Annotated in this window: 111 protein-coding genes and 1 other RNA gene (1 of these 112 running past the window's edge); 57 read left to right on the plus strand and 55 right to left on the minus strand. The window is 35.2% G+C overall.

What is annotated here, in order from left to right; genetic code table 11:
• Nucleotides 1–105: 105 nt before the first annotated feature.
• From J4050_RS15330 to J4050_RS11245, 8 genes are all read right to left on the minus strand, one after another.
• Nucleotides 106–342 (minus strand): DUF6095 family protein, encoded by a 237-nt coding sequence (locus J4050_RS15330; protein ID WP_279588374.1) that lies wholly within the window; start codon nucleotides 340–342, stop codon nucleotides 106–108.
• Nucleotides 329–1,141, minus strand: a complete 813-nt coding sequence (gene murQ, locus J4050_RS11215; RefSeq protein WP_208154680.1) for an N-acetylmuramic acid 6-phosphate etherase — start codon at nucleotides 1,139–1,141, stop codon at nucleotides 329–331. Before murQ ends, J4050_RS15330 begins: the two co-directional genes overlap by 14 nt.
• Before the next feature lie 57 nt (nucleotides 1,142–1,198).
• The gene (locus J4050_RS11220) at nucleotides 1,199–2,014 is read right to left on the minus strand and encodes a DUF4249 family protein (RefSeq protein WP_208154681.1); all 816 of its coding nucleotides are present in this window, start codon (nucleotides 2,012–2,014) and stop codon (nucleotides 1,199–1,201) included.
• A 3-nt stretch (nucleotides 2,015–2,017) separates the two neighbouring features.
• Nucleotides 2,018–4,393 carry a TonB-dependent receptor gene (locus J4050_RS11225; RefSeq protein WP_208154682.1) on the minus strand — a complete coding sequence of 792 codons (2,376 nt, stop codon included), beginning with the start codon at nucleotides 4,391–4,393 and terminating at the stop codon, nucleotides 2,018–2,020.
• Between the two features lie 770 nt (nucleotides 4,394–5,163).
• Entirely contained in the window at nucleotides 5,164–5,514 is a 351-nt protein-coding gene (gene rplS, locus J4050_RS11230; protein ID WP_208154683.1) for a 50S ribosomal protein L19, read from the minus strand.
• Nucleotides 5,515–5,634: 120 nt separating this feature from the next.
• Nucleotides 5,635–6,312 (minus strand): tRNA (guanosine(37)-N1)-methyltransferase TrmD, encoded by a 678-nt coding sequence (gene trmD, locus J4050_RS11235; protein WP_208154684.1) that lies wholly within the window; start codon nucleotides 6,310–6,312, stop codon nucleotides 5,635–5,637.
• Between the two features lie 53 nt (nucleotides 6,313–6,365).
• Nucleotides 6,366–6,764, minus strand: coding sequence for a hypothetical protein (locus J4050_RS11240; protein ID WP_208154685.1), 399 nt, complete (start codon nucleotides 6,762–6,764; stop codon nucleotides 6,366–6,368).
• A gap of 34 nt (nucleotides 6,765–6,798) precedes the next feature.
• On the minus strand, nucleotides 6,799–7,152 hold the full coding sequence (locus J4050_RS11245) for a DUF2834 domain-containing protein (protein WP_208154686.1): 354 nt from the start codon (nucleotides 7,150–7,152) through the stop codon (nucleotides 6,799–6,801).
• 122 nt (nucleotides 7,153–7,274) lie between these two features.
• Here J4050_RS11245 and J4050_RS11250 point away from each other — a divergent pair, with 122 nt between their 5' ends.
• The gene (locus J4050_RS11250) at nucleotides 7,275–8,033 is read left to right on the plus strand and encodes a DUF481 domain-containing protein (protein ID WP_208154687.1); all 759 of its coding nucleotides are present in this window, start codon (nucleotides 7,275–7,277) and stop codon (nucleotides 8,031–8,033) included.
• A gap of 62 nt (nucleotides 8,034–8,095) precedes the next feature.
• On the opposite strand, the gene J4050_RS11255 is transcribed toward J4050_RS11250, so the two are convergent.
• The 3 genes from J4050_RS11255 to J4050_RS11265 all read right to left on the minus strand — a co-directional run bounded on the left by J4050_RS11255 (nucleotide 8,096) and on the right by J4050_RS11265 (nucleotide 11,850).
• Nucleotides 8,096–8,713, minus strand: coding sequence for a tRNA (guanine-N1)-methyltransferase (locus J4050_RS11255; protein ID WP_208154688.1), 618 nt, complete (start codon nucleotides 8,711–8,713; stop codon nucleotides 8,096–8,098).
• Between the two features lie 143 nt (nucleotides 8,714–8,856).
• On the minus strand, nucleotides 8,857–10,305 hold the full coding sequence (locus tag J4050_RS11260; RefSeq protein WP_208154689.1) for a glyceraldehyde-3-phosphate dehydrogenase: 1,449 nt from the start codon (nucleotides 10,303–10,305) through the stop codon (nucleotides 8,857–8,859).
• A gap of 141 nt (nucleotides 10,306–10,446) precedes the next feature.
• Complete coding sequence (locus J4050_RS11265; RefSeq protein WP_208154690.1) at nucleotides 10,447–11,850, minus strand: trypsin-like peptidase domain-containing protein; 1,404 nt, start codon at nucleotides 11,848–11,850, stop codon at nucleotides 10,447–10,449.
• Nucleotides 11,851–11,997: 147 nt separating this feature from the next.
• Here J4050_RS11265 and dapF point away from each other — a divergent pair, with 147 nt between their 5' ends.
• The 5 genes from dapF (at nucleotide 11,998) to J4050_RS11290 (ending at nucleotide 16,028) form a co-directional block, all read left to right on the plus strand.
• Nucleotides 11,998–12,777 (plus strand): diaminopimelate epimerase, encoded by a 780-nt coding sequence (dapF, locus tag J4050_RS11270; RefSeq protein WP_208154691.1) that lies wholly within the window; start codon nucleotides 11,998–12,000, stop codon nucleotides 12,775–12,777.
• The gene (locus J4050_RS11275) at nucleotides 12,771–13,295 is read left to right on the plus strand and encodes a GNAT family N-acetyltransferase (RefSeq protein ID WP_208154692.1); all 525 of its coding nucleotides are present in this window, start codon (nucleotides 12,771–12,773) and stop codon (nucleotides 13,293–13,295) included. Before dapF ends, J4050_RS11275 begins: the two co-directional genes overlap by 7 nt.
• Nucleotides 13,296–13,299: 4 nt before the next feature.
• Complete coding sequence (mltG, locus tag J4050_RS11280; RefSeq protein ID WP_208154693.1) at nucleotides 13,300–14,346, plus strand: endolytic transglycosylase MltG; 1,047 nt, start codon at nucleotides 13,300–13,302, stop codon at nucleotides 14,344–14,346.
• Between the two features lie 2 nt (nucleotides 14,347–14,348).
• Complete coding sequence (locus J4050_RS11285; protein WP_347879114.1) at nucleotides 14,349–15,251, plus strand: DUF2279 domain-containing protein; 903 nt, start codon at nucleotides 14,349–14,351, stop codon at nucleotides 15,249–15,251.
• Nucleotides 15,252–15,368: 117 nt separating this feature from the next.
• Nucleotides 15,369–16,028, plus strand: coding sequence for a peptidoglycan-binding protein LysM (locus J4050_RS11290; RefSeq protein WP_208154694.1), 660 nt, complete (start codon nucleotides 15,369–15,371; stop codon nucleotides 16,026–16,028).
• Here J4050_RS11290 and J4050_RS11295 read toward each other — a convergent pair.
• Genes J4050_RS11295 through dnaA form a run of 3 tightly spaced genes read right to left on the minus strand, consistent with a single transcriptional unit; the run spans nucleotide 16,025 to nucleotide 18,679 of the window.
• Nucleotides 16,025–16,741 carry an SAM-dependent methyltransferase gene (locus J4050_RS11295; protein ID WP_208154695.1) on the minus strand — a complete coding sequence of 239 codons (717 nt, stop codon included), beginning with the start codon at nucleotides 16,739–16,741 and terminating at the stop codon, nucleotides 16,025–16,027. The genes J4050_RS11290 and J4050_RS11295 overlap by 4 nt on opposite strands.
• Before the next feature lie 42 nt (nucleotides 16,742–16,783).
• Nucleotides 16,784–17,239 (minus strand): low molecular weight protein-tyrosine-phosphatase, encoded by a 456-nt coding sequence (locus J4050_RS11300; RefSeq protein WP_208154696.1) that lies wholly within the window; start codon nucleotides 17,237–17,239, stop codon nucleotides 16,784–16,786.
• A gap of 12 nt (nucleotides 17,240–17,251) precedes the next feature.
• Nucleotides 17,252–18,679, minus strand: coding sequence for a chromosomal replication initiator protein DnaA (gene dnaA / locus J4050_RS11305; RefSeq protein ID WP_208154697.1), 1,428 nt, complete (start codon nucleotides 18,677–18,679; stop codon nucleotides 17,252–17,254).
• A 195-nt stretch (nucleotides 18,680–18,874) separates the two neighbouring features.
• Here dnaA and J4050_RS11310 point away from each other — a divergent pair, with 195 nt between their 5' ends.
• Nucleotides 18,875–19,282, plus strand: a complete 408-nt coding sequence (locus J4050_RS11310) for an acyl-CoA thioesterase (protein ID WP_208154698.1) — start codon at nucleotides 18,875–18,877, stop codon at nucleotides 19,280–19,282.
• Here J4050_RS11310 and J4050_RS11315 read toward each other — a convergent pair.
• The 5 genes from J4050_RS11315 to J4050_RS11335 form a co-directional block, all read right to left on the minus strand.
• Nucleotides 19,277–19,882, minus strand: coding sequence for an IMPACT family protein (locus J4050_RS11315; RefSeq protein ID WP_208154699.1), 606 nt, complete (start codon nucleotides 19,880–19,882; stop codon nucleotides 19,277–19,279). The two genes, J4050_RS11310 and J4050_RS11315, sit on opposite strands and share 6 nt — an antisense overlap.
• A complete protein-coding gene (locus tag J4050_RS11320) occupies nucleotides 19,883–20,734 on the minus strand; it encodes a DMT family transporter (RefSeq protein ID WP_347879115.1) in 852 nt (283 codons plus the stop codon).
• Nucleotides 20,734–21,351, minus strand: a complete 618-nt coding sequence (locus tag J4050_RS11325) for an HAD-IA family hydrolase (protein WP_208154701.1) — start codon at nucleotides 21,349–21,351, stop codon at nucleotides 20,734–20,736. Before J4050_RS11325 ends, J4050_RS11320 begins: the two co-directional genes overlap by 1 nt.
• Complete coding sequence (gene ribD / locus J4050_RS11330; protein WP_208154702.1) at nucleotides 21,338–22,342, minus strand: bifunctional diaminohydroxyphosphoribosylaminopyrimidine deaminase/5-amino-6-(5-phosphoribosylamino)uracil reductase RibD; 1,005 nt, start codon at nucleotides 22,340–22,342, stop codon at nucleotides 21,338–21,340. The genes J4050_RS11325 and ribD overlap by 14 nt, the downstream gene beginning before the upstream one ends.
• A 123-nt stretch (nucleotides 22,343–22,465) precedes the next feature.
• Nucleotides 22,466–22,744: an LEA/WHy family protein gene (locus tag J4050_RS11335; RefSeq protein ID WP_208154703.1), complete on the minus strand. Its 279-nt coding sequence runs from the start codon at nucleotides 22,742–22,744 to the stop codon at nucleotides 22,466–22,468.
• Between the two features lie 119 nt (nucleotides 22,745–22,863).
• On the opposite strand from J4050_RS11335, the gene J4050_RS11340 reads away from it, so the two are divergent.
• From J4050_RS11340 to J4050_RS11355, 4 genes are all read left to right on the plus strand, one after another.
• Entirely contained in the window at nucleotides 22,864–23,355 is a 492-nt protein-coding gene (locus J4050_RS11340; RefSeq protein WP_347879116.1) for a GNAT family N-acetyltransferase, read from the plus strand.
• A gap of 2 nt (nucleotides 23,356–23,357) precedes the next feature.
• Entirely contained in the window at nucleotides 23,358–24,236 is an 879-nt protein-coding gene (prmC, locus tag J4050_RS11345; protein WP_208154704.1) for a peptide chain release factor N(5)-glutamine methyltransferase, read from the plus strand.
• A gap of 103 nt (nucleotides 24,237–24,339) precedes the next feature.
• A complete protein-coding gene (gene ligA, locus J4050_RS11350) occupies nucleotides 24,340–26,334 on the plus strand; it encodes an NAD-dependent DNA ligase LigA (RefSeq protein WP_208154705.1) in 1,995 nt (664 codons plus the stop codon).
• A gap of 99 nt (nucleotides 26,335–26,433) precedes the next feature.
• Complete coding sequence (locus J4050_RS11355; RefSeq protein WP_208154706.1) at nucleotides 26,434–27,171, plus strand: hypothetical protein; 738 nt, start codon at nucleotides 26,434–26,436, stop codon at nucleotides 27,169–27,171.
• Between the two features lie 18 nt (nucleotides 27,172–27,189).
• Here J4050_RS11355 and J4050_RS11360 read toward each other — a convergent pair whose 3' ends face one another.
• Both J4050_RS11360 and J4050_RS11365 read right to left on the minus strand, forming a co-directional pair.
• Complete coding sequence (locus tag J4050_RS11360; protein WP_208154707.1) at nucleotides 27,190–28,104, minus strand: bifunctional metallophosphatase/5'-nucleotidase; 915 nt, start codon at nucleotides 28,102–28,104, stop codon at nucleotides 27,190–27,192.
• The gene (locus tag J4050_RS11365; RefSeq protein ID WP_208154708.1) at nucleotides 28,105–28,863 is read right to left on the minus strand and encodes a 5'-nucleotidase C-terminal domain-containing protein; all 759 of its coding nucleotides are present in this window, start codon (nucleotides 28,861–28,863) and stop codon (nucleotides 28,105–28,107) included.
• A gap of 76 nt (nucleotides 28,864–28,939) precedes the next feature.
• Between J4050_RS11365 and J4050_RS11370 the strand changes: the two genes are divergently transcribed.
• The 17 genes from J4050_RS11370 to J4050_RS11450 all read left to right on the plus strand — a co-directional run bounded on the left by J4050_RS11370 (nucleotide 28,940) and on the right by J4050_RS11450 (nucleotide 49,033).
• Nucleotides 28,940–29,458, plus strand: coding sequence for a DUF6913 domain-containing protein (locus J4050_RS11370; RefSeq protein ID WP_208154709.1), 519 nt, complete (start codon nucleotides 28,940–28,942; stop codon nucleotides 29,456–29,458).
• A complete protein-coding gene (gene dapA, locus J4050_RS11375) occupies nucleotides 29,458–30,342 on the plus strand; it encodes a 4-hydroxy-tetrahydrodipicolinate synthase (RefSeq protein ID WP_208154836.1) in 885 nt (294 codons plus the stop codon). The genes J4050_RS11370 and dapA overlap by 1 nt, the downstream gene beginning before the upstream one ends.
• 105 nt (nucleotides 30,343–30,447) lie before the next feature.
• Complete coding sequence (locus J4050_RS11380) at nucleotides 30,448–31,251, plus strand: outer membrane protein assembly factor BamD (RefSeq protein ID WP_347879117.1); 804 nt, start codon at nucleotides 30,448–30,450, stop codon at nucleotides 31,249–31,251.
• A gap of 12 nt (nucleotides 31,252–31,263) precedes the next feature.
• Nucleotides 31,264–31,590, plus strand: a complete 327-nt coding sequence (locus J4050_RS11385) for a DNA-directed RNA polymerase subunit omega (protein WP_208154710.1) — start codon at nucleotides 31,264–31,266, stop codon at nucleotides 31,588–31,590.
• 6 nt (nucleotides 31,591–31,596) lie between these two features.
• Nucleotides 31,597–32,808 carry a bifunctional phosphopantothenoylcysteine decarboxylase/phosphopantothenate--cysteine ligase CoaBC gene (gene coaBC / locus J4050_RS11390; protein ID WP_208154711.1) on the plus strand — a complete coding sequence of 404 codons (1,212 nt, stop codon included), beginning with the start codon at nucleotides 31,597–31,599 and terminating at the stop codon, nucleotides 32,806–32,808.
• Nucleotides 32,801–33,688: a type IX secretion system protein PorD gene (gene porD / locus J4050_RS11395; RefSeq protein WP_208154712.1), complete on the plus strand. Its 888-nt coding sequence runs from the start codon at nucleotides 32,801–32,803 to the stop codon at nucleotides 33,686–33,688. The genes coaBC and porD overlap by 8 nt, the downstream gene beginning before the upstream one ends.
• A gap of 65 nt (nucleotides 33,689–33,753) precedes the next feature.
• Entirely contained in the window at nucleotides 33,754–35,406 is a 1,653-nt protein-coding gene (gene recN, locus J4050_RS11400; RefSeq protein ID WP_208154713.1) for a DNA repair protein RecN, read from the plus strand.
• 92 nt (nucleotides 35,407–35,498) lie between these two features.
• Entirely contained in the window at nucleotides 35,499–36,317 is an 819-nt protein-coding gene (locus J4050_RS11405) for an enoyl-ACP reductase FabI (RefSeq protein ID WP_208154714.1), read from the plus strand.
• A gap of 194 nt (nucleotides 36,318–36,511) precedes the next feature.
• Nucleotides 36,512–38,584, plus strand: a complete 2,073-nt coding sequence (locus tag J4050_RS11410) for a T9SS type A sorting domain-containing protein (RefSeq protein WP_243878623.1) — start codon at nucleotides 36,512–36,514, stop codon at nucleotides 38,582–38,584.
• A gap of 35 nt (nucleotides 38,585–38,619) precedes the next feature.
• Nucleotides 38,620–40,374: an FG-GAP-like repeat-containing protein gene (locus J4050_RS11415; protein WP_208154715.1), complete on the plus strand. Its 1,755-nt coding sequence runs from the start codon at nucleotides 38,620–38,622 to the stop codon at nucleotides 40,372–40,374.
• 98 nt (nucleotides 40,375–40,472) lie between these two features.
• Nucleotides 40,473–42,191 carry an FG-GAP-like repeat-containing protein gene (locus tag J4050_RS11420; protein ID WP_208154716.1) on the plus strand — a complete coding sequence of 573 codons (1,719 nt, stop codon included), beginning with the start codon at nucleotides 40,473–40,475 and terminating at the stop codon, nucleotides 42,189–42,191.
• A 103-nt stretch (nucleotides 42,192–42,294) separates the two neighbouring features.
• A complete protein-coding gene (locus J4050_RS11425; RefSeq protein ID WP_208154717.1) occupies nucleotides 42,295–44,040 on the plus strand; it encodes an FG-GAP-like repeat-containing protein in 1,746 nt (581 codons plus the stop codon).
• A 76-nt stretch (nucleotides 44,041–44,116) separates the two neighbouring features.
• Nucleotides 44,117–45,121 carry a glycosyltransferase family 2 protein gene (locus J4050_RS11430; RefSeq protein ID WP_208154718.1) on the plus strand — a complete coding sequence of 335 codons (1,005 nt, stop codon included), beginning with the start codon at nucleotides 44,117–44,119 and terminating at the stop codon, nucleotides 45,119–45,121.
• A 1-nt stretch (nucleotide 45,122) separates the two neighbouring features.
• Nucleotides 45,123–46,073, plus strand: coding sequence for a CdaR family protein (locus tag J4050_RS11435; RefSeq protein ID WP_208154719.1), 951 nt, complete (start codon nucleotides 45,123–45,125; stop codon nucleotides 46,071–46,073).
• Nucleotides 46,074–46,667, plus strand: a complete 594-nt coding sequence (coaE, locus tag J4050_RS11440) for a dephospho-CoA kinase (protein WP_208154720.1) — start codon at nucleotides 46,074–46,076, stop codon at nucleotides 46,665–46,667. It abuts the gene before it with no gap.
• 74 nt (nucleotides 46,668–46,741) lie between these two features.
• Nucleotides 46,742–48,313: a sensor histidine kinase gene (locus J4050_RS11445; protein ID WP_208154721.1), complete on the plus strand. Its 1,572-nt coding sequence runs from the start codon at nucleotides 46,742–46,744 to the stop codon at nucleotides 48,311–48,313.
• A gap of 9 nt (nucleotides 48,314–48,322) precedes the next feature.
• On the plus strand, nucleotides 48,323–49,033 hold the full coding sequence (locus J4050_RS11450; RefSeq protein WP_208154722.1) for a response regulator transcription factor: 711 nt from the start codon (nucleotides 48,323–48,325) through the stop codon (nucleotides 49,031–49,033).
• Nucleotides 49,034–49,087: 54 nt separating this feature from the next.
• On the opposite strand, the gene miaA is transcribed toward J4050_RS11450, so the two are convergent.
• The 7 genes from miaA to J4050_RS11485 form a co-directional block, all read right to left on the minus strand.
• Complete coding sequence (gene miaA, locus J4050_RS11455) at nucleotides 49,088–49,987, minus strand: tRNA (adenosine(37)-N6)-dimethylallyltransferase MiaA (protein WP_208154723.1); 900 nt, start codon at nucleotides 49,985–49,987, stop codon at nucleotides 49,088–49,090.
• A complete protein-coding gene (locus J4050_RS11460) occupies nucleotides 49,977–50,849 on the minus strand; it encodes an ion transporter (RefSeq protein ID WP_208154724.1) in 873 nt (290 codons plus the stop codon). The genes miaA and J4050_RS11460 overlap by 11 nt, the downstream gene beginning before the upstream one ends.
• A 22-nt stretch (nucleotides 50,850–50,871) precedes the next feature.
• On the minus strand, nucleotides 50,872–52,242 hold the full coding sequence (locus J4050_RS11465) for an exonuclease domain-containing protein (protein WP_208154839.1): 1,371 nt from the start codon (nucleotides 52,240–52,242) through the stop codon (nucleotides 50,872–50,874).
• A gap of 61 nt (nucleotides 52,243–52,303) precedes the next feature.
• Nucleotides 52,304–52,969: a YggS family pyridoxal phosphate-dependent enzyme gene (locus J4050_RS11470; protein ID WP_208154725.1), complete on the minus strand. Its 666-nt coding sequence runs from the start codon at nucleotides 52,967–52,969 to the stop codon at nucleotides 52,304–52,306.
• Between the two features lie 51 nt (nucleotides 52,970–53,020).
• Nucleotides 53,021–54,259 carry a DUF1015 domain-containing protein gene (locus J4050_RS11475; protein WP_208154726.1) on the minus strand — a complete coding sequence of 413 codons (1,239 nt, stop codon included), beginning with the start codon at nucleotides 54,257–54,259 and terminating at the stop codon, nucleotides 53,021–53,023.
• 37 nt (nucleotides 54,260–54,296) lie between these two features.
• On the minus strand, nucleotides 54,297–55,184 hold the full coding sequence (locus J4050_RS11480) for a 3-hydroxybutyryl-CoA dehydrogenase (RefSeq protein ID WP_208154727.1): 888 nt from the start codon (nucleotides 55,182–55,184) through the stop codon (nucleotides 54,297–54,299).
• A gap of 86 nt (nucleotides 55,185–55,270) precedes the next feature.
• Nucleotides 55,271–56,230, minus strand: a complete 960-nt coding sequence (locus tag J4050_RS11485; protein ID WP_208154728.1) for a Gfo/Idh/MocA family protein — start codon at nucleotides 56,228–56,230, stop codon at nucleotides 55,271–55,273.
• Nucleotides 56,231–56,483: 253 nt separating this feature from the next.
• Between J4050_RS11485 and J4050_RS11490 the strand changes: the two genes are divergently transcribed.
• Nucleotides 56,484–57,125 carry a protein-L-isoaspartate(D-aspartate) O-methyltransferase gene (locus J4050_RS11490; RefSeq protein ID WP_208154729.1) on the plus strand — a complete coding sequence of 214 codons (642 nt, stop codon included), beginning with the start codon at nucleotides 56,484–56,486 and terminating at the stop codon, nucleotides 57,123–57,125.
• On the opposite strand, the gene J4050_RS11495 is transcribed toward J4050_RS11490, so the two are convergent.
• The 4 genes from J4050_RS11495 to smpB form a co-directional block, all read right to left on the minus strand.
• The gene (locus J4050_RS11495) at nucleotides 57,122–58,966 is read right to left on the minus strand and encodes a Xaa-Pro dipeptidyl-peptidase (protein ID WP_208154730.1); all 1,845 of its coding nucleotides are present in this window, start codon (nucleotides 58,964–58,966) and stop codon (nucleotides 57,122–57,124) included. The genes J4050_RS11490 and J4050_RS11495 overlap by 4 nt on opposite strands.
• 58 nt (nucleotides 58,967–59,024) lie before the next feature.
• Complete coding sequence (locus J4050_RS11500; protein ID WP_208154731.1) at nucleotides 59,025–59,558, minus strand: hypothetical protein; 534 nt, start codon at nucleotides 59,556–59,558, stop codon at nucleotides 59,025–59,027.
• Between the two features lie 9 nt (nucleotides 59,559–59,567).
• Nucleotides 59,568–62,030, minus strand: coding sequence for a DUF5686 and carboxypeptidase regulatory-like domain-containing protein (locus J4050_RS11505; RefSeq protein ID WP_208154732.1), 2,463 nt, complete (start codon nucleotides 62,028–62,030; stop codon nucleotides 59,568–59,570).
• A gap of 114 nt (nucleotides 62,031–62,144) precedes the next feature.
• A complete protein-coding gene (gene smpB, locus J4050_RS11510) occupies nucleotides 62,145–62,603 on the minus strand; it encodes an SsrA-binding protein SmpB (protein ID WP_208154733.1) in 459 nt (152 codons plus the stop codon).
• 111 nt (nucleotides 62,604–62,714) lie between these two features.
• Here smpB and J4050_RS11515 point away from each other — a divergent pair, with 111 nt between their 5' ends.
• A complete protein-coding gene (locus J4050_RS11515) occupies nucleotides 62,715–63,482 on the plus strand; it encodes a DUF6503 family protein (protein ID WP_208154734.1) in 768 nt (255 codons plus the stop codon).
• On the opposite strand, the gene J4050_RS11520 is transcribed toward J4050_RS11515, so the two are convergent.
• From J4050_RS11520 to clpB, 5 genes are all read right to left on the minus strand, one after another.
• Nucleotides 63,465–64,349 carry a nuclear transport factor 2 family protein gene (locus J4050_RS11520; RefSeq protein ID WP_208154735.1) on the minus strand — a complete coding sequence of 295 codons (885 nt, stop codon included), beginning with the start codon at nucleotides 64,347–64,349 and terminating at the stop codon, nucleotides 63,465–63,467. The genes J4050_RS11515 and J4050_RS11520 overlap by 18 nt on opposite strands.
• A gap of 72 nt (nucleotides 64,350–64,421) precedes the next feature.
• The gene (deoD, locus tag J4050_RS11525) at nucleotides 64,422–65,120 is read right to left on the minus strand and encodes a purine-nucleoside phosphorylase (RefSeq protein ID WP_208154736.1); all 699 of its coding nucleotides are present in this window, start codon (nucleotides 65,118–65,120) and stop codon (nucleotides 64,422–64,424) included.
• Nucleotides 65,121–65,146: 26 nt separating this feature from the next.
• A complete protein-coding gene (gene deoC / locus J4050_RS11530; RefSeq protein WP_208154737.1) occupies nucleotides 65,147–65,809 on the minus strand; it encodes a deoxyribose-phosphate aldolase in 663 nt (220 codons plus the stop codon).
• Nucleotides 65,810–66,064: 255 nt separating this feature from the next.
• Nucleotides 66,065–66,928 (minus strand): TraB/GumN family protein, encoded by an 864-nt coding sequence (locus tag J4050_RS11535; protein WP_208154738.1) that lies wholly within the window; start codon nucleotides 66,926–66,928, stop codon nucleotides 66,065–66,067.
• 173 nt (nucleotides 66,929–67,101) lie between these two features.
• A complete protein-coding gene (gene clpB / locus J4050_RS11540; protein WP_208154739.1) occupies nucleotides 67,102–69,708 on the minus strand; it encodes an ATP-dependent chaperone ClpB in 2,607 nt (868 codons plus the stop codon).
• Nucleotides 69,709–69,882: 174 nt separating this feature from the next.
• Here clpB and ytxJ point away from each other — a divergent pair, with 174 nt between their 5' ends.
• Genes ytxJ through J4050_RS11555 form a run of 3 tightly spaced genes read left to right on the plus strand, consistent with a single transcriptional unit; the run spans nucleotide 69,883 to nucleotide 72,519 of the window.
• Nucleotides 69,883–70,260 carry a bacillithiol system redox-active protein YtxJ gene (gene ytxJ / locus J4050_RS11545; RefSeq protein WP_208154740.1) on the plus strand — a complete coding sequence of 126 codons (378 nt, stop codon included), beginning with the start codon at nucleotides 69,883–69,885 and terminating at the stop codon, nucleotides 70,258–70,260.
• Nucleotides 70,261–70,290: 30 nt separating this feature from the next.
• Nucleotides 70,291–70,809 (plus strand): hypothetical protein, encoded by a 519-nt coding sequence (locus tag J4050_RS11550; protein ID WP_208154741.1) that lies wholly within the window; start codon nucleotides 70,291–70,293, stop codon nucleotides 70,807–70,809.
• Between the two features lie 39 nt (nucleotides 70,810–70,848).
• Complete coding sequence (locus J4050_RS11555) at nucleotides 70,849–72,519, plus strand: RluA family pseudouridine synthase (RefSeq protein WP_208154742.1); 1,671 nt, start codon at nucleotides 70,849–70,851, stop codon at nucleotides 72,517–72,519.
• A gap of 8 nt (nucleotides 72,520–72,527) precedes the next feature.
• On the opposite strand, the gene fahA is transcribed toward J4050_RS11555, so the two are convergent.
• Entirely contained in the window at nucleotides 72,528–73,814 is a 1,287-nt protein-coding gene (gene fahA / locus J4050_RS11560; protein ID WP_208154743.1) for a fumarylacetoacetase, read from the minus strand.
• A 113-nt stretch (nucleotides 73,815–73,927) separates the two neighbouring features.
• Between fahA and glyA the strand changes: the two genes are divergently transcribed.
• On the plus strand, nucleotides 73,928–75,202 hold the full coding sequence (gene glyA / locus J4050_RS11565; RefSeq protein ID WP_208154840.1) for a serine hydroxymethyltransferase: 1,275 nt from the start codon (nucleotides 73,928–73,930) through the stop codon (nucleotides 75,200–75,202).
• Nucleotides 75,203–75,240: 38 nt separating this feature from the next.
• Complete coding sequence (locus J4050_RS11570) at nucleotides 75,241–76,968, plus strand: FG-GAP-like repeat-containing protein (protein ID WP_208154744.1); 1,728 nt, start codon at nucleotides 75,241–75,243, stop codon at nucleotides 76,966–76,968.
• Nucleotides 76,969–77,040: 72 nt separating this feature from the next.
• Here the strand turns inward: J4050_RS11570 and J4050_RS11575 are convergent, their stop codons facing one another.
• Both J4050_RS11575 and J4050_RS15380 read right to left on the minus strand, forming a co-directional pair.
• Nucleotides 77,041–77,727 (minus strand): LytR/AlgR family response regulator transcription factor, encoded by a 687-nt coding sequence (locus tag J4050_RS11575; RefSeq protein WP_208154745.1) that lies wholly within the window; start codon nucleotides 77,725–77,727, stop codon nucleotides 77,041–77,043.
• Nucleotides 77,724–78,758, minus strand: a complete 1,035-nt coding sequence (locus J4050_RS15380) for a histidine kinase (protein ID WP_208154746.1) — start codon at nucleotides 78,756–78,758, stop codon at nucleotides 77,724–77,726. The genes J4050_RS11575 and J4050_RS15380 overlap by 4 nt, the downstream gene beginning before the upstream one ends.
• 230 nt (nucleotides 78,759–78,988) lie before the next feature.
• Between J4050_RS15380 and J4050_RS11585 the strand changes: the two genes are divergently transcribed.
• A complete protein-coding gene (locus tag J4050_RS11585) occupies nucleotides 78,989–79,930 on the plus strand; it encodes a DUF5694 domain-containing protein (protein ID WP_208154747.1) in 942 nt (313 codons plus the stop codon).
• Complete coding sequence (locus tag J4050_RS11590; protein ID WP_208154748.1) at nucleotides 79,927–81,183, plus strand: hypothetical protein; 1,257 nt, start codon at nucleotides 79,927–79,929, stop codon at nucleotides 81,181–81,183. The genes J4050_RS11585 and J4050_RS11590 overlap by 4 nt, the downstream gene beginning before the upstream one ends.
• A gap of 24 nt (nucleotides 81,184–81,207) precedes the next feature.
• Here J4050_RS11590 and J4050_RS11595 read toward each other — a convergent pair whose 3' ends face one another.
• The 4 genes from J4050_RS11595 to J4050_RS11610 all read right to left on the minus strand — a co-directional run bounded on the left by J4050_RS11595 (nucleotide 81,208) and on the right by J4050_RS11610 (nucleotide 85,119).
• The gene (locus J4050_RS11595) at nucleotides 81,208–82,779 is read right to left on the minus strand and encodes a hypothetical protein (protein WP_208154749.1); all 1,572 of its coding nucleotides are present in this window, start codon (nucleotides 82,777–82,779) and stop codon (nucleotides 81,208–81,210) included.
• Between the two features lie 71 nt (nucleotides 82,780–82,850).
• On the minus strand, nucleotides 82,851–83,621 hold the full coding sequence (locus J4050_RS11600) for a hypothetical protein (RefSeq protein WP_208154750.1): 771 nt from the start codon (nucleotides 83,619–83,621) through the stop codon (nucleotides 82,851–82,853).
• 75 nt (nucleotides 83,622–83,696) lie between these two features.
• Nucleotides 83,697–84,086 (minus strand): acyl-CoA thioesterase, encoded by a 390-nt coding sequence (locus J4050_RS11605; protein WP_208154751.1) that lies wholly within the window; start codon nucleotides 84,084–84,086, stop codon nucleotides 83,697–83,699.
• Between the two features lie 4 nt (nucleotides 84,087–84,090).
• On the minus strand, nucleotides 84,091–85,119 hold the full coding sequence (locus J4050_RS11610) for a glutaminyl-peptide cyclotransferase (RefSeq protein ID WP_208154752.1): 1,029 nt from the start codon (nucleotides 85,117–85,119) through the stop codon (nucleotides 84,091–84,093).
• Nucleotides 85,120–85,206: 87 nt separating this feature from the next.
• On the opposite strand from J4050_RS11610, the gene ffs reads away from it, so the two are divergent.
• From ffs to fsa, 4 genes are all read left to right on the plus strand, one after another.
• An RNA gene (gene ffs / locus J4050_RS11615) (signal recognition particle sRNA small type) lies at nucleotides 85,207–85,305 on the plus strand.
• Nucleotides 85,306–85,390: 85 nt separating this feature from the next.
• Nucleotides 85,391–86,194 carry an SDR family oxidoreductase gene (locus J4050_RS11620; RefSeq protein ID WP_208154753.1) on the plus strand — a complete coding sequence of 268 codons (804 nt, stop codon included), beginning with the start codon at nucleotides 85,391–85,393 and terminating at the stop codon, nucleotides 86,192–86,194.
• Nucleotides 86,195–86,241: 47 nt separating this feature from the next.
• Nucleotides 86,242–86,649, plus strand: a complete 408-nt coding sequence (locus J4050_RS11625) for a hypothetical protein (protein ID WP_208154754.1) — start codon at nucleotides 86,242–86,244, stop codon at nucleotides 86,647–86,649.
• A gap of 114 nt (nucleotides 86,650–86,763) precedes the next feature.
• Nucleotides 86,764–87,417 carry a fructose-6-phosphate aldolase gene (gene fsa / locus J4050_RS11630; protein ID WP_208154755.1) on the plus strand — a complete coding sequence of 218 codons (654 nt, stop codon included), beginning with the start codon at nucleotides 86,764–86,766 and terminating at the stop codon, nucleotides 87,415–87,417.
• 33 nt (nucleotides 87,418–87,450) lie between these two features.
• Here the strand turns inward: fsa and J4050_RS11635 are convergent, their stop codons facing one another.
• Complete coding sequence (locus tag J4050_RS11635) at nucleotides 87,451–88,896, minus strand: TlpA family protein disulfide reductase (protein WP_208154756.1); 1,446 nt, start codon at nucleotides 88,894–88,896, stop codon at nucleotides 87,451–87,453.
• Nucleotides 88,897–89,046: 150 nt separating this feature from the next.
• On the opposite strand from J4050_RS11635, the gene J4050_RS11640 reads away from it, so the two are divergent.
• A complete protein-coding gene (locus J4050_RS11640; protein ID WP_208154757.1) occupies nucleotides 89,047–90,672 on the plus strand; it encodes an ABC-F family ATP-binding cassette domain-containing protein in 1,626 nt (541 codons plus the stop codon).
• 46 nt (nucleotides 90,673–90,718) lie between these two features.
• On the opposite strand, the gene J4050_RS11645 is transcribed toward J4050_RS11640, so the two are convergent.
• Both J4050_RS11645 and J4050_RS11650 read right to left on the minus strand, forming a co-directional pair.
• Nucleotides 90,719–90,961, minus strand: a complete 243-nt coding sequence (locus J4050_RS11645) for a putative signal transducing protein (protein WP_208154758.1) — start codon at nucleotides 90,959–90,961, stop codon at nucleotides 90,719–90,721.
• Between the two features lie 220 nt (nucleotides 90,962–91,181).
• Nucleotides 91,182–91,901 carry a hypothetical protein gene (locus J4050_RS11650; protein WP_208154759.1) on the minus strand — a complete coding sequence of 240 codons (720 nt, stop codon included), beginning with the start codon at nucleotides 91,899–91,901 and terminating at the stop codon, nucleotides 91,182–91,184.
• A gap of 271 nt (nucleotides 91,902–92,172) precedes the next feature.
• Between J4050_RS11650 and katG the strand changes: the two genes are divergently transcribed.
• The gene (katG, locus tag J4050_RS11655) at nucleotides 92,173–94,386 is read left to right on the plus strand and encodes a catalase/peroxidase HPI (RefSeq protein WP_208154760.1); all 2,214 of its coding nucleotides are present in this window, start codon (nucleotides 92,173–92,175) and stop codon (nucleotides 94,384–94,386) included.
• Nucleotides 94,387–94,457: 71 nt separating this feature from the next.
• The gene (locus tag J4050_RS11660) at nucleotides 94,458–94,943 is read left to right on the plus strand and encodes an ankyrin repeat domain-containing protein (RefSeq protein WP_208154761.1); all 486 of its coding nucleotides are present in this window, start codon (nucleotides 94,458–94,460) and stop codon (nucleotides 94,941–94,943) included.
• 22 nt (nucleotides 94,944–94,965) lie between these two features.
• On the opposite strand, the gene J4050_RS11665 is transcribed toward J4050_RS11660, so the two are convergent.
• The 4 genes from J4050_RS11665 to J4050_RS11680 form a co-directional block, all read right to left on the minus strand.
• A complete protein-coding gene (locus J4050_RS11665; protein WP_208154762.1) occupies nucleotides 94,966–95,223 on the minus strand; it encodes a DUF6952 family protein in 258 nt (85 codons plus the stop codon).
• The gene (locus J4050_RS11670) at nucleotides 95,223–95,531 is read right to left on the minus strand and encodes a thioredoxin family protein (RefSeq protein ID WP_208154763.1); all 309 of its coding nucleotides are present in this window, start codon (nucleotides 95,529–95,531) and stop codon (nucleotides 95,223–95,225) included. Before J4050_RS11670 ends, J4050_RS11665 begins: the two co-directional genes overlap by 1 nt.
• Nucleotides 95,532–95,605: 74 nt before the next feature.
• Nucleotides 95,606–96,250: a peroxiredoxin gene (locus J4050_RS11675; protein WP_208154764.1), complete on the minus strand. Its 645-nt coding sequence runs from the start codon at nucleotides 96,248–96,250 to the stop codon at nucleotides 95,606–95,608.
• A 204-nt stretch (nucleotides 96,251–96,454) separates the two neighbouring features.
• Nucleotides 96,455–97,933 (minus strand): Na+/H+ antiporter NhaC family protein, encoded by a 1,479-nt coding sequence (locus tag J4050_RS11680; protein ID WP_208154765.1) that lies wholly within the window; start codon nucleotides 97,931–97,933, stop codon nucleotides 96,455–96,457.
• An 83-nt stretch (nucleotides 97,934–98,016) separates the two neighbouring features.
• On the opposite strand from J4050_RS11680, the gene J4050_RS11685 reads away from it, so the two are divergent.
• The gene (locus J4050_RS11685; protein ID WP_208154766.1) at nucleotides 98,017–99,051 is read left to right on the plus strand and encodes a metal-dependent hydrolase; all 1,035 of its coding nucleotides are present in this window, start codon (nucleotides 98,017–98,019) and stop codon (nucleotides 99,049–99,051) included.
• A 14-nt stretch (nucleotides 99,052–99,065) separates the two neighbouring features.
• On the opposite strand, the gene J4050_RS11690 is transcribed toward J4050_RS11685, so the two are convergent.
• On the minus strand, nucleotides 99,066–100,280 hold the full coding sequence (locus J4050_RS11690) for an aminotransferase class I/II-fold pyridoxal phosphate-dependent enzyme (protein ID WP_208154767.1): 1,215 nt from the start codon (nucleotides 100,278–100,280) through the stop codon (nucleotides 99,066–99,068).
• Nucleotides 100,281–100,440: 160 nt separating this feature from the next.
• Between J4050_RS11690 and J4050_RS11695 the strand changes: the two genes are divergently transcribed.
• The 3 genes from J4050_RS11695 to lpdA all read left to right on the plus strand — a co-directional run bounded on the left by J4050_RS11695 (nucleotide 100,441) and on the right by lpdA (nucleotide 103,455).
• Entirely contained in the window at nucleotides 100,441–100,899 is a 459-nt protein-coding gene (locus J4050_RS11695; protein ID WP_208154768.1) for an Lrp/AsnC family transcriptional regulator, read from the plus strand.
• Between the two features lie 57 nt (nucleotides 100,900–100,956).
• A complete protein-coding gene (locus J4050_RS11700; RefSeq protein ID WP_208154769.1) occupies nucleotides 100,957–101,727 on the plus strand; it encodes a LuxR C-terminal-related transcriptional regulator in 771 nt (256 codons plus the stop codon).
• A gap of 321 nt (nucleotides 101,728–102,048) precedes the next feature.
• Nucleotides 102,049–103,455, plus strand: coding sequence for a dihydrolipoyl dehydrogenase (gene lpdA, locus J4050_RS11705; protein WP_208154770.1), 1,407 nt, complete (start codon nucleotides 102,049–102,051; stop codon nucleotides 103,453–103,455).
• 83 nt (nucleotides 103,456–103,538) lie between these two features.
• Here lpdA and J4050_RS11710 read toward each other — a convergent pair whose 3' ends face one another.
• The gene (locus J4050_RS11710) at nucleotides 103,539–104,129 is read right to left on the minus strand and encodes a hypothetical protein (RefSeq protein ID WP_208154771.1); all 591 of its coding nucleotides are present in this window, start codon (nucleotides 104,127–104,129) and stop codon (nucleotides 103,539–103,541) included.
• A 193-nt stretch (nucleotides 104,130–104,322) separates the two neighbouring features.
• On the opposite strand from J4050_RS11710, the gene J4050_RS11715 reads away from it, so the two are divergent.
• From J4050_RS11715 to J4050_RS11730, 4 genes are all read left to right on the plus strand, one after another.
• Nucleotides 104,323–104,727, plus strand: a complete 405-nt coding sequence (locus J4050_RS11715) for a DUF2721 domain-containing protein (protein WP_208154772.1) — start codon at nucleotides 104,323–104,325, stop codon at nucleotides 104,725–104,727.
• A gap of 74 nt (nucleotides 104,728–104,801) precedes the next feature.
• Nucleotides 104,802–105,389, plus strand: coding sequence for an RNA polymerase sigma factor (locus tag J4050_RS11720; protein ID WP_208154773.1), 588 nt, complete (start codon nucleotides 104,802–104,804; stop codon nucleotides 105,387–105,389).
• Nucleotides 105,373–105,549, plus strand: a complete 177-nt coding sequence (locus J4050_RS11725; RefSeq protein WP_208154774.1) for a hypothetical protein — start codon at nucleotides 105,373–105,375, stop codon at nucleotides 105,547–105,549. Before J4050_RS11720 ends, J4050_RS11725 begins: the two co-directional genes overlap by 17 nt.
• 18 nt (nucleotides 105,550–105,567) lie before the next feature.
• A complete protein-coding gene (locus J4050_RS11730) occupies nucleotides 105,568–106,401 on the plus strand; it encodes a mechanosensitive ion channel family protein (protein WP_208154775.1) in 834 nt (277 codons plus the stop codon).
• 88 nt (nucleotides 106,402–106,489) lie between these two features.
• Here J4050_RS11730 and J4050_RS11735 read toward each other — a convergent pair whose 3' ends face one another.
• Nucleotides 106,490–107,842: a DEAD/DEAH box helicase gene (locus tag J4050_RS11735; RefSeq protein ID WP_208154776.1), complete on the minus strand. Its 1,353-nt coding sequence runs from the start codon at nucleotides 107,840–107,842 to the stop codon at nucleotides 106,490–106,492.
• Nucleotides 107,843–107,966: 124 nt separating this feature from the next.
• Here J4050_RS11735 and J4050_RS11740 point away from each other — a divergent pair, with 124 nt between their 5' ends.
• Nucleotides 107,967–109,268 (plus strand): anthranilate synthase component I family protein, encoded by a 1,302-nt coding sequence (locus J4050_RS11740; protein ID WP_208154777.1) that lies wholly within the window; start codon nucleotides 107,967–107,969, stop codon nucleotides 109,266–109,268.
• A 25-nt stretch (nucleotides 109,269–109,293) separates the two neighbouring features.
• Here J4050_RS11740 and J4050_RS11745 read toward each other — a convergent pair whose 3' ends face one another.
• The gene (locus J4050_RS11745) at nucleotides 109,294–109,983 is read right to left on the minus strand and encodes a hypothetical protein (RefSeq protein ID WP_208154778.1); all 690 of its coding nucleotides are present in this window, start codon (nucleotides 109,981–109,983) and stop codon (nucleotides 109,294–109,296) included.
• Nucleotides 109,984–110,100: 117 nt separating this feature from the next.
• Between J4050_RS11745 and tilS the strand changes: the two genes are divergently transcribed.
• The 4 genes in view from tilS to J4050_RS11765 are tightly spaced (at most 38 nt apart) and all read left to right on the plus strand, a layout consistent with a single transcriptional unit that may run on beyond the window.
• Nucleotides 110,101–111,417: a tRNA lysidine(34) synthetase TilS gene (gene tilS / locus J4050_RS11750; RefSeq protein WP_208154779.1), complete on the plus strand. Its 1,317-nt coding sequence runs from the start codon at nucleotides 110,101–110,103 to the stop codon at nucleotides 111,415–111,417.
• Entirely contained in the window at nucleotides 111,414–113,036 is a 1,623-nt protein-coding gene (gene ade, locus J4050_RS11755) for an adenine deaminase (protein WP_208154780.1), read from the plus strand. Before tilS ends, ade begins: the two co-directional genes overlap by 4 nt.
• A 38-nt stretch (nucleotides 113,037–113,074) precedes the next feature.
• Nucleotides 113,075–114,031 (plus strand): alpha/beta fold hydrolase, encoded by a 957-nt coding sequence (locus J4050_RS11760; RefSeq protein ID WP_208154781.1) that lies wholly within the window; start codon nucleotides 113,075–113,077, stop codon nucleotides 114,029–114,031.
• Between the two features lie 30 nt (nucleotides 114,032–114,061).
• Nucleotides 114,062–115,343 carry the 5' portion of a YifB family Mg chelatase-like AAA ATPase gene (locus tag J4050_RS11765; protein ID WP_208154782.1) on the plus strand. Its footprint extends 257 nt past the window's final position, so 1,282 of the gene's 1,539 nt are visible here — the first part of the coding sequence; its start codon is at nucleotides 114,062–114,064; its stop codon lies off the right edge, out of view.

Raw genomic sequence — 115,343 nt, forward strand, 5'->3', positions numbered from 1 at the left:
TTAGCGCCGATGGTACTGCTTACTTGTGGGAGAGTAGGTCGCCGCCTTTTTTGAAAGCCCTTTGCTTAATGCAAAGGGCTTTTTTTTGTTTTCTACAAGTCCTACTTACTTTTTTTTGAATATACTATTCATTATCGTATTGATCCCAAGAAAGAGAAACACGATGGCTAGAACACAAAGCATTAAAGCGAAAATTAATAAAGGTATATAGAGGGGTTTTTCATCATTACTAAAGGCTAAATGAAGTGCTGTTGGACCCAAAAACATAAATAAAAGGCAAACGCCCATTCTCTTCAGACCTTTACCTAATAACTCTTTGTCGGTTTTATTATCGTTTTCCATGGTCAATACTTTTTCGCACGCTTTTATGTTGTCTTAGTAGTTTTTCTGCTTCATCTTTTGATATACTTAGTTCTTTCATAATCATTCTTACACCTCTATCAACCAATTTATTATTGCTCAACTGCATGTCTACCATCTTATTCCCTTTGACTCGTCCAAGCTGAATCATGGTAGTAGTAGTAATCATATTTAAAACAAGTTTTTGAGCAGTGCCGGCTTTCATCCGTGAGCTACCAGTTAAAAATTCTGGTCCTACGTTAATTACGATTGGAAATCTTGCAGTAAGGTCTAAAGGACTTTTAGTATTACAAGTAATACAGCCCGTTGAAATACCTTCATTATTGCAGCGCTTGAGTGCATGGACAACATAAGGTGTTGTTCCGGAAGCTGCAATACCTATTACAATATCTTTTGATGAAACATCATAATTTTTTAAATCTTCCCAACCTTGCGTTGTCGAGTCCTCAGCATGCTCAACTGCTTTTCTAATGGCGGAATCTCCTCCAGCAATTAATCCAATAACTAAATTATGAGGCACTCCAAAAGTTGGTGGACATTCGGATGCGTCTAAAATACCTAATCTCCCACTTGTCCCTGCACCCATATAAAATAACCTTCCGCCATTTTTAAGTTTGTTAACTACCTCACAAATTAAAGCTTCTATATTAGGTATTGCCTTTTCAACAGCTAGAGGAACTGTTTTATCTTCGTCATTGATTTTAGTTACAATCTGATTAATGGACATATTTTCTAGATTGTCGTAATAAGAATCTTGTTCTGTTGTTTTAATAAAAGTCATGAGATAAAGGTAGGTATAATTACAACAATTGAATTACTAAGGTTATCAGCAATGTACTTATAACACGGTGTATATTACCTCATCTACTTCCGAAACTCTAAAGTAACCGAAAGGAAAGTTTTCTGGGTTGGTCTCATTAATACAATTGCCTCTGACCGTTGCTGGTTGTGTTTCAAATGGACCACCAGATTCATCACTTCCTTGCTGAAGTAAAATAAACATGAATTGGTAAAATGTACTGGAGACTCCATAGTTTCTTATAGTGACAATATCACCTGCTTCTAAATCTTCTTCAGTATAAAACCCAAATATTTGGTTACCATCTGTAAATCTATCTTCATAGACTTCTAAAGTAGGCACTACAGCGATATCGCTTAAAAATTCAAAAAAATAAAAATTCTCAATGCCTGCAGGGTCGGTGTAAAACGCTTTAAGCTCAATATCTTCACCTGAGAAACCACCATCATTATTTTGTTCAACAAAGTCAATTGGAACTACCGATTTAAGTGATTCTTCGCCAGTATATTCTTCTCCTTCGTAAATTACTGTAAGTGTGTAAGTTTCGTCAATTATTGGGACAAAGTTGGTTGTTCTGTAGATACCTGTATTGCCATCTTCAATAAAATCATAAATATTTCCACTAGAATCGGCAATCGTTACTGTTGCACCGTTTGCGGGAGGCACAGAATCATTGAAAAATGGCGCAGTTAAGCTTAATCGAATACTTTGCTCGTTGCCAGTAGTATTTTTAAACCAACTAATTGATGCGTCAATTACTAAACGCGGCGGAGCTTCATTTAGTTCAATATCAATAACATCTTCACAGCTATAAATTAAAAATGCCATTAAACAAATTCTTATAAACTTGTGCATAATTTAAAATTTAAAATTATAAGATACTGAGGGTACAATACCGAAAATAGCTAATCTTGTTGCCTCATTAACACCTGTCATACGATTTTCCCTAAATTGAATATTCACAGCATTTCTTCTATTGTAAATATTATATATTCCAAATACCCATTCTCCTTTAAACTTTTTTTGACTATTAGGATTTGGATTGTAGTTTGCTGAAATATCTAACCTGTGGTAAGCAGGAAGTCTACTTGAGTTTCTTGCTTCAAAACTTGGAACTACTATACCATTATACTCATACTGCCCGTTGGGAAACGTACCAGGTAAACCTGTTTGGAAGAGGAAGTTTGAGTTTATGGTCCATTTTTTGTTCAACTCATAAGTAGCCGTAATGGAAATATCATGTGTTTTGTCGAAAGGGGTTCTGTACCATTCACCATTATTAATTCCAGGTTCAATAGGTGTGCGGCCTGGTGTGCGTTGTTCTGATTTAGAAAGGGTGTACGACAGCCAACCTTTAAACCTTCCCTCATTTTTTCTAAAGAGTATTTCTAGTCCATATGCTCTAGCTTCTCCATTTAAGATGACTTGTTCTATGGCATTATTAGCAATTAAATCTGCACCGTCAATGTAGTCAATTCGATTTTGTATAGTTTTAAAAAAGGTCTCAACTTCTAATGAAAATTCGTTGTCTTTAAAAGTTCTAAAATATCCAAGAGCGATTTGATCGAGCAACTGAGGCTCAATATAACTTCCGCTAGGTGTCCAAACATCTAGTGGTGTTGGTGAATTTGTATTTGATAATAAATGTAGGTATTGAGCCATGCGGTTGTAACTTGCCTTAATGGATGATTTGTCATTTAATTGATAAGCTACAGCAAGTCTTGGTTCAATATTAGCAAAGGACTCAATAACATCACTTCGTTTAAAACCCTCTGTGCCAATGGGTTCTGCTTTTTGGTAAACACCAAGAGTTTCATTAAAAATTACAGGATTGTCATTGTCGTAAATATTTAATTCATCTTGTCCTAAACGATGAAAAACACTTAGTCTTGCCCCATAGCTAACTGACAGTCTATTAGACAATTTATGCTCTGCATCAATGTAAATGGCGTTTTCAAATGCGTATTTATCAGTTAGTTTAAACGGATTTATACCAGAATCTGGTGTATTAGGATTGATTTCTCCCGGATTAAATTTGTAATAGATACTATTTAATCCGTATTCTAATTTAAAATTATTACTTATGTAATGTTTAAAATCATATTTAGCATTAAAATTTCTTATACCAGATTCCCATTCAAACCCTACGAAGTTAAGGTCTAGACCGTAGTAATAATCAGAGTAAATCAATGATAAATTAGAAAACAGTTTATCAGAAAATAAATGATTCCATCTAAAATTTATTACAGAGTTTCCATAAGTGTTTTCAAAACTATCTTGAATACTGAATACATCTCTACCGAAGTATCCTGAGAGGAAAATACTATTTCTTTCATTGAGTTTGTAACTCAATTTCGTATTTAAATCATAGAAGTAAGCAACATTATCTAAATCGAAGAGTGGTAAAAATAAATGTGCATAGCTGCTACGACCACCGAAGAGAAAAGATCCTTTTTCTTTTTTTACAGGACCCTCTGCAAGTAATCTACTGGAAACAAGGCCTATCCCACCATTCATTTTAAACTGGTTACTATTCCCTTCTTTTTGATAGATATCTAGTACGGATGAAACACGTCCGCCATATTTAGCAGGTATGCCTCCTTTGTATAATTTCAAATCTTTTATAGCATCTGGATTAAACACTGAAAAGAAACCGAATAAATGTGAAGAGTTAAAAATGATGGCTTCATCTAACAGAATTAAGTTTTGATCTGCTGCACCACCTCTTACGTTAAAACCTGAGGATCCTTCGCCTGCATTGGTGACGCCAGGCAGTAAAGTTATGGACTTGATAACATCTACTTCTCCCAGAACAACAGGCATATTTTTTATAGTTTGTATGGAGAGTGCATTAACACTCATTTGAGGCTTTTTAATATTCAATCGCTCTACATCTTCTTTGATTAAAACTTCATCTAAACTTTCTGCTGCTTCGTCTAGTTTATATGTCTTAGATATATTTTGGTTTAATTCAATGGTTTCTAACACGGTTTTAAACCCTAAATAGCTGATTTGAATTTTATAGGTGCCTTCTGGAAGAGTTATTGAGAAAAAGCCATATTCATTGGTCATGGTTCCGGATCCTAATTCTGGAATGACAATATTAACACCTATTAAAGTTTCATTACTTTGATTGTCTAAAACCGTACCGCTAAATGTGAACTTTTCTTGGGCGAGAATAGAACCCGAAAATATTAGAAAAATAAAGACACTGCTTGAAATGAATTTAACCATTCATAATTTTTTTGCTAATTTATGAAAGGTCAAAATTTAATTCACTGCTTTTAACGTAAGTTTAATCTCATTCATATCTTAAAGTAAAAGACACATACCCAAAAATGGTTAAGCCCTAAAAAAAAGCCATATCACAACAGTTAGACTGCGCTGACATGGCTTTCATTGAAGCAGTACTCACATGACCTATTTAGCTTCCGCTAACTCAGCTGCACAACAATTGTTGTCATCCTTTTCAGTTCAAAGTTTTCTACTTCAATTTGGACTTAATCTCTTCTTTCAAAATGTATTGACCTGACGAAACTAAATCCATTGAGATTACTTTTCTTGATGCTTTAATTTAAGTCACTCACTTTCGTGAATAACTCGTTTTACTGCATTGCCTATCCTTTTCGCAATCACTTTCGATTATGCTACTTTTTCCAGGCTTTCCGTTTTAAAACTAATGGTCTACCGAAGGCATACCATAACTCTAAAATTTCTTGATCAACTTGCTTACTCGCCTACACAAGCTCGCTTATCGACCTCAAAAAATAATCTAAATATATAAAGAACATTCTTTGTAAAGATTTAACATAAATTCAAAGAAAACTTTAAAACCAAACACTGTTTGTTATTAAATCTTCCACTAAAGTAAATTTTTATTAGCACTAATGAAATATTTCTACGACTAAGATATCCACATCTTATGCACCAGAGATATTAACAAAAGTTAATAAACAAAAAGACCTTCAAAAATGAAGGTCTTCTTATTTTAAATCTGAGATTTATTACCTTCTCACTTCTTTTATTCTTGCTTTTTTACCAGTTAATCCCCTAAAGTAGAATATACGAGCTCTTCTAACTTTACCTCGTTTATTTACTTCGACTTTTTGCAGCGCTGGCAAATTCACAGGAAATATACGCTCTACACCAATAGTTCCCGACATTTTGCGGATTGTGAAGGTTTCCGATGTTCCAGAACCTTTTCGCTGTAAAACTACACCTTTAAAAAACTGTGTACGTGTTTTACTGCCCTCTTTAATTTCGTAATATACTGTAATAGTATCTCCAGCACTAAATTCTGGAAAGTCTTTTTTTGTTACAAATTCGTCTTGTACAAATTTTACTAAAGAATTCATTTTTTCTTAATTAGTGGTTGTTTTAAACCAACATTCACGATTCTCGCCAGAGGTTAATCTAAAAGTGCGTGCAAAGATAGCTAAAAAGTTAAAAGTTAAAAGAAAAAAACTCTAAGTTTTTTACTCCTTGAGTAAATCTGGTCTTAGCTCTTTAGTTCGCGCCATTGCTTGCTCCTCACGCCATTTCTCAATTTTAGGGAAATTACCGCTAAATAGAACCTCAGGAACTTTCATTCCTTTATATTCGCGAGGCCTCGTGTAGATAGGAGGAGCCAATAGGTTGTCTTGGAAAGAATCCGTTAAGGCTGATGTCTCATTACCCAAAACACCAGGAATTAGTCGTATAACAGCGTCACACAATACAGCTGCACCTAGTTCTCCTCCGGATAGAACGTAGTCTCCAATTGAGATTTCTTTAGTTATAAATTTATCTCTAACCCGTTGATCTACACCTTTATAATGACCACAGAGGATTATGATATTTTCTTTGAGCGAAATCTGATTAGCCAACTTTTGTTCTAACCTTTCACCATCTGGCGTCATGTAAATTATTTCATCGTATTGTCTCTCACTTTTGAGTTTAGAAATACACTTATCGATTGGCTCGATCATCATTACCATACCAGCACCTCCTCCAAATTGATAGTCATCAACCGATTTGTAGTTGTCTGTTGTGTAATCTCTTAAATTATGAAAATGTACTTGCACTAAATTAGCATCGATAGCTCTTTTTAGAATAGAAGCTTCGAATGGACTTTTTAAAAGCTCTGGAAGAACGGTTATAATATCTATGCGCATACAAACTAAATCTGGGTAAAGATAACTTTAATTAAATTCTACAGAATTTGTATTTACGCTTTTGTCCCTATTTTTTTGAATTCTATTTGTGAACCATTTATTTCGATAACCATTTTGCGTGATTTTAGTTTTACGATTCTTGCATTCCAACGAAAAATATCCGAGTTCCACTCTAGGATATATCCAATTTCATCTTTAGATATTTTTAAATCGGTTTTGTGGTTAATGACGGCCTTATTTTCGGAGTCGATGTTGAATTCTTGTTTTATAATGCATATAGCTATATTTTCTAAAAAAGAATATTCAAAATTGCTAATATGCTCTACATTTTTTAGCATCCAATTCCCTTCAATCATTGATTTTACCTCGTCTTCTGTATTACAGCAGTTTAATTCTTGAGAAGATACGATGAGAGATAATAATATAAGAATTGCAGTTAGTTTGAGTTTCATTGATTAAAATTATTTTTTTTGACAGTAAAGTTCATTAATTATAGATATCATGACCTTCGGTTTTTGATAGGCGCTCCAAATGCCTATCACGCATAAAAAGAAACACAGGAAAACTACAAGCTAAAGCAACCAAAAATGTTAATGGAATAATAATCCACCAATACTTTATTTTCAGTCTTAGCGATTCGTGCACCATCCAAATCAAAAACGTGGTAGCCACTACCGATATGTCCGCAGAAATAGATTTTGCTGGAATTGTGGTAACCGTTTGGTTTATAAAATTGATAATTGATGTATCATTTGCTGTTGCGTAAAATTGAAAATTAAAGTACCACGTAGCTATTAATCCAATTAGCGCTAATAGAAGGTATATAAATCTGAATTTCATTCGCTGTGGATTGTCCGATTATTCAAAGTTACAATTTCTTTATCTAAGTATGGATAGATGTAATACACAGAAATTTTTATCTTGCGCCCTTTAAAAAAGTAATTATTTTTAGTACTGAAATTATGAAAAAGAAGTTGTTGCTGTTATTGTTTTTTCCAACTTTACTTGTGGCACAAATTAATGAAAGCGACTCTTTAAAATTAAAAGCTAATCTTTCATTAACAGGTTTTTTTCAAGGAGGTAATGTAGAAACGGTGATTTTTAGAGCCAAGTCGGAAGTAAGCTTTAAGCCATTGAACAATTGGGTATTTAAAACAAAAAACTCTTACATCTATCAAGAGTTTGGCCGTGAAAAGGCAGATGAAGATATATTGAGCTTAAATTTTTTATATCTCAATCCGGAGCGCAAACTATATCCTTTAGCTTTAGGCTTTATAAGTACAAACTTTAGACGAGAAATTGATTTAAGATCTCTTTTTGGTGTTGGATTAACCTATCAAATATTAAATACTAAAAAGAATTGGCTCAAAGTAGCATTGTCTAGTGAATACGAGCAAACACGGTTTAATGAAACCAACTTCAATATATCTGAATATGACGGTAAAAATGCCATTAACACCATGAGGGCAACACTATGGTTTAACGGGAAGTATCAGATTTTTAAGGATAAATTGATTCTTACTCATGAAAGTTATTACCAACCATCTTTAGAACATTCTAATAACTATCGTTGGCAAACAGATTTTGGTATTGAACTTCCGATTTTTGACTTTTTAAACTTTAAGATTAACTATATCCATACGTTTGAGAGTATTGTTATAGAAAATCAAGCTCAAAATGATACCTTCTTAACCTTTGGTTTTACAATAAAGAACTATTAAATACTTTTTATTGTTATTCGTCATTGGTATAAAATAAGTCAATGACTTTCTGTGGAAGAATATTAGCTCTTAGCCTTGTTCTTGTTTAATTCATCCTGAAGTTGACGTCTTACCTTTTGTTCGCGCTCTAGAGCTGTACGCCTGTGCTCTTCAAATTCGGTTTCAACTTCATCTAACTTAAGTTTGGCTTCACGAGTTAGGGCATTACTATTTTTAAATTTATAAATGAAAAAAAGTAAAAGCGATAGTAATGCAGCTATGATGCTCCACATTAGAATATTGTAGTTGGTTTTGCCCATTTGAACACCAAAAAGCATCATGTTATTTTTTTCTTCTTCTGTTTCTTCTAAAGTGGTTTGGGTATTTGCCAAATTAGTTTGTAATGTTTCAATATTAGAAGCTTGACCATCAACGATAGCTTGGGTATCGGATAATTCTTTATGTAATGCCTTTAAAGAATCTAAGGTGTGTGCCTTAAGTGCGTATAGCCAAGTTTGTTTAACAACCTTAAATTCTTGGTAGCGATTTGAGCGCTGAATGACATATTCAAATTGATTGTCTATTGTTCCGCTATTTAAGGAAAGCTTATCCTCTTTTTTTTCTTCTTTAGCCTGTGCTTCTATAAATTGAAAGTTTAAGGCTAGGATTATGATTAGACCAATTTTTAAAGCGGAATTCATCGATTTTTTGGTTTAGTGGTTGTAATAAAAGTGATTGCCAAGATAATAATTTTCAAACAGGAATCAAGATATAGATGTAAACAAATAGCCCCACAAATTGAGAGGCTATTTTATATACGTTGTTTCTATAAGTTTTGGATGTTCTAATAGTAGGCGAAGCGTCTTACTTTGGCAATATATTTTGCCAGACGAATAACTTGATGACTATAACCATATTCATTATCATACCAAATGTAAAGAATCACATTCTTACCATCTGGTCTCACTATAGTTGCCTTACTGTCGTAAATAGATGGTGCTGAGCTTCCTACAATATCACTAGATACAAGTTCGTCGCTCATTTCATACTTTATCTGTTCTACTAAACTCCCTTCTAGTGCATATTTTTTCATTATGGTATTCATGCTTTCTACACTAGTCTTCTTATCTAATTCTAAATTTAAAATCGCTAACGATCCATTTGGGACTGGTACTCGTATCGCGTTGGATGTAAGTTTTCCATCTAAAGACGGAAGGGCTTTACTAACAGCTTGGCCAGCACCTGTTTCTGTTATTACCATATTGAGGCCAGCAGCACGTCCCCTTCTGTATTTTTTATGGAAGTTGTCAACTAAATTTTGATCATTTGTATAAGCATGGATGGTTTCTAAATGTCCAGATTTAATTCCAAATGAATCCTCTACTGCTTTTAATATTGGTGTGATGGCGTTTGTAGTGCAAGAAGCTGCAGAAAATATTTTAACCTTGTCTGGGTCATTTTCTAAATGGTTAACACCATGTACAATATTAGGAACTCCTTTACCCGGAGCTGTTAATAAGACTTTATCAATTCCTTCTGATTTTAAGTGTCTGTTCAAATTTTCTTTGTCCCTAAAAGCTCCTGTATTATCAATGACCAAAGCATTTTTTATGCCATATTTTGTGTAGTCGATATCTTCTGGCGCATTAGAAGAAATAACTTTTACGGTAGTTCCATTGATTATTAGAGCTTCATTTTTGGCATCAATAGCAACCATGCCAGAAAAATCACCATGAACGGAGTCGTTTCTTAGTAAAGAGGCTCTTTTCTCTAATACAGTTTCATCAATAGCTCCCCTTGTGACAATAGCTCTAAGCCTTAGTTGGCTGCCAGAACCAGTTCTTGTCATTAATTCGCGAGCTACAAGTCTACCTATTCGTCCAAACCCATATAGCACAACATCTTTAGGTTCTACACTCTTGTTGTTTTTAGCATCACCTAGTTTAGCTGCAACAAATTGAGTAGCGTTATTATATTTTTGGTCTTCAACATGATACTCATAAGTGAGTTTACCAATATCTAGTTTAGCAGGAGGTAGGTTTAAATCGATTATAGCTTGTGCAATTTCAACAGAATCAAAAATAGAAATAGGTTTCTGAACAAACTCACCGGCATACTCATGCAGGTTAAGAATTTCACTTACATTTCTATCAATAAGTTGGTTCCTAAATAGAACTAGCTCTATAGATTTGTCGTACCATAAATCGCTGACGATTTTGATAAACTCAACCGTTGCCCTGCGTCTATCTGCTTGAAAGGCTAATTCTTTTTCGTAAGTGTCGTTTTGACCCATTGTTCTAGGTGTATTTGTTTAATAATTCGGCGCAAAAGTAATATATTTCAAACGTTTTCGTAATGCATTTGGTCGAAAATAAAAACCCTTTAAAGAATTGACTTCAAAGGGTTTCTATATGACCGAAAAATAGGTCGTTTATCAGAATTTATAAATTAGTTTTTCACCATCTTTAGTAATAACCTCAATAAACATGGGCTTGTTAAAATCTCTTGTTTTTAGTGCATTTTGGACGTCGTCCACTGTGTATAGTTTTTGACCGTTTATTTTTGTAATTATGCCGCCTTCTTCAACACCGTCACGCTTCAAATAGGGTTCATATTCATCATTAAAATCTGAAATCTTTACACCGTATTCTATATTGTAGCGTTTTAAATCTTTTTTAGAGGCATTTCTCACTTCTCCGATTGGCTGAAGTAATGTTACCGATGGTTTTAGCAAAGTGACAGGCACTACTTCGATATCACCATTCCTTAATAGCGTAACATCCACAATATCATTTGGGCTTTTGGTTTTTAAATAACCTGATAAATCCGAGAATTTGTTGATCTCTATATTATCTATCTTTTTTATAATGTCACCGCTTTTTATCCCTGCCATTTCAGCACCAGTATCTTCTTGTACATCACTGACAAAAAAACCTTGGGTTGTGTCTAAGTCATTGGCTTCAGCAAATTTACTATTAATAGCCCCTCCAACAACTCCTAAAATTCCGTTTTGTACATTACCATACTCCATAATATCGTTAACAATTTTTCTAGTGATATTACTCGGTACTGCGAATGAATAGCCTATATATGAGCCTGTTCTAGATGAAATTGCAGTATTAATTCCTATTAAATCTCCATTAGTGTTAACTAAAGCACCTCCTGAGTTACCTGGGTTTACAGCAGCGTCAGTTTGGATAAAAGACTGGATATTCTGTCCTGAGAGGTCTCTAGATTTTGCACTAATAATTCCTGCGGTAACTGTTGAATTAAGGTTAAATGGATTTCCAACTGCTAAAACCCATTCTCCAATTTTTGCATTGTCAGAATCGCCAAAAGCTAAGAATGGCAGGTCCTCTTCAGTTTCAATCTTTATGAGGGCAATATCGGTGGTCTCATCAGCACCAATAAGTTCAGCATTAAATATTTTGTTATTATTCAAGGTAATGCTTATTTCATTGGCATCTCTAATAACGTGATAATTTGTAACAATATAACCTGTTGGTGAAATTATCACGCCACTACCTGTTCCTACTTGTGCTCTTTGAGAGTTTCTTCCTGAGAATAAATCGTACATGGTCATAGGAGCACTAACGATTGCAGTATTTTTTACATGTACAACAGCATCAATTGATTTTTCTGCGGCAGTCACAAAATTTGGTGAGTCTGCGCTTACATTGTATGATGGACTTGAGTAGGTAGGTACATAGACGGGAGTGTCTGTAGATTGTTCTAAAACAACAGCCTGCTCATCTTTTTCTATGAATAATTTGTATCCTCCTAGTGTTAATAAACCACCTAAAACCGAAACGCAAACTAAAGTTATAATCTTCTTCATAATTACAGTTTTAATTTATTTTATTTAACGATTAAATTTAGATATTTATTGAAATTCAATATTAATTTTAACGACTATTTAACGTCACTATTTATAGGTATTTAGGCCCTTATAAAAATTTCCAAATACACTATATTTGCATCACATATGACAATTGAATTTTACAAATACCAGGGTACAGGAAACGATTTTATCATAATTGATAATCGTCATTATTTTATAGACAAAAATGATACCAAACGCATAGCAGAACTATGTGACAGACGATTTGGCATCGGTTCTGATGGTTTAATACTTCTGGAAAATGACGAAATTTCAGATTTTAAAATGGTTTATTACAATGCAGATGGACGTGAAAGTAGTATGTGTGGTAATGGAGGACGTTGCATAACGGCTTTCGCACAACATCTTGAAATTATTAACAAAAGCACCTCATTTTCAGCGATTGATGGTGTTCATGAAGCAAGAATTGAGAATGGTGCTGTGTGGCTAAAAATGAAAGATGTCAGAGAAGTTAACACTTTCAGCTCTCACATGTTTTTAGATACGGGTTCCCCTCATCATGTTGAAATGGTAAAATCATTAGGAGAATTTGATGTAAAGTCAAATGGAGCACAAATAAGATATGGAGAACCTTATGGCGAAAAGGGTTCTAATATAAATTTTGTTGAAAATTTATCTGAAAATCGTTTCGGAGTCCGCACTTATGAACGCGGAGTTGAAGATGAAACCCTGTCTTGTGGTACTGGTGTAACCGCAGTTGCTTTGGCTATGCATAGTTCTGGACAAACAAAGAGTAATGCAATACAACTTAGAACTCAAGGCGGAGAGCTAAAAGTAGTCTTTAGGCCAACGAACAATGGTTATGAGGATATTTGGCTTATTGGTCCGGCAGTATTGGTCTTTAAGGGGAGTGTTAAATGGTAAGTCTAAAAGGTGAGCATATTTATCTAAGAGCTTTAGAGCCAGAAGATTTAAATCTGGTTTACGATATTGAAAACGATATGGGTTTTTGGGAACTAAGTGATGCCCAAGCACCCTATTCACAATTCGTTATAAAGCAATACCTAGAGCATGCGAAAACTGACATTTATGAGGCTAAACAGCTGCGTTTGGTTATTTGCTCTAATGCTGATGAACCCTTGGGTTTAATCGATCTTTTTGATTTTGACTTTAAAAATAAGAGGGCAGGGGTTGGTATCATTATAAAAGATATTAAAAATAGAAATAAAGGTTTTGGAGCTGAAGCGATAGAGCTTTTATCAGAATATAGTTTTAAAGTGCTTCATTTACATCAGCTATATGCTAATATTGATTGTAATAATTCTAATAGTCTAAAGTTGTTTATGGGACAGGGTTTTACTGAAGTTGGAATTAAGAAAGATTGGCGCTTTGATGGAAAAGCTTATCACCATGTTTACTTACTGCAAAAAATAATGACATAAATCTATGTATATAAAAAAGATACTTTGGGCCGTTGCCTTAATTGGCCTAGTTGTTTTTGGCGCGGTGGCATATTACATCTACGGTGCCATGTTTAAGCCTAATACCAGCTTTAACAATGAGGTTGCTTACATTTATATTCCCACAAATGCTGTATATAATGATGTCAGAGACCAGCTCTCCCCATTATTAAGGGATATGTCAACCTTCGATGCCTTGGCCAAGCAAAAAAAATACACCTCTAATATTAAGTCAGGTAAATTTGCAATTAAAAAGGGAATGACCAACAATGATATAATTAATTCTGTAAGAATTGGTAAAGGTCTAGAAGTGGTAGCTTCATTTAACAATCAAAATAGTCTAAAAGACTTAGCCGGAAGAATAAGCGTGCAAATAGAAGCGGATAGTATATCTTTATTAGAGGAGATGTCTGATGAAACGTTTTTAGAGCAGAATGGATTTAAAAAGGAAACAGCTTTGAGCATGTATCTGCCGAATAGTTATAAATTTTACTGGAATACAACGGCAAGGCAATTTAGAGATAAAATGCTCACCGAGTACAAGCGTTTTTGGGGTAAAGAGCGATTAGATAAAGCTAGTGCTATAGGTTTGTCACCTCAAGAAGTGATAACTCTTGCATCTATTGTTCATGAAGAGTCCAAGAAACCAGAAGAACAGCCTAGGGTTGCAGGCGTCTATTTAAACAGAATACAAAGCGGCATGCCGCTTCAGGCAGACCCTACGCTAAAATTTGCGGCATATCAATTGCCAGAGTATCAAGGAACAGTAATTCGTCGTGTTTTAAATAAACACAAAACTATAGATTCGCCTTACAACACTTATAAATATGCAGGTTTGCCTCCTGGACCTATCGCTATGCCCGATTTGTCAGCAATTAAGGCGGTACTTAATGCAGAAGAGCATAACTACTATTATTTTGCTGCAGATGCTTCTAGAATAGGTTATCACAAATTTGCTACAAACCTATCTGCGCACAATAGAAATGCTAAAGCGTATCAGAACTATTTATCGTCACAAGGTATAAACCGCTAGGCTTGAGGCTTTCAATTACCTTAATTACATTTTTGCTGATATCTGGTTCCATGGATTGCCAGTCAGGACTAAATAAATTTTTAAAGCCCAGCGATTCTTTAAACAAAACCAGAAGAAATGCTGTAGTTATTTCGGAGGTTGCTCTTGCATCGGTCACATTGATTAGTCTAGATCAGTTGTGGTATTCTGATTACGAAAGGTCAAGCTTTCAAACGGTTAATGATTCCAAAGAGTGGCTACAAATGGATAAACTAGGTCATGTTTTTTCTTCTTATCAAATAGGACGATTTAGTGCGAACAGTCTTAATTGGGCCGGAGTTAGTAAGCGGGATCAGTTACTGTACGGGGGAACGCTTGGACTTGGGTTTCTTACAGCAGTTGAAATAATGGACGGATTTTCTGAAGAATGGGGCTTTTCTTGGTCAGATATGGCGGCGAATGCTCTAGGAACAGGAATTTATATAGGTCAGGAGTTGCTCTGGGAAGAACAGCGCATTTCACTTAAGTATTCATTTCATAGAACTAGTTATGCCCAACAACGACCAGGCGTTCTTGGAAATGGGCTTTATGAGGAACTGCTAAAAGACTATAATGGGCAAACCTATTGGCTTAGTGCAAATCTAGAATCTTTTTTAAAGACCGATTTTTTCCCAAATTGGTTGAACTTGGCTTTTGGAAATAGTGGAAAAGGCATGTTAACAGGAGCCTCAAATGACCAGTCCTTTCCGAACCAAAATAGAGTACGACAGTATTTTTTAAGTTTAGATGTTGATTTATCTAGAATTAAAACAAATTCAAATTTTTTAAGGACCATTTTAGACATTTTGAATGTAATAAAAGTCCCTTTTCCGACCTTGGAATACAATAGTACAGGCGCATTCAAATGGCATTTTTTGTACTTTTAACCGCTGTTTTTTGTAGTTCATCGACAATATTACCTACAGGTTTGATATGTCGTATCTTTGCACACGATTTTAGTAAAACTGTTTTGGGGAAGTGTTTTACTAATAAAATTAGCTATTATGACAATAAATGGCATTAAGAATTTTATTTGGCCCTTCTCAATCTGCTTAGTAATCGCTCTAGCATTATATCCAGATTCTACTTTAAACCCAGAACAATACTCCACGAAGGGATTAAAACTAGATTATAATATTTGTGAAGATTTGGCTATGATTTCTGAGTCAGAAAAAGCAGCTCAAGTTAATGATTTCACACCTCACTTAGGTAAATCTTTTGAAGGATTTAAAGAGGCACTTGGATTTAAAGAATCTCGTGGTGATTATTTTACAGTGAATACATTAGGTTACCTTGGTAAATACCAATTTGGATCTGAGACATTAAAATTATTGGGTATCTACAACCCTAATTATTTTCTAAAGACGCCAGAACTTCAAGAAAAAGCTTTTATAGCCAATGCAGAGCGCAATAAGTGGATTTTGCGCAAGGATATTAAACGCTTTCAAGGTAAGGTTATATCTGGTGTAAAAATATCAGAATCCGGAATCCTTGCCGCAGCGCATCTTGCTGGTCCCGGAAGCGTAAAGAAATTTCTTAGAAGCTATGGAGGTCATAACTTTTCTGATGCTTATGGGTCTACAGTAAGATACTACATGAAGAAGTTTAGCGGATATGACACCTCCGGAATACTTGCTAAGAAAAAAGCTAAAGCTATTCTTTAGTCCCTCTGTATTATAAATATGGCAGGTCTTTTGTGAAAGTCCTCATTACTAAGTTTCCAATTTTCAATGGTTTGTGTTTTTATAGATTGAGTAGGTAATGTAAGATCACAAGCTATACAAACCCTTGTAGTATTATTAAGGTACTTGGTTATATCTTCAAGCATCTTCATATTTCTATAAGGTGTTTCAATAAAAATCTGTGCCTGATTATTTTCTTGCGAAAAGCGTTCAAGTTGTTTTAGTTTAATCTTCCTCTCATTCCTTTCAATAGGTAAATAGCCATTAAATGTAAAACTTTGCCCGTTCATTCCTGATGCCATTAAGGCTAGAATTATAGAAGATGGCCCTACCAAGGGTACAACTTCAATATTAAGTTGATGAGCTAAGCTCACAATATCAGACCCAGGATCTGCAATAGCTGGGCAACCAGCTTCGGAGATTAGACCTACAGACTCTCCAGCTAAACAAGGGTCCAAATAACTATTCCGTTCTTCCTCAGTGGTATATTTATTCAGAACATTGATTTTGAGCGAGGGCTGAGATTTATTAGGTGTGACCCTTTTTATAAATCGACGTGCCGTTTTTTCATTTTCAACGATATAATTATCAAGTTCTTCAATAACCTTTTTTATAGCTATAGGAAGTACTTCTAGAGGAGGGTTATCTCCTAAGCGCGTAGGAATTAGAAAAAGTTTACCATAATCTGTTGCCATATATCAAAAATAACGAAATGGAATGGAATGAAATATTTCCAGTTATTTATAGAGTTGTTTTACTATGATTTCGCAAGTTTTATCTATCAAGTCAAACACAAATTCAAAATCGGTCATATCTCCGTAATAAGGGTCGGGAACATTTTTATTTTGAACGTTTAGATTTTCATCAAGAAATAGCTTTACCTTATCAATATCTTCATTAGATCTGGCCAAACCTATAATATTAGAGTAGTTAGATTGGTCCATTGCATATATAATATCGAAGGTGTCAAAGTCTGTAGCTTTAAATTGTCTTGCCTTTTGTTGGCTTATATCAATCCCCTTTAGCTTAGCGACATTTATTGAGCGGTAGTCTGGTTGTTCCCCAATGTGATAAGAAGCGGTCCCAGCAGAATCTGTATAGAAATTATCATCGTCTAGTTTAGACTGAAGTATCCCATGGGCTAATGGTGAACGACAAATATTACCTAAGCAGACCATTAAAATCTTGGTCATGATTTTGAGGATTTATAAAGAGAGTTTCTTAGATAAATCTTCTACATACTTTCTAAACTGCTTGTCTGTAGAGGAGAGGTTGTCTACGGTTTTGCAGGCATGGAGAACTGTAGCATGATCTCTTTGACCTATTTGGGAACCAATACTTGCCAGAGATGCTTTTGTGTACTTTTTGGCAAAGAACATAGCTAGTTGTCTCGCTTGAACTATATGACGCTTACGCGTTTTAGATTGTAAGGTGCTGACATCCATTTGGAAATAATCAGAAACTACTTTTTGGATGTAATCAATGGAAACTTCGCGTTTGGTATTCTTAACGAACTTTTCTACGATATCCTTAGCTAAATCTATTGTGATTTCTTTTTTGTTGAATGAGGATTGGGCAATTAAAGAAATTATAGCGCCTTCAAGTTCCCTAACGTTACTTTTAATGTGTTTTGCGACGTATTCAATAATTTCCTCAGGCATTTCAACGCCATCTCTATATAATTTATTTTTTAATATTGAAACACGAGTTTCAAAATCTGGAGTCTGAAGCTCTGCAGACAATCCCCATTTAAATCGAGATAATAAGCGTTGTTCAATATCTTGCATATCAACGGGTGCCTTATCGCTTGTGAGGACTACCTGTTTACCGTTTTGATGTAAGTGATTGAAAATATGGAAGAACACATCTTGTGTTCCTGTTTTTCCAGATAAGAATTGAACATCATCTATAATTAAAACATCGATGATTTGATAGAAATGAATAAAATCGTTTCTATTATTTTTCTTAACCGAATCTATATACTGCTGTGTAAATTTTTCAGCTGAAATATATAATACGGTCTTTTCGGGATATTTATCTTTAATATCTACTCCAATAGCATGAGCTAGGTGTGTTTTACCTAAGCCAACGCCCCCAAAGATTAAAAGTGGATTAAAAGATGTTCCACCTGGTTTATTGGCAACAGCAATACCAGCATTTCTAGCAAGCCTATTTGAGTCACCTTCTAAGAAATTTTCAAAACTATAACTCGGATTAAGCTGAGACTCAATTTTTACATTTCTTATCCCTGGAATGACAAAAGGATTTTTTAGTTCTGGGCTTTTGTTATCAAAAGGTACATCAACATCTTGCGATTTAACCGCAGAACGGTTAGTACTTGGGATTTTTTCTGTAAAAGGTTGTGTGTTGCCATAAGTATTTTCCATTTTAATGACATACACCAATTTTGCATCTTCACCTAATTCTTTTGTAAGGGCAACTTTGAGAATTTTTACATAATGTTCCTCAAGCCATTCATAGAAAAATTTACTTGGCACTTGGATACTTAAGGCATTCCCAGAAAGTTTAACAGCTTGTATAGGCTCAAACCATGTTTTGTAGGCCTGAGGTTGTATATTATCCTTAATAAATGCGAGACAATTATGCCATACAGATTGCGCTGTTATCTCCATGCGTTAAGTTGAATTTTATTGTTAGTTAGATTAGCAAAAAAAAAGAGAATTGAATTCTCCCGATGTTTTGAACAAGGCAAATATGTGAACAAAATTCTTAAAAAAAAAATCAAATATTGTTGATTCTTAAGAAATATTTTCCCATGTTTAAATCTCAAGAAAAGTACAAATTTTTTCTTAAAAAACTGCATTTAAATGTCATTTAATGAAACTGAAATAAGGGTCCGTTATGGTGAGACGGATCAAATGGGAGTGGTGTATCACGCTAATTATGCTGTGTATTTTGAGGTAGGCAGAACAGAATGGTTACGTGAGTTTGGCCTTAGCTATAGCGAGATGGAAGCAGAGGGCATAATGCTTCCGGTGATTTCTCTTAGTATAAATTACAAAAATTCAGCACGTTATGATGATAGGCTTAAAGTAAAAACTACACTAAAAAAAATGCCTACTGCTTCAATTGAGTTCAATTACGAACTATCCAAAATTAACGGAGAATTATTGGCAACAGGAAACACGATTTTGGCATTTATTGATATGAAACGAAACAGACCAACGCGATGCCCAAAATATCTTTTAGATAAACTGCAAAATTATTCGTTATAATTCATCTATCTGAACACCGTAGAAGTTACTGAAAAGTTCATAAATCTTTAATGCGTTTCCTTTTCTGACAGATATTTCTAACAAACATTGTTCGGTTAGCGATTGAGTTATTATTTCAACCTTGTTTTTCTTTAATAACCGAAGCACTTTGCTCAGGTTTTTGTATTCAAATCTTAGTCGATAATTAGTGTTAATCGTCTTTTCTATGATTTCACTCTCTTCAATGGCCATTTTAGCAGCAGTACGATAAGCATTTATCAAACCACTTACGCCTAATTTAACACCGCCAAAATATCTTATGACTACAATAAGGATATTGGTAAGTTCACTTGATTGAATCTGACCATAAATTGGCATACCTGCTGAATTATTAGGTTCGCCATCGTCATTAACCTTGTAGTTTGTTTGTTCTGTTCCTAATTGATAGGCATAACAGAAATGACCAGCATTTTGATATTCTTTCTTTAAATTAGAGATAATACTTTTTAAATCGGCTTCCGACTTAAAAGGGAATGCAAACCCATAGAACTTACTGTTCTTATCTTTAAACAGAATCTGTTTGGAAGGCTTACTGATAGTATTATACGTGTCGTTTGCCATCTAGTTTAAAGATACTATTATAATTGAGACTAATGCCATTCCTATACCTAGCCAATTTTTTAAGGAAATAATCTCTTTAAAAATGAAAAGACCGCAAAGCGTTGAAAGGGCAACAATGGCGACGTTATTTATAGTGAAAATAGAGGAGGTTTCTACTCCGTCCATACGTAATGCGTTAAGCAGAAAGAAAATAGAGCCGTAATTGACCACTCCTAAAGCTATTCCAAATGGAAAAACATTTACATCAATCCTTTTATTTTGGGTTGCAGTTTTAAAAGCAACCAATAGTATACCAAGCAACGCAGCCATAGCAAATATTGTTGCTGAAAATATTGGGATATTATCATCGGGTGCAAAGTAATTAATAGAGGTATCCACAACACCGGAACCAAAGAATACTAAAAAGGGTAAAACTAAAATTGAGCGCTTGTTTTTTGTTTTCTTCTTAGAAGCGGTAGACGTGAGATACACAGCAACTAGTGCCAGAAATATTCCAATACTTTTTGCAAGTCCTATACTTTCTTTAAACACGGTAATTCCGAAGATAATAGGGATTATAACACTCATTTTACTAGCGACGGAAGCTACAGAAAGCCCATTTTTTTGAGCTGTTAACGCCATGACGTAAAACATGGTTATAAATAAAAATCCTAACATTAATGAAGGAATAAACCAAGTGCTTGAAGTAAGTGTGCTGAACTCTATTTCGCTTTTTGAAAAAACGAACCCACATACTGCTGCTGTTAAATAATTGACAACAATGGCATGTAATGTATTAACGCCATATTTATCAAATGATTTAAAAAGAACAAAAATAGCTGTTGAGGATAATATACTTAGTAGTAAATACATCAAAATAAGTCCTTTTTGATATCAAATAAATGAATAACATCTTCAGTGCGCTCATCAATGTTCCAAACGTGTAAACCCATTTGGCTAGCACTTTTAGTGTTTTCATACGTATCATCAATGAACAAACATTCCTTAGGAATTAAATTATGTTCATTGAGGACAAATTCAAAAATATCTTTATTAGGTTTTCTTTTTTTTATTTCATGCGATAAATAAAAACCATTAAAACAAGCTTTGAACTCCTCATAGAATGGCACGTTGTTTTTAACGGACTCTATATGTAGTTCATTGGTATTACTAAGTAAAATCAATGAAAAATCTTTTTTTTCCTTTAGGTCTTTCAAAAATTTTAAACGATACTCTGGAAAATCTCTCAAAATATAGTTCCAAGCCTCAACAATCTTTTTTTCGTCTAAATTTTTAAATTTATTATTGTAGAAGTCAATAAATTCGATAGTAGTAATTTGCCCTGTTTCGTAAGCTATATTGGTTAAAAGGATGTCGTCTTCAAAATATTCCATTTGAAATAATTGAAGTGCATTGGTCATGGCACCATCCTTGTCTAAGTTGATAAAGACATCTCCAAAATCGAAAATAATACTCTTAATTTTGCTCATAAATCTTTAAAGTATCGTTTAGATAGTTATGTGATGAAATAAGTTTACCGTAGAATTCTGGCGCTTTTGTTCCATTTTTAAACTCTCCCGTTCCTTTAAAAACTCGAGCCTCGTCCCATAGGCCTTCATCAATAAAACTCTGTAAGGTTGTGGTGCCGCCCTCGATGATTATAGAATTAACATCATTGTTGAACAAGTAATTGCAAACTTGTGCGGCTACAGGTTGCTTAAAATCAATAATATCCTCGTTCAATAAAACGGTAGTAGCTTCATTGTTTCTAATTTGGAAGTCGGTCATATTAATATCAGAAGTTCCTAGAATATAGCGTGTTGGGTTATTACCGTGCCAATCTCTTACTGTTAAACTAGGATTATCCGCCATAACCGTTTTAGTACCTACAAGAATAGCCTGCTCTTCAGCGCGCCATTTATGAACAAGCTGACGTGAATATCCATTTGTTATCCAAACAGGGTTTTGTTCTTTTTTTTCTATTGGAGCAATGAATCCGTCCGATGTTTCTGCCCACTTTAATATTATGTAGGGGCGCTTTTTATTTACAAATGTAAAAAAACGTCTATGATGTTTTTTGCATTCTTCATTTAATATGCCAACCATAACATCACATCCGGCAGATTTTAGTTTTTCAATACCTCTTCCTGCCACTGTGGGATTGTCGTCCATACATCCTATGACTATTCTTGGGATTCTTTTTTCTAGTATTAAATCGCTGCAGGGTGGTGTTTTTCCGAAATGACTACATGGTTCAAGCGTTACATAAAGCGTAGCTTTTTCCAATGCATCCTTGTACTTTACTGAATTAATGGCATTAACCTCGGCATGAGGTCCTCCATAAGGACTTGTAAATCCTTCGCCAATGATTTCATTATTTAAGACAATTACCGAGCCTACCATAGGATTAGGACGCGTTGAGCCAAGGCCATTTGTTCCAATTTGCAAACAGCGATGTATATATTTTTCGTCTTGTGTCAATTACAGTTTTATTTTAATAAGTTATGTGTTATTAATTGTGGAGGAAGAACTATATCATAGAATATTGTAATCAATCTCCCCGAGATATTGCACTTTAAGTTCTCTATTAAAAAGGCTATTAATTCAATCATCTAAATTACGCAATTTAATTATGCTATCTATTGGTATCGTAACATTCAATGGTACATTAAATTTAGTTGCTGCAGGAACACTGAATTCATCTGATTTTATTTGTGCGACTTCCTGATCATTGATATAGATTTTTAAGTCATCTGGTTTTAGGGTACCGCCAAGGTCATTTGGGTTTTTAAATAGAGCGTCGGCGTGCAATGTAAACCCTTTGGTATTGGTGTTTGAAACCGCAAGATTTTGTATACTTACGAATTCTGGTTTTTTAATCAAAGTACGGTTTAATAGGAGTGCAAATATAATGACAAGTAATATTGGCTTTCACATACTTTAAAATGACTTAAATACGTATATTCATACCGAAAAAAACAAAATAGAAAATAGATAAATTAGTGAGTAAAGATACTATCGTTATTCGAAAGATTGAACCAACTGACAATTCTAAAACTGCTAGTGCCATTCGTTCTGTACTAATTGAAATGGGAGTACCTAAAGTAGGAACGGCCTACGAGGACAAATCTTTGGATTGTATGTATGAAACTTACGATATGCCAAAAAAGGTTTATTTTGTAGTAACAGATGGGAAAAATATTCTTGGAGGGGCGGGTATATCTCCTTTAGATAAGTATAACGGTAATATATGCGAATTGCAGAAAATGTATTTTAGGCCAGAAGCTAGGGGAAAAGGAATTGGCTCTAAAATGATGGCTAAATGTTTGGGCTTTGCCAAAGATAACGGGTTTGAAAAATGTTATTTAGAAACCATGCCTTACATGGATGATGCTCGTAAATTGTACCGTAAAGTTGGATTTGAGACTATTGACGCTCCTATGGGTGATACAGGCCATTATTCTTGCACGGTTTGGATGCTTAAAGACTTATAAGATTGAAAATCTCTGATGTTAAATTTCGATTTCATAACGATTTAGATCCTGTCTACGGCAAGGATGAAGTCGCAAGTTTGTTCTATTTGGCAACGGAACGGTATTTAAATAAAGGCCGAGTTGATTTTGCTTTAGAGCCCAATTATTTTTTAAAAGAACCTGATGTACGAATTTTATTGGATGTTCTTTTACAATTAAAAAAGCAAAAGCCTATTCAGTACATTCTTGGCCAAACTGAATTTTTTGGCCTAACATTTAAGGTAAATCAGCATGTGCTTGTTCCAAGGCCAGAAACTGAGGAGCTCGTAGCGCTTATTCTCAAAGACATAAACCCTAAAACGGAGGAACCTATAAAGATATTAGATGTTGGTACAGGCTCAGGATGTATTGCCATTAGCTTAGCAAAATATCTGCCCAATGCTAAATTATATGCCTTAGACATTTCGAAAGCGGCTCTAGAAATGGCGCAGCAAAATACCAAACTAAATAATGTTGATATCACTTTTATTGAGGCAGATATTCTCAATTCTACTTGTCATTATGAGGTTGCCTCAGAATATAAATTTGATATTATTGTCTCAAATCCACCCTATGTGCGCCATCTCGAAATGCAAGAGATGAAGCCTAATGTTTTAGATAATGAGCCACATCTAGCATTATTTGTTACCGATAGCGACCCTTTGTTGTTTTATAAGAACATTAAAGAATTTGCCATTAAACGGCTTTTGCCAAATGGCAAAATTTACTTAGAAATCAATCAGTATTTAGGTAAAGAAACAATGAATATTTTCCAACAAAATTATTTTGAAGAAGTGAACTTATTACAGGATTTTAATGGCAATGATCGCTTTATTGTTGCCAAACGAAACGGCATGGGATAGGGAGATGTTAAAATTAGTGTATGCTCTTAAAGATTTTATCATCTTTAAGTGTTTGTATCTTTATACAATAAAAGGAATATAAAAAAACTATTGGTCAATTAAGATGAGTATTGAACAAAAAATAAATGCCCTACGCAACGAGCTTCGCCAACACAATTACAACTATTACATTTTAGATAACGCTACGATTAGTGATTATGAATTTGATATGAAACTTAAAGAACTTCAGGAGCTAGAATTAGCGCATCCTGAGTTTTATGACGAGAGTTCGCCAACACTTCGCGTAGGAGGAACCATCACCAAAAATTTTAAGACGGTAGTACATGATTTTAGAATGTACTCACTCGATAACTCTTATTCAAAGGAAGATTTATTGGATTGGGAAAATCGCATAAAAAAAATGGTAGATGGAAAAGTGGATTATACTTGCGAACTTAAATACGACGGAGCCTCAATGAATTTAACCTATGAGAATGGGAAACTTTTAAGGGCAGTAACTCGAGGTGATGGAGTTCAAGGAGATGAGGTTACGGCAAATGTAAAAACCATAAAAACGGTACCCTTGCAAATAAAAGGTGATTATCCGCAAAGATTTGATATCAGAGGAGAAATTGTCTTACCCATTAAGGGTTTCTTGGAAATGAACGAAGATAGAGTGGCGGCAGGCGAAGATCCATATCGAAACCCAAGGAATACGGCCTCTGGGAGTTTGAAACTTCAGGATAGTTCGGAGGTAGCAAAGCGTCCTTTGGAGTGTTTGCTCTATAGTATAAAGGGGAATGATTTAAATATTTCCTCGCAGTTTGAAGGTTTAGAAAAGGCTCGTTCATGGGGCTTTAAAGTACCAGAAGAAGCCAAATTGGTCACTTCAATTGATGAGGTGCTTGAGTATGTTTCTTACTGGGATAAGCATCGCAACAACTTACCTTATGAGATAGATGGTGTAGTAATTAAAGTAAACAGTTTATACCAGCAAGACGAATTGGGCTATACGGCTAAAGCGCCAAGATGGGCCATGGCCTACAAATTTAAGGCAGAGCAGGTTTCAACCCGATTAGAGAAAATCACTTATCAAGTTGGTCGCACTGGTGCAATTACACCAGTAGCCAATCTCCAACCTGTTGAGCTCGCCGGTACTATCGTAAAAAGGGCATCTCTACATAATGCAGATCAAATTGAAAAATTAGATATAAGGGAAGGCGATACGGTTTATGTAGAAAAAGGAGGTGAGATTATACCAAAAATTATGGGAGTAGACTTGTCTCTTAGGCCTGCAGATTCAAAAGTGACACAATATATTACGGAATGCCCAGAATGCCAAAGTAAATTGATTAGGCTTGAAGGTGAAGCCAAGCATTATTGTCCAAATGAAAAATCATGTCCACCTCAAGTAATAGGGCGAATTCAACATTACATTTCTAGAAAAGCCATGGATATTGAAGGTTTGGGAGGCGAAACCGTAGCATTATTAGTTAATGAAGGCTTAATTTTAAATTATGCCGATTTATATGACCTAAAAGAAGAAGATGTAGTACCATTAGAGCGTATGGCAGAGAAAAGCGCTCAAAATCTCATTAAAGGTATAGAAGCATCTAAGGATATTCCTTTTGAGCGGGTGTTGTTTGCTCTTGGAATTCGTTATGTCGGAGAAACAGTTGCTAAAAAGTTGGCAAAACATTTTAAAACTATAGATGCACTTAAACAGGCTACAATATTAGATTTAGTGAGTGTTGATGAAATCGGAGATCGAATTGCTGAAAGTGTTGTTGACTTCTTTTCTTCTTATGACAATAATCTCATCATTGAGCGATTAAAAAATCATGGAGTTCAGCTAGAAATATCAGCTGAAATACTGGCAAACCAAAGCGATAAGCTCAAAGGGCAAACTTTTGTGGTGTCTGGGGTGTTTCAATCTATTTCTAGAAATGAACTTAAAAAACTCATTGAAGATAATAGCGGAAGGGTAGCTTCTTCCATTTCTTCAAAAACATCTTTCGTAGTTGCGGGTGAAAATATGGGGCCAAGTAAACGTGCTAAAGCTGAAAAATTAAACATTCCAATACTTGATGAAATGACATTTTTAGCAAAGCTGCAATAAATTCTTACAAAAAAATGCACTTTTTATCGATAAAAAGATAATTTTTACCGTTTAATTGCAAAATAATTTTATATTTGGTGCTTAATTAAGGACGAATAAATGCTAATTAGTAATGTTATAAAAATACTGCTCTTGCTATTAGGAGGGGTTTTTATTGTGCTTCAGGGATTAGGCTTCGAATTTGAAGGGTCTATCGTTTGCGCAGTAATATTCGTATTATTAGCAACCCTCTATTGCGTATACTCAGAAAATAAATCGAAATATTTCTTTTGGTTTCTAGTAACTTTTGCAGTTGCTCAATTGGTTGGATTGAGTTCTTATTTTGGACCCGAATATGATATAGATGAGACTGACTATTTTTATTTTGCTTCTAACGGTTTATATATTTTGTCCTACGTCTTTCTAATCAGTCGTATTTTGGGAGATTTAAGCTTTAAAACTATAGTAACGCAATTCTATGTGCCAATAATTATATTATTAGTTCTAGATATTTTTTGTGTAATCTTGGTAACGGCTACGACCGAAAATGTTTTAACAATTTATGAATATTCTTTAGAGTTTGTCTACAATGTCGTAATAATGGCCTTGTTATCTGTAGCGCTTATTAATTATATGTACAGAAATGACAATAAGTCTATGCTGTTTCTATTGGGTTCAATTTTAATTGTTTTTTCAGAGATAATCCAGCTGACTTACTATTATGTTTTAGAGGATAACAATTTGGGCTTTATTTACTCTACCTTTCTCGTAGCAGCCTTTCTGTTTTTTTACTTACAGTCTCAAAAAGAATATACAGGACCAGTTCCAGCCTTTACTGATGAGCAATTAAACGTCTAATTTAAACAATGACTTAACTTAAACGAGTATAGTGGTGCTTTGCGATGTTGGCCCCTTGCCATACTCTAAATAAAAGTCGATTTTCCCTAAGTATAGGCCATAAGCACCTACTTGATTTACCAAAACAGTTTTATTTTCACTGTTTTTTTCAATCGTTGGTTTTGGCAAAAATGTGTGTGTATGACCACCAATAATCAGGTCTATATCCTTAGTCCTTTTTGCAATTGTTAGATCACTCACCTTCTTTGGGAAATTTTTGTACTCGTAGCCTAAGTGAGATAAACATATAATAAGATCACATTTTTTATCATCTTTTAAAAGGCGTGTCATGTCTTGAGTTATTTCAATAGGATCTAAATACACGGTTTCTTTAAACATGCGCTTATCTACTAATCCAACCAATTCAATACCCAATCCAAAAACACCTATTTTCATTCCATCTAGAGTAAAAATTTGATAAGGACTTACATGGCCATTCAAAATCGTATTCTTAAAGTCGTAATTTGCAGATAAGAACTCAAATTTCGCATGAGGAAGTTGTTTGTACAGGCCTTCAATGCCATTGTCGAAATCGTGGTTTCCAATAGTTGCAGCATCGTATTTAAGCATGCTCATCAACTTAAACTCAAGTTCTCCTCCGTAATAATTAAAATAAGGTGTGCCTTGGAAAATATCTCCCGCATCCAGTAGTAAGGTATTCGGGTTTTCCTTTCTAATAGCGGCAATTAAAGAAGCTCTTCTTGCAACGCCACCTTTATTGGCGTTTCTTCCGTCATTTGGTCCAAAAGGATCAATATGACTATGAACGTCGTTTGTATGTAAAATGGTGACTTTTTTTACTGATGGCGAGGTTAAAACATCAAGACCTAAGCCACCCAAGCTCGTAAGTGTGGAGGTTGCAATAGTCTGTTTTATAAAATTTCGTCTTTTCATTTAATTTACCTGTTTTCTAATAAACCTCTGGTCTATTTTTGCTTGAAGCGTATCTGTTTTTTTAAAGTGGTCAATTAAAACGCTTCTAATTTTATAGTCCAAAATAAACACACCTTCATTAGACTTAAAGAAATCCATTTTGTCGCCGCCATTATAGAGGTAATCATTTGTAGCTACATAATACGTTTTCTGATTAGAAATGGCTTCTCCCTTTAACGTCACCGATAATGGTTTGTAACTATCGTTAAACGTAATTTGTAACTGTTTTGAAATGGGATGTGCGCGTTTAGCCACAGAGAGATACTCTATCATTTTATGAATTTGAGAGCCCTTAAGGGCAACAACAACCACTGCATTTTCAAAAGGCATAACCTCGAAAGCTGTTCGTTTTGTAACAGTTCCCATTGAAATAATAGATCTAATACCACCATGATTGAGAAGTACAAAATCGATATTTTTTGAGTATCGTTTATTGAAAATAGGATTACTTTCAGCGTATACAGCATCGGCCATTAGATTTCCAATCGCCGTATTTAAATCGCCATCTTTTTTAGAATAGGTCTCTGGTGCATAGGATAATACATTATCAAGTGAAGCATCAATATGATTGCGATAAGGCCTTATAAAAGCATTAATTGTACTGTCTGCCTCAACACTATAATTAATCTCTAGCCGCTTTCCTTCAATTTTACTTGTGTAATAGTGCCGATTACAAGAGAATAGTGCCAAACAAATAAAACAGAAAATAAATCGTTGCATTCTATAAAAGATATTAACTAGGCTTTATACTATTTTGAAGGCGCATTTGTTACATTTGCACAAAGGTTAAAGATAAATGTTTTTAAAGGCATTTAAGAAAAAATCAAATCAAAAATATGTCAACAATTTGTTGGCTAATCGCAGGGCTTCGGTTAACTCAAAGAAGGTAGTAAAGGTTGGGGTACTTCTCCATATTGACGAGTATGATAATTTTGAGTCCTTTAGAACGTTTTTCAAAGCATTAGGTCTTAATGCTCCTACACACAAAGTAGTTGGTTTTGTAACTGACGATAACTATGAAGATAGCCAATGGGAAACGTTTTTTAGTCCTAAGGATTTTGGTTGGAAAGGACGTATAAAAAATACTGAATTACAAGCCTTTATTGACCAAGATTTTGATGTTTTGGTGAGTTATTATAATCAGAAAGACTTGTATTTAGATTGGATTACAGCAGCGTCACAAGCTAATCTCAAAGTGGGTTTAACCAGAGAGGACGAACGCTTGTTTGATTTGTTTTTGGATGTTGATGCGAAAGCATTTGAAACGTTTAAGACAGAATTTGAAAAGTATTTACACATTTTAAATAAATTATGATGAATCAATTTGTGGGCACTGGAGTAGCTCTAATAACGCCTTTTAAGGAAGACTTGAGTATAGATTTTGAAGCTTTAGAGGCACTTGTTGAATATAATATCGCAAATGGTATTGAATATTTGGTCATAAGCGGCACTACAGGTGAAAGCGTCACTATTACATCTCAAGAAAAGGAGGAAATTATTAGCTTTATAGTTAAAGTAAATAAGGGCCGCCTTCCATTGGTTCTTGGCATTGGAGGAAATAATACTCAAGCTGTTATTGATGAAATTAATACGACTGACTTATCATCAATTGACGCTATCTTATCCGTATCACCTTACTATAGTAAGCCTACACAAGAAGGAATTTATCAACATTTTAAAGCTATAGCCCAATCGACATCTACGCCCATTATTTTATACAATGTGCCAGGTAGAACATCTTCAAACATGCTACCGCCTACGACCTTGCGACTAGCTAATGATTTTGAAAATATTATTGCAGTTAAAGAGGCTGGTAATAATGTCCATCAATATTTGGAGCTGCTCCGCAATAAACCCACAGACTTTCATATTATCTCGGGTGATGACGATTTAGCCCTAGGTGTTGCACTAGCGGGAAGTTCTGGAGTTATTTCGGTTATTGGGCAAGCTTTGCCTAAGGAATTTTCAGAAATGATAAGATTGGGAATAGCCGGCAAACCCAAAGAAGCTTATAAATTGCACTTTAGACTTATGCCAATGACAGCACTAATTTTTGCAGAGAATAATCCTGCAGGAGTTAAAGCCTTACTCAATGGTTTGGGTATTGCCCAATCTTTTGTGAGACTCCCCTTGGTAGAGGCCACGGACGCTTTAAAAAATGAAATAAATAAAGAGCTCAAAATTTTAGGTAAACGTTAATTTAGAATTAAAGTTAGACCACTACGGAGAGACTTTTATATTTTGGCCCATAATATTTGTTTTCATAATCCGTTAAAAATAACTAATTTTGCATTCTGTTTAAAAATGATGAAAAAGCTTTTTTACTTTCTAATAATCACTGTTTTAATCTCCTCATGTAGCGAATTTCAAAAGGCGCTAAAATCTGAGGACACAGCATTAAAATTCCAATTAGGTACAGATCTTTATGAGGAAGGTAAATATAACAAGGCCTTCCGGTTGTTCGAGCAGATTTTACCTGCGTATAGAGGTAAGCCTCAGGCTGAAAAATTAACCTACATGCACGCCAATTGCTCTTACGAAATGGGCGATTATTACATAGCTAGTTATCACTTTGATAAGTTTGTAGATATCTATCCGGAAAGTGAGAAAGCTGAGGAGGCCTCTTATCTCTCGGCTAAAGGATATTATTTTAATTCTCCTGTATATTCAAAGGAACAGAAAGAGACTATTGAGGCTATAGAGAAATTACAACTATTCGTTAATGCTTATCCCAATTCTAAATATTTAGCAGAGGCCAATGCCTTGGTAAAAGAATTAGATTTTAAGTTAGAGAGAAAGGCTTACGAGATAGCGAAACAATATGATTTAATAAAGGACTATAAGGCCTCAATTAAATCCTTTAATAATTTTTTAGTAGATTTTCCTGGGTCTCAATTAAAAGAAGACGCACTTTTTTATAGATTTGATGCGGCTTACAATTTAGCAATTTTAAGTGTAGATCAGTTAAAACCAGACCGAATAGACGAAGCTATGGGGTATTATAATTATTTAACAAGAGGATTTCCCCAAACAAAATATTTGGACCAGGCAGAGACCATGAAAGAAGAATTACAAAATCAATTAAGTGCTTTAACAACAAAAAGTTAATCTAAATATACAATGGATTTAAAGAAAACGGATGCACCTGTTACATCGGTAACCTATAACAGAAACGAGATTGATGCGCCAACCGATAACATTTATGAAGCAATTTCAGTAATTGCTAAACGCGCAGAACAAATTAATACTGATATTCGTCGTGAGTTAATAGACAAACTAGAAGAGTTTGCAACTTACAATGACAGCTTAGAGGAAATCTTTGAAAATAAAGAGCAAATCGAAGTATCGAAGTTTTATGAAAAGCTACCTAAGCCACACGCATTAGCGATAAAAGAGTGGTTAGATGATAAAATTTACCATAGAAATACTGAGGATACTCAGGAGTAAACTTCAATGTCTGTTTTAAAGGACAAAAACATTTTATTAGGCATAACAGCTGGTATCGCAGCTTATAAGACTGCCAGCTTGGTGCGTTTATTTGTCAAGGCTGGAGCCGAGGTTAAAGTGGTGATGACTCCAGCTTCTAAAGACTTTGTAACTCCACTTACGCTATCTACTTTATCTAAAAACCCTGTTGTGTCGTCTTTCGTTGATGAAGACGATGATGGTCAGGTCTGGAATAATCATGTAGAATTGGGCCTATGGGCTGATTTTTTTGTTATTGCGCCTGCCACAGCTAACACTTTGGCAAAAATGGCCAATGGTGTTTGCGACAATATACTGTTGGCAACCTATCTTTCTGCTAAATGTCCAGTGTATTTTGCACCAGCAATGGATTTGGATATGTATAAGCATCAATCCACTAAAAGTTCATTTGAAAAATTGCAGACTTTTGGTAATACAATGATTCCTGCAGGGATCGGTGAGTTGGCGAGCGGTCTTGTGGGTAAAGGGCGTATGGCAGAGCCAGATGAGATAGTAGATTTTATTGAAGAAGATATTTTAAGTAGACTGCCATTAAGAGGAAAAAAAGTTTTGATAACTGCAGGCCCTACCTATGAAGCAATCGATCCAGTGCGATTTATCGGAAATCACTCTAGCGGTAAAATGGGGTTTGAAATTGCACAAGCGGCTTCCAATTTAGGAGCGGAAGTCACATTGATTACTGGTCCTACACAGCAAAGTGTAGTTAGTGCCTTCGTTAATGTGGTTTATGTTACGAGTGCAGAGGAGATGTACCAAGAAGTTCATAAATGTTTTAATACTACTGATATTGCTATTCTTTCGGCAGCAGTAGCTGACTATAGGCCAAAAACAGTATCCTCCAACAAAATAAAAAAGCACGATGCTACGTTAACTATTGAGTTAGAGAAGACTAAGGATATACTTAAGTCTCTTGGAGCTATTAAATCAAAGCAGGTGTTGGTTGGTTTCGCTTTAGAAACGGATAATGAAATTGAAAATGCCAAAAAGAAATTAATATCTAAGAATTTAGATATTATTGTTTTAAATTCCCTTCAAGATAAAGGTGCAGGATTTGGTGTTTCAACAAATAAAGTTACATTTATCCTGTCTTCTGGAGAGATTATTGTCGGTGAACTTAAGTCAAAATCACAAGTAGCAGAAGATATAATGGACCTAGTATTAAAACAACTCAATGCGTAAATTAACCATATTTCTTGCATTTATATGTACGACTTTTTTAGTTGCCCAAGAGCTAAACTGCACAGTCTCAGTTATTGCACAACAAACAGGTAATGATAATAATGTTGTATTTAAAACCTTGGAGCGGCAGCTCAATGAGTTTATAAACAATACCAAATGGACTGAAAAATCATTTGGCCAAGATGAGCGTATTGCTTGTAGTATGGTTATAAATGTGAATCAGTATAATAACGATGCTTTTTCCGCAACGTTACAAGTATCTTCATCAAGACCAGTTTTTGGTTCTAGTTATAGTTCTCCTGTATATAATTACAATGATAAAACCTTTAACTTTAGGTATATAGAGTTTCAGAATATGGTGTATAACCCAATACAGTTTGAATCTAATCTTATTTCAGTATTGGCATTTCATGTTTACATGATTCTAGGTTTTGATGCTGATACCTTTGCCTTAAATGGAGGAGGTGAGTATTTTAAGCAAGCTCAAAATATTGCAGCATATTCCCAGCAACTTAATGGTCAAGGCTGGAAGTTAGAAGATGGACTACAGTCGCGTTTTGCTTTAATAGACAATTTATTGTCGCCTACCTTCGAGGAGATAAGAATGGCCATGTACAATTATCACCGCAATGGTTTAGATCTTATGAGTGAGGACCTTAAGACAGGTAAAACGGAAATTACTAAGGTGGTGGAAGAATTGAATAGTATCCATTCAGTGCGGCCAAACTCATTTTTAATGCGTGTATTTTTTGATGCCAAAGCAGACGAGATAATGGATATCTTGTCTGGTGGGCCAACTGTAAATGTTGCAGAAACGGTAAATATTCTTAACCGAATTGCCCCAATGCATTCTCAAAAATGGAGAAATATCACCTATTAATTAGGTTGAGAACCTCATTTTATTGCCGCTTTCTTTTTAATTTTGTTATGCTTAAATAGACCGACGTGCTAACTTCGTTATATATAAAAAACTTTGCCCTAATTGATGAACTCGATGTAACGTTCAACAATGGCCTTACCATTATTACGGGTGAAACAGGAGCAGGGAAATCTATTTTACTCGGAGGCTTATCACTTGTCTTGGGCAAACGTGCGGATTTGTCTCAAATTAAAGATAAAGGTGAGAAATGTGTTATAGAAGCCACTTTCGATGTGGCCAATTATAATCTCAAAGGTATATATGCCGCGTTAGATTTAGATTACGATGTACACACAATCATTCGTCGTGAGATTTTACCCTCTGGAAAATCAAGAGCCTTTGTCAATGACAAACCAGTGGTTCTAGAGAGTTTATCCACTCTTAGTTCGTATTTAATAGATATTCACTCACAGCACCAGACACAGCAACTCGTGGAGGATAGTTATCAGTTTAAGGTTATAGATGCTTTAGCCGATAATGGTAAACTTATTGAAAGTTACGTTACAAAGCTTAAGGAATTTAAGTCCTTAAATTTTGTCGTGGGGGAATTGAAATCGTCAAAGGCAGAACTGCTAAAGGAATACGACTATAACAATTTTTTGCTCAATGAGCTCAACGAAATAGAATTAGATGTGCTCAATCTTGAAGATTTAGAAGAGCAATACGAAACTTTGAGTAATGTTGAAGATATCCAAGCAAAACTCAGTTTTATACAGGCGTTATTAACGGCAGACGACCAAGGTACTTTAGATCAGTTGCAGCGCCTTAAACAAGAACTAACGCACATATCAGAATTTGGGAAACCTTTCGCAGCCTTGCTCGAACGTGTGGAAAGTGTTACTATAGAACTAAAGGATATTCTAACCGAAGTTGATGCCTTGGATGGTGACTTGTCTTCAGATCCAAAAGAATTGGAGGTGCTGAGCCAGAAACTACAAATTGTAAACAATCTGTTGCATAAGCATGGTGTTGCCAAGGTTGATGAACTGATTGTTATAAAAAATGACCTTGACGAAAAAGTAGGCCAAACCAATAACCTCGACGACCGAATTGCAGAAAAAGAAAAGCAATTAATGCAGCTAACTTCAGAATTAGAGGAACAGTCAAAAGCTATCTCAAAAAGACGGCAAAGTATAGTACCAAAACTAACAGTGCAGTTAGAAATTATTTTGAAAGACTTAGGTATGCCCAATGCCAAATTTAAAATTAATGTTACAACCGCCGATAGCTTTAAGGCCAATGGAAAGGATCAGCTGGAGATGTTGTTTACAGCAAATAAAGGGAGTGTTTTTAAGCCCTTAAAAAATTCTGCCTCTGGAGGTGAATTGTCTCGTATTATGTTGGCTATTAAATCTATTCTCGCAGAATATATTCAGCTACCAAGTATTATGTTCGATGAGATAGACACTGGAGTTTCAGGAGAAATTGCCCATAAAATGGGAGGTATCATGCAAAACATGAGCAGGAAAATGCAGGTCTTTACCATAACCCACCTACCACAAATCGCAGCTAAAGGTAACTCGCATTTTAAAGTATTTAAAAAAGATAAAGACCAACAAACGCAGACCAATCTTAAAAAACTAAATGAAGAAGAGCGTTTGGTAGAAATCGCTCAAATGCTAGGCGGTTTAAATATTACCGAATCTGCAATGGCTCATGCCAAAGAATTATTAAACTAAGGCAGGTAAATCTGTATTGCTTAGGGATGAGGTGAATTTTAATAGTATATTTGAATTGAATAATTAAACCAATTAGACTAAAACAATAAATAATGGCTTATAACTTACTTAAGGGAAAGAAAGGAATCATTTTTGGTGCTTTGGATGAAAATTCCATAGCATGGAAAACCGCAGAGCGTGTGCATGAAGAGGGCGGTGAATTTGTACTGACTAATGCACCAGTTGCAATGCGTATGGGGCAAATCAATGCCTTGGCAGAGAAAACAGGCTCTCAGATCATCCCTGCTGATGCTACCTCAGAGGAGGATTTACAGAACTTGGTTGAGCAGTCCATGGAAATCTTAGGTGGTAAGTTAGACTTTGTTCTGCATTCTATAGGCATGTCTATTAATGTAAGAAAAGGTAGAGCTTATACCGACCAAAAATACGACTGGACCCAAAAAGGAACTGATGTTTCTGCGATGTCTTTTCACAAGGTAATGCAAACCCTTTACAAAGAAGATGCCATGAACGAATGGGGAAGCATTGTTGCTTTAACCTATATGGCAGCGCAGCGCGTATTCCCAGACTACAATGATATGGCGGACAATAAAGCCTATTTAGAAAGTATAGCGCGTAGTTTTGGTTATTTCTTTGGTAGGGATAAAAATGTACGAGTAAATACCATTTCGCAATCACCAACACCTACAACTGCTGGTAGTGGAGTTAAAGGTTTTGATGGTTTTATTGCATATGCAGAGAAGATGTCACCCTTAGGCAATGCTACGGCCTTAGATTGTGCTAACTACACAGTAACCTTATTTAGTGACTTAACACGCCGAGTGACATTACAGAATCTTTATAACGACGGTGGCTTCAGCAATATGGGCGTAAGTGATGCTGTGATGGATGTGTTTATGGAGAACAGTTAATAATCACTTTTAAAATAAATCACTGAAAGCCGCTTAATACAGTGGCTTTTTTGTTTATAACATGTTAACATAATTTCATTTAACAGTCTTTTAACGTTTTTATCTGCGTTTTGTCGATTAGCTTAATTAGGGTGGTTATCTTTTAAAGAATTAACATATTTTTAAGTAATACTAACTTAAATACATAAATACATATGAAAAAAATTACTTTAGTCTTAATGACTTTTTTATTAACTAGTCTGTCTTGGTCCCAATGTGTTATTGATAACGCATTTGGAGATTTGGTTTTAGTCAATGACGGTACCATTGAAGGTATTGCTGGTAATTCCTGGACAGGAGAGCATAGCGAAGTTACTGGTTTTATAGACGGTAACGAATATGTTATATTTTGTGAGCTGGTTGCAGATGGTACTCCAAAATTTGTAACTATAAGTGAGCTGGGAAATGATGCTAATGTCTTAGCGTTTGGCCAAACACCGTTTACTTTTACAGCAACATCTATAACTGACTTAAAATTAAGCTGGACTGATGATGCAGGACCTACATGTGGCACAACTAATGCATCGCACATAACAGCAGTTCAAAACTTAACTGCAGCAGCTGATGCATGTCCAGATCCAATTGGATTTGGTGTTGATGCTGTTACAGACATGACCGCTGACTTATCATGGCTTGAGCAAGGTATTTCTGCGGTATCATACAATGTTGAAGTTTATGCTTCTGGCCAAAGTGCTGCAAATGGCGATACACCTGTCTTTGCAGATGCTGCTGTTGTCGGTTTATCTGTAACTGCAACGGGTTTGATGGAGGCTACTGATTATGATGCTTTTATAACAACATCATGTAGCGGTGCAACGGCAAATAGTGCGCTTATTGGCCCTGTAGCTTTTACTACTTCCGCAGCTTGTGGTGATGTTTCTGGATTAGGTACTGATAATTTGGTTTCAGACTCAGTGGATGTAACATTTACTGCAGGAAACAATAATGATGTATTCTTAGTTGAAGTATATTTAGGTGGTCAAAGTGCAGCAAATGGTGATACTCCCGTTTTTTCAGATGCCGCAGTTGTGGCATCACCCGTAAGTGTTACTGGTCTTACACCTGAGACGGCTTATGACGCTTTTGTTACAGGCTCTTGTGGAGCTACTGCTACTGCCTTACAAGGACCACAATCCTTTACAACACCTGCAGCTCCACCAGCTAATGATGATTTTGTAAACGCCGCTCCAGTTGCATGTGATGATGTTGTAAACGGCAGTACTTCAAACGCAACATTAGACGAAGACGACGCTCCAGATTGTTGTGGTGCTGATTTGGATGCACCAAACACATGGTATAGTTATGACAGTGCAGTACAAGGTGCTGCAGATGTTACGGTAAGCCTTTGTGGTTCTGCTTATGACACTGCAATTCTTATTTATACTGGCACTTCAGGAAACTTAACAGCAGTTGCAGGTAATGATGATTTTTGTGACTTGCAATCTGAGGCTACATTCGCTGCTGATGGTGTACAGACCTATTATATTACTGTAACTGGTTGGAATCCTGCAAGTACAGGAGATTATACATTAACTGTGAGTTGTGTAGCTGCTGTACCACCACCGGCCAACGATGACTGTGCAAGTGCAGAAGCTTTAACTATTGGCCAAGAAACAGTTGGTACTACTGCAGGAGCAACTCAAAACCCAGCAGAGGAGCAGCCAAGTTGCGATACTTTTGGGACAATAGCAGATGTTTGGTATACTGTCACAACTACCGATCCGGGTGATTTAAGCATAGTAACAGCGATCACAGGCACATCAGATCAAGCTAATGTAGCTGTTTATACAGCATGTGGAGGTTTACAAGCAGACGAAATTGAATGTGTTGATGGTAATGGAGGAGAAACAGTTACATTAAATGGTTTGGCTGCTGGAACGTATTACATCAGAGTATGGAGTGATGGTGCTGCGCCACCATCTGCCCCTGAGACCGAAGGTACTTTTACTATTACAGCGGGTTTCACATTGAGTAATGGTCAGGATTTAGATAATCCTTCAGAATTCTCTTATTATCCAAATCCTGTAAGTAGTACATTATCACTTAATGCATCATTAAATAATATTCAGGATGTAACCATCTTTAATATGCTTGGACAAAGAGTGTTAAGCTCAAAACCAAATGCTTTAAACAGTGAAGTGGATATGTCTGGTCTTCAAACAGGAACCTATTTTATTCAAGTTACTGTTAATAATAACATTGAAACTATAAGAGTTATTAAACAATAAACAATAATGCTTTGTTTTATAAAAGCCGTATGAAAATGCGGCTTTTTTTCTGTGATAATAAACGTGATGGGATGAAGAATTACCACCAAATATTAACTGTTATTTTTTTAATGTTTTACCATGGAATAAATGCACAGATTTTTTTTACTGATGAATCATCTAATTCTGGTATAAATGTTATCTGTGGAAATACTTATATAGGTAACGGAATAACTTTTTATGACTATGACAATGACGGTTGGGATGATATAACCATTGGTAGTGTTGGAGGCGATCCAATTCGGTTCTTCAAAAATATTAATGGCTTCTTTGTGCAGCAAACAATAAACATCTCCGATAATGATTTTCATAACCGTCAAGCAAATTGGGTAGATATTGATAATGATGGAGATAATGATTTGTTTTTAACAAGTGATTCAAATGGTAATCGCTTATTTGAAAATCTTGGTAATATGATAATGCAGGAAATAACTTCAACATGTGGTATGATGACTGATATTTTCCCATATTTTGGGGCCTCATGGGGAGATTATAACAACGATGGATTTCTAGATGTTTTCATAAGCGTAAGAGACTTGGATATTCCTAATATTCTTTACAAGAATAATGGTGATAAAACTTTCACTTTGGTTAATTCGCAAGTAGGACTTCTAAATTCTGGTTACATGTCTTTCTGTTCTGCCTTTATCGATTATGACAATGACGGTGATCAAGACATATATGTTTCTAATGATAAACAAGGCATACCAAATTTATTGTATAGAAATAATGGTGATGAAACATTTACTGAAGTAGCACAAAGTGCTGGAGCAGCACTTAGTATTGATGCTATGTCAGTCACTGTTGATGATTTAAATTCTGATGGTTGGCTAGATATTTATATTACTAATGATGATTCTCCAAGTGTCCTGCTCATGAATAATAAGGATGGTACATTTACCGATGTAGCCGACTTCGCTCAAGTAACATTTAATAGTATAGGCTGGGGAGCTGTTTTTCTAGATGCTGATAATGATATGGATTTAGATTTATATGTAAGCGGAGACACCGATGGCTCAAATCCATTATACTTGTCTTCTGCTTTTTATAGAAATAGGTCCAATGGGACTTTTCAATTAGAGGTGGATGCCACTGTAAATGATTTTGCAGAAAGTTATTCAAACGCCATAGGTGATTCTGATAATGATGGCTATCCTGAAATAGTGGTCAATAACAATAACCATAATAATATTTTTCTTTGGAAAAATAATACAACCCAAAATAACAATTGGCTCAAGGTTAAACTAGAAGGTACTTTGAGCAATAGAAATGGTGTGGGCTCTTTTATTGAGATTTCCATAAATGGTGAAAAACAGTATCGCTACACCTTAATAGGGGAAGGTTATCTGTCTCAGAATTCAGGAACAGAAATTTTTGGTCTTGGAACTAGTTCTATAGTAGACTATGTTAAAGTAAAATGGCTTAGTGGTCTTGAAGATATTTTCTATAATGTAAGTCCGAATCAAACCTTAAATATTGTGGAAGGTTCGTCACCGCTGTCGTCGAAAGAATATGATTTGAGAAAATTCTCCTATTTTCCAAACCCGGTAGAGAATATTTTAACCCTGAATGCATTATCCAATAACATTAACAACATAGTAATATTTAATATGCTAGGGCAAGAGGTTATGCAATTGCAGCCAAATTCATTAAATAGTGAGCTAGATATGTCTAGCTTACAAACAGGGACGTACTTCGTAAAAGTGACTGTGGCTAATGAGACTAAAACTATTAGAGTAGTTAAGCAATAGTAGTACTAACTATAAATCAAAAAGAAGCCGTTTTTAATTAAACGGCTTTTTTTATCTTTATATGGGATTAGCGATATTTTCATTAAACCAATATCCAATTGAATTTAAGATTGCTCTATAGTATTATTTCTGTGTTATTTGCTACAGTTGCATACGCTCAGATTTCTTTCAGTAATATACCAGTACAGGTTGGTATAGATATTCCCTGTGGTAATACGTATCTAGGTAATGGTATCACATTTTTTGATTACGATAACGATGGCTGGGACGATATAACTATGGCCACCTCCAGTGGTGATCCTATTCATTTTTTGAAAAATATTGGTGGATTCTTTGTAAATCAAAATATGAATATAGAATTGCCTAATGACCACCAAAGCCGACAAATTAATTGGGTAGATATAGATAATGATGGTGATAATGATTTGTTTATAACTAGCGATACCCATGGTAATTCACTATTCGAAAACCTAGGGAATATGGTAATGCAAGACATTACAGCAGCTAGTGGTATGCTACCAGAGGTTTTTCCTTATTATGGGGCGTCTTGGGGAGACTACAACAACGACAGCTACTTAGATGTGTTTATAAGTGTTAGAGATATAGATATACCTAGTATACTCTATAAAAATAATGGTAATGGTACCTTTACTCTAGCTAATAGTGAAGCTGGTCTTCTTGATGATGGCATGATGTCATTTTGCTCAGCATTTTTAGATTATGATAATGATGGTGATCAAGACATATATGTTTCTAATGATAAAGAAGCCTATAGAAATTTAATGTACAAGAATAATGGAGACGGGACCTTTACAGAAGTAGGACAAGAAACAGGAACAGATTTATTGATAGATGCGATGTCCGTAACTGTTGATGATCTAAATTCTGATGGATGGTTAGACATCTACGTGACCAATGATGGAACTGAGGACAGTGCTCTGTTAATTAATAACGGTAACGGTACATTTTCTGATTTATCGAGTAGTTACGGTACTGTTGATGATATAATAGGATGGGGAGCAATTTTTGTTGATGCCGATAATGATACGGATTTGGACCTTTATGTCAGTGGTGAAACTGATGCTAGTTTTCCACAATACTTATCCTCAGCGTTTTATGAGAATATGGGTAACAATTCATTTCAATTGAACAATACCGCCGTACCTAATGACATTTCAGAAAGTTATTCCAATGCCATAGGAGATTTAGACAATGATGGATACACAGACTTTGTAGTTAATAATATCAATCACCCAAATATTTCATTTTGGAAGAATAGCACACCACAAACTAATAATTGGCTAAAAGTTAAACTAGTCGGCACTGTAAGTAATAGAAATGGTGTGGGCTCCTTTATTGAGATTTCCATTAATGGTCAAAAACAGTATGGCTACACCTTAATAGGGGAAGGCTATCTCTCTCAAAATTCTGCAACCGAATTTTTCGGCCTTGGTTCTAAAGACACTATTGATTACGTTAGAGTTAATTGGCTTAGTGGCATCGAGGACGTAATTTACAATGTAAGTGCAAATCAAACCTTAAACATTGTCGAGGGTTCTGCACTTTCAATAAATGAAAGTAACTTAGGTCAGTTTTTTTATTATCCCAACCCGGTGAGTGATATTTTAACCCTGAATTCAGCCTTAGATACCATCAAAGAGGTGACTATATTTAATATGTTAGGTCAGCAGGTAATGCAGTTGCAGCCAAATGCTTTAACCAGTAAGTTGGATATGTCTAATTTGCAGACAGGTACTTATTTTGTTAGAGTCACTAGCAATAATGTTATTGAAACAACACGGGTAGTTAAACAATAGTTGAATCTACTTTTAATAAACTATAAAGCCATTTTTTATTAAAGAGCTTTTTTTATCTTATTCTAGAATTTTAAAAGCAAGGCAATTAAACCTGGCATTACCTATGAAACTAAGATTATGTTTTTATAGTATTCTATTATGTGCTTTAAATACTCTGTACGGTCAAATTAATTTTGTAGATCAAGCAGAATTAATTGGGTTGTCCCAAGCCACTGGTACTTCTAATTTTGGAGGACATGGTATCAGTTATGCCGATTTTGATGATAATGGATTAGATGATATCACCTTGGCTAGTGGCAATGGCGTACCTGTACGTTTTTATAAAAATATTGAAGGTTTTGTGTTTGCAGAGGTAGACTTATTAGCTACCTTAAACTATGATTATAGAACTAGAAGTGTGGTTTGGGTGGACTTTGATAACGATGGTGACAAAGACTTGTTTCTTACTAGTGATACAGACGGGAATAGATTATTTCAGAACCAAAATGGGGTCCTAACAGACATTACTGTTGCAGCAGGATTTCCACTAGAAAACTTATTTACTTACGGTGCTTCTTGGGGAGATATAGACAACGACGGTTGCTTAGATGTTTATTTATCAAATAGAATAGGAGGAACCAACATCACTAATTATTTATTTAAAAATAATTGTGACGGAACCTTCTCGGAAGTCACAACAAGTGTTGGTTTAAGTAATACACCATACATTACATTCTGTTCTGCTTTTTTTGATTTTAACAATGATGGATGGCAAGATTTATATGTGGCCAATGATAAGTTTGAGCAGAATTATCTTTACAAGAATAATGGGGATGGAACCTACACGGATGTAAGTGTATCTAGCGGAACAAATATTGTTATGGATGCTATGTCAGTGACCATTGATGACTTTAACTCAGATGGCTTTTTTGATATCTATATTACTAATACGCCCCAAGAAATTAGCACACCCTTACCCGGAAGTGTTTTATTAAGAAATAACGGTGATGAAACTTTTAGTAATATATCTTTAAGTTCAGGGACTGTTGTAGATAGTTATTGCTGGGGCGCTAATTTTATAGATGCTGATAATGACACAGATTTAGATTTATACGTTAACTCCCAATATACGGGCGATAACGGATTTGCTTCATATGCTTTTTTTACCAATTCTGGAGATGAGACCTTTGCACAGCCAAGTAATGTTGGGTTTGATACCAATACGTATCGTAGCTATTCCTCAGCTGTTGGTGATTATAACAATGATGGTTTAATGGAAATAGTAGTTAATAACGAAGACAATCAGAAGCCTTCTTTATGGGAAAATATTGCAAATAATACAAATAACTACTTAGCGGTAGAACTAGAGGGTGTCATAGGTAATAGAGATGGGACGGGCTCAGTCATAGAAATTGCAATTAACGGAGCGAAACAATATCGCTATACCCTTTGTGGAGAAGGTTATTTGTCTCAGAACTCAACAAAAAAGATTTTTGGTTTAGGCACAAACACGACTGTTGATTATGTTAAAGTGACATGGCTGAGTGGGATAGTGGACATCATTTATAATGTTACTGCTAATCAAACCTTAAACATTGTCGAGGGCTCAGCAACCCTATCAATTGGAGAAAATATCATCAGCCGGATTAATTATTATCCAAATCCGGTAAAGAACTCCTTAACCTTAAGAGCAGGAAATGACACCATCAAGGATGTTAAGATTTTTAATCTTTTAGGTCAAGAAGTCCTACAGACTAGACCTAACGCTTTAATTAGTGAAATTGATATGTCTCACTTGCAAACAGGCGTCTATATAGTTAAAATTAATAGTGCTGCTATTACGGAAACTGTAAGGGTAATAAAGCAATAATAGCATTAAATGAATATAAAGTTCAAAAGCTACCATTTCGGTGGCTTTTGCATTTTCTTTAATTACTTTTGTATCCATGGATAAGCTTGAGTTTTCCTTTATTATTCCTGTATATAATAGGCCGAATGAGATTGAAGAGCTGTTACAAAGTTTCTTGGAGTTAGATGGTAATTTGGATTTTGAAATTGTAATCATTGAAGATGGTTCTAGTCAAAAATCAAATGAAATAGTTAAACAATTTCAATCACGTTTAAATATCGCATACTATTTCAAACCTAATTCTGGTCCAGGAGATTCAAGAAACTACGGGATGAAGAAGGCCAAAGGCAATTATTTTATCATTTTAGATTCAGATGTACTTTTACCATCACATTATTTAGAAGAAGTAAAGTATAGTCTTAAGACGGCCTTTTTTCACTGTTATGGTGGGCCAGACGCGGCGCATTCGTCATTTAATGCACTTCAAAAAGCTATCAACTTTTCAATGACCTCATTTCTTACAACAGGAGGCATAAGAGGAGGGAAAAAGAAGGTGAATAGCTTCCAACCACGAAGTTTTAATATGGGACTTTCAAAAACTGCTTTTGAGGCTACAGGTGGTTTTGGTGATATTCATCCAGGAGAAGATCCAGATTTATCGTTGCGTTTACATAAAATGGGATTTAAGACCACTTTATTGTCAAATGCCTTTGTATATCATAAGCGCAGGATTACTTGGTCCAAGTTCTACCAACAAGTACATAAATTTGGCTTGGTACGGCCTATATTGAATTCTTGGCACCCAAAATCTAAAAGCTTGGTGTTTTGGTTTCCTACCATTTTTGTTTTTGGGTTAATTATCGCAGTCCTTCTATATGCTGTTGAATTCCCCTATTTGCTTTATCTTTATTTAGGATATTTAAGTTTGGGGCTTGTTTGGGCATCCATTGAGAGTAGGAGTATTATTGTTGGAGTACAAGCTGTTATTGCTATTTTAATTCAATTTTTTGGTTACGGTTATGGATTTTTAAAATCAACAATAGCCATTTCGTTTATGAAAAGGGAACCCAAAGCTATATTTCCTCATTTATTTTTTAAGTAGTATGAAGGCAAAGGTTTTAAAAATTATACGAAAAAGAACAGTAAAACAGTTTGCTGCCTTTTTTTTATTGGCTTTTGTTTTTTTGGTATTTTCAAAATTGTCAAATGATTATAGACAGGACTTTCAAATTGAGCTTCAGCTCAACAATCTAGATGACGATATCGTACTTTCCAATGATTCTACAAATTATGTAACCGCCATTGTTGAAGCTAAAGGTTTTGCATTTTTGCCCTATATGTTCTCAAACCAAATAGCAATGCAGTTTAATTCTAAATCAGATGTAATTAACACCAAAGAGGCTTTTGTTTTTGACGTGGCAAAGCATAAGTACATGTTTGAGGAAAAGTTGGGTGAATCATACATTATACGCTCTCTAAAACCAGATACTATAGTTTTTGAATACTCTAAATTAGCTTCCAAAAAAGTACCATTAAAGTTAGTTTCTGATATAGATTTTGCAGCAGGTTATGATTTATTAGGAGATTTTGAATTTGACACTGATAGTATCAAAATAGTAGGATCGGAGGATGCTATAGCTTCAATTACTGAACTGCAAACGGAATTACTAAGTTTAACCAACGTTAATACTGATATTAAGGAGACTTTAGATGTAGAGGTAGGTAAGTACCCAGATGTTGAAATAGTTCCAAAAGAAGTTTCGGTTACTGGTAGCGTAAGTCGTTTTACGGAAGGTACCTTAGAGATACCTATTTTAATTACTAATAAACCTGAGGGTGTACAGATAAATGTATTTCCTAAAACCGTATCGGTTTCTTTTTATGTAGATTTAAAACGATATAATGATATTTTACCCTCTGATTTTATTGTAGAATGTGAGTTTCCTAATGATATGAGTAAAGCCTCTTATTTACTCCCAAAATTGACGAAAACGCCTGAGGTCGTGAAGCGTGCAGTAATTAAACAAAAGCGAATTGACTTTATTATTCTTTAAATGTCTAAACCTAAAATAATAGGCCTTACAGGTGGTATAGGTAGTGGTAAATCTACTGTAGCATCTTTTTTTAAAGCGGTAGATATTCCCGTCTATATTGCTGATGACGAAGCTAAGGCCTTAATGAATCGATCCAAGATTATTAAAAGGAAACTTATTTCTTTTTTAGGGCATTCTGCTTACAAGGATGGTGTAATTGATAGAGCTTATATCGCTAAACGCGTCTTTGCCGATAAAGCGCTTTTAGAAAAGATCAATGCCATAGTTCATCCAAAGGTCGCCTCTCATTTTAAAAGATGGGTATCGAAGCAAGATTCACCTTATATTATTAAAGAGGCAGCCATTATTTTTGAAAATAATTTAGAAGCCCAATACGATAAAATTATTACCGTGGTATCACCTATGGAGAAAAGGATAAAGCGCGTAATGAAAAGAGATGGCACTAAAAGAGAAAAGGTCTTATCTATCATTAATAATCAGTTGTCAGACGATGAAAAAATCGACCGCAGTGATTTTGTGATTTATAACAACGACTTAAAATCCCTTGAAGCACAGGTTAAAGAAATCCACAAACAACTCTTGACAAAGCCTTAAAATAAAGGTACGACTTTTGTTAAGGTAAGGTTAAACCTAATTTCCGCTAAATGTTAAAATGTTAAATTTGACTGATGGGCAAAAAGCTATTCGTCTTACTCGTAGTTTTAATGAGCTTGTCTCTTATCGGAATAATTTTCGTTCAATCGTTCTTTATTAATAATAGTTTAGAGAACGAAGAGAAGAATTTTAATCTAAGTGTAAAAAGAGCGCTAAGCGTTGTTTCAAGAGATATTGAAGAGTATGAGTTGCGTAAGTACATCAGTATGATTAGGCCACTTATACAACAAAAAAAAGAGCCAGATTCTACTACCATTAGACAGCTTTACATTACCGCAGAAGACGATATGAATGACGAAACGATTATTCATAGGAATACTGTTTTGGAGGAGCGGTTTAAAGTGCCATCTATGTTCTTTGAAATTGATGCAGACAGTATAAATGTGAGTCAACGTTCTAGTGAGCGAATTACGGAAGTATATAGCACAGGGACAATTGATGGTGCCGGTGTTATTGAACCAAAACAACGTTTAGTTGAGATTTCGTCCCTATCAGATATAGAGAAGCAATCTTTTGAGGTGTCATTTAAAGAATTGCTTAAGCGTATTCCTATATATAAACGTGTTACAGAAGAACAAGTTAATACGCTTTTAACACGAGAATTAAGAAGCGAAGGTGTTGATTTAGATTTTGAGTTCGCCATTTATGATGATGACTTGGCTACAGCCGTAAAGACCATTAACTTTAAAAAAGACCCAAATACGACTATTGGCATTTTGGTTTTTTTAGATAATAATGATGAGAGTAGTTACAGGCTTTATGTTGATTTTCCTGAGCGTCGCAAATATCTATTATCATCAATTTTATGGATGATTTTGTTATCTGTGATTTTTACTGGTGTAATTATTATTGCCTACTCTAGTGCGATTTATCAATTGATAAAACAGCGGCAGATATCACAGATAAAAACGGATTTTATAAATAATATGACGCATGAGTTTAAAACACCCATAGCAACAATAAATCTGGCTTTAGACTCTATAAGAAATCCGAAAATATTAGGCGATGAGGAAAAAGTAAAACGTTACCTCAAAATGATAAAGGACGAAAATAAGCGCATGCATGCTCAGGTAGAAAATGTATTAAGAATATCTAAGCTAGAAAAAAATGAGCTTAATATCAGTAAGGAACGCTTAAAGTTGCACGACTTAATAGAAGATGCGGTAACTCATATAGAGTTAATTGTAGAAGATAAAAAAGGATACGTTAAAACACATTTAAACGCTGCAAAATCTTCAGTATTGGCAAACGATACACATTTTACCAATGTTATTGTAAATATGTTAGACAATGCTGTAAAATATTCTGACGAGGCTCCTAAAATTGATGTTTATACTGAGAATATTGGAAACAATATTATTTTAAAAATAGAAGACCAAGGGAATGGCATGAGTAAGCAAGTGGCAAAGCGCGTTTTTGAGAAATTTTACAGAGAGCATACGGGCAATGTACACAATGTAAAAGGCCATGGTTTAGGATTAGCCTATGTAAAGCGAATAGTAGAAGACCATCAAGGACATATATCAGTAGAGAGTGAAAAAGGAAAAGGTAGTATCTTTACAATAAGGCTGCCATTAATATCATAAAAACGAATTATGGAAGAACAAAACAAGAAAATTCTTTTGGTAGAAGACGATCCAAATTTTGGAACCGTTTTAAAGGATTATTTAATGATGAACGATTACGATGTCGTCCATGCCAAAAACGGAATGGAAGGTTTTGAAAAGTTCAAGAAAGACGATTTCGATCTATGCATCTTAGATGTAATGATGCCCTATAAGGACGGTTTTACACTAGCTAAAGAGATTCGAGAAAAAAATACAGATGTACCAATCATTTTTCTAACAGCTAAAGCTATGAAAGAAGATGTGTTAAAAGGGTATAAAGTAGGAGCAGATGATTACCTAAACAAACCTTTCGACAGCGAAGTCTTGTTAATGAAAATTAAAGCTATAATACAACGGAAAGCAACAGATACCGTTGCTGATAGTAAGCAGTTTGAATTTAAGATTGGGCGCTTTGATTTGAATTCAAAATTAAGATTTTTGAAGTTTGATGGTGGTGAGCCAACTAAATTATCTCCAAAGGAAAATGAGTTGTTAAGACTTTTGGCCCTGCATGAGAATGATTTAATGCCAAGAGAATTGGCACTAACCAAGATTTGGCGAGATGATAATTATTTCACATCTAGAAGTATGGATGTCTATATAGCTAAACTAAGAAAGTATTTAAAACCAGACCCAAAGGTAGAAATTCTCAACATACACGGCGAAGGATTTAGGTTGGTGATAAATAATAACGATTAGTCGTTTTAGGTTATGATATTTAAGAGCCTAGCTTTATTTAGCTAGGCTTTTTTATTACAAAGAATCTATATATTTAATGACATTATTGTATTTGGAGGTATAAGGAAACCATTTTATGCTGTCATTTTTATTAAACCAAGTAAATTGCCTCTTGGCGAACCGTCTTGTATTCTTTTTAATTTCAGCAATGGCAAAATCTAAACTTATATCGCCATTTAAGTATCTAAATAATTCTTTGTAGCCAACCGTGTTGAGTGCATTTAAGTTTTTGTAGGGTAGGAGACCTTTGACTTCATCCAGCAGTCCTTGGTCCATCATCGCGTCTACCCGTTGATTTATTCTGTCATATACAACAGATCGCTCTGCATGTAATCCTATAAAAACGGTTTCAAACTCTCTTTTTTTCTTAGGTTTTGATAAAAAGCTAGAATATGGTTGTCCTGTTCCCTTATATATTTCTAAGGCTCTTATTATTCTGTGGGGATTATCAATAGCAATACTGTTATAGGTTTTTTCATCAACAAGACGAAGTTCTTCTTGTAAGGACTTTAGCCCTTTTTCCTTTAGCTTTTTATTTAAATTATCTCTTATACTTTGGTTAACATCCGGGAAATCGTCAAGACCATCAGTGATGGCCTTTATATAAAGACCAGATCCACCTACCATTATCACTTTGGAGTTGGTTTGATGTAATTCTCTGATTTTGGCGATGCCATCACGTTCAAAATCACCAACGGAATAATTGTCTTCAATGGATTTATGCTGAATAAAATGATGTGTAGCCGATTTAAGTTCAGAGGTTTTTGGTACAGCAGTACCAATGGACATTTCCTTGTAAAACTGTCTAGAATCGGCCGAAATGATATCACATTTGTAGTGATTAGCTAAAGTTAAACTCAAAGCGGTTTTGCCAATCGCAGTAGGACCTACAATAGTAATGAGTTTAGGTTTCATGATGAAGTTTACAACCGCATTTATAACAGAATTCTGCACCATCTTGATGCTGCTCAGTAAGACAATTAACACAGCATTGTGTGTTTAAATGGACACTTTGTAATTGATCTATTTCCTCGTCCGAAAGCTTGCCCTTATCCTTTCCTGTAGCCTTGGTGTATTCTGCTGAGACTATTCCTGTTGGTACGGCAATAATACCATAACCCATAATCATTATTATTGCTGCAATAAACTGGCCAAAAGAGGTTGCGGGAGCAATATCGCCAAAGCCAACTGTAGTTAAAGTAACAATGGCCCAATACACACTTTTAGGGATGTTGGTAAATCCATTTTCCTCACCTTCAACCAAATACATTATTGTACCAAAAATTACGGCTGCAATAAGAACGGCAAAAAGAAAGACCGCAATTTTAGCTCGGCTAGCCCTAATGGCTGTAGCCAACTGATTTGAGGCACCTAGATATCTTGCCAATTTTAAAATTCTAAAAACTCTAAGTAATCTCAAAGCTCTTAATGCAACCAGAGAATGCGTTCCAGGCAAAAGTAAAGATACATACTTTGGTATGGTGGACAATAAATCTATCATACCGTAAAAACTGAAAATGTATTTAAATGGTTTGTTAACCGATATGATACGTGTGATATATTCTATAGAGAATAGAATAGTAATGATCCACTCCGCAATATCTAAAAACTTATGGTACTTCGCATCGAAACTCTTCACACTTTCTAGCATTACAAGAACAATACTCGCTAGAATGGCGATAAGCAGAATGACATCAAAAGCTTTTCCGGTAGGAGTATCAGCTTCATAAATGATTTCGTGAAGTTTTGTGCGCCAATTATGTTTTGTGGGTTTCATAAGTTATAAATGTACGAAAGAATTATAGTTTCGATAATTCAACAACTTTAAGACGTTTATTACGGCGCATATAGCTTTGAATAATATGCTGTGTGTCTCTATTATTGCTCATAGGCGTTATTAAGGAGTGTAGTATGTCTATATTGTTGATTTGATGGTTGAGGTCAAAGAATCCGAGGCCTTTAAAAATACCGTCTTCGACAAGAATTACACTTTTTTCTTCAATATCACGACCACGGTCTATTAATATCATATTCTTATTTTCATAAGTATTTTTTTGTATAACAGAACTTGTCCGTTTATTATAAGCATCTGCACTTTCATCAGATATGCAAGCCCCATGACATTCCTTAATATCGTAGTGGAAACAACTGGTTTCTGATTTCTGAATACCACACAATTTAGGGCACAACTCATATTGCTCAATCATTCTATTCATAAATGAAATTGCAGATTGTCTGTTGGTGAAGGTTGTTATCGGTTTTTCGTTTTTCTTAATGTGATTAATTCTTAGGTTTACATAGCCTCTGTCGTCTACAAAACTGTAAAGTCCCTGAGAAAATTTATGCTGCTTTAGTGCCCTGTTTAGGATAGGCTTATTATTCTTTATCTCTTCACTTTCTTTTAAAAGTGCCACAAGTTCACTTCCAGTTTTTTCATAAGTAACGGAAGTCACCAAAGTCTGTATTTTTTTAGATTTTGAATTAGAATTCGTGAAATGCTGTGTGATGCGTTTTCTAATATTGTTACTTTTTCCAATATAGATAATATCGCCCTCTGCATTATGGATATAATAAACGCCAGTATCGCTCGGAAGCTCTTCGATAATGTTTTTAAGATTGGAAGAGAGCTTTGACCGTTTTTCTACTTTAACGGAATTCTTAATTATAGACTTCCTCTTATCCTTATCGAGTAACATTTTAAATAATTTCACCGTAGCTAAAGCGTCTCCTTGCGCTCTATGCCTGTCACTTACAGGGATACCTAAGGCTCTGGCTAATTTACCTAAGCTATAAGACTCCATATCTGGTATAAGCTGTTGAGACAGTTCTACGGTGCAGAGTGTTTTACGTTTAAAAGGAAAGCCTAGTCGTTTAAATTCTGTTTTGAGAATACGATAATCAAAATCTGCATTATGGGCTACCAGAATACAATCTTCTGTTAATTCTACTATACGTTTGGCTACCTCATAGAATTTAGGTGCGCTTCTGAGCATATTAGAGTTAATACCTGTAAGATTTACTACAAAAGGCTGAATCTCGCGCTCTGGATTGACCAAAGAAATGAATTGATCAATCACCTCATGGCCGTTAAAGCGATAAATTGCGATTTCCGTAATACCTTCTTCGTTGTACTTGCCTCCAGTGGTTTCTATGTCTAAAATCGCGTAAATAAGTGACTTTTATTTGTAGATACTAAATTATAAAAGTATTGAGGACTAATTAAGAAATAGTCTAATAATTTCTCGCACCAAAAATACTGCTCCCAACGCGTATCATATTGCTTCCACAATCTATAGCCAAAGGATAATCACCGCTCATACCCATGGAAATAATTTCAAGATTGCAATTATTGGCTATAATTGATTGTAATTCGTCATAGCACGATTTTAAATACTTGAATTCACTTTCAATTTGTTTTTTGTCATCTGTAAATGTGGCCATACCCATTACACCTTTAATACAAATGTTTTGAAGTTCTTTAAAGTCTTCGGACTTAAGTAAATCATTGGCATCGTTTGATTGCATGCCAAATTTACTATCCTCTTGGGCAATCTTTATTTGAAGTAAACAGTCTATAACGCGCTCATGCTTTTTTGCTTGCTTATTAATTTCTTTTAAAAGTTTTAAACTGTCAACACCGTGAATTAGACTTACAAATTCAGCCATATATTTTACTTTATTGCGCTGAACATGGCCAATCATGTGCCATTGGATGTCTTTAGGCATTTCCTCGTATTTGGTCACCATCTCTTGGATTTTATTTTCTCCAAAAACGCGTTGACCAGCATTATACGCTTCCATTAAATCTTCTACCGGTTTTGTTTTTGACACCGCAACTAAGGTGACATTATTTGGTAGTTTGGATTGTATAATTTGTAGGTTTTCTTTAATACTCATTTAAGTAAAAATATCTTGGTTCTATTATTAAAAAGTGTCTTAACTATTATTTCAAAATTCATAAATGGTTATTCCACTTCTCAATTTAGGCAGAATATAAGTACTTTTCGGAGGCATTTTTAGGCCTTCGTCAGCAATATGTTTCATTTGATTTACAGTAGCGGGAATCATCCCAAACCCAACTTCAAAATCACCACTATCTACACTGGTTTTTATGGTAACAATCTCGTGTCGTCCATTAACATATTCAATTCTATTATCATTTCTTAAATCTTTAATACCTAGAATGGGAGCGAGGATAGTTTTATAAAGAAGTTGCGCATCTAAATGGTCTAAAGCAGTATTGAACTTATAACGTGCTTTACGCAAATAGAGTGAATAATATTCACCGTCTAAATACATGCTAAAATGATGCTGCTTAGATGGATGGTAGGGCATAATACCTCTGTTCTCTATCCTATACATGGCATCTAGTTGAATTAAAAACTCCTCTTTGGTTAAACCGTTAAGGTCCTTCACCAACCGACTAAATTCGTGAATAACTAAATCTGACTCTGGTATAAGGTAAGACATAAAGTAGTTGTAAGATTCCTTGCCACTATGATTTGGATTTTTAGCCTTTTCATCTTTATATAGCAAATAGGACGAAGCCGATCTATGATGTCCGTCTGCAATATATAGCGTGCTCATTTTCTCAAATTCCCTTTGAATTGTAGTAATAGTATTAGCGCTGTCTATTTTCCATAAATAGTGTGTGTCCCTATAGGTCATTGTAAATTCAAATTCGGCATAACCTTTTTGAGTTTCTTTTATGATATCTGCAATGATATCGTTGTCCGGATAGGTGAGCAGAACGGGTTCTGCATTAAATCCAACGGTTTGGAGATAACTCTTGAATATTTCTTCGCGCTTTGCTATTGTATCTTCATGCTTTTTTATGACATCCTTCTCGTAGTCCTCTGCGCTCGTTGCTGCTATGATACCCGAAAATACTTGACCATGCCTATTTACTATTTTATAAACGTAAAAAGAGGGTTCGGTCTCTTGTTTAAAAACACCATCCTCTTTAAACTCCATATAGCGATTTCTAACCAATTTGTAGCGTAAGTCTCCAGTAATTATTTTGTCGTATTTATAACCTGGATTTACAATATGTAAAAAGCTGTAAGGATTATAATCCATGCGAGACTCTCTCTCGTCTATCGTGTAGCTATCGTATGGCCTAGCCGCAACTAAGCCAACTATTGCTCGTGTTGGTTTTACTGCTTTAAAAGGTACCACTTTGGCCATAAAATGAGCTTGTTTTTAGATTTGTATTAGCGGATTGTTAGGCAAATTGCGATGATATTTTTTCAGCTTTTCTGTTCTCTGAATAATCGTAAAAGCCTTCACCAGATTTAACGCCTAATTTTCCTGCTCTCACCATATTTACCAATAATGGGCAAGGTGCATATTTAGGATTTTTAAAACCATCGTACATTACATTTAAAATAGATAGGCATACATCTAATCCTATGAAATCAGCTAATTGTAAAGGACCCATTGGGTGTGCCATCCCTAATTTCATAACAGTGTCAATTTCTGTGACGCCAGCAACACCGTTGTAAAGGGTTTCTATAGATTCATTAATCATAGGCATTAGAATACGGTTCGCTACAAAACCAGGATAATCATTAACTTCTGTAGGAACTTTACCTAAGGTCTTAGATAATTCCATTATAGTTTGGGTAGTTTCATCGCTAGTGCTATAACCTCTGATGATTTCTACCAATTTCATAATGGGAACAGGATTCATAAAATGCATACCTATAACCTTATCTGGACGCGACGTTACAGACGCAATCTGTGTGATGGAAATGGAGGAGGTGTTAGATGCTAAAATGGCATCATCGCTGCAGACCTCATCTAACTCTTTAAAAATTTTGAGTTTTAGGTTAACATTTTCGGTAGCAGCTTCTACCACTAAACTTGCATATTCTACACCTTCGGCTATATCTGTAAAGAGGGTTATATTTTCTAAGGTTGTGGCTTTGTCTGCTTCAGATATTTTTTCTTTTGCAACCATTCTATCTAAGTTTTTGGAAATGGTCTCTACACCTCTTTTTAACGAGGCTTCGTTAATATCTATAAGTTGCACTTTAAATCCACATTGCGCAAAGGTATGAGCAATACCATTACCCATAGTTCCTGCACCTATTACTGCTATATTTTTCATTAAAAAATTTAAATTTAGTCCTCTTAAAAAAAAGGGAATATTAGACTTGTTTTATTTATACTGTTTAAATCCCGTTCTCAATGGGATTAAAACTGATTTATAATCATTGTAGCAATCCTTAATGCTTCCGTGCCATCATGCAAAGTTACAATTGGCTTAGTGTTATTTTTGATGGCGTCTGCGAAGGTTTCAAGCTCATCTAATATAGCATTGTTGTTTTCTACATTCGGATTATCGAAGTAGATTTGTTTTTTAACGCCTTCGGCATTTTGAAGAATCATGTCAAAATCACCGGGATTTTTAGGAGCGTCTTTCATTTTTACAACTTCGCACTTCTTTTCTAGAAAATCAACCGAGATGTAGGCATCTTTTTGGAAAAATCTTGTCTTGCGCATATTTTTAAGTGATATGCGGCTTGCGGTTAAATTGGCAACACACCCATTTTTAAATTCTAGTCGAGCATTAGCAATATCTGGTGTTTCACTTACAACCGAAACTCCACTCGCTGAAATATGTTTAACTGGTGAATTGACTACACTTAATATAATATCAATATCGTGTATCATTAAATCGAGAACCACAGGTACGTCTGTCCCTCTTGGGTTAAACTCTGCAAGGCGATGCGTTTCAATAAACATAGGATTTTCTATCTTATCTCTCACCGCAATAAACGCAGGGTTGAAACGCTCTACATGACCTACTTGGCCTTTTACACCATGTTCTGCAACGAGGGTTCTTATCGTTTCAGCTTCCTCAACGGTATTGGTTATCGGTTTCTCAATAAAAATATGTTTTCCCTTATTTATTGCCAGTTTGGCACATTCATAATGAGAAAGGGTTGGTGTTACAATGTCAACAACATCAACCGCATCTATTAATTCATCAATTGTTTTAAAGTATCTATATCCAAATTCTTCAACAATACGATTTGCATTCTCTTCATCAGCATCATAGAATCCAACGAGTTCGTATTTATCAGATTCATTGAGTAATCTCAGATGAATTTTACCGAGGTGACCAGCACCCAAAACACCAGCTTTTAGCATGTTTTAAGTTTTTCACAAAAATAATTGATTTGCCTTTAAAATATGATAAAGTAATGATAAAAAACTACGAATTCCTTAACGACCAATTGATTGGTTTGGTATAGATTTTTTGGATGAGCACTTTATTGTCAAACAAATAAAAAGAAATTTTAATTAATGATTGTTTAGGATTAAAATAGGGCAATTTAAATATGCCAGAATCAATTGTTTTTTGGTCTACTTTAAAGTAAATTCGTGCAATTAAATTATGGTTTTGAAAGATACATTTAAGCATAAAGGAATGCGTCAGCAACTCGTTCATACTGTTTGTAGTAAGGGGATAAAAAATCAGCAGGTTTTAGATGCTATCGGAAAAATTCCTAGACATTTATTTATGGACAGTGGTTTCATTGACCATGCTTACGTCGATAAAGCATTTCCGATTGGTGCCGATCAAACCATTTCACAACCCTACACAGTTGCATTTCAAACCGAACTATTAGACATAAAAGAGGGTGATAAAGTATTGGAAATAGGTACAGGGAGTGGATATCAAACCGCAGTTCTTCTTGAGCTAGGTGCTAAAGTTTATAGTGTTGAGCGACAAAAAGAGCTATTTAAAAAGACCTCTAAGTTTTTACCAAAAATCGGGTATTCAGCCAAGAAGCTTATTTTTGGTGATGGTTATAAGGGGTTACCAGAGGAGGCACCATTTGACGCTATTATAGTTACTGCAGGTGCGCCATTTGTGCCAAAACCTCTGTTAAGTCAATTGAAAGTTGGAGGAAGGCTAGTTATACCAGTTGGTGACGAGGTTCAAACCATGACTTTATTCATAAGAAAAGACGACAAGGAATTTGAAAAACATGAATTTGGTGAATTTCGTTTTGTCCCACTTCTAGAAGATAAAAATTAGTTCGTGGCTTTTAAAAATTCTGATTTACCGCCTACTACAGGTAAAGTTAATTTTGTTTTATCTAATTGAATTGTCAGTTCAGTCCCTGGCTTTGGGTGCAAGGTAAACTCTTTATCACTAGAAAAAATCATAAGACCAATTTGCTGACCTGCCTTTACAACCTGATCATCAGGTTGCAGCTCGAAATTTACTGTGTATAATTTACCTGGTTCTAAATCCTCTTCATCAGTTAAAGATTTATAATTCTTAGGGTCGGCCCAACCGCGTGTAATAATATTGTTCGTAATTCTAATATTTTTACCTTCTTCCCATGGCAATGCTACTAACCAAACTGAAAGATTAGCTGCAGGCTTACTACTAGCAAGTGTTATGCTTACTTTTGGAATACCAGAAATATGAACATCTTGTTTTAGCTCTGACGTTAAATACAATAAGCGATGAACTGATTCTTCAGATGTAGCGAGGTCTTTTCCAGAAAAAGACACATCGTCAATTAAGGTTTCTCGAGATCGTTTTCTATTCTGTTTTGTTGTTAATGCACCTATCTTGTTACCACCATCATTTAAAAATAACTCAACTGGTTCCGCTTTAGGGTTAGGATAATCTGCATAAGCTGTTGGCTGCCCCATATCATCATATTCCCTAACGATATAAGCTTTGTTGTCTTCATTCTCAATTCCATTTTCCACTCCGTGTAAAAATCGTGTAAACCATTTATTCATCATAGATAATGGAGGAGGCCCACCATGACCAAACTGATGATAATAAATCATAGTCGGCAAACCTTTTTCTCTTGCAGCATTATAAATGCGGTAGCTGTGTTCTGGCATTACATTCCAATCATTAAAGCCATGGGACATCAAAAGGGCTGCTTTCATATTGTCCATTTGATTGAGATAGTCACGACCTGCCCAGAAATCGTTATAATCTCCAGTTTCCCTATCCATGCCATTTTTCATTTCAGTATCTCTTACAGTTTTATTATTGTAAGGACGATTAGCCTCCTCACCGCTATGCACAAAATCATAGAGCACGTCGATATCTTCACCTAAATAACCACCAGGAGAGCGGACAAGTCCATTTGATCTATAATAGTGATAGTAGGATGTGTTTGGAGCTATGGGAATAATAGCTTCTAAACCTTCGACACCGGTAGTTGCTGCTGCAAGTGGAATAGTGCCGTTATAAGAGGTACCTGTCATCCCAACCTTTCCTGTTGACCAATAGGCTTTTACTTCATCGCCACCATTTCGTTCTGTATATCCTTTAGCACGTCCACAAAGCCAATCGATGACAAACTTTGGTGCCATGGATTCATTTTTACCTCCAATAGTTGGTGCACCGTCGGATAATCCTGTACCTGGTGAAGATGAATGTACCACTATATAGCCTCTTGGCACCCATTTTTTAATGTGGGAATTAGATATGACAGGTCGCTTTCCACGACGCTTAACTTCTGGATGTACACGTTCTGGTCCAATCTCACCAAGTTCGTGCTCTACATTCCACATAACGCCAGGCAAATCACCGGCAACGCCAGCAAAATAAGGACTTGAGACATAGACTATAGGTAGTTTTAAACCATAGGTTTCTGTTTGAGAAGGTCTGGTTACCGATACATGCATGCGGTCTAACTCATTATCGCCATCTGTATCAAAATCAGTTTCTACCCATAAATCATGGCGTAACCAGGTTTTAGGGTTGTTAAATTCTTCAACGATTTGTGCTTCTCCATCTCTGAAAATGGGTTTTATCTTATCTCCGTTATTTTGGGCTATGCAGTTAAGTGTTACTAGTAGTATTAAAGTAAATAAACGGATGGATTTAAGTTGAAATATCATGTATGTGGTGAGTTTTAAAGACTAAAATTATGAATTAGTATTTTATGATTTTTATGTGTTAAGATTTATTTGGCAAATATTTCTCTGGAATAGGATGTGCCTCAGACTCTTGCATCCAGTAAATATTTACAATCCACCAGCGTTTGCCGTCATTTAATAATTGAATACTATTAATGCCTCTCATAAAAGGTTTTTCATCGGATTTATTGCGGTAGGATTCATAGGTGCTAAAAACATGCGCTATGTTTCCAAAAGTATCTGTAATTCTATGGATTTCAACCTCATGAAATCCATTGTCTACGAGCCATTTACCTGAAGTTTCAATATAGGTATCTGCAGTTATGTATCTGGCTATAATTTCACCATCTTTATTCTTTCCAGAGGGAATAAGTTTAGCATTTTTTCTAAATAAGTACTTAAATAATTCCCAATCGCGCTTTTCGCCTTTATCACCTGAGATAACGGCATATAGCGTATTAATAGTACTATCTAAAGTAGCAACTTTAATTTCATAAGATTTCTGATCCAGGGAATCTTGCGCATTTGTAACTACTGAAAAAAAAAGCAATAGTAAGACTAGATGTTTTGTCATTTTATTTTTTTAAAAGAATTTTAAACCAAAAATAAGAGCATCACTTATAAAACCACTTTGGTAGGACCTAATATAATCAAAACGCATGAAACGCCATTTGCCCCATCCTATATTGTCAATGCCAACTGTAAATTCCCTATATGGTTTTATGTCTGGCGTGCTCAATTGGTGCGCTCCTAAAATGAGGTTAAAATTGAGTTTGTTCAAACCTGGTATCTTACTTAAGATAAAACCGTTGAAATCATGCTCTGCATGAAATTCTAAATAGGAGTCATTTGTGCTAAAGTCGTAATAACCAAGATTATTAAATACATCAGTGTAATCCCCTTTGCGACTTACATTAATCTGGTTGCCATTAAAATGTTGGAAATCAATAAATGCAATGTCACGTGCACTAAAAAATTTACCAGACCTTAAATTATAACCAAACTGTCCTTTATCTGCAATAGAGAAGGATTGATATACGCGTACTTTGATTTGATCAAAATCATAATCTGAAACCGTAGCTCCAAAACCTTTTTCATAGCCTATTACAAGTGTTGGATAACTCTCGTTAGGGATATTTATTTTGCTGTCGGGATAGCTTAAATAGTTTTGTCCGAAATTAATCCGAGCATTAACGCTTAACTTTAAGATATTATGGTTTGTAAATGGAGCCACATCATTCAATTGGTCTAATGGATTATTGCTTAAATAAGATTTACCATCTTGCGGATAAAAGGTTTGGTCCGAAGTGTTAATTAGGGCCGATCTGCTCTCATAACTTAGGTCTGCAAAGAGTCTCAGACCATTGACCATTTCTTCTGAGTAATTGACTTTAAGGTAACTTAGGTCATAAAGTTTCAGGTAATTATCCTGAAAAAATAGCGTTGCCAGACTGTTGCCAATTGGTCTAATAGGATTAGTTGGGCTAAACTGTTGCGCCATAACACCACCCGATAAGCTTAAAAAACGTTTGGTAGTATTATTGAATTTGTAAGTAAGATTTCCCGTAGCTCGCAAGCGCTCATCTGAAAACCCATATTGCAAAGAAGCACTCGCTCTAAAGTAACGTCTAAACTCATCATAGTTTTTTGTAAAGAAGAGATTGGTTCCTGCCGTGTAACCTTGAACAGTATTAAACTGAAAACCTCTTAAAGGTATGTCAAAGCCTAAGCGGTAATTTTTATTGGAATTTTGGTACGTATAGCCCAATATATTATTAAGCTTAAACCTATTGTTTTCACGATCTATGGAATCTAGATATGGTTTGGATTCCTTAACGATTTGAATGCTGTCTTTTCTTATGTAATCCGTAAGCTCCTCACTTGTTAGAGGTACTGGCCGTATTTGCTCCCAAAAGAGAGAGTCTTTTTTATTAGCTTCTGGAGCGAAAGCAACAATTTCTCTGTTAAAATCAGTAGGACTTAAATTAGTATTAATTTGATAATTACTGTAAACAGCTGTGAATCTGCCATCACCTTTTATACCAAAAAGTGCATATTTAAAATCAATACTTTGAGAGCGTAAAGCCCAAATTCTATCTTTTTCGGAATAAGAAAAGGTTTGCCGTAGTGAAATTAAATCTGCAGGTGGTATCCTGGCTTGTATGCCAGTGATATCTAATTCTAAGGCGTAAATAGTCCATTGATCTTCAACAATATAGATTATACCGGAAAAAACAGGGTCGTTTTCCCGTTTAGGAATTACTTTTATCTTATTGACTAGATTGCCTCTGTCGTCGTAAAATACACCTAACAACTTATATCTATAGTATGCAAATGCGTTATTAGCAATAGGAGAAACAATAGCATTACCAAATTCTACAGTGTTGTTATAAAAATTGTAATCAACGTCAATAGCATTGTTAAAACTAAAACCATTATCATCACCACTAACTTTTGATGCGGTAATTTTTTCCTTGAGTTTATTTGGCTTTAAATACTGAATTTTTGAAATGGTCTCGGACAAGTAAATAATTCCGCTTCGCGTTGAATCTAATCCTCCTCCCAAATCTCCAACCTCTTGACCAAGGATTTTTTCTGGTGCGTCTTTTATCCGTATTAATCCTCTAGAATAGAAATTAGCCTTGTAATTTTCAATAATTTCCAGGTTTTCCTTTCGCTTGGCGATGGTTTGCCTTATAATTTTGTTGGCTGGGTTGTCCTCTGTACTTACAAGAACTTCATCAAGGGACACGCTTTCTTCCTGTAAAATAATATTCAATTGGTAGGGGAACTCATTAATAACTACAGTCTTTTTAACGGTTTTAAATCCCAAATATGTAAAAATAATAGTGTATTTACCCGTTTCTGTCACTGAGAGTTCATATTGGCCGTTGTCATTGCTGGTTGTGCCTTTATAGGTGTTTTCGATAAGAATATTTACAAAAGGAAGTGGTTGTTTATTTTGGTCGGAGATAGTACCAACGACCTGGGCAGTGACCATAGTGCTAAAAGCAAAAAAGTACAACTGTATTAATAATTTAGGCATAATTGAAAACGGTAAACTTAATACGAGGACCCTGCGTGTGTCATTAGTACTATGTACTATTTGTTCAAATTTACAGTGAACACTGATTTTTATAGGTTAAAAATATCTTGAAATTTAGCGAAAACTTTTTTTAATTCTATCTAGGTTGCGCTTATTGTCTCTGTCTTTTATCGTTTCTCGTTTATCGTAGAGCTTTTTACCTTTTGCTAGTGCAATTTGTAGTTTTGCCAATCCCTTTTCATTAATAAACAGTTTTAGTGGGATGATAGCATTTCCTTTTATATTGACTTCTTTTTCTAGTTTCTTTAATTCGCGCTTATTAAGTAGAAGTTTGCGCTCTGCTTTGGGCTTGTGGTTATAGTAATTGCCATACGAGTATTCCTCAATGGTCATGTTAATTACAAAGAGCTCTCCCTTTTCATTGAATTCGCAAAAACCTTCTGCAATGGAAGCCTTACTTGCTCTGATGGATTTTATTTCAGTGCCTGTTAAAACAATTCCAGCGATATACTTATCCAGTATTTCGTATTGAAATTTGGCCTTTTTGTTAAGTATGTTAACCGTTTTCTGCATGGATGTCAAAGATAAGTAAGTAAGATGGAAGTAAGAAGTACTGTTTTTAAGTTTACTGAAATCAATTAACTAATTTTGCGACATAAGCCTTAAAATAGTACATAATTCATCATGAAATATCTCATAGCTGCAGTTTTCAGCCTTCTGTTATTAAATTGTAAAAATGACAAATCGCAAAAAGATACGAAACCACTCACGGCAACTGACATTGTGAATAAGGCAATTGACGTTGCTGGAGGTGATAAATTTAAAAAATCGGTAATCACCTTCAACTTTAGGGACCATCAATATGAAGCTGAACGTTATGATGGGCTGTATAATTTTTCTAGGCTTAAACTAAGCGATTCAGTTTTCATTTTAGATGTTTTAAATAACAAGGGGTTTGAGCGATTTATTAATGAGAAACCTGTTGCGGTTTCCGATTCCATGGCAACAGTTTACACTTCCTCTGTAAATTCGGTACATTATTTTTCTGTTTTACCTTATGGCCTAAATGATAAAGCCGTAAAAAAAAGCCAAATCGAACAAGAGATAATTAAAGATAAAATATACTATAAAATAAAAGTTACTTTTAGTGAAAATGGAGGAGGAGAGGATTATGAAGATGTGTTTGTCTACTGGATTGATAATAAGAGTTATAAAGTAGATTACCTTGCGTATTCTTATAATGAAGTTGATGGTAGGGGAATGCGTTTTAGGGAAGCATATAATGAGCGCTATATAGAGGGACTACGATTTGTGGATTATAATAATTACAAAGCTAGTCCAGCAGAAAACTCACTCGCTGAATTAGGGAAATTATTTGAAGCTAACAAATTAGAGCTTCTTTCAAAAATTGAATTAAAACAGGTCTCGGTTAGTCTAATCCAAAGACAGTAAAATAGAGTTTACATTATCTTTGTCTAAATTCACAATGTAGACGTTGCCATAAACGTCTTCAGAAATTTGCTGATACTTTTTGTCTTTTATAAAGCTATTGGATAGCATTGGAGTTGTGTTGCTGTGACCAACAATTAGAACTGTTTTGCCATTGGTTTTCCTTTTAAAGTCTTCTGGATTAAAGTCTCTAGGGTCATAGAGCGTTACTTCTAAATTGTTTGCTTTTGCGATTGGAGCTGCTGTTTCCTTTGTTCTAAAATAGTCAGTGGAATAGACCATGTCAAATTCAGCAGCACCAAAGATTTTAGCCCAATTGTTGGCACGTGCTATTCCAACTTCCGAAAGATGTGGGTTTCTGTTAGACTTGTTTCTTAAATCTTTTTCCGCATGTCTAATTAAATAATACGTCGTAGGTTTTTGAACGTATGCTTTTTCGTATGGTCCTTCCCAAATCACTTGCTCTATTCGCCATTTGCCATTATCTTTTGATAAGGTCATATAATCTACACCCCAAGTTGCGGTTACCTTAGCTGAAGCGATATGGTTGCCAATATCTAAGACTTCAACATTTCGTATTTCATTTTCATCTCTGGTGCGTCCTTCGTCTTTCATTTTCTGAACAAATGCCATGGCATCGTTATAATCCATCTTGGCATAATACTCATAATTACCTGTGTCTTCATTTTTCCAATATCCGAATTTGTTTAATCTAGGACGTAGTGCTTTTTTTAAGGCTGTGGTATCCCCTTTATAAAACCCATCTATATAGAAGTTTAGGGTATTTTCTATTTGAACCTTCTCTGTCAGTTCTTGGCAAGTAATAGTTGAGACAAAAACAAGTGTTAGTAAGCAAAGAGTATATCGCATAATTAAAAAAATTAGTTGCTCAAAGTTAAATGAGTCTAAGGTTAATAGAAGAACAAATGTGTTAAAAAAGGATTAAGCTAACTCTAGTGCAATTTCAATCATACCACGGAATGTGGTTTCACGCTCTTTGCTCGTAGTGCGTTCACCTGTAACTAAAGAATCTGAAATGGTAAGAATTGCTAATGCATTAACATTGTGTTTTGCTGCGACGGTATACAATCCTGCAGCTTCCATTTCAACGCATAGTACACCAAATTTCGACCATTTCTTATAAGATTCAATATCATCCTCATAAAACTCATCAGAAGATAAGACATTCCCAGCTTTTACAGGAATATTTTTTGCCTTTGCAGCTTCAATAGCCTTCATAAATAAACCAAAATCCGCTGTAGGTGCGTAATCTGCACCGCCAAAGCGTAATTCATTAACACCAGAGGTAGAAGAAGCGGCCATAGCTAAAACCACATCCCTAATTTTAACATCTTTTTGGTAGGAACCTGCACTTCCAACACGAATAAGGTTTTTTACACCAAAATCTTTAATGAGTTCATTAGCATATATCGAAATACTGGGAATTCCCATTCCTGTTCCCATGGCAGAGACTTTTTTGCCCTTGTAAGTTCCTGTATAACCATACATACCTCTTATCTCATTAAAACACTTTGGGTTTTCAAAAAATGATTCTGCTATCCATTTAGCCCTTAATGGGTCTCCAGGTAATAAAATGGTTTCCGCTATATCGCCTTTTTGGGCTCCAATGTGTACACTCATAGGGTAAAGGTAATCAAAAAAGATATCTAGTAAGACGAATGTGATATTTGATCTGACATCATCGCTACACCTGATGAAGCACCTATACGATGAACACCAACTTCAATATATTTAAGGGCAGTTTCTGCATCTCTTATGCCGCCTGAGGCTTTAATTTTCAATTGGTCTTTTACGGTTTTTTTCATGATTTTAACCGCAGTTAGGGTCGCACCACTTTTAGAAAACCCAGTTGAAGTCTTAACGAAATCCGCTCTAGCGTCGATACTTATTTCGCAGGCCTTTACTATCTCGTTTTTAGAGAGCTCGCTTATTTCTAGGATAACTTTTAAAGGGGTTAGCCCAATAGCGCGTTTTACATTAGCAATGTCTTTGAGTACGGCAACATGATTATTACTTTTTAATCTGCCGATGTTCATCACCATATCAATTTCAGATGCGCCTTGTTCAATGGCTTTTTTTGCTTCAAATACTTTTGCTTCTGTAGACATAGCTCCTAAAGGAAAACCTACCACCGTGCATACCTTTACATCAGATTGCCCTAGCGCCTGTTTTGCAATTGGGACATAACAACTATTTACACAAACTGAGTAAAATTTATATTTTAAAGCCTCGTTACACAATTTTAGAATATCGGCTTCAGTGGCCGTTGGGCTTAGTAAGGTGTGGTCTATATATCTATTTAATTCCATTTGCAAAATCATAAGTTTGTACAATAAAAGCACTATTACAATTCCCTTTTAAGTGAGGGAATCTAAGACAAAATTGTAATTATCTTAAGTAATGTTGGAATTAAATAGCTCGACAAAATTAGTAATTTATCCGTTAAAGTGCATGTTAAATCTTTAAATTTACTATGTATTTCGTCGAAAAAATCTTAACTATCTCATAATGAAGAAAAAAAAGAGCTCGAATTGGGCTCTTATTTGTTTTTAGATTTACCGCAGCTATTCCATAACTGGTATCACTTTGTAACCTGCTTCTCGTAATAGGTTAATTACACCTTTGTCGCCAGCCAAATGGCCAGCACCAACACCAAAGAAGGTTGGTTGGTCTTTGGCAAATTCACCAATTTTAGGAATCCAGTTTTCATTTCTGTTGTCTAACAATTTGTCTTGATAATCTGCAACTGCTGAGTAGTTTTCATCATTCATCATTTCGATCATGGCTGTAATGTTTTCTTCTTTATAGACCTTTAACATCTTAGCAAACATGGCCTTGTCATAAGCCAAATTATCTTTAGCAGAGCGCACGAGGTCTTTTACCTGTGCCTCATAAGGAATGTCATCAAATACCTGCATTTGGTCATTAATAGTTTCTAGACCTTTTACCTCTTCATTTTGTTCTTTCGCAATCTTTACTAATTCTCCTTCAAATGATTGCATTGGGCAATCCAGTAACTTAGGATAAAGCGTTGCCGTAAGGAAAAAGGGTTTTACATTTTGCATCAATTGTACAGACATCCCCATATTTTTAATAAATAAGGAATCTATAGCAGCGTAGTCTTCATCCGATACTAAATCCTTTAATGTTTTACTCTCCTTCATGTACATGCCCTGCATCATTTGGGCCTGAAGATTAGGGTCGTCCATGTCTAATTCTAGTACAACCTGACCTGTAGCGTCAAGTGCTTTTTTTACATCCTCTTCTATGGTAGCATCACAAGTAATGTGTATGGTTCCAAATAGATACGACGGTTGCTTAAGTCCATTGCCTTCTATTTTCCAGAGTGTAGAATTTTCAAGGATTTGGGCATTTACGGATAGCGTAAAAACTAATGTTAGGCTTAAAATTGAAATTAAATTTTTCATGATTCTTATAATGTTAGAACATTAGTAGCAGGTGGCTCCAAATTGTTACAAATAGAAAAGCAACACTCTTGAGAATCGATAGCTTTTCGAAACTTTTGAGTGTTGCTTTTAACCAACCAATCACTTTATAGACTGTTATGCAGCAGTTTTGTTACGTTATAGGAACAAATATTTTAGAATTCTTCAACAACAAGGTCACCTTGATTTCTGAATACCAATTTATCATCGAACGCATCTAGTAAGATAATGCTATCTGTCGTTACGCGTCCTGAAAGTATTTCTTTACTCAGTTGATTTAAGACTTCTTTTTGAATGACACGTTTAACAGGTCTCGCTCCATATTCTGGATTATAGCCTTTAATCGCTAAATAGGCTTTAGCCTCTGGCGTTGCATCAAAGGTTATACCTTGTTGCGCAATCATTTTAGTGACATTCTTTAATTGAAGGTCCACAATATCAACGATATTTTCTTTGGACAATGGCGTAAACATAATGGTGTCGTCAATCCTATTCAAGAATTCTGGTCTAACACTTTGTTTCAACAAACCGAGAACTTCAATTTTAGCACCTTCTATGGCGGTTTGAATATCTTTGGTGGCTTCGAAGCGCTCCTGAATGATGTGACTTCCCATATTAGAGGTCATGATAATAATTGTATTCTTAAAATCCGCAACACGGCCTTTATTATCGGTTAAGCGACCTTCGTCCAATACTTGCAAGAGAATATTAAAGGTGTCTGGGTGGGCTTTTTCAATTTCATCTAATAAAACCACAGAGTAGGGCTTGCGTCTTACAGCCTCTGTTAACTGACCACCTTCGTCATAGCCTACATATCCGGGAGGTGCGCCTACTAATCGGCTCACGGCATGACGTTCTTGGTATTCACTCATATCAATTCTGGTCAGGGCGTTTTCGTCATCAAATAGATATTCTGCCAAGGCTTTTGCCAACTCAGTTTTACCAACGCCAGTGGTTCCTAGGAATAAAAAGGTTCCAATAGGCTTCTGTGGATTTTGCAAGCCTGCCCTAGACCGTCTCACAGCATCACTTACCGCTTCAATTGCTTCTTCTTGTCCGACCACACGTTTATGTAGTTCGTCCTCAAGCTTCAAGAGTTTTTCGCGCTCGCTTTGTATCATCTTGGTAACAGGAATACCTGTCCATTTGGCAACTACATCGGCAATATCTTCATAAGTAACTTCTTCTTTAATGAGCGCAGTTTCTTGTTGGTCTGCCAATTGCTTTTGAAAATCCTCTAGTTTTTCAGTGGCTTCTTTAATTTTTCCGTATCTAATTTCTGCTACCTTTCCATAGTTGCCTTCGCGCTCTGCGCGTTCGGCTTCAAGTTTATAATTTTCTATTTCCTGTTTAATATTCTGAACATTTTCAACCAGTTCTTTTTCGCTTTTCCATTTGGCATTGAGTTCATTGCGTTCTTCTTTAAGGTTAGCCAATTCAGCTTTTAAGGATTTTAGTTTGGTTTCATCTTTCTCGCGCTTAATGGCTTCATGCTCAATTTCTAACTGCATAATCTTTCTGTCTAAGACATCAAGTTCTTCGGGTTTAGAATTGATTTCCATGCGCAGTTTAGAAGCCGCCTCATCCATAAGGTCAATGGCTTTATCGGGTAAAAAGCGATTGGTAATATAGCGGTTAGACAATTCTACCGCACCAATAATAGCTTCGTCTTTAATGCGCACCTTGTGATGCGTTTCGTATTTTTCTTTAATACCCCGTAAAATTGAAATTGCACTTTCGGTATCTGGTTCGTTAACTATAACTTTTTGGAAACGACGCTCTAAAGCTTTGTCTTGCTCAAAATATTTCTGGTACTCATCCAATGTTGTGGCTCCAATGGCTCTCAATTCTCCACGTGCCAGAGCAGGCTTTAATATATTAGCCGCATCCATGGCTCCTTGGCCACCGCCTGCACCAACGAGCGTATGGATTTCGTCAATAAATAAAACGATATCTCCCTCACTTGTGGTTACCTCCTTGATAACTGCCTTTAAGCGTTCTTCAAATTCACCCTTATATTTCGCACCAGCAATGAGGGCTCCCATATCTAAGGCAAAAATCTGTTTATCTTTAAGGTTTTCAGGCACATCACCATCTATAATACGATGTGCTAAACCTTCAGCTATAGCTGTTTTACCAGTACCAGGTTCGCCAACTAAAATTGGGTTGTTTTTGGTTCTACGCGATAATATTTGTAGGATACGTCTAATTTCCTCGTCTCTGCCTATAACAGGATCAAGCTTACCATCTTTGGCAAGTTGGTTGAGGTTTTTTGCATATTTTCCAAGGGCATTATAAGTTTCCTCCTGGCTTTGAGACGTTACTCTATCACCTTTGCGAAGTTCTGAAATAGCTGCTTCAAGTCCTTTTTCAGTCACGCCTTGGTCCTTTAGGATTTGGGCCACTTTACTTTTGGATTTAAAAACACCTAGAATTAAATGCTCTAGGGATACATAGTCATCCTTCATCTTTTTGGCAATGATAGAGGCTTCGTTCAATGCTTTACCTGCTTCTCTTGATAGCATTATTTCTCCTCCAGAAACTTTAGAAAAACTTTCTAATTCCTTATCCAAAACTTGTTGTAGTAGTACTACATTCACATTTAGTTTTTTGAGAAGAAAGGGGAGCACGTTCTGGTCCACTTCAAACAGGGCTTTTACAATATGCTCATTCTCTATCTGTTGATGCTCAAAGCCTTGCGCTAATTGTTGTGCGCGGCTAATGGCTTCTTGTGATTTAATAGTATAGTTGTTAAAATTCATCTTTTAAATAGTAATTAATTGTTGTTGTGTTTGTTTATCTTTAGTCAATAATCTTACCATTGTATGAGTGTAGGAATAAAACGACAAAATGTCTGGTTTACATAAGATTAAGGTGACGATTTGTCAATTTGTAAGCTATAATAAAAGTTACGACTTTATAACAAACGATTATATATGTTTAAGAAATTATTTGGGTCTTCAGAGACCAAGAAAGAAAAAATATTGCCATGGATTCCATTAACTAGTTTGGATCAGCTGGATGTTGTTGCCGAAAAATCCAAGGGCAAAACCCAATTGGTGTTTAAGCACTCTACTAGATGTGGAATTAGTAGAATGGTAATGAATCAATTTATAGCATCCTATAACCAAGAGATTTATGCCGATTTGTATTATTTAGATTTGTTAAGTTACAGAGATATATCTAACGAGATAGGGTATAGGTTTCAAGTATTACATCAATCACCACAGTTATTGGTTATAAAGAATGGTATTGCAGTTAAGCACGCCTCTCATGGTGGAATCAGTGAGATAAATTTAGATAACTATGTGTAGGTGATTTGACCTTTTAGAGACAATTATAAAATGATAAAAAACGCAATTCTTAGTGTAGGCTTATTCTGTGTTTTACTAGTCAAAGGACAGGAGCAATTCGTTATAGATGAAAACGGGTTAACACCGAAACATATAGTATCACAAGTAGAAGATTTTACTAAAGCTGAGCTTTATTCTAATACTCAGAAATGGATTGAAGCTAATAATGAATTTCATAATATTTCTACCGCAAGTTTTGTTGAAAGTGAAAGAATTCTTCTCACTTATATTAAAAGCAATGCAGTCCATTTAGATAAACAATACTATAACGTTAAGTATGATATTACCTTAGAGTTTGACGATAATTCCTTCACGTTTATGCCTTCTAAAATTCAATTAAAGTTGAACAGTAAATATGACATGGGCTGGAAGAATTTTAGTCTTACTAGTGGTGCTCAGTACTTCAAAAAGGGTAAAATTTTAAGAAAATATAAACGCTACCTAAGAGATTTAGCAGCAAAGTTAAATGAGCTTAATATGCAATTAAACACATATTTAAAAACGGAATAATATTTACTTTCGTTACTTTATTCTGTTTTTCCAAAAGCTATGTTTACAACAATTCACGCAGGCTATCACCCTATAGGATTAGAGGGTTTAAAGCTTCCTAAGCAGTTCACCTTTCCATTCTATTATACACCGCATCCTCTTTGCGTCAAAGCTGCCGAGGAAGTTCAGCAATACCTAAAGATACAGACAGACTTTGAGCATAATTTTGGATTAGAAGATGGTGCCGAAGGGCTTATCATAGGAAAAATGTTTGGGGTTATGCTCGTAGAAACTAGGACTGGTCATATTGGTTATTTGGCTGGATTTTCTGGCAAGTTAGGCGAGCGTAATTTTGTAGAAGGATTTGTGCCTCCAATTTTTGATACTTTAAATACGTCTGGTTTTTATAAAAAAGGGGAACATCAACTCAATGAAATCAATACCGAGATTGAGGCCTTGGAAAGCGCTGAGAATTATGTAAAGGCAAAGGTTGAGTTGGGGAATTTACATCAGCGTTATGAGCAGGAATTAAAAGAATTCAAAATATATCTCAAAACTCAAAAAAAGGTACGAAACCAAAAGCGTGAAGAAGCAAGGTTAGAACTACATGCTGACGCTCTTGCCGACTATGAATCGCAGCTGGATAAAGAAAGTATCGCACTTCATTATAAACTAAAACATTTGAAATTAGAATGGAAGTTGCGTTTAGCAAAAGCAGATGAAAAGTTGCAATTATTCGAAAAGGTCATTTCTAATTTGAAAACTCAACGAAAAAAATTATCGGCACAATTACAAAGGGAATTACATCAAAGCTATTCGTTTTTAAATGCTGAAGGTGAGCACAAGGACTTATTGAATATCTTTAAAACACAACCTCCCGCGGCAGCAGGAGAATGCGCAGCTCCAAAGCTATTTCAGTTTGCTTATAAAAACGAACTTAAACCATTGGCTATGGCAGAATTTTGGTGGGGCGCCTCACCTAAATCTCAAATACGAAAGCATAAACAGTTTTATCCAGCTTGTAGAAGTAAATGTGAACCTATTTTAGGACATATGATGGAAGGTTTAGTGGTAGAACCTAACCCAATATTTGAGTTTAAGTCGATTAAACGAAGGCTTGATATTGTTTATGAGGACAATTACCTGTTGGTTATTAATAAACCTGAAGAGGTATTGTCAGTTCCTGGTAAGACTATAAAAGAATCTGTCCTAACCCAATTAAGGGCTTACCTGCCTGATGCTAAAGGACCTATCTTAGTACATCGCTTAGACATGTCAACCTCAGGGTTATTAATCGCTGTTAAAAATGAAAAGACTTATAAAAATATTCAGAAGCAATTTATAAATCGAAGTATCAAAAAACGTTATGTAGCTATATTAGATGGTGAGATTCCAACTACCGAAGGTTGTATTGATTTGCCGTTACGCGTGGATTTAGACAACAGACCAACCCAGTTGGTGTGTTATGACTACGGTAAACCAGCGATAACAAAATACAAGATTATTGAAGTTTCAGAAGGGAAAACAAGAGTCTATTTTTATCCCATAACCGGCAGAACACACCAACTTAGAGTCCATGCGGCTCACCAATTAGGACTTAACGCGCCAATTATTGGCGACGATTTATATGGTAAAAAGGGAAAGCGATTGCATTTGCATGCAGAGCAAATCACCTTTGAGCACCCTGTAAAAAAAGAAAAGGTAACTTTTACAGTGCCCTCTCCATTTTAAGTCATTTATTATTTCTTAGGCTTAAAAACAGGTAAAAGTTGTGTCTTTAATTGTCCAAATCCTATACGCACATCATCGTTTTCGCAATGGGCTCTCATTACAACAGTATCATAGTCATTTATGAATTTGCGCTCTGAACCGTCCTTCATTTTAAGTGGTTTGCTGCCCTTCCAAGATAATTCTAACATAGAGCCATAAGAATCTTCAGTTGGACCAGATATAGTACCACTTCCCATCATGTCGCCAGAGTTAACTGGGCAACCATTAACGGTGTGATGAGCTAATTGCTGCGCTATATTCCAATACATATACTTAAAATTAGACCTGCACACCGTGGTTTCTTTAGAACCCTTAGGTTGTATCCCAACTTCTAATTGAATATCAAAACTGTGCTTTCCTTTAGTTCGCAAATATGGTAAAGGTTGTGGGTCTTGTTTAGGGCTCTCAACTCGGAAAGGTTCTAGGGCATCAAGTGTAACTATCCAAGGTGACATAGAAGATGCAAAACTCTTACCTAGAAATGGGCCTAAAGGAACATATTCCCATTTTTGAATATCTCTAGCGGACCAATCGTTAAAGAGAACCAAGCCAAAAATATATTCTTCTGCTTCGTTAATTGGTATAGGTTCACCAAGTTCATTGGCATCTGTAGTAATAAAAGCCATTTCCAATTCAAAATCTACTAACTTACTCGGGCCAAATACTGGTTTATCAGCTCCTTCTGGCAAAGTCTGACCTTGTGGTCTATGAATTGGTATATGGGTTGTAATTATTGATGAGCTCCTACCATGATAACCTACAGGCATGTGTACCCAATTTGGCATCAAAGCATTCTCAGGGTCTCTAAACATGCTCCCCACATTAGTCGCATGCTCTTTACTTGCATAAAAATCTGTATAGTCTCCAACATAAACAGGCATCTTCATTTCTATCTCATCCAAACGGAAAAGTATGGTTTCCTTATGGGCAGTGTGGTTCTTTAAGACGGGATTATCAGCATCAAAAATTTCAGCAATTCGATTTCTTACCAATCGCCATGTCTTACGGCCATCTGCAATGAAATCGTTTAAAGTATCTTGAAGGAAAATATCATCAGTCAAAGGAATTCCGTCAAAATAACCGAGCTGGTGTAGTGCTCCTAGGTCTATAGCTGTATCTCCGATTCGAGTACCGATAGTTATAATATCGTCTTTGGTTAAAAAGACACCAAAAGGGATGTTCTGAATAGGGAAATCCGAATTCTTATTGACGTACAGCCAAGAACTTCTATTAGGATCATTTGCAAACAATGGCATAGGATTAATGTTGATTAATTGTTTATTAAATTCTATTCAAACCTACATAATTTTTAATAGGAAAACTAATGTAATTCGTATTTTTGCTGCTCATTTAACACTAGAACATGAATATGCAACGCGACGAACAAATTTTTGAATTAATCAATGCTGAGAGAGAACGGCAGACGGATGGTATTGAGCTGATTGCCTCTGAAAATTTTGTTAGCGACCAAGTAATGGAAGCTACAGGTTCTGTATTAACGAATAAATATGCAGAAGGTTATCCAGGCAAACGTTATTATGGAGGGTGTGAAGTTGTAGACGAGGTAGAGCGCATTGCTATTGAACGTGCTAAGACTTTGTTTGGTGCTGACTATGCCAATGTGCAACCACATTCTGGGAGCCAGGCAAATACAGCTGTCTTCCATGCATGCTTAAAACCAGGTGATACAATCCTTGGGTTCGATTTAGCTCATGGTGGACATTTAACTCATGGTTCGCCAGTTAACTTTTCTGGCCGTTTGTATCGTCCAACATTCTATGGTGTGAAAAAAGATACGGGATACATTGATTATGATATGTTATCTGATGTTGCGGAGAAGGAAAAACCAAAATTGATTATAGCAGGTGCCTCTGCCTATTCTAGGGATATGGACTTTGCTAAATTTAGACAAGTAGCTGATAACGTGGGTGCGGTACTTTTGGCAGATATTTCACATCCATCTGGATTAATAGCGAAGGGTATTTTAAATGATCCAATGCCACATTGCCATGTGGTAACTACAACAACCCATAAGACTTTGCGAGGTCCTAGAGGTGGGATGATAATGATGGGAGAAAATATAGACAACCCATTTGGTATTACATTAAAGAGTGGTAAACTGCGCAAAATGTCTGGCCTTTTAGATTCTGGAGTATTTCCAGGAAATCAGGGAGGACCATTAGAGCACGTTATTGCGGCTAAGGCCATTGCTTTTGGTGAGGCCTTAACCGATGAGTTTTTACACTATATGCTTCAAGTAAAGAAAAATGCAGATGCAATGGCAAAAGCATTCGTAGCTAAAGATTACCAATTAATTTCCGGAGGCACTGATAACCATATGATGCTCATTGATTTGAGAAATAAAAATATTACTGGTAAGGATGCAGAACAGGCCTTAGTAAAGGCTGATATCACCGTTAACAAGAATATGGTACCTTTTGATACAGAATCGCCATTTGTAACCTCTGGTATTCGGGTAGGGACGCCTGCAATCACCACAAGAGGATTAAAGGAAAATGACATGGCCTATGTTGTAGATTTGATTGATGAGGTCATTACCAATTACGAGAACCAAACGGTTTTAGAAGGTGTTGCGGAAAAGGTAAACACGCTTATGAACGATAGACCTTTATTTGTTTTTTAAAATAATAGTTTTAATTTGACATTATAATTACGTTTAAAATGTCAAAGAAATTAAGTTATAAAATCACTTTTCTTCTGAGCTTGGTAATTTTTATGAATAGCCAGGCTCAAATTTTCTTTGATAATAATGCAATTGGTCTTGGATTAAACGCAAATGCAACTCAAGGCACTAACCTTGGAGGTGTTAGCTTCTATGATTTTGATGACGATGGTTGGGATGACATAACAATTGGTTCCAAAGGGGAGCAGCCAGTAAGAGTTTTTAAGAATTTTGGGGGGATACTTTTGGAGATTTCCTTGGGCGTAAGTATCAATGGACATTCTAAGCAAGTTTTATGGGTAGATTACGATAATGATGGTGATAATGATTTGTTTGTAACCCGAAATGACGATTCTAACCTATTACTAAGAAATGAGGGAAACTTTAATTTTTCTGATGTTACCCTTCAATCAGGGTTATTATCTACTGCTGATTTAAACTCGTTTGGGGCTGCCTTTGGTGATATAGATAATGATGGTTACTTAGATTTATTTCTCTCCAATAAAGATAACAGTGTAACAAAGCCAAATAAGCTATTCCGTAATAATGGTAATGGTACTTTTACAGATATATCCATAGCTGCTGGTATAAGTCAATTAGGGCATGCTTCTTTTTGTGCTTCGTTTTTTGATTATAATAATGATGGATACCAAGACATTTATGTCTCAAATGATAGAATTAACAATACCAATATATTGTATAAAAATAATGGTAATAATACCTTTACCGATGTCAGCTCTATCTCTGGTGCGGGAATCGCTGCTAATGCCATGTCAACTACTATTGATGATTTTAATTATGATGGCTATCTCGATATCTATATCACCAACACGGCAGAAGGTAATTATTTGTTAAAAAATAATGGTGACGAAACCTTTATCAATGTGGCCTCTTCAACGGGAACCGAGTTTAACAGCCTTGGTTGGGGTGCTAATTTTTTCGATGCCGATAATGATACAGATTTAGACCTATACGTAAGTAGTATGGTAGATGACGATACAAGTTCATTGTTAACTGCAGCATTTTATGAGTGCAATTCTAATTACAGCTATCAACTCGCTAATTCATACGGCTTTGAGAATGATACTTTTGAGAGTTTCTCTAATGCTATTGGTGATATTGATAACAATGGGTTTGTAGACTTTGTTGTAGCTAATGCCCAACCAGATAACCATTCTTTGTGGCAAAATGCAGGGAATTCTAATAACTGGCTTAAGGTAAAACTTTCGGGGAATCAAAGTAATAAGAACGGTATTGGCTCTTGGATTGAAGTAGCCGTGGATAATGACGTTATGTACCGCTATACGCTTTGTGGTGAATCTTTTTTGGGTCAAAACTCAGCCTCTGAAATCTTTGGATTAGCTAACGCTTCAAATATAGACTATGTGAAGGTGACTTGGCTCAGTGGCATAGAAGATATCTTTTATAACGTAGCACCAAACCAAACATTGCTAATACAAGAAGGGCAATCCTTGTCCACAACAACATTCAATGAGCAAATAATTTCAATGTTTCCTAATCCCTCCAAAGGAACCTTTACGATAAACAACTTAAGCACAGTTGTTAAAATGCGTATTGCAGACTATAACGGTAGGGTAATATTAACCCAAGAGGTTGGCCCATCAAATAATGAAATTGATTTAAGCAATCTCGCTCCAGGGAGTTACCTAGTACATTTAGACGGAAGTAATTCTAGGAAAATAATCAAGAAATTAATTCTTAATTAGGGTAGTTCGTCTGAAATTGAATTTTAACGCATAATAAGTAATTGCATTAAAAAAATGCTCTTTGCTAATTCCTTAATTATCCTGATTGATTCTTTTCCAAAACGCTTCTTTATAAGTAGCACCTATTGGGATGTAGTCGCCATTAATTACAATTCTATTACGTTCTATAAATTCTATATGTTCTATTCCAACGATGTAGGATTTATGCACGCGAATAAATTTGCTTTTGGGTAAGTTTCTTTCAAAGTCTTTCATGTTTTGCAAGGTCAGCACTTTAGCATCTTTAGTTTGTATAGCCACATAGTCACTTAGACCTTTTAAGTACAACATGTCCGAAAATGGTATTTTTTGGTGCCTGTATTCGGTTTTTACAAAGATGTAATCTGGCCTAGCTTCTGTAGTTGGCTGCGTTGCTTTTTCTTTAACTTTTTCTACAGCTTGCAGAAAGCGTTGAAAAGTTATTGGCTTTAATAGGTAATCTAAGGCATTGAGGTCATAACTTTCTATAGCATACTCAGAATATGCGGTAGTGAAAATAACTTTGATGTCTGGATTTATAATTTTTTTGAATTCCACTCCAGTAATCTCCGGCATCTGAATATCCAGGAATAAAATATCAACAGTAGCCTTACGTAATAATTTTAATGCATCTAATGGATTATTAAAGGAGCCTACGAGGTCTAAATCTTCAATTTTGGATACGTAAGATTCTAATAAATCAACCGCTAACGGTTCGTCATCAATTATTATACAAGTCATTGTAAGGGTATTTCTAATTGTGCGGTAAAGATTGAGTTTTTAGCTTTAAATGAAAACTTATGCTGTTGTGGGTAAAGTAATTCCAATCGTTTTTTAAGATTATCCAATCCCAAACCGCCTACTTTGTCTTTCTTTTTATCTTCAATTTCATTTATTACTTCGTAAAACAGATGCGAGTCATTGACTTTTAACTTTATCATTACAGGCTGCAACGTGCTGTGCAATGTACCGTGTTTAAATGCATTTTCAACAAATGGTAATAGCAAAAATTGTGGGATTTGAATGGCCTTGGTCAAACCATCAATACTTAATTCTACTTTAGGTTGTTCTTTGTGCCTTATGCTTTCTAAATCTATAAAATTTCTGATTTGAGAAACCTCGTCTTCCAAAGAAACAACGGTTTTCGTTTTATATAATGAATAACGTAACAGTAATGAAAGTTTTTCTATAGCATATAAGGCCTTATCAGAATCTTTATGCACTAGTGCATATATATTATTAAGCGTATTAAAAAGAAAGTGAGGATTGGTTTGGGAACGCAATAAATCTAGCTCCATTCGCTGATTTTCTAAAATGAGTTGGTTGTTGCGTTCGTCTTTATATTTTGAATATTGCCAGAAATAAAAAATAATGCCTAACGCACAGTATTGAAACACATAATAAAAGTTGTCCAACAGATAATAGATGGTGCTAACATCTTTTCTATAGTTACCAAAACCAAACACAGTTCTAAAGAAAATCTCCTCAATAAAATACCTTAATCCAACAATGACAATAGACAGCACTATAATAACCAATACGTTAATACCGAAAGATTTTTTGTTATGCCATTTATAAAACACCGTGTAGGATACTAAGGCATATAAAAAAAGTATAAGTCCCACTGAGATGGTTAAAGTAATAATATTTGGCTGTGAATGGTATTCTAGTGCCTGAGCAATAGAATCAGTATCTAAAATTTGACCAATTACATCGGTCACCAAATAATAGAGGAGGAACCATAGGCCTAATTTTTTTATGTTGAATGTCACGGTTTTGAATTAATAGAAACTCGATTAATACCTACGAAACTAAGTAAATTCAAAATTAAACATGACAATGTATCTATGAACTCTGGATTTTTATCTGTGAACTTAAATGAGTTTCCTTCTCAAGTATTTATGGAATTGTTTACAGAGGTCTTTTTTTAGTTTACAGATTCTGTTTTATATAATCGCAAAAGTATCAGAATTTTGAAACATCATTAAACAATTAAAGCGTCATGAATACTTTATCTCAACTACTATTTATAGTCTTTTTGATATTTATTAGTAAGAGTTTTGCACAAGAGCAACAAGAGATTCTCATTGTTGGTGACATGCATCAACTGCCCGGAATAGTAAAACGTGCTTACAGGCCAACGGTTAAAAAGATTTTGAAATATAAGCCTGAATTGATTATGGCAGAGTATTCCAAAACAGGCGATACAGCAGCTATGGGCGAATGGAATTCTAAATTTAAAGAAGCTTACCTCAAGAAAAAAGCCTCTTACACGTACAATAATGAAAAGATTAAACAATTACAGACAACGCCTAATAAAAATCTGGATAGCATAGCGTTTAGACAATTACAAGCCTATTATTTGAGCATTGGGGATCAAGGGAATCATAGAATGTATGGCTATTTTGCTAGACATGGAGTAACAAAAAAGTTCAAACCCTATGGAAATCAAAATCCTGATTTAACCTTTCAATTAATGCGACAGCTCGAATTAAAATCTGTGTATGGTGTAGATAGTCATGCTGGGTATCAAGGCTATTGGCCAGCTTGGCAAAGGGCATTAAAATCTGGAACAAAAGAGGGTAAAAAGGCATTTAAGAAAGCAATGCGAAAAGATAGTTGGGGAAATATCTTCGCGGGTTTGTCTTGGTCTTTGGGTAGATATATGAATAAGCCAAAAACCTTAGAGTCTTACTATAGAATTAATTCATTGCGCTATAAGGGATTTAGTGGTGAAGATTATGACTTACAAATAAAGAAATGGGATGATAGAAACGTAAATATGGCTAAAAATATCTTAGATGTATTGGCTAATAATGATGTAAAGCGGAGTGTTTTAATTGTCGGTGCTGGTCACGCAAAAGCAGTAAGTGAAGAATTAAAACGTTTAAGCCCAAATTTAAAAGTTATTATGTACAACGACCTTAAAAATCATATAAAATGAATCGAATTCTCCATATCATCATTCTAGCTTTGGCATCCTTTTCAATTTTGAATGCCCAAGACAGTCTAACGGTAGTCCAGCTAGAATCAATTACTTATGCCTTTGATGTCAAAGATGGAAAACTCACAGGAAAGGGAAAAGCATTTTTAGAACAAGAATTGGCACAAGCGCAATTTACAATGATAGGCGAGTACCACGGCTCTAAACGAATTTCAGAGTTTACAAATGCTATTATACCAGTTTTAGATAAACATAACTATAAAACTATGGCTTTAGAGGTTGGTCCTGTAGTAGGAGGTATTTTAAATTCTTTTAAAGATAATGTTGCGGCAGATTTAAAATCTATTCATAATAAATACTATACCAAGGAAACCGACGGCACTATCTATACCTCTTTTCCTTTTTTTGATACTGAGGAAGATGCTGAGTTTTTACAAACCGCAAAAGATAATTCTTGGAATGTTTTTGGAATAGACCAAGAGTATTATGATAGCTATGTTATGCTTGCTGATAAAATGTATAACAACTTATCTAAGCAAGCCCAGAATGCACATAACGAGTTATATATGAAGACTGTATCCAAGCTTAAGAAATTCTATGAAGACGACTCAAATGATAGAAAAAATCTACACTTAGCTCTTTCAGGGTCTCAACTATACACTAAGTTCATTAGTATAATGGCCACTGAGGCTAAAAACCTTGAAATCATTGAAGCCCTAGCAAAGAGCAGTGACATCTATATGTTAAATGAACAGAAGAAATGGTATGAGAACAACGCTACACGCATTAGGTATATGAAATCTAGGCTAAATGCTGGCTTAGCCAGACTAAATTTTAATGTAACAACAGACAAACTTCTCATAAAAATGGGCGGTTATCATTTGTCTAAAGGCTTTTCTCCATTGGGGCTTTATGAGGTTGGAAATACGCTTAATGAATTAGCGGAATATAACGGTAATACGGCACTTAATATTGGATTTATATCAAGATATACTAAGGATAAGGATACGGTTGTTGATAATTATAAATCAAAAAATACATACTACAAAAATCATAAACAATTTCTACAAATGGGAAAAAAGGATGAATGGGTTGTCATTGATTTAAGACGATTAATAAAGGAATATTTTTATTATCCCAAAAAATTTAGTCTTAACAAACAAATGGTGGATTTGGTTCAGCGCTATGACCTATTAATTATTCCTAAGATGGAAGTGGCTGGCACTCCAAATTTTGATTTAAATAGTAATTAAGGATGGACGACTAGGAGAACAACTTTAATCATCGAATACTGTACTCTCATAAGCACCTATATCTGGATTTGTTGCATCTCGTTGAAGTCCAAGAATATCGGTACCATTAGGATTTAAAGGTAAGGCATTGCCATTTGCAGCTGAATTGGCACCAATACGCATAAGATTTTCAAATGCATCTTCAAAATCAGGATCTTGATTAAAAATATTTGATTTATAAAACAGCTCATTCTGGAACTGATAATTCCCCGTACCTTCTATATTATCATTATCGAATCGAAGCAGGCAGTTAGTGAATTTAAAATTAAATTGGGCGCCTTGGTCATCTAAAATAAACTCTGGGTTGTCGTTACCGTATACAATGCAATTTGTAAAATTAGCTTCTTGTAGCGGATTGGTTATAACGTTATTGTCTTGGTCCACAATAAAATCATTGACCAATAAAGCTGGAAATTGTCTAAAGCTATTATTCCAATAGTTTGCAATAGTACAATGGGTGAAATTGTATGATCCACCAAAAGTAGCTGCTAAAGAGGATTGGCCAGAATTATTAATTACCACATTTTCTCCAGTAATGGATGTTGCCCTACCTAGGATACCAAAACTACTCGAATTATAAATTTGCGAATTACTTATATTAAGCTTGCTTCCTACAGCATTTTGATCGCCTTCTACCAAAACACCAATTGTAGCGTTATTTATAGTTGCATACTCAATAGAGTTATTTATACTCCCATTAAAGAGCCAAATGGTTCCCCATTGTCCTGGTACATTGGAGAAAATAGGTTCTAAGCGGTCTCCTTCAAGAATGACCTCATTCTCCATTAATTCTGGATCTGTACTTAAATCACCATTAATATTCAAAGAACCGTTATCGGTAACCAGAATACCAGAGTTTGCGTGAAAATGAACACGCGCACCAGGTTCCATAATTAAGGTTTTGCCAGCATCAACAGCAGCATAACCGTAAATAACATAAGGTTTGTCGTTAGTAAAGGTAAGCTCTGAGTCGTCTAAAAATCGGCCTTGAATGGTTGTTTCGTCAGGAGTTCCATCGCCATTAACATCGAATGTTAGGGTTTCAATAATTCCTGTATCATCATCTCTATTAGGAAAAATGAATATAGCGTCCTTTACAAGTGTTACAAGGTCCACATCTTGTTGGTTGCTGCCAGAGTCAAAAAGAATGCGATCTGTATATAGAAATTGTGTGTCGGAGTTCGGTAAGCTTTCAATATCTATGGTGGTTTCTATAAAAATAAATAAGCTATCATTAGCCAATACTTCAACATTTTCAAAAATCTTCCCTTCTAAAGGTCCCTCTTGGCCCGTACCACCATCTACATTTAATCTGTAAAAAGAATTAATGCCGTTTTCTAATCGAACCGTTGGGATGACAATATCATCATCACTTCTGTTATACACCTTTAGGTTGTAGGTGCTAGATCCAATATTTGTAAAAACAGTATCTAAATAAACGGTATCTCTTTGAAATTCTAGATTACCTGTACTTGGTGAAAACTCAAAGTCTTTTCTACAAGAACTCCAAAACACAAGGATTAATAAACAAATACAGAAATATAGAACACGCCTCATATGGTTATATTATGTAATAATGGCTAAAAATATAACTTTTGGAGGTAACAATTATTATGTGGAAAATTAATTTATTCTTTTGAGATGGCTTCTTTACCATATTCCTCCAATAGAATTAAAAATAATTGACTGTTGAGAACCAGTTCTTCGAGCAATTCCATTTTACGTTCTCTTTCCAATAGTCTTGAAGTAAGTTGTTTTGCCGAACAAAATTCAAGGAATAGTTGCTGTCGTTTTTTAGGTATGTTTAAACTTTCAGTAAGCAGTTTTTCATTAAAGAATGAGCTGTTAGAAAACAAAGAGTCCATTTGCCTGTAAGAGATTGGGTTGTGCACTGGTGGCGTATACTTGTCTTTGTTTTTAAAAAGCTTTGCCACTAATCCAAATATGGCCAAAAAGTTGACCCCATAAGAAGGTCCTCCTGGCTGATATTTTTCTGGGTGCTTTTCAATGTCACTTTTTATAAGATTGCGTAATTCCACACTATAGGTCTCCTCATTAAAAAGAGGCTGCTCGGAGTCAGATAAAATTTCAACTTCATCAAGAGTATTAATTACCTTCTTTAGCTCGAATACTGCGGTGTCTTGAAAATGAAAAGGCTTTAGAATTTCAACTTTTGGATGGTGAAATAAGGATTCAAAAGCAAGTGTGTCACCAACTTGAGCTGGTATATTAAACTCGCCTTTGTCATCTGTTGCAGTAATGGTATTTTGAGTCTTATTGAATATTTTTACGCCTTTAATTGTAGCTGTACTATCATATACTTTTCCTTGTAGAGTTTGAGCCCTTAACCCTAAGGGTAAGATGATTATGAGAAGTAGAGATAGCTTTTTTAGTACCATATTCTAGCAAATACATCATAAAGAAAGCCAATAATTAGTAATAGACATTGGCATTACCAAAATTTTAACCCAATTTTAGTTGAAAAGCGTTTTTATCTCTGCGGTGATGCGTGTTGGCCGTTGAGAAGTTTTATTTAACAAGCACCATTTGGTTGCTGATTTAACCAATTGCTTATTTGTTTTGGTGTTTAAAAATTCTACCTGTCGCGTTGAAGTGACTCCCTCTGAAGAGGTGACATAGGTTTTTAGTTTTATAGTATCTCCTAGGTGTGCTGGAGATTTATACTCTAAATTATGAGACAGCATTACCCAAAAGAAATTAGCTTTAATAGCCTCAGAAGCTCTACTTAACCAATGGTCTTCAGCTATATCTTGAACCCACTGAACATATCTTACGTTGTTAACGTGATTTAAGGCATCTAAATCTTCTTGTTGCACTATTATGGTCTTTTCAAAAATTTCCAAGGACTTAATTCTTTTTAATCTTTACCTCAAATAATTTGTTCCAATTTTTTCCTGTAACAAATATGGTCTGTCTTTCGCTATTATAGGCAATGCCGTTCAATACATCTAATTCGTCGTGTTGTTTTACCAATTGTCTTAAAGGTTTAAAATCAATGACACCCTCAACACCTCCAGTTTCTGGGTTGACTATGACCACACCATTACGTTGATAGATATTTGCAAATATTTTACCGTCAATCCACTCTAGTTCGTTAAGGCTTGGGATTTTACCTTTTTCGGTGTAAACCTCAATATGGCTTTGCTCGGTCATATTCTCTGGATTCAATATCCAAATTTTTTCAGTACCGTCTGACTTATATAAGACTTTGCTGTCGTTGCAGAGACCCCAGCCTTCCTTACTTCGTCCGTATTTAAAGGAGCTTGTTCTTTCAAAGGAATTAACATCGTAAATAAAACCCATCTTAGCTCTCCATGTTAATTGATAGATTTTATCATTTAAAATAGTTATTCCTTCCCCAAAGAAAGAATCATCTAAATTGATATTTTTAAGTACTTCTCCAGTTTCAAAATTAATCTTCCTTAATTTAGATTCACCTTTCTGCCCTGTACTTTCATACAATTCCCCTTTATAGAACTCTAAACCTTGTGTGTAAGACGTTATATCATGAGGGTAGGTATTTACTATTTCATACGAGTAGATGGAGGGTATAATATTATTATAAATCTTAATCACTTTTGAAACAGTATCTGTTTTGCCGTCGTAGCTAATTTCAGCAGTTACTGTTTTAGTTCCTAAAGCGGAATTAAGAAGAACATGATTCGACTTAATAATTGAATTATTGAGTTTATAAGCGATACGTGTTATTTCAATATTTTTTGGATTGTTTATTGAAAGGTTTAGAGTATCACCAAGGTGCAAGGAACCTTCATTAGTTTTTATAGAAAATGGAGGTGGTTTTTTAGAATTAGAATCGCCACAGCTATTAAAACCAAATAATAAAATACTAATTATTAATGCATTAAAAAATCTCATGTATTTTCAGAATTTTTGACCAAGGTATTAAATAAAATTCAGTTTAAAAATCATTGTTAAAGCGTTAAAAGGTTGTATCTTTGCAGCCGGCAAGTCCTACACAACCAGCTCCTGCTTAATCCTCCAGGGCGGGAACGCAGCAAAGGTACGCGGTCGTAGCGGTGTGATGTAGGTAGCTTGCCTTTTTTTGTGCCTTAAAGTGAACACAGAAAACTCTTTTAAGTCCTTTATAAAACTTACTTTCTGTATTTTTAGCACTTAATTAGTATTTATGTCTAAAGTTGTTTTAATTACTGGTGGTTCTTCGGGAATTGGTAAGTCTGTTGGAGAATATCTTATCGCCAAAGGGTATAAAGTATATGGAACAAGCAGAAATCCAGATAAATACCCAAATTCAATATTTCCTATTCTTGAGTTAGACGTTACAGATGAACAGTCTATTTCTCAATGTGTAAATGCTTTAATGCAAAAAGAGACAAATCTTGATATTTTAATTAATAACGCTGGCGCAGGAATTACAGGGCCATTTGAGGAAATACCATCTGAAGAGATGAAGCAAAACTTTGAAACTAATTTTTTTGGACCTCTAGAAGTTATAAAAAGAGTTTTGCCTTTAATGAGGCGACAAAAATCAGGATTGATAATAAATATTACTTCAATCGCTGGCTATATGGGACTTCCGTACAGAAGCGTTTATAGCGCAAGTAAAGGTGCGTTGGAAATTATTACAGAAGCTATTAGAATGGAAATAAAGCCTTTTAATATTGAAATGGTGAATGTAGCACCTGGAGATTTTGCTACTAATATAGCAGCAGGACGTTACCATGCACCATTATTAGAAGACTCTCCTTATAATATAACTTATGGGAAGACCCTTGAGATGATGAATGCACATGTTGATGAAGGGAGTGACCCTGCACTCATGGCCCAAGCTATTTTTAAAATTATAAATACTGAGCGACCAAAAATACACTACAAGGTAGGTGCATTTATGCAAAAATCCTCAATTGTATTAAAGCGCATTCTGCCAGACAAGGTTTATGAAAAATTACTAATGAATCACTATAAGCTATAAGGTAAATTGGTACAGTATTTGAGATTAAGAGTAATAAATGAGCTATTATGAAATCATCTCAAATTATACTCCTTTTGTTTTGCTTTACACTTCTTAGCTGTAATGATTTTTTTGAATGTCTCATAGACAGAAGGCCAGAATTACCAAATAAAGAATTCCCAATAGGCGATACCGAAACTTATTATTATGTTGACTTAAGAGCAGAAATTAATAATGAGCCAAGAGATGACGACTATGACTATTTTTTTGAATTTTCTGACCCACTACCCGAAGGTCTAGATTTTTTTATTAACTATAGAACCATTAGTATTGAAGGTACTCCCAGAGAGGCTGGTATCTACAGAATAACCCTTAACGTTTTTGTTGATGGTCCGTTTAGAAATGGATTTGTAGAAGATGAAACTATTTTATGTGACTATAGTGCTACAAAAACGTATACCTTAATTATTGAATAGTCTTCGGTCACTTTAGCCACTTGTTAATATATTTCAACGACTAAATTAATTACAAGCACCGAGATGTTGTATTTTCGCAGTATTAAGAAATAACAAGACTCAAATTTATTTTTCATGAAATTTTTTATTGATACAGCCAATCTCGAGCAAATAAAAGAAGCTCAGGATATGGGTATTTTAGATGGTGTAACCACCAATCCTTCTCTAATGGCAAAAGAAGGTATAACTGGCGTAGACAACATTATGAAGCATTACGTAGATATCTGCAATATTGTAGATGGAGATGTCTCTGCTGAGGTTATCTCCACGGATTTTGACGGTATGGTTAGGGAAGGTGAGGCCCTTGCCGAATTACACGAGCAAATAGTTATTAAATTACCAATGATTAAAGATGGTATTAAAGCTTGTAAATATTTTTCTGATAAGGGCATTAAAACCAATGTTACTCTGGTTTTTTCACCAGGTCAGGCTATTTTAGCAGCAAAAGCTGGTGCTACTTATGTATCACCATTTATTGGTAGATTAGATGATATTTCCACGGATGGTTTAAATCTAATTGCAGAAATTCGTCATATATATGATAATTACGCCTTTGAAACCGAGATTTTAGCGGCCTCTGTACGACATACTATGCATGTTATTGACTGTGCAAAGCTTGGTGCTGATGTTATGACCGGTCCTTTAAGTTCTATTGTAGGACTTTTAAAGCACCCTTTAACTGATATTGGTCTAGAGAAATTTCTGGCAGATTATAAGAAAGGAAACTAAAAGATTTAAAAAGACTAAGTGCGGGCAGTTGGTTTAATAAATTAGCTGCTCTTTTTTTATGAGTTCTTCTAAGGTTTTGTCAAAATCGGAATTGAAGATATTAACGTTAGGATGAAGAATCAATCCTTTATCATCCACAATAATGGCTTTGTTTAAATAATTTACCGCAAGCGTTTTCAGAGCCTTTTTTGAGTCCTTAAATTTAAATTCATTTAGAGTTGGAAATTTATAATTGTCGATAATGTCTTTCCAGTATTTGTCATCATTATCGTTAACATTAATAGATATAAAATCAACATTTTTAAATTTCTCTTTTAACTGGCTTACAACATAATGACTATTTCTGTACTGTTTTTTAGAATTAGAAGACCAGAAATAAATGATACTAGGCTTCGTTATTATTGAACTTAAGTTGTGCTCTGTATTGTTATAATTAACAATGCCTAAATCTGGTATAGGGTTGCCATGTCTCAATAACTTGAGAGATTCAACCAGACCTTCCATTGAAGCTTTATCATCCTCGTTGGTACTTTTACTTAAATAATGACTTAATAACTCCTCAGCTTCCTCCTCCGTATGGTTATGGCTTATAAAATCTCTGGCCTTATATTTAAGGAGATTATTTTTAATGGTTTCATTTTCAACGATACTATCAATTAAGTCTAGTTTAGATCTGTTATACGCCATTGAATGCCTATTAAATTTGCTGTGATAAGCATTGTCCTTATAATATGAGTTTAAGGCCAAATTATCAATATGAGAAAATAAAAATCGATTATACGACAAGAAATGGCTTAAGTGTTGAGAGTTGTAATCAATTGTTTCTCTGTAATTGTAAAAATCTTCTGGTAAATCTTTGACGTGAATTAATTTATTATTCCCAAAATAAGCAAACGGGTAAATTTCCTTATCAGCGTAAGCGTTGTAATTAATATTAGCCTCAACTATGGATTTAAAAAAATCGGATTCTTCATTTTTACTTAAAAAATTATTGAATTCATCTAAACGTGTCAAGCGCCTTTTCTCAACAAACATGTTGAATTTTTCTGGTTCCATTTTAGAGTATTTCACCAGCTTTCGCGCTTCTTTTTCGTTTGCTAAATAGGTTTTGATTAAATAGTTATTCTTTTTAGCGCCTTCACCTGTAAAAACTAAAGATTCATCAAAATCAAAGGTGTTTAACCGAAACATTATACTATCATTTGACTCTAATAGAACTGTCTGATATTCTCCTCCATGCGTTAATAGGTAAAGTCCAGGGTTTAGACTTTCAATTTTATGAATAAATCGATTGTTTAAATCTAATTGTATGGAATCGATGAGCTCTCCTTCAGTATTGTAAATTACAACAGCGTTATTTTTTGGGTTGATTATTTCTCCACCAATGTAGGCATATGGATCGGTATCTTTTTTGGTCGAAGTACAACCAATGGCAATGCCAATCAAAATACATACAGCAATAACGTCTTTATGGAGCATCTTAGGGTGTTTCCGTTAGTTAGCATAACAAAAATAGAAGTTGACTAGGTGATGTCTTGTTAATGCCTCGTTAAATGTTGATATAAGGTAGGTTTATTTCGTCTAATGGCTTTAATTTTCTACTTTTGCGGCAAATTTAAACACTAAATAATGTTATCAGTTTCTAACCTTTCTGTTCAATTTGGAAAACGTATACTATTTGATGAGGTGAATACTACCTTTAATTCAGGTAATTGCTACGGAATAATTGGTGCTAATGGTGCGGGAAAATCTACGTTTTTGAAAATTCTGGCGGGTAAAATGGACCCTACTTCTGGACACGTGCACTTGGAGCCAGGAAAACGAATGTCAGTATTAGAGCAAAACCATAATAAGCATGATGATGATACGGTCTTAGAAACAGTTTTAAAAGGAAACAAGACTTTATATAAGCTCAAAACCGAAATTGATGCGCTTTATGCCGATTATACGGATGAAAACGCTGATAAGATTGGAGAGCTTCAGGTACAATTTGAGGAATTGAATGGTTGGAATGCAGATAGTGATGCAGCTTCAATGCTGTCAAACTTAGGAATTAAAACAGACCTGCACTATGCTTTAATGGGTGATTTAGATGGTAAGCAAAAAGTACGTGTACTTTTAGCTCAAGCTCTTTTTGGTTCTCCAGATGTGTTAATAATGGATGAGCCAACTAATGATTTAGATTATGAGACTATTAATTGGTTAGAAAATTTCTTAGCTAATTATGAGAATTGTGTAATTGTGGTATCGCACGACAGGCACTTTTTAGATGCGGTATGTACGCATATTTCAGATATAGATTTCGGAAAAATTAATCATTATTCTGGTAATTATACCTTTTGGTATGAGTCATCACAACTAGCAGCTAAACAACGTGCACAACAGAATAAAAAAGCTGAAGAAAAGAAAAAAGAACTTGAGGAGTTCATTAGGCGCTTTTCTGCTAATGTCGCAAAATCAAAACAAGCGACAAGCCGTAAAAAAATGATTGATAAACTTAATATTTCTGATATTAAACCATCAAGCAGACGTTATCCAGCAATTATTTTTGAACGCGAACGAGAAGCGGGAGACCAAATTTTAAATATTGAAGGCTTATCTGCAACTTTAGATGGTGAGGTATTGTTTAACAATGTTGATATTAATTTGGCTAAAGGAGATAAAGTCGTAGTTTACTCGAAGGATTCAAGAGCAACTACAGCCTTTTATCAAATAATAAACGGAAAGCAAAAGGCAGATTCTGGAAATTATTCTTGGGGTGTCACAACGACTCAATCTTACTTACCATTGGATAATAGTGAGTACTTTAATAATAAGTTGACATTGGTAGATTGGTTGCGACAATGGGCAACATCAGAAGAGGAGCGAGAAGAGGTTTATATTAGAGGCTTTTTAGGGAAAATGATTTTCAGTGGTGAAGAGGCATTAAAAACATCAGATGTATTGTCTGGTGGTGAAAAAGTACGTTGTATGTTAAGTAGAATGATGATGATGCGCGCTAATGTCCTTATGTTAGACGAACCTACTAACCATTTAGATTTAGAGAGTATTACAGCCTTTAATAATTCGTTAAAAAACTTTAAGGGGACCGTAATGTTGACAACGCATGATCATGAATTTGCTCAAACCGTTGCCAATAGAATTATCGAATTAACTCCAAATGGCGTTATTGATAGATATATGACGTTTGATGAATATATGAGCGATAAAAAAATCAAGGAACAACGCGAAAAAATGTACGCCGTAACCGCTTAGTTGTCTTTTATTCTCAGAACTAAATAGTCTAAATATTGTGTTTTTATTAGGATTCGGTCTCCAACTGGTTCTTAATTTGTTCAACAACAATTTGTGCTTTTTCAAGTTCGTCATTGTGCACAAAGACCTCTTGCCATCCACTGTTTATGGAACCTTGACCACCAAGCCTTTGCGATTCACCTTGGTCCTTAATAATAGGAGTAATGCCAATATTTTCTAGTCCTGCTTTAACCCGAGTGACCATAATAAAATTACTCTCAAAAATTTTTGTGTATTCGGATTCGTTCATAGTTGAAAATGATTTAGTTTAATTATAAGAAGGTACAAAAAAATAAGGAAATTAACAACACTCTTTGAGTGCATAGGATATATATTAACACCGTTACTCAGGTGGCTAATTTATGGTTTTCATGGATATAAACTTTAGTGAAAAAGGGCAGGTTATTTACCAAAAAAAAAGCCTCAATTTTTATAAAAATTGAGACCTTTTAGTTTACAACTTCTTATTCTTATGCATTAAAGTATTTGCTATCCCAAATCGCTGTGTTAAAATTTTTACCCGCAGCGAAGCCATAATAGATAACCATTGCGGCAATAGATTTAAAAATAAAAAAGAAAATCATTCCTGCTTGTGTGGAATTTGGCTTGTTAGAGAATATGCCTTCGGGAAATAAAGCGGTGGCAAATAAACTGACTAAAATTGTTGTAAAAATTAAGTTAGAAAAACTTTTATAAGGCCACATTAATAATTTTCTAAATGGATTTAAATCATTACCCCATTTGTGAATTAAATAATAATAGCCATTTCCTATTGGGGCGAACAACAGAGGATCATCTGCGTTTTCTAGTTTAAATAATTTAGAAGGAGCTATTATTTTAAATCCTTTAATTTCTGTGTTATGGTCTTTTTCTAAACCTTTTATTTTCGATATGGCCTCATAGGGTAATTTTCCTTTAAAGTATTTGGAGTCTAGAAATCTTAAACGATAGTCTATACAAATAGATTTTATATGGTCAATGTGATAAATGTTTTTAGTCTCCAATAAATCGAAATCGAAATCATTTTCATTGAATGATTCTCCTTTGGTAACCGTTTCTAAAATTCGCTTTTCTTTTAAATCATCTTTTTTAAGGATGTCTTTCACCGCTTTGAGAATGTCGTCCTCCTTTGAAGTTTTTGTTTTTAAGCGATGTAATTTTTCTTCAATATTTGTCTTCTTCAATATCATTGAGCTCTTTTTTTTTCTAAATTAAAAAGGAATTTCCTTCTACACAAGTCTTTAACAATTCTGTTTAATTTTTCACTGGCAAAAATCTTCAAATGGAATTATTTATTAAACAAACACAACCAATTTGTTATTATTTAAACTAATTCCAAATAAGATTTCTATTGAGTATGGCTATCGAAAAATAATTTAATAGTATGTAAGGATTTAACATTATCATGATAAATTTTTTAATTTTAAAGGAATTTAATAATAATATAAAAATTAGTCAATAATGGATAATCAGGAAAATCACGGTATTAATAGTAGTGACGTTAATCAGTGCCCATTTTTAAGCGGTAAACAGAACACCGTAGGAGGTGGTGGAGTTAAAAATAGGGATTGGTGGCCGAATGAATTAAAACTTAATATCTTAAGGCAACATGCACCTAATACGAACCCTCTAGGAGAGAATTTTAATTATGCTGAAGCTTTTAATAGTATAAATTATGATGAACTAAAGAAAGACCTGACCGACCTTATGACAGACTCGCAAGATTGGTGGCCCGCGGATTATGGACACTACGGTGGTTTGATGATACGTATGGCGTGGCATAGTGCAGGGACTTATCGTGTAGGAGATGGAAGGGGTGGTGCAGGTACTGGTAATCAGCGTTTTGCTCCAATAAATAGTTGGCCAGATAACGGAAACCTAGATAAAGCACGGTTATTACTTTGGCCAATAAAAAAGAAATATGGGAATAAGCTTTCTTGGGCAGATTTAATGATTTTAGCTGGGAATGTAGCCTTAGAATCTATGGGATTCCCAACATTTGGATTTGCTGGAGGACGAGAAGATATTTGGGAGCCAGAGCAAGACGTGTATTGGGGAAGTGAAACTGAATGGGGAGCAAATGAAGATAGATATGATGCGGAGCGAAATTTGGAAGATCCATTGGCAGCTGTTATGATGGGGTGGATTTATGTTAATCCCGAAGGTCCAAATGGTAAGCCCGATCCAATAGGTTCAGCTCACGACGTACGGGAAACCTTTGGCCGAATGGCAATGAACGATGAAGAAACAGTAGCCCTAGTTGCTGGTGGTCATACTTTTGGGAAGGCACACGGTGCAGCAGATCCTAATAAATATGTAGGCCCAGAACCTCACGGTGCACCAATTGAACAAATGAGTACGGGATGGAAAAATTCTTATAAATCGGGCGTTTTGGAAGATGTAATTACCAGCGGTATTGAAGGTGCCTGGACTCCCAACCCAACGCAATGGGACGCAGATTATTTTGATGTATTGCTAAATTACGACTGGGAATTAACTAAGAGTCCTGCCGGAGCACACCAATGGACACCTACAAAAGAATCACAGGCGAGGATGGCACCAAGAGCCGGTGACCCAAATGGGCAACAACCGTTAATGATGACTACAGCCGATATAGCACTTAAAACAGACCCTGCTTATTTAGAAATATCTAAGCGTTTTCACAAAGACCACAAAGCCTTTGAGGATGCTTTTGCAAGAGCATGGTATAAACTTACACATAGAGATATGGGGCCTATAACGCGTTATCTTGGGCCAGAAGTACCACAAGAAGAACTTATTTGGCAAGATCCAATTCCTAAAGTAAATTATACCTTAAGCAATTCGGATATTGAAAGTTTGAAGAAAATGGTATTGGCCTCAGAGCTAACTATATCAGAATTAGTTAGAGTAGCTTGGGCTTCGGCTTCTACCTATAGAGACTCAGACAAGCGTGGTGGTGCTAATGGTGGTCGTTTACGATTAGAGCCACAGCGTAGCTGGCATGTTAATAATCCAAAAGAATTAAACAAAGTTCTCGGTGTCCTTGAGGCTATTCAAGGCCAATTTAATGGTGCAATTTCTATGGCGGACTTAATTGTTTTAGCTGGGAATGCTGCTATTGAAGAGGCTGCGAGAAAAGCCGGGTATGATATAACGGTTCCGTTTTCTCAAGGAAGGGGTGATGCTTCTCAAGAACAAACGGATATTGAGCAGTTTAATTACCTCAAGCCATTAGGAGATGGGTTTAGGAATTATGTAAATCCAAATCTCGACGTGGCTGCCGAAGATCTATTAATAGACAAAGCAAATCTTATGGCACTTTCTATACCAGAAATGACAGTTTTAGTTGGTGGTATGAGAGTTCTTGGAGCTAATTATGATGGGTCTTCACATGGTGTATTCACAGAAAACAAAGGAAGTTTAACTAATGATTTCTTTAAGAATCTCGTTGATATGACCTATACATGGAGCGCAACATCCGATGATAATAAAGTTTTTGAGGGTAGAGATAGAAGAACAGGACAAGTTAAATTTACTGGAACACGAGCAGACTTAATATTTGGCTCAAACACAGAATTGCGATCAGTTGCAGAAGTTTATGCTTCTGATGACGCTGGAGAGAAATTTGTAAGTGATTTTGTCGCTGCTTGGGTTAAGGTAATGGATGCGGATAGATTTGATCTAAAAAAGTAATATTTGATTAATAGCAAAATCAACTTAAAGGAGTGCGTTGTAAATAGCGCATTCCTTTTTATTTTTAATTTATGAATGCAATAGAATTATTTTTTAATACCATTCAGTCAGGTAATATTGAAAATGCAAAACTTCAATTACAACATAATCCAGATTTGGTTAATACTAAGGACTCAAAAGGATTTACACCGCTTATTTTCGCGACCTACTTTGGTCAAGATGAGATTGCGAAAGTGCTGATTGCGAATGGTGCTGAAATAGACGCTAGTGATGTATCTGGGAATACAGCTCTAATGGGTGTGTGTTTTAAGGGAAATTTAAAAATGGTTGAATATTTGTTAGAAAATGGGGCAAAAGTAAATGTAACTAATAATAATGGGGTTACACCATTGATTTTCTCCTGTATGCATAACAAATTAGATAGTGTAGAATTGCTATTGCATAATCATGCCAACATAGCACTTAAAGACCATGAAGGCAAAACAGCTTTAGATTATGCTAGGGAAAATAATTTTGCAGACATAATAGCTTTAATACAAAAAAACCGCTCTAAGTAGGAGCGGCTTTTTGAAGTCTGTTTTATTTGTCTATTGAGCCCATTACACGTTGCATAAAGCCATTTAGCGCCTCTTTCTTGGGTATCCCAGCTTTGATGGATTTGCTCACTTCCACTGCTCCATACATATTGGAGATTAGTTCTCCAATAACATCGAGCTCTTCGTCTTTTAATGATGGTACCTCGGTTAAATTTTCGAGAGTTTCAATTGTCTCAATAACAAAGTCCTCGTCATTATCTTCTATAAACTGAGTCAACTGTTTAATAATTGGTAATTTCATTATATAACGTCCTCTACAAGTTCTTTTAATACATCAAACTTATTTGTTTGCACTTGTCCTTTAAATTCTCCTTTCTTAAAAGTGGCAAAAGTTGGCAGATTATCAACGTTTGCAAGTTTTCTACTTTCCGGGAATTTTTCTGCATCTGCTACAACAAACACGGCAGCATCTTGTTCAGAAGCTAATTTTTTAAACTTTGGTTTCATAATGCGACAATTACCACACCAACCTGCAGAATATTGAACTATTACCGTTTCATTGTCTGCAATTATGGATTGTAAATTGTCTTCATTTAATTCTTTTATCATAACAAAAATATTTTAAAATAAAATTCTGAAGCATAGTGGAATTACCCACTATACCTCAGAATTTAATACTTATTCTAGTTTAATTGTGCTGCCAAATAGTTGGCTGTATCTTTTGCATTTGGTTTCATGGCTTCTTTACCATCTTCCCAATTTGCTGGGCATACTTCCCCTTTTTCTTGAACGTGTGTGTAAGCATCAATAAGTCTTAAAAACTCATTTACATTTCGTCCTAAAGGCATGTGGTTTACACCTTCATGAACGATTGTTCCCTCCTCATCAATGACGTAAGTCGCACGATAGGTCACGTTATCTCCCTCTACTTGGACAGTATCAGTCGCTTCGTCATATCTTTCGTTAGTAATATCTAGTATACCTAAAATACTAGATAAGTTTCTGTTGCTATCTGCTAATATCGGGTAGGTTACACCTTCAATACCACCATTGTCCTTGGCGGTGCTTAACCAAGCAAAGTGTACCTCTGGAGTATCGCAAGATGCACCGATAACAATTGTGTTTCTCTTTTCGAATTCAGCTAATGCACTCTGGAAGGCGTGAAGCTCGGTTGGGCATACAAAAGTAAAATCTTTAGGATACCAAAAGAGGAGTACTTTTTTATTATTTCTCTGCGCTTCTTCTAGCACATTGATTTTGAATGTATCGCCCATTTCGTTCATGGCGTCTACACTAATATTGGGAAATTTTTTTCCTACTAATGACATATGTTAAGTGTTTTAATTATACAACTTTCTAACACAAAATTATTAGTAATAGTGCGCTAAAAAACCGAATTAAAATCGCAATTATCTATAGATTAATAGCCTTTTGAAATGCAAAACGTAAAAGGTCCTAAACATTATATATTTGTCATAAATGATATGCTCACATTATGAATTTAGGAAATATCAAAGCTTATTTTTGCAAAATTATTTTTTATCGGAAAGCATTTTAATTTTAATTTTTAAAGCGGCTAAGAAAAGCGTGGTAAATGGACTCAGCCAATTAAAAATAGCATAGATAAAATATTCTCCAACACCAACTCCAAGCACTCCAGATTGGTAGGCTCCACAAGTATTCCAAGGAATAAGTACCGAGGTTACAGTACCTGAGTCCTCTAATGTTCTACTTAAATTTTCTGGCGCAAGGCCGCGGTCTTCGTAGGCGTTTTTAAACATTTTTCCTGGGATAACTATAGCTAGGTATTGGTCTGAGGCTATAGCATTTAGGCCTAAACAACTTACTACTGTACTGGCAAATAAACCGAAAACCGTCTTAGCAACAGACAATAAGGCTTTTGTAATACGAGATAAAGCTCCAATGGCATCCATAATACCTCCAAATACCATTGCGCACAGGATGAGGTAAATAGTCCAAAGCATTCCTTGCATGCCTCCAGCAGAAAACAAGTCATTTAACTTTTCATTATCTGTTTTAATCGCCGTATCTGTAAAAATTGAATTGATTATTGCTCCAGTCTTGGAATCAGATAGATTATTGAGAATCTCAGGCTGAAAAACGTACGCGAAAGCAGCAGCCAATAAAACACCACTTGCTAGAGCAACTAAGGGTTTGGTTTTTAGCAGTATTAATATAATTACCGCAGCAGGAACCAAAAATAACCACGGCGAAATATTGAAGGTATTATCGATCGTTGCCAGAAGACTACTTACGTCCGCACTACCTGTGGTGTCTATACTGAGGCTCATAATTGAAAAAGCTATTAGCGCCACAATTATCGTTGGTACTGTGGTTATGGTCATATATCTAATATGGGTAAACAAATCAGTCCCAGCCATTGCAGGTGCTAAGTTTGTTGTATCGCTTAACGGTGACATTTTATCTCCAAAATAGGCTCCAGAAATCACTGCGCCAGCAATCATACCAGGCTGAATGCCCAGTGCGGTACCGATACCTACTAAAGCAATACCTACAGTTGCCGAAGTAGTCCAAGAACTGCCCGTTGCAATAGATATTAAGGCCGAAATAATTACAGAAGCCGGAAGAAATATCTCTGGATTTAATACTTTAAGTCCGTAGTATACCATTGCTGGAATTACGCCACTTACGAGCCACGTTCCTGCAAGAGCACCTACAAGAAATAATATCATAATTGGAATAAATACACTTTTAATATTTTCCCAGACTTCTTCAACCATGGTAATGGGGTGTACCTTATTCATTAGACCGCCCATCAAGGCTACAAATCCACCCATAAGAAGAATCAGTTGATTTGTATATTCCCCTAACCATTCTTGGTCTTCAACAAAGAAAATATTGTATGCTAACAGGCCCATAAGAATAACTACAGGAACAAGAGCTTCAAATATATTAAGTTCCTTATTATCAACAACATTTTGTTTGTCGGCTTTAAATTCTGTAATAATATCTTTGTCCTTATCTTCCATTTTCTGGCTTTTATGTTTGTAATGTTACGATTTTGTTAAGGCATATGCAAATGGCTTAAAGTTGTACTTTTACCCAATAAACTATGGATTCATTAACTCAAATAGTAGTAGGTGCAGCTTGCGGCGAAGCTGTACTAGGAAGGAAAATTGGGAATAAGGCCTTATTGTTCGGAGCAATAGGCGGAACCATTCCAGATTTAGATGTAATAATCGGAAGGCTAATTTATAGTAATGAGATAGATGCTCTGGTTTTTCATAGGGGGTTTATGCACTCTTTTCTTTTCGCTTTTATAGGTGCGTTTGTTTTTGGCTGGTTGGTGTTCAGACAATATAACAGAAGGAGTAGGGAAGGTACAACCCTCTTAAAGGATTGGATATGGTTATTTTTTTGGTCCTTATTTACGCATCCGATTATTGATAGTTTCACACCTTACGGGACACAATTATTTGCACCATTTTCTAATTACAAGGTGGCCTTTAACAATATTGCGGTAGTAGACCCTTTATATACGCTTCCATTTTTGATTCCATTGATAATGGCAATGTTCTATAAACGCACTGACCAATCCAGACGAAAGTTCGTAGGTCTAGGGGCTGTATTAAGTTCGGCTTACATGATATTTACTCTATTTAACCAACATCAAGTTGAGTCTATTTTAGAAAAATCACTGGTGGATAATGATATAAGGTATCAAAGGTATCAAGTTCAGCCAACAATTTTCAACAACCTGTTGTGGTATGGCGTAGCTGAAACCAAATCCTCTTATTATTTTGGATTTTACTCGCTTCTCGACTATGAAGAATCTTTTAAGAATTGGGCACAAATAGAAAAGCATCATGGGCTACTTCCAATGGAGCATGAAGATTTGACCAAGCTTGCTTGGTTTAGTAATAGCTATTTTAATGTCACCTCTACCAATACTAAGGGAGAATATATTTTTGATGATTTAAGGTACCCTTTGCTCAATCCAGAGGATGCGTCCTCAACGTTGTTTTCATTTACTTTAATTCAAAAAGGTGAGCGCTGGGATATTAAAAATCGATTACCTAAACTCAACGAAGAACCAACATTGAGGTCATTATTTGCACCTATGTTTAAGCGTTTAATGGGGCAATAGTTCATACTATTGATTTATACCATTGTCTGTTCTAGTATATCCAAGTCAATCATGCATTGCTTCATCATTTTGAAAGTGCGTTCGATATCAGCATCTAGACCTATAGAAAAGCGAATTAGACCATCGCTTAATCCCATTTCCTTTTGCTCGTCTTCTGGTATTTCAGAGGAAGTAGAAGTTCCGGGTGCTGAAAAAAGTGTTTTGTAAAACCCTAAACTAACAGCGAGATAGCCTAAGTTTCGTTCCTGCATCAATTCCATTAGAGCATTGGCTTTGTCTATTGAGCCTACGTCAATGGTTAGCATTCCACCAAATCCGTATTCTTCATTCATCATAGTGTTAAAAAGTTCATGTGAAGGATGGGATTTTAATCCCGGATATACAGTTTTTAAGCCTAAAGCTTCAAACTTCTGTGCGAGGAACAATGCGTTTTTGCTATGCTGTTGCATGCGGATGTGAAGCGTTCTCAAGTTCTTAAGTACTGATGCCGAACGCAGGCTGTCCATAGTAGAGCCTAAAAGCATGGCGGCACCATCATTAACGTTTCGTAATTGATCTATAAATTCTTGAGTTGCACAGACAACGCCACCTACAGTGTCGCTAGAACCATTAATGAATTTAGTTAGACTGTGAATGACAATATCTGCACCCAGTTTTTTTGGTGAAATAGAAAGCGGTGAAAAGGTATTGTCAACAACTAACTGTAGATTATATTTTTTTGCAATATTAGATAGAGCCCTAATGTCGGCTACTTCGAGAAGTGGATTACTCACAGATTCACAATAAAGAATTTTGGTCTTTTCTGTAATAGCATCCACAACCTTATCCAATGCAGTGATATCCACAAATGATGTTGAGATGCCAAGTCGAGGCGCAAAATTTTTGAGAAATGCATAAGTGCCACCATAAATGGTTCTGCTGCTTACAATATGCTCACCGCTGTCACACAATTGCATTAGTACTGGTGTTATGGCTCCCATCCCAGAAGCGGTAACCGTGGCAGCTTCGGTATCTTCCATTGACGCTAGGGCTTGCCCTAGATATAAATTTGAAGGAGAGGAATGTCTCGAATAAAGATAACAGCCTTCAGCGTTACCTTCAAAAGTATCGAACATTGTTTTTGCAGATAAGAACGTATAGGTGGAAGAATCCGAAATTGAAGGGTTGACACCTCCAAACTCACCGAAATATTGTAAGTCTTGTATTTTATTTGCAGGATTAAAGCTCATGATATATTGAATTATGATTTAAGTCAAAATTCGGCATAATCAGTTAAAAAGTCAATGGATACTAGTTTAGATAGAAAATAAATCTAAAAAATATTTAATATTAAGAATATATATCTAAATTTGTTAAGTGATTCCCTACAACACCTGAAAAATTATCCATATGCAACTTGATATTATTGATAAACAACTTATCGGATTGTTACAAGAAAACTGCAAGCGCACAACAAAAGCACTCTCAATTGAATTAGGACTTTCTGTAACAGCAGTTTATGAACGTATCCGAAAATTAGAAAACCACCATATCATAAAAGCATATGTCGCTTTGATTGATAAAAAGGCAGTTGACAAGAATTTTATGGCATTTTGCCACATAAAATTAGTGCAGCACTCTAAAGATTTTGTCATAAAATTTGAGCGCGAAGTGGCAAAACTAAATGAGGTTTTAGAATGTTACCACATAAGTGGTGACTACGATTATATTTTAAAGGTATTGGTAAACGATATGACTGAATTTAGGGATTTTATGGTTACTAAACTCACTAACATTGATCACATTGGGAGCACACACAGTATGTTTGTTATCAATGAAGTAAAGCATACGACTAAAATTAACATGTAGCGACTGAATTTAATTGATTAGTTTTATGCTAATGAAATAGAAAAATTTTTTAGTGCTATGAACACCGAACAAATTGAGTTAGCCTACGAACAGATTTTTAAATCTTATCATAATCCATTTTTAAGTGATCATATTAAAAAAATAATTGAGTCGGATGTATATCTGCCATATAATTCTACGTTTTTCTGTATAACAAATACACAAACTTTAAGCTTTGAATATATCAGTAAAAATATGGCGGCCTGTATTGGTTTAGACCCTGATGAACTTAAGGAGAAAGGGATGCGTTTTTTTTGGTCTAAAATGCATCCAGAAGATATCGAGCAATGGTTAACCGCTCTTAATGATTTAATGCTGTTTACCCTAGATTCAATACCAGAGGATAAGAGAAATAAAATGACGTATACGTGGAATTACAGAATTAAAAATGGATCTGATGACTATGTAAACATCATTCAGAATACATCACCTCTAGAATTCGATAAGGACAACAAACCAATTATAGGTTTAGCGCATTACACAGTTTTGGGACATGAGACTCATATGCCTGTTTGCTGCTCAGCTAAATTTCTCAATAATCAATTGGAGTATGAGACGTTGTACTTCAATAATTATGCTCAAAAATTACTTTCTAACGGAATCAGTAATAGGGAACGTGACATCATAAGATTACTTATTTTAAATAAAACGAGTAAAGAAATTGCGGAAAAGCTTAGTATAAGTCCTAATACGGTAGATACTCATAGACGGAATATTTTAAAAAAAATGAATATATCCTCTACAGGAGAACTGGTAGGAATGCTCAAATTAAATCAAACACTTCTATAAGACAGGGTTCAATTAGTATTTAGAGGTCATTAATCTTTTCTAAACTTCAGAACCAACATCTGGTCTATCTAAATTTACTCAATTTGAGTATTGTTTAATTTCTTTAGTTATTGCACCTTTACCACTGCTATTAATTACGTTCTGAGGTGAACAAAAGGGTGTCTAGTTAAAAGTTATCATTGACTTTTTCTAGGCACTTTTTTATTGAATTATACCAACGAAGTAATCTACTGCACCCCTTGAGTAAAAGTTACCAAAGTTTATGGGTAAACTGCTTCTAAATTGTACTTTTGTATTTTATACTTAAACATATACTTTTTTATGAATTCATACGACGTTATTGTTATTGGTTCTGGTCCAGGAGGCTATGTTGCAGCAATCAGATGCTCGCAATTAGGAATGAAAACAGCAATTATTGAGAAATATTCAACTTTAGGTGGTACGTGCTTAAATGTGGGTTGTATACCAAGTAAGGCTTTGTTGAGTTCCTCTCATCATTATGAAGAAGCAACTAAACATTTTGAAGATCATGGCATTGAAATCCCAGGTGATATTAAGGTCAATCTTGAGAAAATGATTGCTAGAAAACAAGCCGTTGTTGATCAAACCACAGGTGGCATCAATTTCTTAATGGATAAAAACAATATTGAGGTCTATGAAGGTTTAGGGTCCTTTAAAGATGCGACTCATGTTAACATAGAAAAAAATGATGGCTCTACCGAAACTATTGAAGGTAAGAACATTATAATAGCTACAGGTAGTAAACCAAGCAACTTGCCGTTTATTGAGCTTGACAAGGAACGGATTATAACCTCTACGGAAGCTCTTAAACTAAAGGAAATACCAAAACACATGATTATTATAGGTGGCGGCGTCATTGGCCTAGAGTTAGGACAAGTTTACTACCGCTTAGGAGCTGAAGTTACTGTTGTTGAATATATGGACCGTATTTTACCTACTATGGATGCAGGTTTATCCAAGGAATTAAACAAGGTATTTAAAAAGGCCAAATGTAAAATGATGATGTCACACAAAGTACAATCCGTTGAGCGTAAAGGTGATGAGGTTATTGTTACAGCAGAAAATAAAAAAGGAGAAACTGTCGAATTTAAAGGGGACTATTGTTTGGTGTCTGTTGGAAGACGTCCTTATACGGATGGTTTAAATGCGGAGGCAGCTGGCGTTAAAATAAATGACAGAGGTCAGGTGGAAGTGAATGAGCATTTACAAACATCAACGTCAAATATTTATGCTATTGGTGATGTAGTGCGTGGTGCCATGCTTGCCCATAAGGCAGAAGAAGAAGGTGTTTTTGTGGCTGAGACGCTAGCAGGACAGAAACCTCATATAGATTATAATCTCATTCCTGGTGTTGTTTATACGTGGCCAGAAGTTGCTGCTGTGGGAAAAACGGAGGAGGAGTTAAAAGCTAAAAATATTGAGTACAAGGTTGGGCAATTTCCATTTAGAGCTTTGGGAAGAGCTAGAGCGAGCGGCGATATAGATGGATTTGTTAAAATCTTAGCAGATAAAAAGACTGACGAGGTCCTCGGAGTGCATATGGTTGGAGCTCGATGTGCAGATTTAATTGCAGAAGCAGTTACAGCAATGGAGTTTAGAGCATCCGCAGAAGATATTTCAAGATATTCTCATGCGCACCCTACATTTGCAGAAGCTGTAAAAGAAGCTGCCTTAGCGGCTACAGATAACAGAGCCCTTCACGTTTAAAATGTGTTGAAATAATTTAGAAGCTTACTTTATATTGAGAAATTGGAGGTAAGCTTTTTTATGTTTTAATATTAATGGAAGCTTTAAATCTCTTGAATGAGATCAGCTATACGTAGTCTCCTGCTATAATCTTCTTCGTTGATGTCGCGAACAAAGCAGTATGGACTAATTTCGTCTTGGATAACCTTTTCGTTAAGGTCTTCTACCTTATATGGGCCAAATTCCTCTGATTTTTCTATATAGTAGAATTCGTGGTGATAAATAGTGTCAACCACTTTTTTTTGATACTTTAATTTTAAAAACTCCTGGATGTCCTCAACAGAGTTTATGTCCATATCGTAATCCGTTGTATTAATAAACATTGCGAAACCCTCTTTATCCTGATGATCTAACACCAGAATATCCTTATCTCTAAAATACGCCTTCACTATGATTAATCCGTCTTCGGTCTCCACTGAAAATACATTCTTAATGTCTATATCCCAAGCTGTTTTTATAGTGTCCTCACTTCTCTTAATTTCTAATACATTGTCTGTTCTAAAGGTGTAAATAGCCTTTTTTTTGGCAATGCCGTTTACAAGAACCCAATTCTGATTTATAAAATGAGATGTGTAGTGTTTCGAATAATCAAAGGGTTTGAGGTTTGATATCGAAGCGTGAATATTCGTGTTCATGAGTAGATGACTTTAAGGCACTTACAAGATAAAAACGTTTTATGAATGATTATATTGAAAATGGATAAAGTTTATGTTAAAATAGATAAAACTCACAATTTTGACATTTTATTGGTTTAAATGCATGGTGTTTTTGTCCATTTTAATTAAAATAATGAAATTAGGTTAACTATTTTTGAAAAAAATCTTTTCCTTGGAAGCACTTACACTTACCACGCCTGCACTTCTTTTTTCAGCGATTTCTTTAATAATGTTAGCGTACACCAATAGATTCTTAGCTTATGCTGCTGTTATTAGAAACTTAAGTGAAAAATATAGGGAGACTCAAATAGAATCTCTAAAACGACAAATAAATAATTTACGGCTAAGATTAAATCTTACACGTTACATGCAAGTCTTTGGTATTTCAAGTCTTTTATTATGCGTACTTACTATGTTTTTAATCTATATAGAACAACAAGTATTTGCAGTTTGGATTTTTGGTTTAGCACTTATTCTTCTAATTATGTCTTTGGCTTTGTTGATATGGGAAATACAAATTTCTGTGCGTGCTTTAGGACATCACCTTGAAGATATGGAAGGGCTTTTTAAAAAATAATAGATGAGTTTGTGACTAAAAAGATTTTATTGTGTCTCAGAATAAACCAACACCAAAAACCCTATAATTAAGCATTGACACAAGAGGTTGTCCATAAGCTAACCGATGAGGCACTTGTTGAAGCCATCGTTAAGACCAATGACACGTTGCTGTTTGAGGTATTATACGATAGGTACGCTAGAATGGTGTACAATAAATGTTACGGTTTTGCAAATAGCGTCGATGAGACAAAGGATTTAACGCAAGATGTCTTTCTTAGGGTGTTTGTGAAGTTGGCGAGCTTTAAGGGTAAATCTAAATTCTCTACATGGTTGTATGCTTTTACCTATAACCATTGTGTCAATTATGTAACGAGAAATACCGCCAAAAAAATTGAAAAGAAGTCCGTTAATACAGACGGATTGGAAAATATTGGTGAAGACATCGATTCAGCCAAGGAGTTTCAAAACATGCGGGTTGAGAAGTTAAAAAGGGTTTTGGACTTAATTTCACCAGAAGAAAAAATGATTTTACTTTTAAAATATCAAGATAATTTAACGATTAAAGAATTGTCTGAAGCATTTGATATTGGAGAGAGTGCAGTTAAAATGCGTTTAAAAAGAGCAAAGGATAAACTTGTACAGAAGTACAATAATTATAATAAGAATGGAGAATCCATTTAAGCAAATAAACCAACCTTTAAAAGAGGTTCCTGCAGAGCTAAAATCTAAAGTAATGCACGATATTGCTGTGGCTAAACTGCTTATGGAGTTAGCTGAGTTGTTCTCCTATAATATTGGTCACATAATTGAAAGTGTAACCGAAAAACGTGACAAGAAATAATTAAACAAAAAAGTACTCATGGAAAAAGTAACAGAATTCAAAGATGTCTTAATGCAGTCATTGACATCCATGTGGATGGAAATCACAAAAGTTTTTCCTAATATTTTAGGAGCATTAATCATTTTATTTTTCGGATGGTTGTTTACTAAACTAGTGGTAAGGTTGGTAAAAAAAGTTCTAAAGCTTGCTAAGGCCAATAAGCTAGACGATAAACTTAATGATATAGAACTTGTAGAAGGAAAACAATTGAATTTCGATACAGTAAAAGTTGTATCCAAATTTGTTAAATGGCTAATGTATATCGTCATTCTTATAATGGCATCGGATATTTTGGGCTTGGAGATTATATCTACTCAGATTAGCGAACTGTTGTCTTATGTCCCACAACTATTTGCAGCCCTTGTCATTTTTACCTTAGGACTGCTTTTTGCTAACTTCATTAAAAAAGGCTTGCAATCCTTTTTTGAATCCATGGATTTATCTGGAGGAAAAATTATTAGCCAAGTGGTTTTCTTTTTATTGGTAATTTTTATATCAATAACCGCGCTCAATCAAGCTGGTATAGACACTACTATTATTACCAGTAATATTACCATGATTTTAGCAGCCTTTTTGTTGGCATTTGCTATTGCTTTTGGGTTGGGTGCAAAAGAAGTTGTTGGTAAATTATTAAAGTCTTTTTATGCAAGGAAAATGTTGGAAGTAGGTCAAGAAATCATCTTTAAAGATGAGGTTTATAAAGTCGAGTCTGTTGAAAATATTTCCGTATTTTTATCCAGTACTAAAGGCAGGTTAGTAGTACCTATAGAAGAACTGGTAGAAAATCAAGTGCATATGCAGGATCAACTATAAGGTTAGGGTTATAGATTTTATCTTGTGATAAAATGTGGTCCTGCGCACTTGTTCGTATAAAAAAAGCCTCTTACAGTTAGAGGCTTTTTTATTTTCGTTTTTTATTACGGCGATTAAAATTTTTGTCGCCCTTGGTTTTGGGTTTTTTATACTTCTGCCCAATGGTTCTTTTGTAAGAACCACCTTGGTTTGTTTTCTTATTTTTTGCCTTTTTTTCGTGAAATGCAGGACCAACGTTCTCTTGAAACTGCTTTGTTGGATTGTAAGGCTCATTTAATTGAGGAAGTTCTTCTGGTGCTAACGCTTTAGAAATAACGACAGGCTCAGGAAGGTCAATCAGCACTATTTGTTGTTGCATTAAATCTTCTATCGCTGTTTTGGCGTCTTGCTCTTTGTCTGTACTAAATAATATGGATTGCCCCGTTTTTTCAGCACGACCGGTACGGCCTATCCTATGCATATAATTTTCAGGATATTCTGGAGTATCAAAATTGATAACATGCGATATATCATCAATATCTAGACCTCTAGCCATAACATCTGTGGCAACCAAGACTCTATGTTCTCCCTGTTCAAAATTTTCAATACTTCTTAAACGGTAGTTCTGAGTTTTGTTGGAGTGAATAACGCAAACCTCATTGGTGTATTCATCATTTAACATCTCAAATAAACGATCAGCAATTTTCTTATAACCTACAAAAACGAGTACCTTATTATAGTCTTTTTTGTCATTCAACAAATGAATCAGAAGATTTACCTTGGTATAAAAATTCGGTACATTGAAACTCACCTGTTCAATATTATCTAATGGTGTACCAGAGACAGCTACAGATATTCGTTGTGGATTTATAAAAAAGTCAGATATCAAAGTGTCAACATCAGAGGTCATCGTTGCAGAAAACATTATATTCTGCCTTTGTTCTGGCAGAATATCAAAAATATTCATCAACTGATGCCTAAAACCTAAGTCTAGCATAATATCAACTTCATCTATCACTAGTTTTTGGATAGATTTAAGCTGAAGCACTCTACTAACAGCTAGGTCATAGAGTCTACCTGGGGTAGCTACCAAAATATCTAAACCTTGAGCAATGGCTTGCTTTTGGGTATTAATATTGGTGCCACCATAAACGCCAAGGACTCTATTGTTAATGTATTTCGAAAACTTTTCAATCTCGTTAACTACTTGCACAACAAGTTCTCTGGTCGGTACAATGATCAGAACTCTCGGATTCTCTTGCCTTGAGTATGTTAGGTCCCTTAAAATGGGTAACATATAGGCAAATGTTTTTCCCGTTCCGGTTTGAGCAATTCCTACCACATCTTTACCAGACGCTATTGGGCTAAAAGCCTTCACCTGAATAGGGGTTGGCACTTTAAAGCCTAAATCGTCTATAGCATTATATAAGGGCGTTTTTAAATTTAAATCTTGAAAGGTCATATACTTGGCTTACCTGAGGCAAAGATAAACTTTAAACTATACCAATGTCTGCATATTTAAGAGACTCTAAAAAGACTTTTATTTCAAGTTTAATTTTGAGTACTTTGCAGTAATTATTTGTCCATTGCGAACAACCAAAACTTATCACATTTCAAATTCTGAAAAATTAAAACAACAGCTTTTAATTTGGAGCCAAAAGTTTGAAGATATCGTTTGGTTAGACTCTAACAACCACCATTCCCAATATCAAAATTACGATGCGGTTTTAGCAGTAGATGCATTCACTTCTATCAAAACGGATTATTATGAGGCCTTTGAAAAATTACATCAATATCAGAACTCTGTAAAAGACTGGATTTTTGGATATTTAACCTATGATTTAAAGAATGATATTGAGGATTTAACCTCACAGAATTTTGATGGTATTGGTTTTGCGGATTTATATTTTTTTCAACCCAAGAAGTTGATTTTTTTAAAGCAAGACAGATTAGAATTCCAGTATTTAAAGATGGTTGATGAAGAAATTGAAAAAGACCTAGAGGCATTAAAAGACGTTGATATAAACGCTGAATATACAACAGACCAAAATACGGAACCCATTAAAATCAAACTCAGAATCCATAAAGACGAGTATTTTGAAAAGGTGGAAACTATGTTAAGACATATTCATCGCGGTGATATTTATGAAGCTAATTTTTGCCAAGAATTTTATGCAGAAGATGTACAGCTCAATCCGGTTGAAACCTTTCAAAAGTTAAATACCATTTCTAAACCACCTTTTGCAACATTTCTTAAGTTTGAGGATAAGTATCTCTTGTCTGCCTCACCTGAACGTTATCTTAAAAAATCAGGAACTAAAATAATCTCACAACCTATAAAAGGAACAGCAAAACGCTCAGAGGTTAAGAAAGAGGATGAAAAACTGATTTTAGATTTACAAAATGATGAAAAAGAGCGCAGTGAAAATATTATGATTGTAGATTTAGTGCGCAATGACCTGTCACATACGGCAACTAAGGGAAGTGTAAAAGTAGAGGAGTTGTGTAAGGTTTATTCTTTCCTTCAGGTACACCAAATGATTTCAACTATAGTATCGCAAGTTGATATGGCTACCAGTCCTGTGGAAATTATTAAAACGTCTTTTCCTATGGGCAGTATGACAGGTGCACCAAAAATATCTGCTATGCAGATCATTGAAAAATTGGAAGAAACAAAGCGTGGTTTGTATTCTGGAGCAGTTGGTTATTTCACTCCTAATGGTGATTTTGATTTTAATGTAGTCATTAGAAGTATATTGTATAACAGTTGTAAATCGTATGTGTCTTATTCTGTAGGAAGCGCCATAATAGCTAAAAGCATTCCTCTTAATGAATACGAGGAATGCTTGATAAAAGCTAAAGCTATGAGAGATGTGCTAGAAAACTAACACATTTTATGTATTACAGTATTGATTATTCAAGATGAGTTCTAAAACTTTTCTTAACCTTATCAAAAATCAATTCTACCCTTGAAGTTTCAATCTTTTTAATTGTAGCAATTTCGTTAAAGTCGAGGTTCCCAAAAATATAAAGGTCAATAATATTAGAGATATTAACTGGTAACCAACTATAGAAACGACCGAATACTTTTGGCGATTCTGTCATTGACAAGTCTTCAAGTTCAAAGGCTTTGAGAATGGAGGTTTCCTTATCCTCGTAGAGATACAAATGATTATTATGGTCTTGGTTGTAGGAGATATCACTTAATTCGGTATTAAGGATTAAATCTAAATCAGCATCAATAGTATAATCCTCACCAAGGCGAGATAATTCGTCTTTTAGTATAGAATCTGTACTTATGGTCTTTTTGTGAAAGGCCTCTTTCTTAAACAACTCGTTCATGTAATTGTCTACAAGCTTAAATAGCTCTAGTTTAACGGCCATGCGCTCTGCCTCGATATTAAAACCTTTGCTGTACAACTCAATGATACAATCATCAATAATACCATTTGAAGAATACATGTTCTTAGGCAAAATTCCTGTTGTTTCAGCAATGTATATACGGTGCTTTACATAAGGATGTAAATGCTGTACCACTGAAAGTACTTTTTTGTCAAATGCAGTTTGCGCGGTTTTCGAAGATATTTCTTTTAGAGAGCTCATAACCTTAAATTTTAATGTTCCATTAAAGCTATTAAGAACCATTGGTTTTTTATATGACAATTGTCATTTTTAGAACCTGTAGCAATAAGAACATACGCATTATTGTATCTTTATAGCATGCAAGAAGCTTTTAAAGATTTTATTAATGGCCCCTTCTTTTTTATGAAGGAAAAAAAACTGTTGATAGCTATTTCTGGTGGAGTAGATAGTGTGGTTTTAGCATGGTTATGTCATAGATTAAAATTAGAATTTAGTCTCGCGCATTGTAATTTTAATTTAAGAGAAGAAGAAAGCAATGCAGATGAAGAATTTGTAATACAATTAGCTAACACGCTAGACGTAGAAGTATTTGTACAAAATTTTGACACTAAGGCTTATGTAGACTCCAATAAATGCTCCATCCAAATGGCAGCAAGGGAATTGCGCTATGATTGGCTTCAAGAATTAGCTGGGCAATTGAATTACGACTATATTTTAACAGCCCATCACGCAGATGATAATTTAGAGACCTTTTTAATCAATTTCACTCGTGGTACAGGGCTAAATGGATTAACCGGAATTCCTATTGTCAATGAAAATATAGTAAGGCCGTTACTATACTTTTCTAGAGAAGAAATTTTAAACTATGCGCAATCGCAACATATTGAATGGCGTGAAGATAGTAGTAATTCTGGTCGAAAATATTTAAGAAATAAATTACGGCATGAGGTTGTCCCAGTCCTAAAATCTATTAATCCACAGTTGCTGGATATTTTTCAAGACACCATTAATCACCTTAATGACACCGCAGATATCGTAGAAGAAAGTCTTAACGCCGTGGCGAAACGTGCGATCACGTCAATTGATGAAGGTGGAATCACTTATAAGATTTCAGAATTTAAGAAGGTTAATAATCCGAAAGCATATCTGTTTGAGATGTTTAAAGAATTCGGTTTTACGTCATGGCGAGATATAGTTAACCTTTTGGATGCAGAAACAGGTAAGTACGTTTCTTCAAACACACACCAACTTATTAAACACCGTGAGTTTTTAATACTGTCTGACATTTCTCATTCTGAGCGCAGCCATGAATCTATTCAAATTTCTTCGGAAGATAAAATGGTCCAAACACCAATTGGAAAACTCATTTTTAAAGTGGTTAATCATGTTTCTGAAAAGTCAAAAAACACCATTTACATCGACCAAGATAAACTTAACTTTCCAATAGAATTCCGATTATGGCAAAAAGGAGAGGTGTTTCAGCCATTAGGAATGACAGGTAAGAAGAAAGTGAGCAAGTTTTTAAAAGACGAAAAATTGTCACCTTTTGAAAAAGAACATACTTGGGTGCTATGCTCTGATGATAACATCGTTTGGGTTATTGGTAAACGGGCCGATGACCGATTTAAAATTACTGAACAAACAAAATCTATTTTAAAAATTTCAATGACTTGATTTTAAAGGGAAACATAGTAGATGTTATTAACCAGCGTATTTTCAAAGGTGAAATCGCTATTGAAAATGGTATAATAAAATCTATTGAAGAAAAACACTGTCCAGAAAACCACTACATCTTGCCTGGTTTTATAGATGCACATATTCATATTGAAAGTTCCATGTTAGTCCCATCGGAATTTGCAAAAGTAGCCGTAACACATGGCACGGTAGCAACGGTTTCAGACCCTCACGAAATAGCCAATGTACTTGGACTAAAGGGAGTTGAATTTATGATTGAAAACGCAAAACAAACCCCTTTTAAATTTAATTTTGGAGCACCCTCTTGTGTTCCTGCTACTTCGTTTGAAACTTCTGGAGCAACCATAGATGCCAGTGGAATTAAATCCCTAATGTCAAATCCAGATATTAAGTATTTGGCAGAGGTGATGAATTACCCTGGAGTTATCAATAATGATGTGGACGTGCTTAAAAAACTAGAATGGGCCAAGCATTTTAATAAACCCATAGATGGCCATGCACCGGGTTTACGAGGCGATGACCTGACTAAGTATATTAATGCTGGAATTTCTACGGATCACGAATGTTTTACTTATGAAGAAGCACTAGAAAAACTTGAAAAAGGGATGAAAGTGCTCATTAGAGAGGGTAGTGCGGCCAAGAATTTTGAGGCCCTCATCGATTTGCTCCCAGAATATTATGAAGACATGATGTTTTGTAGTGATGACAAACATCCAGATGATTTGCTATTAGGTCATATCAATCAATTATGTACTAGAGCAGTAGCTAAGAAAATTGACCTATTTAAAGTGTTGCAAGCCGCTTGTGTGAACCCAGTTAAGCATTACGACTTAGACGTTGGTTTACTTCGGGTTGGTGATAATGCCGATTGTATTGTGGTTGAGGATTTACAATCATTTAAAGTCCTAAAAACTATAATTGATGGCGAAGTGGTTTTTGAAGATGAAATATCTAAAATTAATCATGTCAAATTTGAAAATTTGAACAATTTCAATACACTTCCAAAAAACGTTGAAGAGTTTAGACTGAATTCAAGTTCAGAAACTATTCGAGTGATTGAATGTTTAGATGGTGAACTTATTACTAATGAACTTATAGAGAAGGCAACGGAGAATAATGGAAACCTGATATCTAATACTAAAACCGATATCTTAAAAATGGCTTTGGTCAACCGTTATGAAAATGTAAGTCCAGCTATTGCCTTTATAAAAAACTTCAATCTAAAGGAGGGTGCTATCGCCTCTTCTGTTGGACATGATTCTCATAATATTATAGCTGTGGGCGTTTCTGATGCAGCCATTTGTAAAGCGGTAAACCTTATTATAGAAGAAAAAGGAGGCATATGTGCAGTTACAGAAACGAAATCGGAAATTTTACCCTTACCAGTTGCGGGCATTATGAGTGACCAAAATGCGGAGACCATAGGCATGCAGTATGCAGATTTAGACGCTATGGCAAAGACTATGGGAAGTACCCTCACAGCACCATTTATGAGTTTGTCATTTATGGCACTTCTGGTTATTCCATCCTTAAAGTTGAGTGATAAAGGTTTATTTGATGGTAATAGTTTTTCATTCACTAAAGTAGAGGTGAACTAAACTACTTTATATTATTTTTAACCCTAAAAATATGTGTTGTGCCAATTATTGAATCTGAATATAAACCGCCTTTTTGGGCAAAGAAAAGCTTTGTATCTACTGTTTTTTCTGGTTTAGCAAGGCAGGTAAAAGGTGTTGAGCAATCTCGTGAACGAATTGATTTACCCGATGGTGACTTTTTGGATTTAGATTGGAGTTTAAGTACAGCAAAATCTCGAAAAGTAATTATTCTGCTTCATGGGCTAGAAGGCAATGCGCAACGTCCTTATATCACAGGCTCTGCAAAACTATTCAACGATAATGGTATTGATGCTTGTGCTGTGAATTTTAGAGGTTGTAGTGGTGAATCAAATCGTTTGTATCGCAGTTACCACTCTGGTGCCACAGAAGATTTAGAGGCTGTCGTTACTCATATTCTGTCTAAAAACCAGTACGAAGATATCTATATTAAGGGTATTAGTCTTGGGGCTAACATGGCCCTAAAGTATGCTGGCGAGCGTAATGATGTACCAACTGAACTTAAAGGAATCGTAGCCGTTTCAACACCTTGCGATTTAAGAGGGTCTTGCGGCGAATTACTCAGTTTAAAGAATAAACACTACGCGATTCGGTTTTTAGACCATTTAAAGAAAAAGCTTAAACCTAAATTAAACCAATTTCCCGACAGGTTAACGATTAACGACTACAACGCTATAAGGAGCCTTATTGATTTTGACCATATTTACACCGCAAGGGCTCATGGTTTTACAGATGCTTATGACTATTATGCTAAGGCGAGTTGTTTACAATTTTTACCAAACATTAAGATTTCGTCGCTTATAATCAATGCATTAAACGACTCCTTTTTATCAGCTGAATGTTACCCAGTTAAAGAAGCAAAGCACAATGCTAAATTGTATTTAGAAATGCCAAAATATGGAGGACATGTTGGTTTTGTTGATAAAGGGAATATCTATTATAATGAACGAAGAGCGCTGGAGTTTGTAAATAAATAGAAATTTGTAGATTTAGGTAAACAAAAATAGATGCTTAAAAAAGTATATGGTAGTGCTGTATTTGGTGTTGAGGCCACAACGATTACTGTTGAGGTCAATGTAGATTCTGGCATTGGCTATCATTTAGTAGGTTTACCAGATAATGCCATAAAGGAAAGTAATTATCGCATTGCTGCTGCACTTCAAAACAACGGTTATCGCATTCCCGGAAAAAAGATTACCATAAACATGGCACCTGCTGATTTACGTAAGGAAGGTTCTGCTTACGACTTAACATTGGCTGTTGGAATCCTGACCGCGTCAAATCAGATAAAGGCAGAAAACTTAGAAGATTATCTTATTATGGGAGAACTTTCCCTCGATGGTAGTTTACAGCCTATAAAAGGTGCTTTGCCTATTGCTGTTAAAGCAAGAGAAGAAGGTTTTAAAGGGTTTATCCTGCCCATGCAAAACGCGAAGGAAGCTGCTATTGTAAACGACCTGGATGTCTATGGCGTAGAGAATATCAAACAGGTCATCAATCATTTTGATAAAAATGAGCCTATTGAAAAGGTAGTTATCAATACACGTGAAGAGTTTTATAAAAATCTCGATTTCCCAGAGTTCGATTTTGCAGACGTAAAAGGGCAGGAGAGTATTAAACGTTGCATGGAAATTGCCGCAGCAGGTGGTCACAATATTATACTCATTGGTCCTCCAGGCTCAGGAAAAACAATGTTGGCTAAGCGCTTACCCAGTATTTTGCCACCTATGACGCTTCACGAGGCGTTGGAAACTACAAAAATACATTCGGTTGTTGGCAGGGTAAAAGCCCATGCCGGATTGATGGCGCAGAGACCATTCAGAAGCCCTCATCACACGATTTCAAATGTAGCCCTCGTTGGTGGCGGAAGTTACCCACAACCCGGAGAGATTTCCCTATCACATAACGGCGTTTTATTTTTGGACGAACTCCCCGAATTTAAGCGGGAAGTTTTGGAGGTGATGCGCCAGCCCTTAGAGGACCGCGAAGTGACCATTTCTAGGGCAAAGTTTACAGTAACCTACCCATCGTCTTTTATGTTGGTAGCCAGTATGAATCCAAGTCCTGGCGGCTATTTTAATGATCCAGATGCTCCAGTGACATCATCACCAGCTGAAATGCAACGCTATTTAAGTAAAATTTCTGGCCCCTTATTAGATCGTATCGATATCCATATAGAAGTCACACCTGTTCCTTTTGAAAAATTGTCAGACGATAGAAAAGGAGAATCTTCTGTTGATATTAGAAAGCGTGTGACTAAGGCCAGAGAAACCCAAACTGAACGTTTTA

The organism is Winogradskyella pelagia, from assembly GCF_017581965.1.
Taxonomy (GTDB): domain Bacteria; phylum Bacteroidota; class Bacteroidia; order Flavobacteriales; family Flavobacteriaceae; genus Winogradskyella; species Winogradskyella pelagia.

Bases quoted from the DNA above. Each gene is read 5' to 3' on its own strand.
- J4050_RS11380 (WP_347879117.1), top strand. From the start codon at position 30,448: ATGATGAAAAAGCTTTTTTACTTTCTAATAATCACTGTTTTAATCTCC.
- J4050_RS11275 (WP_208154692.1), top strand. From the start codon at position 12,771: ATGGTAAGTCTAAAAGGTGAGCATATTTATCTAAGAGCTTTAGAGCCA.
- J4050_RS11625 (WP_208154754.1), top strand. From the start codon at position 86,242: ATGAAATCATCTCAAATTATACTCCTTTTGTTTTGCTTTACACTTCTT.
- J4050_RS11415 (WP_208154715.1), top strand. From the start codon at position 38,620: ATGCGGCTTTTTTTCTGTGATAATAAACGTGATGGGATGAAGAATTAC.
- J4050_RS11410 (WP_243878623.1), top strand. From the start codon at position 36,512: ATGAAAAAAATTACTTTAGTCTTAATGACTTTTTTATTAACTAGTCTG.
- J4050_RS11435 (WP_208154719.1), top strand. From the start codon at position 45,123: ATGAAGGCAAAGGTTTTAAAAATTATACGAAAAAGAACAGTAAAACAG.
- murQ (WP_208154680.1), bottom strand. From the start codon at position 1,141: ATGACTTTTATTAAAACAACAGAACAAGATTCTTATTACGACAATCTA.
- J4050_RS11610 (WP_208154752.1), bottom strand. From the start codon at position 85,119: ATGAGATTTTTTAATGCATTAATAATTAGTATTTTATTATTTGGTTTT.
- J4050_RS11250 (WP_208154687.1), top strand. From the start codon at position 7,275: ATGAAAAAGAAGTTGTTGCTGTTATTGTTTTTTCCAACTTTACTTGTG.
- J4050_RS11450 (WP_208154722.1), top strand. From the start codon at position 48,323: ATGGAAGAACAAAACAAGAAAATTCTTTTGGTAGAAGACGATCCAAAT.
- J4050_RS11515 (WP_208154734.1), top strand. From the start codon at position 62,715: ATGAAATATCTCATAGCTGCAGTTTTCAGCCTTCTGTTATTAAATTGT.
- J4050_RS11225 (WP_208154682.1), bottom strand. From the start codon at position 4,393: ATGGTTAAATTCATTTCAAGCAGTGTCTTTATTTTTCTAATATTTTCG.
- J4050_RS11590 (WP_208154748.1), top strand. From the start codon at position 79,927: ATGAATCGAATTCTCCATATCATCATTCTAGCTTTGGCATCCTTTTCA.
- J4050_RS11730 (WP_208154775.1), top strand. From the start codon at position 105,568: ATGGAAAAAGTAACAGAATTCAAAGATGTCTTAATGCAGTCATTGACA.
- J4050_RS11665 (WP_208154762.1), bottom strand. From the start codon at position 95,223: ATGAAATTACCAATTATTAAACAGTTGACTCAGTTTATAGAAGATAAT.
- deoD (WP_208154736.1), bottom strand. From the start codon at position 65,120: ATGAGTGTACACATTGGAGCCCAAAAAGGCGATATAGCGGAAACCATT.
- J4050_RS11325 (WP_208154701.1), bottom strand. From the start codon at position 21,351: ATGAGCAAAATTAAGAGTATTATTTTCGATTTTGGAGATGTCTTTATC.
- J4050_RS11645 (WP_208154758.1), bottom strand. From the start codon at position 90,961: ATGAACGAATCCGAATACACAAAAATTTTTGAGAGTAATTTTATTATG.
- coaE (WP_208154720.1), top strand. From the start codon at position 46,074: ATGTCTAAACCTAAAATAATAGGCCTTACAGGTGGTATAGGTAGTGGT.
- trmD (WP_208154684.1), bottom strand. From the start codon at position 6,312: ATGCGCATAGATATTATAACCGTTCTTCCAGAGCTTTTAAAAAGTCCA.
- J4050_RS11535 (WP_208154738.1), bottom strand. From the start codon at position 66,928: ATGAAAAATTTAATTTCAATTTTAAGCCTAACATTAGTTTTTACGCTA.
- J4050_RS15330 (WP_279588374.1), bottom strand. From the start codon at position 342: ATGGAAAACGATAATAAAACCGACAAAGAGTTATTAGGTAAAGGTCTG.
- J4050_RS11365 (WP_208154708.1), bottom strand. From the start codon at position 28,863: ATGCAACGATTTATTTTCTGTTTTATTTGTTTGGCACTATTCTCTTGT.
- J4050_RS11500 (WP_208154731.1), bottom strand. From the start codon at position 59,558: ATGACAAAACATCTAGTCTTACTATTGCTTTTTTTTTCAGTAGTTACA.
- J4050_RS11575 (WP_208154745.1), bottom strand. From the start codon at position 77,727: ATGACTTGTATAATAATTGATGACGAACCGTTAGCGGTTGATTTATTA.
- J4050_RS11735 (WP_208154776.1), bottom strand. From the start codon at position 107,842: ATGACCTTTCAAGATTTAAATTTAAAAACGCCCTTATATAATGCTATA.
- dapF (WP_208154691.1), top strand. From the start codon at position 11,998: ATGACAATTGAATTTTACAAATACCAGGGTACAGGAAACGATTTTATC.
- J4050_RS11600 (WP_208154750.1), bottom strand. From the start codon at position 83,621: ATGGTACTAAAAAAGCTATCTCTACTTCTCATAATCATCTTACCCTTA.
- J4050_RS11430 (WP_208154718.1), top strand. From the start codon at position 44,117: ATGGATAAGCTTGAGTTTTCCTTTATTATTCCTGTATATAATAGGCCG.
- J4050_RS11290 (WP_208154694.1), top strand. From the start codon at position 15,369: ATGACAATAAATGGCATTAAGAATTTTATTTGGCCCTTCTCAATCTGC.
- J4050_RS11425 (WP_208154717.1), top strand. From the start codon at position 42,295: ATGAAACTAAGATTATGTTTTTATAGTATTCTATTATGTGCTTTAAAT.
- J4050_RS11320 (WP_347879115.1), bottom strand. From the start codon at position 20,734: ATGTATTTACTACTAAGTATATTATCCTCAACAGCTATTTTTGTTCTT.
- J4050_RS11710 (WP_208154771.1), bottom strand. From the start codon at position 104,129: ATGAACACGAATATTCACGCTTCGATATCAAACCTCAAACCCTTTGAT.
- J4050_RS11650 (WP_208154759.1), bottom strand. From the start codon at position 91,901: ATGATATTGAAGAAGACAAATATTGAAGAAAAATTACATCGCTTAAAA.
- J4050_RS11550 (WP_208154741.1), top strand. From the start codon at position 70,291: ATGATAAAAAACGCAATTCTTAGTGTAGGCTTATTCTGTGTTTTACTA.
- rplS (WP_208154683.1), bottom strand. From the start codon at position 5,514: ATGAATTCTTTAGTAAAATTTGTACAAGACGAATTTGTAACAAAAAAA.
- coaBC (WP_208154711.1), top strand. From the start codon at position 31,597: ATGTCTGTTTTAAAGGACAAAAACATTTTATTAGGCATAACAGCTGGT.
- J4050_RS11725 (WP_208154774.1), top strand. From the start codon at position 105,373: ATGGAGAATCCATTTAAGCAAATAAACCAACCTTTAAAAGAGGTTCCT.
- J4050_RS11385 (WP_208154710.1), top strand. From the start codon at position 31,264: ATGGATTTAAAGAAAACGGATGCACCTGTTACATCGGTAACCTATAAC.
- J4050_RS11635 (WP_208154756.1), bottom strand. From the start codon at position 88,896: ATGCTCCATAAAGACGTTATTGCTGTATGTATTTTGATTGGCATTGCC.
- fahA (WP_208154743.1), bottom strand. From the start codon at position 73,814: ATGCCATTGTTTGCAAATGATCCTAATAGAAGTTCTTGGCTGTACGTC.
- fsa (WP_208154755.1), top strand. From the start codon at position 86,764: ATGAAATTTTTTATTGATACAGCCAATCTCGAGCAAATAAAAGAAGCT.
- ytxJ (WP_208154740.1), top strand. From the start codon at position 69,883: ATGTTTAAGAAATTATTTGGGTCTTCAGAGACCAAGAAAGAAAAAATA.
- J4050_RS11445 (WP_208154721.1), top strand. From the start codon at position 46,742: ATGGGCAAAAAGCTATTCGTCTTACTCGTAGTTTTAATGAGCTTGTCT.
- J4050_RS11520 (WP_208154735.1), bottom strand. From the start codon at position 64,349: ATGCGATATACTCTTTGCTTACTAACACTTGTTTTTGTCTCAACTATT.
- J4050_RS11265 (WP_208154690.1), bottom strand. From the start codon at position 11,850: ATGAAGAAGATTATAACTTTAGTTTGCGTTTCGGTTTTAGGTGGTTTA.
- clpB (WP_208154739.1), bottom strand. From the start codon at position 69,708: ATGAATTTTAACAACTATACTATTAAATCACAAGAAGCCATTAGCCGC.
- J4050_RS11360 (WP_208154707.1), bottom strand. From the start codon at position 28,104: ATGAAAAGACGAAATTTTATAAAACAGACTATTGCAACCTCCACACTT.
- J4050_RS11700 (WP_208154769.1), top strand. From the start codon at position 100,957: ATGAACACCGAACAAATTGAGTTAGCCTACGAACAGATTTTTAAATCT.
- J4050_RS11660 (WP_208154761.1), top strand. From the start codon at position 94,458: ATGAATGCAATAGAATTATTTTTTAATACCATTCAGTCAGGTAATATT.
- dnaA (WP_208154697.1), bottom strand. From the start codon at position 18,679: ATGGAGATAACAGCGCAATCTGTATGGCATAATTGTCTCGCATTTATT.
- J4050_RS11485 (WP_208154728.1), bottom strand. From the start codon at position 56,230: ATGCTAAAAGCTGGTGTTTTGGGTGCTGGTCACCTCGGTAAAATTCAT.
- J4050_RS11355 (WP_208154706.1), top strand. From the start codon at position 26,434: ATGCTAATTAGTAATGTTATAAAAATACTGCTCTTGCTATTAGGAGGG.
- J4050_RS11670 (WP_208154763.1), bottom strand. From the start codon at position 95,531: ATGATAAAAGAATTAAATGAAGACAATTTACAATCCATAATTGCAGAC.
- J4050_RS11295 (WP_208154695.1), bottom strand. From the start codon at position 16,741: ATGGCAACAGATTATGGTAAACTTTTTCTAATTCCTACGCGCTTAGGA.
- dapA (WP_208154836.1), top strand. From the start codon at position 29,458: ATGAATCAATTTGTGGGCACTGGAGTAGCTCTAATAACGCCTTTTAAG.
- porD (WP_208154712.1), top strand. From the start codon at position 32,801: ATGCGTAAATTAACCATATTTCTTGCATTTATATGTACGACTTTTTTA.
- J4050_RS11240 (WP_208154685.1), bottom strand. From the start codon at position 6,764: ATGAAACTCAAACTAACTGCAATTCTTATATTATTATCTCTCATCGTA.
- miaA (WP_208154723.1), bottom strand. From the start codon at position 49,987: ATGAAACCTAAACTCATTACTATTGTAGGTCCTACTGCGATTGGCAAA.
- J4050_RS11505 (WP_208154732.1), bottom strand. From the start codon at position 62,030: ATGCCTAAATTATTAATACAGTTGTACTTTTTTGCTTTTAGCACTATG.
- tilS (WP_208154779.1), top strand. From the start codon at position 110,101: ATGCAAGAAGCTTTTAAAGATTTTATTAATGGCCCCTTCTTTTTTATG.
- J4050_RS11470 (WP_208154725.1), bottom strand. From the start codon at position 52,969: ATGAGTATTAAAGAAAACCTACAAATTATACAATCCAAACTACCAAAT.
- J4050_RS11640 (WP_208154757.1), top strand. From the start codon at position 89,047: ATGTTATCAGTTTCTAACCTTTCTGTTCAATTTGGAAAACGTATACTA.
- J4050_RS11620 (WP_208154753.1), top strand. From the start codon at position 85,391: ATGTCTAAAGTTGTTTTAATTACTGGTGGTTCTTCGGGAATTGGTAAG.
- J4050_RS11460 (WP_208154724.1), bottom strand. From the start codon at position 50,849: ATGAAACCCACAAAACATAATTGGCGCACAAAACTTCACGAAATCATT.
- J4050_RS11585 (WP_208154747.1), top strand. From the start codon at position 78,989: ATGAATACTTTATCTCAACTACTATTTATAGTCTTTTTGATATTTATT.
- J4050_RS11745 (WP_208154778.1), bottom strand. From the start codon at position 109,983: ATGAGCTCTCTAAAAGAAATATCTTCGAAAACCGCGCAAACTGCATTT.
- J4050_RS11690 (WP_208154767.1), bottom strand. From the start codon at position 100,280: ATGAGCTTTAATCCTGCAAATAAAATACAAGACTTACAATATTTCGGT.
- J4050_RS11680 (WP_208154765.1), bottom strand. From the start codon at position 97,933: ATGGAAGATAAGGACAAAGATATTATTACAGAATTTAAAGCCGACAAA.
- J4050_RS11595 (WP_208154749.1), bottom strand. From the start codon at position 82,779: ATGAGGCGTGTTCTATATTTCTGTATTTGTTTATTAATCCTTGTGTTT.
- deoC (WP_208154737.1), bottom strand. From the start codon at position 65,809: ATGGAATTAAATAGATATATAGACCACACCTTACTAAGCCCAACGGCC.
- J4050_RS11220 (WP_208154681.1), bottom strand. From the start codon at position 2,014: ATGCACAAGTTTATAAGAATTTGTTTAATGGCATTTTTAATTTATAGC.
- smpB (WP_208154733.1), bottom strand. From the start codon at position 62,603: ATGCAGAAAACGGTTAACATACTTAACAAAAAGGCCAAATTTCAATAC.
- lpdA (WP_208154770.1), top strand. From the start codon at position 102,049: ATGAATTCATACGACGTTATTGTTATTGGTTCTGGTCCAGGAGGCTAT.
- J4050_RS11405 (WP_208154714.1), top strand. From the start codon at position 35,499: ATGGCTTATAACTTACTTAAGGGAAAGAAAGGAATCATTTTTGGTGCT.
- J4050_RS11695 (WP_208154768.1), top strand. From the start codon at position 100,441: ATGCAACTTGATATTATTGATAAACAACTTATCGGATTGTTACAAGAA.
- J4050_RS11300 (WP_208154696.1), bottom strand. From the start codon at position 17,239: ATGACCAAGATTTTAATGGTCTGCTTAGGTAATATTTGTCGTTCACCA.
- J4050_RS11685 (WP_208154766.1), top strand. From the start codon at position 98,017: ATGGATTCATTAACTCAAATAGTAGTAGGTGCAGCTTGCGGCGAAGCT.
- J4050_RS11675 (WP_208154764.1), bottom strand. From the start codon at position 96,250: ATGTCATTAGTAGGAAAAAAATTTCCCAATATTAGTGTAGACGCCATG.
- J4050_RS11310 (WP_208154698.1), top strand. From the start codon at position 18,875: ATGTCATTTAATGAAACTGAAATAAGGGTCCGTTATGGTGAGACGGAT.
- J4050_RS11255 (WP_208154688.1), bottom strand. From the start codon at position 8,713: ATGAATTCCGCTTTAAAAATTGGTCTAATCATAATCCTAGCCTTAAAC.
- katG (WP_208154760.1), top strand. From the start codon at position 92,173: ATGGATAATCAGGAAAATCACGGTATTAATAGTAGTGACGTTAATCAG.
- J4050_RS11555 (WP_208154742.1), top strand. From the start codon at position 70,849: ATGTTTACAACAATTCACGCAGGCTATCACCCTATAGGATTAGAGGGT.
- J4050_RS11260 (WP_208154689.1), bottom strand. From the start codon at position 10,305: ATGGGTCAAAACGACACTTACGAAAAAGAATTAGCCTTTCAAGCAGAT.
- J4050_RS11370 (WP_208154709.1), top strand. From the start codon at position 28,940: ATGTTTTTAAAGGCATTTAAGAAAAAATCAAATCAAAAATATGTCAAC.
- J4050_RS11475 (WP_208154726.1), bottom strand. From the start codon at position 54,259: ATGGCCAAAGTGGTACCTTTTAAAGCAGTAAAACCAACACGAGCAATA.
- glyA (WP_208154840.1), top strand. From the start codon at position 73,928: ATGCAACGCGACGAACAAATTTTTGAATTAATCAATGCTGAGAGAGAA.
- J4050_RS11480 (WP_208154727.1), bottom strand. From the start codon at position 55,184: ATGAAAAATATAGCAGTAATAGGTGCAGGAACTATGGGTAATGGTATT.
- J4050_RS11570 (WP_208154744.1), top strand. From the start codon at position 75,241: ATGTCAAAGAAATTAAGTTATAAAATCACTTTTCTTCTGAGCTTGGTA.
- ligA (WP_208154705.1), top strand. From the start codon at position 24,340: ATGAGTATTGAACAAAAAATAAATGCCCTACGCAACGAGCTTCGCCAA.
- J4050_RS11245 (WP_208154686.1), bottom strand. From the start codon at position 7,152: ATGAAATTCAGATTTATATACCTTCTATTAGCGCTAATTGGATTAATA.
- J4050_RS11315 (WP_208154699.1), bottom strand. From the start codon at position 19,882: ATGGCAAACGACACGTATAATACTATCAGTAAGCCTTCCAAACAGATT.
- mltG (WP_208154693.1), top strand. From the start codon at position 13,300: ATGTATATAAAAAAGATACTTTGGGCCGTTGCCTTAATTGGCCTAGTT.
- J4050_RS11495 (WP_208154730.1), bottom strand. From the start codon at position 58,966: ATGATATTTCAACTTAAATCCATCCGTTTATTTACTTTAATACTACTA.